The organism is Bifidobacterium sp. (assembly GCF_022647885.1).
Lineage (GTDB): Bacteria > Actinomycetota > Actinomycetes > Actinomycetales > Bifidobacteriaceae > Bombiscardovia.
The window spans coordinates 807,401-922,743 of record NZ_JALCLM010000001.1 but is presented as its reverse complement, the minus strand read 5'-3'; the positions used below and the strand labels follow the sequence as shown (position 1 = coordinate 922,743).

Below are 115,343 nucleotides of genomic sequence, written 5' to 3'. Positions count from 1 at the left end.
TGGTCAATACAACTTCCCTCGTATGATTTCCAGAGGTGACAGCTCCGCAGCATGGTTATGCATTAACGAATTCGTAACGGCCGTTTCATCTCTCGTATTTCTTATCAACACACCCATCACTTCAGGGTATTTGCCGTACTACAAATGGTCCTTCGCAGCGCTGCGGCGATTAAGTAAAAGAATGGCATCAAGACTCCCCCAGATTGTAGCTGAACTCGAATCAATACTTCGCATTGCCTCAGCTGCCTGCTTTGGCGGTCGCGGCACCGCTGAGGGTGATCAGGGCGCCCGCCCTGCTGTAACTAGAGTGAATGCTTCGATTGAAGACATTTGTATGGCAATTGTTGCTGAGCTCCATGAGCAAGGCCTGATCAACAATGCCGAAAGCTTTCTTGAATGGCAAAGACCCTATGTTGAAGCACATATCAGTAGCGACGACCCCTGTCTTCATAGTGTCTAAGGTCGCATTCGAAGCATCAACAAGGCAACAATCCAAACCAAGCAGGAGCACCTCAAAGCACTCCAAGCACAGCAATAGTCAAATAGCAGAAAATAGCAGAAATATTATCTCACGCGGTTCACAGCAAGTGAAGGATGTATGAATGATGATACCTACCAGCGCATCTCCTGAGTCAACAACAAGCGACAGCCTGCAACAGCTCGCTGAACGTGTAGTTGTGAGCGAGTGGTCACAATTCCAACGTGTCAACAACGAGGGTGGGCCTGCCAGTTGTCAAAGCAATTGGAAAGTATTTCATCAAATGAGATACAGCCAGTTCCTCGCATGGCCAATGGATCTACTTTCGAGCTACGCTCACGATCTCGCCATTGCCGAGCAAAATGGGCGCAACCTACTGACCGAAAAATATGGGCGCATGATGCAGTCCACTGCGCCCGAAGAATTTCACCGTTCAATCGAAGCGTACATTCCGAAACTGTCAGCTGAGCGCATCACACGCGAGGAACGAATCATCGTCATACAACTCGGTTGGGCGCAAGATTTTATGCAGAGGTATCGTGCACTTGGATCATCTATGCGTACACTGCGAACCAAGGACGATACCCCTGAGCAAACATCTTTCGAAACTTACCTTCGTGGCGAGCTTGGTACATACAGTGATGCCACACTGAGTCTCTATGAGAATATGATGCACGGATTATTGGAGAGAGGCTGCAATCTCACAGAAAGCATCGTGTGTAACACCATGCGTATCGCCGGTTATGCTTCACTTCAAGAGGCGGAGCGAGCCCTAGAGCAAAAGGCACGAAACTAGCATTTATCTATCATGTGCTAATTCACCTCCCACACTAGAAGACTTCAAGGGTGGGAGTAGAGTGAACGGGTGTTTGCTATGAAACGACTAATTCCCGCTGCATGTTCTTCACTCGTCATGTTCATTATTCTGGTGTTGCTGGGCTCGTTAATGACACCTCCTTCTAGTGTGACAGCAAACACACAGCACATCAGTGTGCAAACCCGCGATACATCCATCGCAGCGGAGGGATTTACCGTCCCGCATGAAGGCACATATAAGACCAAAGAGAGTCGAATCACTATTGCACTCACAGACAGCGTGAGCATCCATGCCATTGTGAGAGAGCCAATTGGCGCGACAGGAAAGCGGCCAGCATGTCTGTTTCTACACGGCGCTGGAACCGGCGATTCGTCGGAAGTATATGGTGATGTAGCATCAGCGTTAGCATCCGCTGGGATTGTAACCTTGGTGCCTGATAAGCGTCTCGACAACTATTCTGCACTCCACCGTGATTACCCTCAAATGGCTCAGGATTACGGTAAATCCTTTGATGTACTCAAACAGTGGCCTGGGGTTGATCCGCATAAAACCGGTCTGTATGCAGAATCGGAAGGAACGTGGATATCAAGTATTATCACCGCTCAACGTCACGATATTGCCTTCAGTATTCTCACATCTGCCCCAGTTGTGTCTGGTCGGCAACAAATGTCAATGGCAGCAAGCACATATTTTGCAGATAGTGGCGCTCCCCAAGAACTCATTAACGATGTGCCGAAATTGACCTCTATGGATTTCTCAGCCATTGGTTTGAACTACGCAAATTTCAATTCCACTCCATATCTCAACAAGCTCACTCAACCTGTGCTGGTGAATTATGGAACGGACGACCTCTCCATGCCAATAGAGCAAGGCGCACAAACCATTCTCAAACATACCGCTGATGCGGGCAATACCAATGTCACAGTGCGATACTATCCAGCAAACCATCAAATGAGAACAGGAAGTCATCTGTCTGAACCTGGGCTTCCGCTTGAATCCTCATACACCAGAAATCTCGAAGACTGGATAAATGCCGTTACCATGGGTGCCACGAGCAAGGACTGGGCAACACCTATGATTGCCGGAGATCAACCATCACAGCGATATGCCGCTCCGACATCACTATCATCTGGCTTAATATCATCACTCGGAACGCTATTGGTGTTACTCGTCGCTGCCTTGGGACTATGCGTGCTCTGTGGGATCAATGGCCTTGCAATAGCAATCAGAGCCATGTTGAGACCAGCATCACAAACCAACAACAGCAGCGTTTCTGGGCATATACACCAAGGTTTTGCCAGAGGAATCGCTGCCCCTTTGAGCATCTTGATCGTGCTGTCTGCTACCAGTTTGCTGGCAACTCTCTGGTACGTGGCTTCTAGCGCCGTTCAGGCTTTGAGCCTGCACCGTGCAAGTGCTCTGTTCGTCGATGTATGGGTGTTGCTCCGTGTTGCTGCTGTTGTTCTGGTGCTCGTATTTGGATGGATGAGTTCAACTCTTATAGTTCATGCACATGATGCGCGCATTGCACACGGTCAAAGCGCTCAGGGGAATCATCAACAAGACAGTATCAGCATTGCTCGTGGCTTCGGGCATATCAGTGTGGTAGTTCTTGGCCTTCTCGCATCAGTATTAGTAATGGTTTCTTTGGCTTTTTGGGGATTGTATTCCTTCTAAACCAACGACATACTCCATAGATAACTGCGATAATTGTGGAGATAATTGATACAATTTCTCGAAATTATCTCCACTATTATCGCAGTTATCACTGTTGCATCTGCAGCACAGACATTATCACCGCTGAGATTGGGCACGGTTAATGACAGCGCTCACTGCCCAAAACAGAGAAGATATGAGAAGCACTGCACCAATCGCGCCAAACACCAAGGCAAGCGCTGCTCTCCAATCTAGTTGGAAGGCATCGGCATCGAATACTGTATAAGGGCTATACCACGCAATGACGAAGCCGATAATGCCGCAAACCAATAAGAACGAACCAAACACTACTGTTGCCGTACTTGGACCTTGTTTGCGAATAATCAGATTGCCGTGTGCGTCAACTTCGCCATTCGTATTCCCCGTGGCCTTGGTATAGGTATATAGGGGCACATCAGAACCTTTACTGCTTGCAGACGATGTGGACTGTTTGAATGTGGACTGCTCAGAAGTGGACTGTTCAGAAGTGGACTGTGCAGTAGCTGACTGTGCAGTAGCCGCTTGCTCAGAAGCCGCGGACTTGTTATGAGCATTGTGCGGAAACTCACCCGATTGAGCAAGCCCGGGGAGCTCCGTGGTATCTTCCTGATCCTCATCCGCTACGGTGCTGAGCCTTATAGTGTCTTCATCGTGTTGATTGTCAAACATGAGTCATTCCTAAGTGTGAAAGTTCTATTGTTGATTATCGTTCTGAATCACTGCTTCACGTACTGAGCAGGCAAACTACTGCGCATAAACTACGGAAAGCTCGCCGTTCACCATCGCTGAAACATCAATATTGATCTCAGGATTGTCGAGGTCATTGGCAGCTGATGTTGATTCGCCATCATCCTCCGCATGAAACCACTGCTCTAGCGACAACGATCCAGAACCACCCACTCGAGCGAAGGTTCCACCTATACTGCTGGGCGAATTCATGACTCCACCGTTATTGCTGATGCTATATGTACAATCTTTAGGCATCACCACCTTTGCAACAGTTTCTATTACCACAAGGCGGACGGCCCCTGTGGGGCAACCTGACTTTACTGTTGTACCGTCAACCTTGGTGAGTGTATGTGTTCCGTTATTCCGTTGGTATGCAGACAGATCAATAGTTGCCACGGAGCTGCTAACGTTGCGGCGGTTTTCGGTGCGATCATTGCGCTTGTTATCACTGCCATCAAGGATGAGACCCTTCGTATATCGCTGCACGTCCGAAGGAGTGGATCCCATGGTGACATCGTATGTGACTGATACATGTTCAAAGCCACGAGTGTTGTAGTCGGAAGAAGACATTGCATACCCATAAGCACCTGAAATACTTGCTAATACTGCAGTTAGAATCAGCGAGATTAGGGCAAAAGGAATCAAACCGCCGGAACGCCGTCCCATGCAACCTAGCAGCACTATTACCAGTCCTAAAAGCACAGTGCTAGCGCAGGACCATATTGCAGCAATTTTTAACGCTTGAGCAATGTTGTAATCCCCTCGTACCGTTGATATCAGCATAGCTGCGGCAGATAGCAGCAGCACTCCGACTATCGCGCTAACCACGATAGGACCTGCGGATTGTCGTCGAGCAAAAATTGTACGGGGATGGTACTGCTTTCCCATACCGGTGTATGGCTGAGCGTAAGGCTGAGCATACGGCTGAGCATACGCAGTTTGTTGAGGCCCTGAAGTCGAATAGGCCGGAGAGTTCCACATAGGTGGTGTTGCTGAGGCCGGTTTGGGAGTATATGGAGTCGAAGCCGGCGGCGTTTGAGTAGTTTGCGAGGACTGAGAAGCTTGCGGTGACGCTGGCGCCGGTGATGCTGGCGGAGTCGATGACATCGGTGAAGAATCATATGATCCAGCGTTATTTCTGCTCCACTGCATCAGCACAAACAATGCAAGACATGCAACGGCAACCACAACGAATCCAGCACCAGGGAGCATCAGCGTCACTCCGATGCACAGAAATACGCCTACGCAACTCCAATCCCACCGTCCAGCAATCAACTCTTCTAAGAGAATGGTGTTATTTCGACGGTCCGGAATCACGAACCACATAATGCCATATAACGCGAGGCCGAATCCGAAACACAGCACAGAAGCGACCATCAGGACTCGGATTAACACCACATCCCATCCAAGCCTTGTTGCGATACCGCTACTGACTCCAGCTATCCAACGCTGATCTGGACGTTCAACACCGCTATTGCGCACCCATGCGAAAAACCGCGATTCTGCACTAGGTGGTGTCGGTGCGTTCTTCTGTGAATTATTCATAGCTCTATTACACCAAGCAAGGTGACTCTGAAAGCTCAGGGAACACCCTGATTCTTCCCTGATTCTTGCCCTCCAAGCACCTGAATGTCAGCAGACAAGGCGTTATCGGGCAATAATGGCGGTATGCCAATTGCATCTACACCGGAACCCTCATCGTGGCAAACGAAGCCCCACTTCAGTAACGCTTCTGGTCATCAGCCAGCACTGTTACCTGCACAGGCAGTATTACTCAGGCCAAAACAAGGAAGAATTATTGCTGGTGTGTGCCAAGGCATCAGTGTGCACCTCGGAATTCGACCATGGATTGTCCGTCTCGTAGCTCTGGCCCTAGTTCCATTCTTTGGTGCTGGCATTGTTGCATACATTCTTCTCGTAATTTGCGTACCTGCAGGCGATCCAACGCAACAGAACGCTCAAACACATCCACAGCAAGAATTACCGCTGGCCAAAAGTAATGTTTCGCATTTGCATGACAATGCAGAACCTGAAAGTCCGATGGATATTCTGCACCGCACGCCTCAATTGTTGATAGGCCTCGCAGTCGGAGTACTGCTCTTAGCATTCGCTCTGTTATTTGCGTCACGAGGTCTACCGATTAATATCATCGTTCCCTTGTTATTAGCGGCATGCGGCATCGGTTTATCGTGGATGCGCATTGATAGCGAAGGCAATAATCTCAACGTCTTAATTATCAGCATCATATTAATGATGGCTTCACTGGTGATCTATGCATTCAGTACATATACCTTCAATCAAGCTTCGCAAATGCTCATGATTTCAGCGCTGATGCTGGCAGGAGTTACTGTTGCGCTAATTCCTTGGGCGAATTCGCTACTTCGCAAGCTCAGCACTGAAAGTGCTCTGAAGGAACGTGAAGAGGAACGCGCTGATATGACCGCGCATTTGCATGACGGAGTATTGCAAACGCTAGCGCTTATACAACTCCACGCCACCGAACCGTCAACTGTCTCCACCCTCGCCCGTTCTCAAGAACGCTCCCTGAGAGATTGGTTATATCAAGACAGAACACCAGCAGACCGCTCAGTGAGTTCAGGCATACGTGATATCGCAGCCAGCATTGAAGTTGATCAAGGCAAAGCTATTGAAGTGGTTACCGTCTCTGACGCTCAGCCTTGCGAACAGACTGAAGCCTTACTCGATGCCACTCGACAAGCACTGCTCAATGCTGCCACACACGGAGGCGAGCCAATTTCAGTGTATGCCGAAACGCACGATGGAGTCATTGAAGTGTTTGTGCGAGATCATGGCGAGGGTTTTGATATAGACAAGATCCCAGAAGACCGACTCGGCATACGCGAATCAATCATTGGCAGATTACAACGCAGGGGCGGTACTGTGGATATCGTGTCAAGACCTCAATGGGGCACAGAAGTACGTATGCGAATGCCGCTCACTGACAAACAGGAGCAGGCTGCAACGGATCGAAAATCCAGCATCCATGAGACCACTAACGTTGACAGTCAGGAGAAGAGCAATTGAGCGATCACACACCTAGCTCAGTGACAGCAGCTGATTCAACTATTCGTGTGGCAGTCATTGACGACCATGAGATGTTTCGTACTGGCGTAATTTCAACCCTGAAACCGTATTTTCATATTGTTGCTCAAGCTGCAGATGTTGAAGGTGCTGAAGCAATGATTGCTGAAAGTACACCCGATGTGGTGCTGTTAGACGTTCATGTGCCAGGAGGTGCAGGAGGCGGGGGCACCGAAATTCTTCTGAATGCTCAAGCACTCTCACCACATTCCGTATTTTTAGCATTATCAGTTTCGGATTCTCCTCAAGACGTGGGCTCAGTTATTCGAGCGGGCGCGAGAGGCTACGTGACCAAAACGATATCGGGAGATGACCTCGTGTCTGCTATCCGGCAAGTGCACGAGGGTTATGCAGTATTCTCACCTAAACTAGCTGGCTTCGTTCTCTCAGCGTTCCAAGGCACGGTGTTGAACTCTGGAGTGGACAGCGAAGATGAGGAGCTCAACAGTCTTTCTGCACGCGAGCAAGAGGTTATGCGTTTAATCGCGCGTGGCTATACCTACAAAGAAACCGCTGCTGAACTCTTCATATCCATCAAAACTGTGGAGACTCACGTTTCTAAGGTTTTGCGCAAGCTGCAACTGTCGAATCGCAATGAACTCACTCGTTGGGCCGCTGATCGACGCCTAGTGTGACCGCAAATAGCTGTAATCACCGATAACTGCGATAAAAGTGGAGATAATTGGCACAATTTCTCGATATTATCTCCACTTTTATCGCAGTTATCGTAGTTAGATCTGCAGTGCGGATAGTAAATGTGCGCGAAGAGACGCAGCATCGGTGAAATGGATGGCTTGCATACCGATTGTTTGCGCAGCGTCAACATTTTCCTGGGTATCATCCACGAATATGCATGAATGTATGTCTACCCCAAAGCGTTGTGCTGCAAGTTTGTAGATACGTGGATCAGGTTTGGCAAGTGACACTTCAGAGGAAATAACAATATCTCTAAGAAGCGCAAATTCCGGAAAATGCTCACGAACTGCATCGACATATTCAGTGGTGAAATTTGTCAGACCCCACATATGTATTCCCATGGCATCAAGTTCTTTCAGCAGCGTACTCATACCAGGCATCATGCCATGTAGGGACTGTTGAAAATGCTCAAAATAGGTGCGAAACACCCAAGCTACTGCTGGGCCATGCGACTCTTCATACTCCTTGAGTATGCGTTCCTGGCTCCACCCTTCATCGGATTTTCGATCATAGTAATCAAATCCTCGGGGGTCGGCGGGATCGAAAAACATATCGATTACACCTTGAGGGTATTGTCCCTCGAGTGTGAGCTGCGGCCGCCAGTCAAGCAGCACGCCGCAGAAGTCGAAAATCACATTGCTCATGCGATTATCATATCGAGACCCCTCGCGAGAGACTCATCGGAGTGTGCATTCTCCATCATCTGCAGCTCGCTTTTCGGTGTGTCGTGCAAGGGAATGCGGACTCTCACTCCTCCGCATGAAGTAATGCACACTCTCAGCCCTTGGATGCTTGTTGTGGAGCAGTGGCGGAAAGCCGGACATACCCTGAGTGATGCATAGTAAATCGCATACGCGAGGCGATATATACATCGGTTGCCCGCTCGAATGGTCTACCCGACTCAGTACGTGCTACTCTGCGAATCCTCATTAAAGGAGTTCCCTCTTGCACGCGAAGCAAGTCTGCCTGTTGAGCTGTTGCCTCGATAGACTCCAAAGTCTCATCAACTACAGAAGGGTGGATTCCATAGTCCTCAGAGAATCGCGCATAAAACGAAGTGGTGAGATCTTTCGTAAGAAAGGCTGGAAACAAATCACAGGGCAGATGGCTGATTTCCAAAGACAGCGGCGAACCATCTACATGACGCAATCGTGTGACATCATAAATATTCTTTACATCACCTGATACATATTCGTTTAGCTCCAGCAGTCGAATATCTGAGGGCGAAGCGGGTGCAATCACCGCTGAAACCACGTCCGACTTCAAAATGAGCCCTTGCCGTCGGGCAATAATGGGTAAAGATTCAACTGTATTAATATTTCGTTCAAGGCGGCTGTCGGCAATAATAATGCCCCCACCCCTGCCAATCCGGCGAAGTACCTCATGTGAGGATTCCAGAGCTGCGAGCGCAAGTCGCAAATCAGCACGCGTCACGCCTAACTGTGAGGCAATTTCTCGTTCTGAGCCCAAACGTTCGCCTGGCAACAATTCACGCTCTTGTATGAGTGTCCTCAACAGACGAATATTGTCTGAGCGCATGGCTCGTCTTGGCAGACGGCTCTCCCCTGATTGTGCTGAACTATATGAGTATTCTGATGACGATCCCATCGTTTCGATCATCTCCTCCTCTCAGTTCACCCAGCACAGTTGCCGAACAACTCTTAGCCATATCAAGCAGCGTCAACGGCAACTTGTGACAGTCTGTGTGCTGACACATTAGCCCTCGGACATTTCATGCAAGATGCATAGTGTTCCAAATCTGGCGGTGGCCGACATAATCAATATTGATGGCATAGATACCAATCCCATCAACATATCTGCGATAAGCACGGCTGGGGAAACGCTATCTTAAGCGTTTCCCCAGCCGTGACATCGATGGTGACGCTGCCGCTTCTATCACAGTTGCATAGGCCACATATGATACCGAACTTAGCGTGTAGTTACTTCTCGTATCAGTCTGTTTGCAGAGTTTCGATAGTCCAAGCGGCTCTAGTTTTACAAGCCTAATTGTTGCAAGGTCTTAGCAAATGCATCAGAGAACCAATCCACGTCGTCTTCGCTAAATACCAGCGGGGGGCGCAGTTTGAGAATGTTGCCATAACGACCGCACACTGAGGTTAGTACGTGATTATCTCTGAGCGTTTCGAGAATATCGAGCGCAGTGCGCTGATCAGCTTCTTTAGTTCCAGGTTTAACGATTTCGCAAGCAATATATAGGCCAGTTCCTCGCAAATCACCAATGCAGGGATGTTCCGCTTGGAATCCACGTAATGCTTGCATGAAGATTCCACCAACCTTCTTGGCGTTGCCCATGGTGTCTTCATCACGCATCACATCAAGTGTTGCTTGTGAAGCAGCCATACACACAGGATTGCCGCCGAAAGTGTTGAAGTATGGGATTGATCCAGCAAAGGGCTCAAGTACTTCGGATCGTGCCGCCATCAGTGAAGTTGGCAATCCATTGGCCATAGGCTTACCTGAAGTTACCAAATCAGGAACAACACCGTGACGCTGGAATCCCCAGAAGGCGTCACCAGTGCGCGTGAAACCAGGCTGGACTTCGTCAGCAATAAATACACCACCCAGCTTGTGCACCATATCAATCACAGGCTTGAGGTAACCAACTGGACCAGGGTAGACACCATCTGATGAGAAAATGGAGTCTGCCAAAAAAGCGGCGAAAGGAATCCCATGACGCTGCATATCTTCGACTTGCTTCTGTAATTCCTTAGCCATCCAAGCGCCAAATACCTCTGCAGAGCACTCCCCTGCGACTGTGCCATCAATATCGACTCGATAAGTGTCAGGCGTGGGAATCATGCGCATCTTCAACCCGAGTGTCTGAGCCGTGCCTAATGCAGGAGACAGTTTCGAAGTCAGCGCCGAGTTACCGTGATATGCCTCGTGCGTGACGATAACACCTTCGCCACCGGTATATGTTTGAGCAACTCGTATGGCTAAATCATTAGCCTCGGAACCAGTGCACTGGAACATAATACGGTTGACTTCATCTGGCATCGTCGAGAGAATATCCTCAGCATATCCGAGCACATTCTCGTGCAGATACCGTGTGTGAGTATTCAACATTGACGCTTGGCGAGTGATAGCTTCAACTACTCGCGGATGGCAATGCCCCACGGATGCAACATTATTGTATACATCCAGGTATTCGACACCGTCAGCATCCCAAAGGTGGCTGCCCTTCCCCTTCACCAGATGAACAGGCTTACGGTAAAACAAGCGGTATGCAGGTCCAAGAACCTCCCGCTCATGCGCCATTTTTCGCGTCTCGGGATCAAGTCCTTCTTCCATGCCAGGACGGAAGCTATTCGTATCCATAATCGTCGAGCGAACTGCCATAATTCCTTCTTTGTTGTTGATGTGTGGTGACATATGTGGTGACATACGTGGTGACATACGTGGTGACATACGTTGATGTTGCGTGATGAGTGTGTTGTATATGACCTGTTGCCTGTCTGTACTTGCAGAGCTGCCACTGTGCTCTGCAAGTACAGAACTATCTGACTTATTCCTCAGTTTTATAAATTGCTGTGCCTCCTGAGGCGGCAAATTCTTCTTCCGGAGACAACACCAAATGCTTTCGTCCGTATGCTGCAAAGAATATCAGTGCAATTACGTAGATAACGACCATTACATACACTGCGAGACGATAATCAGGATTCAGCAGCACAGCAATGAAAATCACTAAGGACACTAAACCTGCAATCACAGCCCCAGGGACACCAAACTTACTCACAAATGGGCGCTTAATATCAGGCATCCGCTTACGCAATATGACAAAAGAAATCATCTGAAGCAGGTAAGCCAGCACAGCACCCCATACCGCGATATTCAACACCACTGAACCTGCACCTTTACCACCGTAAGCAACGATGAAAAGTGCTGCAAAGCCAAAGACTGCTCCGACAATGAGTCCCCAATACGGTGTCTTCTTCTTGCCGGTCAGTGATAGGAATGCTGGGTAGTAGCCTGCGCGCGAGAGCGAATACAGGTTGCGACCATATGCAAACATGATGCCCTGCACCGATGCCAGAAGACCAATAAGTGCAAAGGCTGACAGCACTGCGGCAATATTGCCAGGTAGGATTGCACGATATCCGTCAAGCAACGGTTCATCAGATGCAGCGAGCGCTTTCGAACCTACTACGGCAGGGTTGAGGAATACGATGATTAATGCTGATAGTCCGAGTGTAAAGATGCATAAGCGCGATGATTTGGGGATATTGCGCTCGGGTTCACGCACTTCTTCGGCTGCTAAGGGGAGCTGTTCGATACCTAGGAAGAGCCACATCGCAAAGGGCATTGCATAGAATACTGCGCCGATGCCGAAGGGTAGGAATGACGTGCCACCTGCTTCAGGTGTGATGTTCAACAAACTACTGAAGTCAACCTTGCCAGCGATAAAAGCACCAATACCGAAAATGGCCACGATAGCGAGAGCGGCGATGGAGACAATCTGGGCAAATTTGAACGAGGTTTCAGCGCCTGCCCAATTAATAGCGACAAAAATGACATATAAGGCGAGCCACCAAACCCACATCAATCCGTGAGCGTCCAACGAATAACCAGTGAGATCAGCAACAATCGCATCAGCATATGCTGACGAGAAGTACACCACCACTGCTGCGGTCATCACGTACTCGATAGTTTCAGCTAGACCAGTGAAGAAACCACCCCAAGGTCCCATTGCAGCACGTGCGAAAGAATACGCACCACCTGTATGAGGCATCGCAGAGGCCATCTCGCTAATCGCGTTGAGCATCAGCACATACATGGTGTATACCACGAGCGCTGCTATGAGCATGCCGCCCCAACCTGCCTGCGCGATACCTCCGTTCCAGCCAGAAAAATCTCCTGAAATAACTGCTGAAATACCAATTGCCCACAGGCCGAATGCACCTGTGGTGCGTTTCAACTGCCTTTTGTTGAAATATTCTTCGTCTGTGGCCACATATGTGACACCACCCAGACCTTTTCTAGTGTCTTGAGTCACTGTTGTTGACATGTCCGGAACCTTCTCTCATTATCCGTATTCACCGCTGACTGTTCTTGCTGACTTTCGCAGCTGGTTCACGTTCCCGTGGAGTGTGCAGTTTTCGTAGATCAATGTGGTATCGCATATAGCGCTAAGGAAATACCTTGTTATTCCTCAGATCACCGGGTGTTGTTATTTGAGCAGCCATCGTGAATCCTGCAAATATCGCTGAGCACAAATCACGGAACCGCTGGCCTGAGTACTCGCGAGTTCAGCAGGTAATGCGTCTTCGCGATGGTTAGTAGTCCAACCAAGCATTTGCAGTCGGCGAATCATCGAGAGCGCCGACATGACATCGAGTTGGTTATCGCTAAATGTTCCAGCAATCTGCTCATAGCCTTTAACCCAAGCTTTGGCGAGCTCAGGCGCATATGGCATATGTTCGATAAAACTGAGAGATGAAGCGTAATCGTAGAGATACCAGCTATACCCCGCATCATCGAAGTCAATGATGGTTAGCGTGCCATCATCATCTCGGATGATGTTTGAGGGGCGTAAGTCAGCATGGATAAGGCCCCACGTCTGCTGTGTACGTGGCGTTTTCATCACCACATCCATGGCTTTCCACAAGGCCTGCTCACACACAGCGCGCTCTTCATTGTTAAGTTTGGCGTTTTCCCACCGGCCCCATCGCGGCGAGGGACCTACCATATCGGAAATATCCCAGTTGAAGCGTTTGAACCCCATCGGCTTATTCCATGAGCGCGAATGCTGATGGAATTTCGCCGCCCACGCACCAATTGTGGTGTAGTACGGTGCAGGATTCTCCATATCTTCCAGCACAGTACCGGTGACGAATTTGGTGGAGATGACTGTCCAACCCACGCCGTTGCCGTCGCGAACTGTACCCACAAAAGTGCCGCGTATGGTTGGAACTGGATTGATAAGGTTCACACCATCAACATCATGCAACGCGTTAAGCCAAAGAATTTCTGAAGCGACAGCTTCTGGACCGCCAACATATCCTGGCTGGGAAACTCTCACCACACCCTCATCATTTCCATCTATGCGCAACACAAAAGTCGCATTTTCTGAAACGGTAATCAAATCAAGACTTGTTCTGGCACCATCAAGCCCCCAGCAAGCACAAATACCGCGAAACAACCAATACGGCGCAGGATCACCTTTTTTCAGATTGTTGAATGCATTGAGACTGACGGATTGCGCCGGTTCATCAATTACACGCAAAACTTCTGACATCGCGAACCCCGATTCTGTCTGGAAAAAATCAACATGGCGGCAATATCACGAGTATGCGATTCAACGCATAAGCACTCGCGTATGTTGCTTCGCCGTCCTTGATGTGAATTCTTGCAGAGCATTACACATGAATCACGGTTGCACTGTTACGGAGTAGTAACGAAGATAGGGCGCTATATTAATGGTTTATTTCAGCACCACAGATCGAAGTATTAAGGATATTCGAAAGCGCATTGCTGTACCTTGCAGGTTATGACTTATAGCTAGTCCGATGCGGCAAGCGTTTATGACTCCATGCTCTGCACCACACCTTGAGCGCTGACATCGCAACAACTAATACTCCAACAGCTATTTTCGGATTACGTAACATATCTCTGAGGCTGGGCATACCTGAAACCATGTACTCACCAACCAGCACTCTGAGAGGATGTCGTGGGCGGCGCGCCACTAAATTACCGTAGGTTAACAGTCTGCTGTCATACCCAGCAGGGTCATCTTCACTGAATACAAGCAACCGCAAGGCTCTATCAGAGGCTTTGGGACCATAAGAACAGAATCCGCAAGTCGGAGCGTATCCTAAATCGATACCATCAATGTTGCCAATAAATGCATTTTTATGATCATGCCCAGAGAACATCGCAAAGTATCCAGATGTGTCTTGCAACTGTTGGAACTCCCCCACATTCTCTTCGGAACAGCATGGACCTTCACCCAGAATTCCGCCTGGCCTACAAACTTCTTGATTTAGCGTGTAACAAGCATCAGAAAATGCCCTGTAGCCTTCGACAGCATGCCACGTAAAGGGCGAAACTTTGTTGAGGCAGCGATAATATTCCGGTACAGGAATGTGTTGAAATACTAGCGATGGGACTGAGTCTGTGTCGCTCTGTGCACTGATCGCCTCTTCAACGTTGCTCAACCATTCAATCGCTTGTGCACTTGGAGATCCGTATCCTCCTTGAGGCGCAAAGTCACCCGAATTGACCATCATTAATCCCATGGCGATTTGGGAACCTGTGCTAGAAGAAATCGGTAGGCAGAACGTACCTGTTTCGCACACCAAAGGATCTTCATTGTTGTGGTGACCATCGCCAGATTGAGACACAGGATTCAAGCAGCCTGTGAAAGATCGATACATGTCATCTTGCTCATCAATACTGACACCGCATTGAAAATCATGATTCCCATAGGTCGCAGCAAATGGGATTCCACGCGAAACTATCGGCGCTAAAAACTGCTGAAATGTGGAGAGCACCTTACGACGAGAATCTTCTAGTGCGCGTTCGGGATCTGGGACAGACTTAGAACCGTCACACCCACCATTGATTACACTTTCTAAACGAATACCAAGCGGAATATCCTCACCAGATACACTGTCATGTCGTGAACGAAAGGTTGCCAGATATGCAGGGTCGTACCCACGTATCTGGTCTCCGGTTAACACCACCAAATCAGGATCAGATTCTTCTATCGCCGCTTCGATGAGGTCTATAGCATCCTGGCTGACTTCCGGGCCGTCCTGAACATCAGCCAATTGCAGCACACGAAATGTACCATCCTTGCGGAAACGAAGCTGGCTATTCATGCTCACTGTTCATCACCCTTCTCAGCTTGTTGCTCTGTTGCCGTTGCAAGGATATCCGCAACAGTATTCTCGACCCAAGGAATCTTGATTTCTTCAGCAACCATCGGGTCTGGGCGAATATCAACAGCGACACGATCACCAATGCGGTACTGTGTGCTTGGATTATGCTGAGCAACCATCTCAATGCCGTGGCCTGTCACACCGGTACGCTCAATGGACCCAAGGAAACTGGTGTTTACGACTGAAAAGTCACCGTTCTCATCTGCTCTTAACATCACATTCTCAGGGCGAAGGTACACCCGCACCAGTGTATGGGGTGCATAATGCCCTATAACTGGAATTCGTATTCCACACAGTTCCACAGACTGCCCATCCGCTAGTATCGTGCTCTCCAATCCATTGGATTGTCCGACAAAATCAGCTACAAATGCGGTTGTTGGTGAACTGTACAACTCTTTTGGAGTGCCTATTTGCTCAATGTTACCGTTATGCATGACTGCTATTCGATCAGAGACAGCAAGAGCTTCTTCCTGATCATGAGTAACAAAAATTGCGGTAATTCCTAAACGCTGTTGCAAAGCACGGATCTCATCGCGCAGTTGGACTCGAATCTTGGCATCCAATGCGCTCAAAGGCTCATCAAGTAACAACACTTGTGGATCCATCACTATGGCGCGCGCGAGCGCCACACGTTGTTGCTGACCTCCCGAGAGCTTCGTCGAATACGCTGCCTCGTAATCTTCCAGGCCAACCAACTTCAACATATCTCTGGCTTTGCTATACCGGTCCTCACGATTCAGACCTTTGATTTTAAGGCCGAAGGCGACATTTTGTAACACATTGAGATTCGGAAATAGAGAATACTGCTGAAAAACCATACCTATTCCACGACGTTGCGGGGGGACGGCAATTACGTCTTGTCCACCAATGCGAATGCTACCGGTCGTAATACTTTCGAACCCAGACAGGCAACGCAGCGCTGTCGACTTGCCACAGCCAGAAGGTCCTAGCAAGCTGATCATCTCTCCCGCTGCGATATCAAGGTTGAAAGAGTGAAGCACCTCCTTGTCTCCATAAGACTTGGTAACGTCTGCAAACTCTACGGTGTCTCCGCCTGAGGTATTTGTAGAGGTGGTATGTGCTGTTGGAATCATTACTCCACTCTTCCCATCATGACTGTTGTATTCGCATACACCAAAGCTGTGCATACGAGATTGTTCCTCAAGTTATGCCTCCATAACTTGCTTCCCGTGATTACTGCCATATGTACCAAACTGTGAGCATCATGAATCATCATGATGGTGGCGGCATGATCGCCTTTCATTACTGATGGTCTTTCTTACGCCCAAACCCACTCACTAGGAACAATGCAATAAAAGTCAGCACCAGCACGATGAGTGTAATGATGACCGATAAATACACATCGCTTTGAGAGATGGTGATGAGCTCAGTTTGCAGAGTGTCTCGATTCAACAATGACGCTATGGTGAACTCACCAAGCACTATTGCTGTGGTTATTAGTGTCGCGGATATGATGCTTTTTCTTAGACACGGCACGATAAGCCCTGTAAGTATCGTCCACCAATTTGCACCAAGAGATTGAGCGGCTTCAGTGATAGTTGAAGCATTCAAACCATTAAGATCTGCATCAATCGTGGTATACACAAAAGGCAGTGCAATCACTCCATAAGCCAGTGCTAACGTCCATGAATCCGAACTGACGTAGTCTGCCACCACAGCGAAGATGGGTGCAAAACCAACAACAAGAATGATAGCCGGAATGGCAATCGGCAACAGCATCAGTACACGCATAGCGCGATGAATTCTTGGCAGTTTGACGTGTATAACGATCAGCGCTGGTATCACAATCACATATTCAATAGCGATTGTGACGATGACCAGAATCACAGAGTTAATAACACCGGTGGCGAGTAAGTCCCATGAGGATGATTCCCCCGCCGAAAACAACTCAGCCCAATGGTCGAAAGTAAAGCCTCCAGTAGCTGATCTGAAAGTGAAATACACCATACCGGTCAGAGGCAACGCTAAAAATATCAGGAAGATAATCAGTATCATCCTGCGCGCAGTCGTGCTCGGTCGATCGTAAGGTTTCCATATCTGCGAGTGCTTTGGAGCTACGCGAGCCATGATGAAGCCTTCCTTTCCACCAGTGCATACACCAGTACTACGAGGACCATGATCCCGAGCATGCCTAGGGCCAGCGCTCCTGCTGCGCCTTGACTCCCAAGACCAGTCTCACTGACCAACGCTGCTCTAACCTGTAGTGGCGCTATTTGGGAACCTTGGCTGATAAGGGCTGCCGCTGTTGCGTACGCTGAAAAAGCATTGGCAAATAACAACAGAAAACCGCCCATAAAGGATGGAAACATTACTGGCATTCCCACCCTTCTCCAGTAAGTCCAACTGTTTCCTCCCAACATCGCAACCGCTTCTGCAAGATTTCTCGGTAGCCTCGAGATTGCAGGATAAAAGGTGATAATCATCAGCGGAATTTGGAAAAACAAATACGGGAGAATCAGCCCCATCGTGGTATACAACCACATTTGACGACTATAGATATCTATGTGCAACAAAGCCTTAATTAACAGAGTCAGCAAGCCTTGGTTCCCAAGAGTAGCTATGAAGGCGAAAGCAAGCATTACCCCTCCGAATTGCGAGAGAGTACTAGATGCTGCGTCTACCAGGCGATGAATAATGCCCGAATCTTTGCACCCAAGCAAAGCGAAACACACTACTGCGCCGAATAGTGCCCCTAGTACGGCTGTTAGCGCTGAAAGCCACACCGAATTCCAAAAGGCATCCGTCACGCCAGGCTGTGAAAATATCGAGAAGTTCTCTAAGGTGAAACCTCCTGAATCCGCCTGAAATGCACTACTCACTACCAAAGCTGCTGGCAGCACAAACAGTAGAACAACGTAAACCACAAAGGGTAACAATTTCAGTGTGGTATTGCCTTTGTCAGTCATTGAATCCTCCTAATTTGAGCCATAAGTTGAATCCTTGACTGAGATCAAGAGGTAATCTTCGACCATTCCTTTGCCAACAAGGCATTGGCGGCATCGGTCTGCGCGTTCGTAGCCAAATTGATATCTTCTGGCAATCCACCTGCCTTCTTCAATGCAGCTGAGTCAATAGTTTTCTCCTCAGTCATACTTTTTGCCATGACGGGTAATGCGCCTGATTTGAGGAACTGATTCTGTACTTCAGCAGAATATACATATTCTTCCCATAGTCTTGCTGCTGCAGGATGAGGAGCATCCTTGTTGATCGCTTGGTTGTAGTACGAGCCATACGCTTTGTTTGGAAGCACAATGGTTTTGAAATTCGCGTTTTGCTGTGCTGCCGCAACATTGAGATAGTTCCAGTCAATAACTACAGGAGTCTCACCCGATGCGATAGTTGCGGAAGTTGCATCGACCGCTAGAAAGTTTCCGGCCTTGTTTAGCTGTTGAAAGAAGTCAATACCTTTTGAATAGTCGTCCATAGTGCCACCCTGTTGCAGATTCGCCCATCCAACAGCAGCGAATGCTGCACCGGCCTGAGTTGGATTACCATTGATGGCTACTTTTCCCTTGTAAGCGGAGCCTAACAAATCATCAAGTGAACTGGGCTTAGGAACTTTGCTTGAGTCATATCCAATGGAAATGACTCCCGTATAGTCATTGACGTACAAGCCGGTTTTCTCTTTATTTGTATCTGGAATCTTCTCCCAAGATGATACTTTGTATGGCGCATAGTATGACGTACTCGTGGTGGCGACTGTTGCACCCAAATCGAAAACATCAGGAGCATTCTTCTGACCCTTAAGATTCTTAGCAGCTTTGATCTCTTCAGCACTTGAAGCATTGGGATTTGTTGAATTAACTTTGATGCCATATTTGGTTGTGAAACCTTTGATAATACTTCCCCAGTTTGCCCAGTCATCAGGGCAAGCAATCAGAGTCAACTGTCCCTCAGACTTCGCAGCTTTGACCAAACTTTCCATCCCGCCGAAATCCTTTGCGCTGGTGGCTGCCGCTGACTTGCTGTCGACTTGTGACGATGAGGAACCGCACGCAGCCATTGATCCCAGTAATGCCACAGCGCTCAGCACCGTCATTGTTTTCATCACCATTGGATTGTTATGTATGTTCATGAATGATCTCTCATTTCCCTTGTGGCAAGTCTGTTCCCAACTAGACATCTCACCATCACTTGAGCCCCGCATGGGCAATGTGAGCAAGATTGTTTGAATGCTAAAGCCGCAGTATTAACGAACAAACAGCTTTAGAAATCAGCGGTTGGTGAACCATTTACATGCCCACTAAAGATCGCCTTGGAAAAACGACTATCCGAAATCGAGCGGTAACATTCGCGCTCGCCTCAGTGGTATGCAGATTTTCTTGAGATAGAGATGTATTCGAGGGTATCTCTGTGTTTCAGCTACATGTGGCAATTGCCACAATTACCTCAACAGCAGCCACAACATCCCTAGGCTCTCAACTTCGCTTACTAGGCAAAGCACGGGCTGATAGCTCCTTGTGCTGCACGATTTGCTATATATTTTCAACAATGCTAATAATGAGTGAGTTGTCACTCATTTATTGATTGTAGGCGCCATGCTCTTTGTCAGTTCATATCAGTGAAATGCACTGACGACAACTCACACACCATGACAGATACAAACGAGCATCAATTGATAGAGGTCGGTTGCTACGCATCAACCAGCATCGCGAAAAGCAAGAAGTGGGAGGTAGAGATGGAACATACCAACAATAACGACAGCCCTGAGTCTGTTGCTATTGAAGTGTCTCACTTAACACAGGGATATGGGAAAACCATAGTTCTGCAAGATATCGATTTCAAGGTTCATAAAGGTGAAATACTGGCCCTCATAGGCCCGAGTGGATCAGGTAAGACAACCTTAATCAGCACCATTATGGGCATGATGCCTGCAAAAACTGGGTCAGTACGCGTGCTTGGCGTATCCATGCCAAATCGAACAGAGCTTGGCAACATAGGCTTTATGGCGCAAAATGATGCCTTGTACACCAATCTCAGTGGACTCGAAAATCTCAAATTCTTTGCTTCTTTACAGCAAGTGAACAAACATCAATTTGCCGACTACGCAATGCAAGCAGCACGAATAGTACATCTAGAAAACTCTTTGAAGCGTCGGGTCGCAAATTACTCGGGAGGTATGAAAAGACGATTGTCAATGGCGATCGCCCTTATCAGCAATCCCCCCGTGCTTATCCTCGACGAGCCCACAGTCGGCATCGATCCCGAGTTACGAAGAGAAGTGTGGAGTGAACTTCACCGAATCGCCGAACAAGGCAGAACTATCATTCTGACCACACACGTGATGGCTGATGCTGCAGAGGCTGACACTCTGCTGATGATTCGCCAAGGCGAGGTAATTGCCAAGGGTTCTCCCGACACAGTCAAACAACACTACCAAGTGACGAGCATCGAAGATGCCTTCGTTCGTGCAGGGAAGGAACAGGATGCGCACCTTAGCAATGATTAGAAGAGTACTGACGGAGCTTCTGCGAGACAGACGGACATTGGCGTTGATGTTCGCCGCTCCCCTGCTGATTCTGACGCTGATGTATTTCCTGTTCCAAGGAGCCACCAACATCAACGCCGATATCGCCGTGCAATCGGTCGATGCCGAACTCGTGTCCGCCATGAAGATTGATGGTCTGCATATCCACGAGGTCAGCGGTACCGCAGCGGACGACAACACCGAGGCACACGCCCGAAATATCATACGCGACAACGACTATGCCGGTTTCCTCAGCCAGAGTGACGATTCCCTGACACTGACGCTAGCCGGAGCCGACCAATCGCAAAGCGGCTTGATTCTGCAAAGCCTCAAAACCGCACAGACCGAGCTCTCCGCCAAGGCCGCCTCGGCCACCATCGCCTCGCAAGCAGCAGCGCTCAAACAGCTTCAAAGCACCGTCGCGGAGCTGAGCGCGCAACTGCAAGCCATCCGAGCGGCAAGTTCAGGCACCTCGGCAGGTCAAGCGCAGTCCTCGGCAGGCACGGATGCCCAAGCACCTTCAAGCCAGCAGAGTGCAGGGGCTGCACCATCATCGGTCACCGTGAAGTACCTGTACGGCAGCGAGGATTCCACATTCTTCGACACTCTGGTGCCAATCATGATGGGATTCGTCATCTTCTTCTTCGTGTTCCTTATCTCAGGCATAGGCTTGCTGCACGAACGCACAACCGGCACACTGAATCGACTGCTCGCCACACCGATTCGCAAGCGCGAGATCATCTTCGGCTACCTTGTGGGCTACGGCATCGTGGCCATCGTGCAGACAGCCGTTGTGATCGGCTACACCCTCGTGGTGTTCAAGACGCAGATACTCGGGAGTCTGTGGAATGTGGTGCTGCTGAACCTCATGATTGCGGGTGCAGCACTCACCCTCGGCCTACTGGTATCCTCCTTTGCGGCAACGGAATTCCAGATGATGCAGTTCATCCCCATCATCGTCATCCCGCAGATATTCTTCTCCGGAATTATCCCGGTGGATTCGATGCCAGAATGGCTGCAAGTGGTCGCCCACGCGATGCCCTTGTACTGGGGCTCACGCGGCATGAGCGACGTCGTGGTGAAAGGTGCCAGTCTGACGCAGATTGCACCAAATCTTGGTGTGCTCCTAGCATTTATTCTAGTGTTCCTGGGATTGAACCTTGTGGTCATGCGCAAATACCGTCGGGTCTGAACGTCTGCGGCTACAACGCTGCGACAACAGGCACCGCGGAGCATCTATCAGGAACGTGGCGTCAACGGGAGAACATATGGGCAAGAGCAATACGGTGGAGGATCTGTTCGCGCAGGCACTGGATTCCTCTGACCTCTCAACGAAGCAGAAGGCCGTGTTGCAGGCCAGCCTGACACTGTTCTCCCGGCAAGGTTTTGACCGGACCACCACGCAGGAAATCGCGGAATTGGCGCAGGTTTCCCAAGGCACCGTATACAAGCGATTCGCCACCAAGCACGATATCCTCGAAGCGCTCATCGAACCCTTCATCGATGAAATCATCCCGCGACTGGCAATGGACTTTTCCGAAACGGTAAGCGCCCAGCATCTTCCCGATTTCGGCGATTATCTGAGCTTCGTGGTGCGCGACCGTCTCGAGCTGGTCGTCACGAACAGGAAGCTCGTCCGCATCCTGTTCGCTGGGATATTCAACAATCAGCATGAAGCCACGGCTTTGCTCGACAAGGTTTCCCAAGCCGTCGAAGGAGTCGAGGCACGGTTTACCGTAATCTTCTCCCACTATCAACGTGAGGGTCAACTGGTGAAGTGGCCGGTGCGCCAAATCGTCAGATACACGGCCGCCGCCATCATCAGTCACGCCCTGCCAGTGGTGCTGCTGGGCGACGACGACGAAGCTGCCGCCCAGCCCCTGAATCTGGACCTCGCCACCGAACAAATCGTGGACTTCCTGCGGCACGGCCTCTCCCCGGCGACCGCACAGGGAAGACCCGACCATCGGCATCATTGACCGTCGCATCAGAGGCGTCGACACTCTATGGCGTGTTGCAGCAGAACAGGCCCGGGCACAATGCGTTGAACGTCGAATACCGTCCGCCGCATTCAGCCGGGCCTGTTGGGTCACGCCCTCACATACAGGTCGTGGTTGTGGATTCAGTCTTGCTCCTGCTCCAGCCAATAGTCAAGAGCCTTCAGAGGCTGCGCTTCATAATGCTCTTTGAACTCGCGAACTGCTTCTGGATCGTCATGCTCCGACAGATGCATATACATCGTAGTGAAGGGCATCTCACCGGTGAGCTTCACATCGATAACAGAAGGCCTGTCAGCAGCTTTAGCCGCGGCGAACGCGGCCTTAGCCTCTTCTCTGGTACGTACTGTGAAGCCAAGTGCTCCATAACCTTCTGCAACCTTGGCCCAATCAGTGTCGATGAGGTCAACACCTGATAGTGGCTGATGCGAGTCGTCACGCTGCTCTGCTTCGATGAAGCCTAATGTCTGATTAGAAAATACGACGTTAATCACCGGAGTGCTGTATTTCACCTGCGCGAGTATCTCTTCGGAAAGCATGGCAAAGCCGCCGTCTCCGCTCAGGCTGTAAACCGTCGAATCAGGATATTCGAGTTTAGCAGCGAGCGCCGCAGGGACAGCAAACCCCATTGTTGCGTGCTTACCGGATGTTGCCCATTTATTGCTCGGCACTAAGTGCGAAAGTCGAGCGAAATTGATGTTCACATTGCCAACATCAATCATGAAAATGTCATCTGGATCGCTCTGCTTATTAATGATGTCGAAAATCGGTTCAGGGCGAAGTGGCACACGGTCATCATTATTGAAGGACGCAATCCAATCTTCCCAATTGCGCTTGTTGGCCAGGCATGCGCGGTAGAAGGCCGTTCCGGGCAGTTCCTCACCTGCATCAATCATTTCACGCAAAGTCAGTTTGGCATCAGCCAGAATCGCCACGGCCATGCGGTCTTGCAAACGCTTGCCGAGCTTCTCAGAATCATTGTCAATCTGAATAATTCGCGCCTGCGGACCAACGAGTTTAGAAGCAAAGGGATTGTCATTACCAACCCAGACAATCACATCTGCGTTGTAGCTGGCTTCACTGGCTGGTTTGGTTGCAACTCTGCCTGAAGAACCAAGGAATGCAGGGTGTGTATCTTCCACAACACCTTTGCTTGGATGTGTGGAAATCATCGGCATCTTGAATTTCTCGGACATCTCGACAAGCTCGTCGTGAGCTGTGCTAGCTCCCTTGCCGAAATACAGCAACGGCGCTTTTGCAGTAGCAATCAACTCCACAGCCTGTTCGATAAGGTCATGATGAGGTTGCAGTGGAAGCGGCTTGCGGAAATTCTTCGCAGATGCAACTGGCTGCCAGTCAATCGGAGTCCAGGCCAAATCCTTTGGGATAGTAATGACTGATACCCCGTTATGTTTATAGGCTTGTCGTATAGCCTCGTCGATAAGCGCAGGAAGACCTTCGGCATTAGTTGCAGTGCGGTTAAACACAGCGACATCTTCAAAGATTGGCTCTTCGTCCATAGCTTGGAAGAAGTCCATATTCATGAATGCCTGGGGCACCTGACCAACAAGAGCGAGCACTGGGACGCGGTCTTCACGAGCATCGTACAGACCATTGAGCAGATGCACAGCTCCTGGGCCTGATGAGCCGAAGCAGACACCAATACGGCCAGTGAGCTTTGCTTCAGCTGCGGCAGCAATTGCGCCCGCTTCCTCATGACGAACCTGAATGAAATCGATGTTCTTTTGCTCGTTGTACAGAGCATTCATCATTGAGTCAAAAGAACCACCAGGCAATCCGTAAATTCGCGGAACTCCCCATTCTTCAATGACCTTAAGTACCGCATCGCCAGCATTAATTGTTGCAGACATTGTCAGCTACCTCCATGTAGGACTCCGATGTGATCGATTTGTCGTGCGCCCCATGCGTATCAACGTTTTCGACCGTTGAGGGCATCGTATTACGCCAGGATTGGAAATAACAGAATGTTAGCTGTGAGCTATGCAAGACGTGCTGTGTTCTATATCACAGTCCTAGATGTGGCGGAATCGTACCGTTTGGCAAAGCGCGCACGGCCCCCATGGAACCATCCACACAGCTACCAGTAGAAGAGCAGCATTGGAAGGATTCCAGGCCACGCAGAAGAGCTGCAGCGGTGAAAGGCACTACCCACATGCTTCTATAGAATGACCACAAGTACCACAAGCAGAACGTGTGGTCACGGAAAAAGGGTTTTGAACCGAAGTTCAAAACCCTTAGATGCGGACGGGGCGAGATTCGAACTCGCGGAGCTTTCGCTCAACGGTTTTCAAGACCGTCTCTTTAGACCGCTCAGACACCCGTCCATTGCGCCCGAATAGCACAACTGCTCTCGGGCACGAGTTTCATCATAAACCCGTTTGCCGAATTTTGGCAAACACCGCACGTCGCGAGCCATCTGCCATGGGTCAGCTAGTACGGATCATGCAGCGCAAATCAAGTCATGTGACCGATCCGCTAATCGACCTTGATTACAATTATGCTTCCCAAGCAGTGGGCTCAATAACCTCGCGTCCGCCCATATATGGTCGCATGGCCTCAGGAATCACAATTGAGCCGTCTTGCTGCTGATGATTTTCTAGAATCGATACCAGCCAGCGAGTGGTTGCCAAAGTACCGTTGAGAGTTGCCACCGGACGTGTGCCGCCTTCTTCAAGTCGTTCACGAATGTTAAGCCTCCTGGCCTGATACTCTGTGCAGTTCGAAGTGGACGTAAGCTCACGATAACGCTCCTGGGTTGGCACCCACGCTTCGCAATCGAATTTGCGCGCTGCTGACGATCCTAAATCACCTGCTGCAGTATCGATGATGCGGTAAGGAACCTCAACCTTAGCCAACATTTCTTGCTCCATAGCGAGCAATTGTTGATGCTGATCAAGCGAATCTTCCTGGCGGCAATACACAAACATCTCAACCTTGTTGAACTGATGCACACGAATAATGCCCACGGTATCTTTACCAGCAGCACCGGCTTCGCGTCGATAGCAGCTCGACCATCCGCAGTACCGTAAAGGACCTTTGCCTAAGTCAAGAATTTCATTCTCATGCATACCTGCGAGTGCAACTTCAGAAGTACCCACTAGATATTGTTCATCAGGTTCGCGCAAACGGTAGATTTCGTCGGCGTGCGAGTTCAGGAAACCTGTTCCTGCCATAACCTCGGGGCGCACGAGTGTCGGTGTGATGGTGGTAATGAATCCCTTGGTCTCTGCCTGATCAATGGCCATGGTAAGCATGGCTATTTCCATGCGAGCGATTGCTCCACGAAGGAAGTAGAAACGTGATCCAGATACCTTCACGCCACGTCGCATATCGATTCCTGCGACTCCGACGCCTAAGTCAAGATGGTTCTTCGGCTCAAAACCTTCGCTAGCGAAGTCACGAGGCGTGCCAACCTTCTTCACCACCACATAATCGTCTTCGCCACCTTCGGGGGCAACATCCTCGACGATATTACTGAGTTTCCACATTGCAGTAGTGAAAGTCTGAGAAGCTGAGTCAGCTGCAGATTTGTATTCGCCAACTTTTTGGGCAAGTTCCTTTGTTTCCGCTATTAAGGCGGCTTTCTCATCAGCTGGAGCAGCTGCGACCTTCTTGCCAATGGCCTTCTGCTGCGCGCGTGTGGTTTCGTAGTCTTTTAGTGCGTCACGGCGTGCTGAGTCAGAATTGAGCACCTCATCAACCAGCTCAACGGACTCGCCGCGTTTGCGCTGCGATTCCTTAACAACGTCAGTATGATCACGAATGAATTGGATATCAAGCATGCCCCCAGCCTAATGCTCTTAGGAGACAGTAAGCACTGTGTGCTTACTGTCGCTGTGCGCGATACTCGAACGCACTCGCTAAGCAACGGAAGCTAATAGCTTCTCCACAACCCAAGCACAGTGTGCTTACTGTCGCTGAACCGTAAATCTACAGTCCAGTGGACTGTAGATAGGTGAAGTAAGCAACCACAAAGGTTGCGAAGGCAATCGCACCAGCGATTGCGCGATACTCGAACGCACTCGCTCAACGCGTCGCGTTCAACAAAGCCCAGAGAGCGCCCACCATGAAATTGAGCACTCATCCCCCCGCCAGCGATTCCCTAATGTGTAATCACGTTGACATAGGCAACTTGTCAACGACTTCTGCGAAGAATATGCCAGAAGATCCCACCCAAAGCAGCACATAACGTAGCAATTCACGAAATGTAGCCTTAAATTTGACCTCCCTCAACCCGTATATCAGGTTGAGTGTCGTTTGTGTAGGGATTTATCAGAAGAGTCCTAAATCAAGTAACAAGAAATGGCGGTATTTCAGTCTTTGCCATAATTGGATACTTGCCCTTAGCCATAAAATCCCTACACAACTGGAATCTGCACATCGACACCGCCAAAATTGCTTCAATACAGGGCCTGTTCCTTCAAAAATATCCCGTAAATGGGTGCACAGAATATCAATATCACCATTCTTCTCAACACATTCGATGAATTCCGAACATAACTCGGAATCTTTTCGGCAAATCGTGCAGGATTGGTTCAAATTTACTGTGTTACTGACTGCACAGTGAGATGCGATATCACAATAGTTATTATGCCAACTTCAGCGATAGTAGCCCTCAGTGTGAGTCTTATGGTGATTATTGTGTTGGCTGGGATTGTGCTATTGCTGCGCTACCAAAGGCGAAAGGAACGTACTTTGCACGTTTTAAGTAGAAACAAGGATCAGGTGAAGTACGCCTTTATTATTAATCCCTCGAAGCCACGCGCTCAAGAACTCCGCAATCACATTAGCGAGTTTTGCACTCACAAAGGCATTAATGACATCCAATTCATCGAAACCACGATAGAAAAAGATGGTACTGCCTGCGCTAAAGAGGCGCTTGAGCAACATGCTGAAGTTATTGTTGCTGTGGGCGGCGACGGCACAGTACGCACTGTCGCTAGTGCCCTTGCTGGGACTGATCATGCTCTAGGAATTATTCCAATTGGAACGGGTAATCTTTTCGCTCGCAATGTCGGCATCCCTGTTGATGATGTCGATGCTGCACTTGGTGTCGCCACATCCCACGGCTCGCGCCAGGTTGATATGGGCAGAGTTGCGTTGCTGGATTCGGATGAGCCAGAGCATAAGCACGGTTTCCTCATTATTGCAGGCATCGGTTTCGATGCGTTGATGATTGACGACACCGATCCCACGCTAAAGAAAAATATCAGCTGGCTCGCTTATTTTGTGAGCGGTGTTAAGCATCTATTTGCTCCAAAATTCAAAGGATCTTTAAGCCTCACCGACAGTCAAGGCAAAACTCACGAAGTATCTGAGCTGGCATTTAGGACCTTTATGGCGGGCAATTGTGGCGAAATACCAGGTTTCTCGCTCATGCCTGAAGCTTCTTTTGATGACGGCATGCTCGATTTTGAAATCATTGATACTTCTGGTGGCCTTATTGGTTGGGCGAATTTATTTGGCGATGTAGTCCATCAGACCATTACAGGTAAAGCTAAGCAAAGTCCACTATCTACCAATTCGACCATCGAGCAGATGCAAGGACCAAAGGCACACTTACGCCTCGAAAAACCTTGTTTAGCTCAAGTTGATGGAGACATCATCGGCGAAACTAGAGATATAGCTATCAGCATCGAGCCGCGCGCGCTTTGTGTGCGTGTGCCAGAGAAAAGCTCGCAGTGAGATTTCTAGCACTTAACTGGCCCGTAAGCCAGTAGGCCGCAGATTTCCCATCCACCTCCACCAAGCCACCAAGCCACCAAGCCACCAAGCCACCAAGCCACCAAGCCACCAAGCCATAGAACTGTGTATCGAGCACGCTCAAACAGAAGTTTTCAGCGTGTCGCACACCGCAGTATTGGGTTTCATTTCTTTGTAGTCGCAATACAGTGAGAGCAGAACGGCTAAAGACGGAGATGTGTCAATTTGTGAAGTTTCGTGCACTTGCGTGTTTTTTTGTTGTCTTTTAACTGTGGCATTATATGTGTCATGGTTGCTAATAACGCGGGAATGCCCGCCACCCCGGAAGATCTGATTAACGTCGATGACGTCATCGGTAAATATTACGATGTCGCCCCCGACTCCGCGGTTGCCGCCCAACGTGTGATTTTCGGCACGTCCGGTCACCGAGGTTCCAGCCTCAAGACTTCGTTCAACGAGGCTCACATCGTAGCCATCTCACAAGCGATTGCCGAGCACCGTAAGGCCGCAGGCATCACTGGTCCTCTATATATCGGCCGCGATACCCATGCTCTCAGCTTGCCCGCCTGGAAGACTGCAGTTGAGGTGCTGGTAGCTAACGGCGTGCGCGTGCGCATCGACGCGAATGACGATTTCACACCTACCCCAACGATTTCGCAAGCAATTCTGACACACAACCGAGCAGCCGACGGCACCCAGCGGTTCTCAGGTGCTGATCTCGCCGACGGCATCGTGGTTACCCCTTCACACAATCCTCCAACCGATGGTGGCTTCAAGTACGATCCGCCAACAGGAGGACCAGCCCCTGAAGAGACTACGAATGCCATAGCAACTCGCGCCAACGAATTGCTCGACAACTACAAGTCTGTGAAGAGAATTCCTTTTGAGCAGGCCGTAACAACAGACCTTGTGGAGCGTTTTGACTACCGCGAGCACTATGTGTCTGATCTAGCCAACGTCATTGACTTCGACCTCATCCGTTCTTCTGGCGTGCGTCTGGGAATTGATCCTCTTGGCGGTGCCAGCGTTCACTATTGGTCATTAATGAATGAGAAGTATGGCCTGAATATTGGTGTGATTAACCCCGACACCGATCCAACATGGCGCTTCATGACTATTGACCACGATGGCAAGATTCGTATTGATCCAAGCTCTCCATATGCTATGAAGGGCCTAGTTGATCGCCTGAATGCTGGCGCGTGGGATAAATATGATCTGGTGGGTGGCACTGATCCTGATGCTGACCGCCACGGCATTGTTTGCCCTGGAACAGGCGTGATGAATCCAAACCATTACATCGCTGTCTGCGTTGAGTATCTCTTCTCAGGTAATCGTCCTGGGTGGCCGGAAGGTGCTGGCATCGGTAAGACCCTTGTTTCCAGCTCTTTGATCGATCGTGTTGCCGCTTCAATTGGTGCAAAGCTTGTAGAAGTACCAGTTGGTTTTAAGTGGTTTGTTGATCCACTCTTCAGCGGAGAAGTCGCCTTTGGTGGAGAAGAAAGCTCTGGTATGAGCTTCCTTCGTAGGGACGGTCATGTGTGGACCACTGATAAGGACGGTCTGATTCCCGACCTTCTCGCAGCAGAAATAACTGCAAAGACTGGTAAGAATCCTGCTCAGCTCCATCAGGATCAGGTAGACCGTTTTGGTGAGAGCTGGTATAAGCGCGTCGATACACCTACCACACTCGAGCAGAAGCAAAAGTTCTCGAAACTATCTGGCGATGATGTCGAAGCATCTACACTCGCTGGCGAGGAAATCACTGCAAAGCTCACTGAGGCACCAGGAAATCATGCCAAAATTGGCGGATTGAAGGTCACTACTAAAGATAACTGGTTCGCAGCGCGTCCTTCCGGTACTGAAAACATCTACAAGGTATATGCCGAGTCATTCACCTCCCCAGAGGCACTTGACACCGTGCTAGAAGAGGCGACACAGGTTGTAGATAAAGCGCTCGAAGACTGATTTCGCTGCGGCGTAAATCTCAAAGGGCTTGTCTTGTGCATGCTCGAAGCTAGTAATACTGGCTTCGAAAAGTTTGGAAATGCTCAAGGCGAGCCCTTTCGCATACCCAAGGAGACTCAGCAGCAGCGCTCGTTCGGTGAGGGTTCATGCCCTTATATGTACAGTTTTTTGTGCGTACACTTGCTGAGGATATATTTTTTGAAGACGCGATTTTTGAGAACACGGCTTGAGAACACTGTTCGAGGACACTGTTTTTGAGAAACTTTTTTAAGAAACGTAGCGTGACGACATCGATGAGGAGTTTGAAGAATGGGAGCACCCGTTGTGCGCACTAATACGGACGCAGTAGAAAACGTCAACGGGTCAGGACCGGTCCGTTTGGATTCCCCCTTAGTGGTCTCCACAGACGGAAGCGCACTAGGGAATCCAAATGCCGAACCGTCAAAGGGGAAGACCACCAGTCTTTCCCTAGGAGAGGTGAGCGACCCCAACGGGTCGCGGCAGGTCCGTTTGGATTCCCCCTTAGTGGTCTCCACAGACGGAAGCGCACTAGGGAATCCAAACGGACCAATGGGTTGGGGCTGGGTCGATCACCAAGGTGGTCGTCATGACGCTGGTGGCGCTAGTAACGGCACCAATCAGATTGGTGAACTTTGCGCCGTGTTACAGGCCCTTCGTGCACACCGTGGCTCTCAGGATCTCATTATCGAGAGCGATTCACAATATGCTATTAATTGCTCTACTAAATGGGTGCATGGATGGAAAAAGAACGGCTGGAAAAACGCCAAGAAGCAGAGTGTGAAGAATGCGCCACTGATTAAAGCTATTGACGCTGAACTTTCTGCCCGTCCTGCTTCGGTGAAATTCAAGTGGGTTAAAGGCCATGCTGGCAATGAGTTCAACGAGAAGGTTGATGATCTGGCGCATGGTTATGCCACTCATATCGGCGAGGGGCGTAAAGAAGGCTATCTGCCTCTTGAAGGTTGGCAGTCTTTGTTGGAATCCCCTTACGCCGAGGGCACTGATATCCCTGAAGATGTGAAGCTTGCTCTTGCAGGCAAGAAGACACTTCCCTCATATGAATTGGATGAGCAATATTCAGATTCGAGCTCAAGCTCAGCTTCAGACTCAGCTTCAGACTCAGACTCCGACTCTTCGTTGAGTGATTCATCGAGTACTCAGACCAGCTCAGCACCAGCACTCCAAGAGTCATCGTCATCGCATGAAACACTTGATTCGCAGACGCCCGAAGTATCACAAGGTAAGCAGCAAACGACACCAACGCCTCATGCGGAAACCTCGTTAAAAGATCCATCCGAGCCATCGAGCACTCGCCGTAAACCTCAGTTACAGGCATCGGGAACAATTCGTCTTTCTCCTCCCCCGTCCTCCAGCAAACGTTATAGCGGCGTGCCACTACGCGTGTGTGGAACTTTACACATTGATGCTGCCATAGATGCTGAGGGATACGTCGATGTGAACGGCTCTATTTTTACGATGGACTGGTTCAGCGCTGGCGAACAGCAAAACGCCTGAATACCACTCGGTATGAGTTTAAGTGGAAGAATGTCAGTGTGCAAGGGACGAGAACGAGAATCATGTTCGTGTTGTTGGACAGTGCACAGAATAGCGATGGTGACTATTGTTATGTCTATCAGTCAGTGCAAGGCAGCTGACAATAGCAATCATCACGGCCAAGGAGAATGATTATGGACAAAGCACAACAAGACGCTTTGAAAAAGGCAGCAGGCATTGAAGCCGCGAAGCTGATTGAGCCTGGAATGATTGCCGGTCTAGGCACAGGATCAACTGTGCGCTTTTTCGTTGATGAACTAGGCCGCAGAGTCAAAGAAGAGGGCTTGGAATTCACTGGTGTGACCACTTCGGTGCGAACCAAAGAACAAGCCGAAAGCTACGGTATCAAGATTGTTGATATTGATGAAGTCGACCATATTGATGTCACCGTAGATGGTGCAGACGAAGTCGATAAAGACTTTAACGGCATCAAAGGTGGCGGCGCAGCGCTGTTGTGGGAGAAAATCGTTGCCACTAATTCATCCAAAATCGTATGGATTGTTGATGAGTCCAAAGTTGTAGATACCATCGGTGCATTCCCTCTACCAGTAGAGGTTATCCCCTTCGGAGCAGGGCATGTAGTTAATCTCTTCGAATCGAAGGGATATAAACCAGTCCTACGCCTTGATGCTGAAGGTCAGCCAGTGCGTACTGATGAGAAGAATTTCGTGGTTGATCTACATTTGGAGCGAATCGATCATCCCGAAGAACTTGCTCAGGATCTCATCACCACTGTAGGTGTGGTTGAGCATGGACTCTTCTTGAATATGGTAAATACCGTCATCGTCGGTGACCCCAATGGCCCTCGCGTGCTGACTAACTCTAATAAGTGAAGAATTGTCTGTCTGAATTCGTCAAGAAGTGTATTAGCTGCTAGGTACGAGTCTTATATTCCAGACGAATTGATATAAGTGTGCAATAAGGCATGCGTGAGACGATTCAATTTCGCCTCACACATGCCTTTTGTGTAGTTTCACCAGCAAATTACGCATACCTCTACGTTTGTGTAGGGATTTTTGGGAAGACCGGATGTATCAGACTCAGAGCGAGACATAAGAAGCGCGGAATTCTGCCATTTTCGCATCCGACAAAAGCTCGTTATACTTTCGGATCCCTACACAAACGGATTTATGGTCTCAGATTTGCCAATTTGAGCCCATAAACGCGTGAATCCCGACTGCAATGAGATATAGCAGTCGGGATTCATGTGTATAAGAGCAATAACTCTACTTGCGCTGGTGACGAGTCTTACGCAGCATTTTACGATGCTTCTTCTTACTCATACGCTTGCGGCGCTTCTTGATGACCGAACCCATCCGAGCCTCCGTTCCTTACTTGAAAGATTGCAACTTGCCCAATAGTACACTGCTGAGGCGACGATTACAGAGGGAACTGCTTATAGAACTGCTGGACGGCGCTCTTCTCGCCAGATGCCTGCAATACAACAGTGCTGTTCTGCCAGAGTGCCGTGGCCTTTTTGGCATCAGCAGTATCTGTTTTCACAACATATGTCCCTGTGGTGCTTCCTGAGACCTTAACATTTCCAGAGCCGAGTTCTTCACCAGTAAGAGTTGCTGCGAGCGCATCATACTGCTTCTTTGCATCATCTGCAGTTGACCACTGAGCCACTTTAAGGGTGACATCTTTAGCACTATCCCCTGTGGAATACACGACGGTATATTCTTCAATCGGGTTAGCTGAGCTCCAATCAGTCGCCGCATCTGCTTTGGTGCGTGCGAACGTTGAGACAGAGTCCGGCATGGTTTTCAGAAGATTAGAGGCATCTGTAGGCAGAGCAGCTGCTGAAACAGTTGGAGTCGCTGCCTTTGAAGTTTGGCTCTGAGAAGGTGTTGAATTGGCCTCGACAGAGGATTTAACCGCCCAACGCGGCCATACAAATGCACTGAGTAATACCAAAATAATCACCACAGCCATTGCTGAGACAACTGCAACAAGTCTGCGGTGGGAGCTTGTGGATTGAGTTTGCGCCATGCTGTGATTGTCTCACAGCCAGCAGACGCTCTGCATAACAACAGGCGTTACTACACACCTTCAACCACAATCACGTACCTGAAATGACCTACCGATATGCACCAACAGTAATCGTCACCAATGGCCTTTGTCCCTTAACAGCTATAGCGTGCTGGTATGGCAAAAAGCAGCACACAATATGTTTGCACCGAATGTGGTTGGAACGGTGCCAAATGGTTCGGACGCTGCCCTCAATGTGGAGAATGGGGCACCATTGAGGAATTCCATGAGGCTCGTCCCAATGCGTATAACTCAGCATCGGGAAGCGGTCGCACCAAGACTCAAGCAGCTGTAGGAAATGTGAGCGCAGCGACACCAATTACTCAGGTCGACTCCGAACATATCACTCGTATTCGCACGGGATTCGAAGAGTTCGATCGCGTGCTTGGCGGAGGTATTATTCCAGGCTCCGTGGTGCTGGTCGCGGGTGAACCTGGTATTGGCAAATCAACGTTACTATTGGAAAGCGCTGGGTCCATATCTAAAGAGCACCAGGGCAATGTGCTCTACATCTCAGGCGAAGAATCACAGTCACAAATACGTATGCGTGCATCGCGAGTGAATGCCGTTAGCGATGAGTTACTTCTGGCTTCGACGACTGATCTGGCAACGGTTCTTGCTTTGATTGAGCAGGAACATCCGCGCCTAGTCATTGTGGATTCTGCGCAAACCATATCATCGCAAGATATTGATGGCATACCTGGCGGATCCACGCAAGTTCGTGAAGTTGCTTCTGCTCTTATTGATATGGCTAAAACGCATGATATTCCTATCCTCCTCGTCGGCCACGTCACAAAGGACGGTTCCATTGCCGGTCCGCGCACACTAGAACATCTCGTTGATGTGGTGTGCCAATTCGAAGGAGACCCCCAAACCGCGTTGAGGATGCTCAGAGCAGTTAAGAACCGATTCGGGCCAACTGATGAGGTTGGATGTTTCGACATGAGCGGCGAAGGTATCGAAGAAGTCACCGATCCTGCAGGCTTGTTCCTCTCTTCTGATGACCTGCCTGTGGAAGGCACATGCGTAACCTTCACGCTTGACGGGCATCGCAGTCTACCCATTGAAATCCAAGCATTAGTGACCAATTCCGTGTTACCAACACCTCGTCGTGCAGTTAACGGTATTGATTCCAACCGACTGGCAATGTTGGTTGCGGTGTTATACCGACACGGTCACATTCCTGTACTCGCTAATGACCTCTATGTTTCTACCATTGCGGGCGGGGTTGCCAAGGAACCCGCATGCGATCTTGCTATTGCAGCTGCCCTCGCTAGCGCAGCGGTAAACACTACGATTCCTCGCGACACCTGTGCTATTGGAGAAATTTCGCTAACCGGTCAGGTACGACCTGCGCCACGACTCGAACATCGTCTGCGGGAAGCTGCACGACTGGGATTCACCAAAGCTGTGATTCCAAAACCGAGACGAACTGCGTCACAGCATGGGAACGCTGCTATTCATATACCTCACATGGAACTCATCGAGGTTGATTCACTTCGCCAAGCTTTGCAAGCACTCGACATTCGACAATAGCCTTGTCTGTGGCTAGCCTGTGCCGCGGGGTATGGGGCACTGAGCACGGGGCACTGTGGGCACGGAGCGCTGTGGGCACGGAGCACCGGGTACTGGTGTGACATAGGCGCAGCTCGCAACAACTAATCGCCGCACTCTGCTCAGGCAGCAGCGCGGAATCAATACACTTGCGCTACTGAAAGCACCATGGCGAGCCTAGAATGCTCTGAGACACAGGCAAAAGCACCATAGCCCCCTCAGTCCACTTAGTCAGGGAAATAGGCCAACTTCGCAGAGGATTATCTAGTGCTGAGTGAGCGCAGTAGTTCGCTCCACGTCACGGTGCAATTGCGCAGTTAATTCTTCTGAAGAATTGAATTTTTCTTGAGGACGCAAAAAGGCCGTGAATTCAACGCGCACCCGATGCCCATATAAATCCAACCAATCGTCGTTGAGCGCGTATGACTCAACCACACGTTGATTCAATCCTGTTTGCTCGATGTACGTTTCTTTAGTACCGATCGAAATAGCTGCCGGCCAACGCCAAGGTGATCCTTGCGCAACTCGTGCATCTAAACTCGGAGATGCCGAAACAGTTGTCTGATCTGTTCCTGCGTCATCCGATGTATATTCACCAAGATCAACTAACCATCCGGCGTATACCCCATCAGCTGGAACGTAACCCTCTATTGCGACATCCATATTTGCCGTCGGGAAGCCTAGTGTTCTGCCGCGTTGCTCACCATGAACAACTAATCCATCTATGCTGTGTGCGTGTCCAAGAACTGCATTCGCATCGGCTATCCGCGCTCGTGATAATAGGTATCGCACATTAGTTGAGCTCCACACTCTCACTTTTCGAGCATTATGAGCTTTGCTCCAAGCCCGCAACTCTGCCTTAGTCATGGTCTCAGTCGGGTCTGTAGGCTCACCCTCGTGTTCTGGTGATTGCGGAACAATATGCTCTGGAACTCTGGTATATCCCGGGCCTAGATCATCCATCATGTCAAGTTCAAAAACACCCGTAGCCTGTGCGAGCAGATTGATAGCTTTAACATCACCAGCGCGCCCTGCTCCCATGGCGGCATCTGCGCCAAGCACTAAGGTGCGCATGCCAAGTTTTCCGACCAATTGACCGAGGAAGAATCGGTACGATTTAGCAGAAAAGGCCATGCTGTAGTTAATGATGAAAACTTGATCAATGCCAATCTGGCGCATGTATCTCACACGCTCGTCGACTCCCATCAGCTCGAGAGGATCCTCAAGCTTTTCTCCCCTACTTGGCTCGACTCCATGGTTCGCAGCAGCATATTGGTGAATAACACCAGGACGAGGATCAAACATAATCACTACTGAGAAGGCATCATGTTGCGTCGCCAATGACTTGACCCTTTGCAGCAAGGCCTGATGCCCTAAATGAATACCATCAAAAACGCCTACTGTAACAACCGATTTCTTGGAGACACTAAGCGTAGGCCATGCAACTATGCCGCTTTCATCAGGAACGAGTCTGCTGATTTTCATCCAATACCATCCGTTATCATATATTCACTGTCCAGGCATTCCAGACAGAGCGGGTATCCGCTATTGTGTAAACACCTCGGACTACTGTAATCGCATTCTATGCGGAGAGGCAACGAGAAGCGAGTAGCGAAAGCAACTAGTCTGCAAGAGGAAACACAGCTATCGGATGAGATTCTTTAATTGAAACTGGTTCAAGAATTGCGCACAGCCGTTGCTGACCATCTTGGAGTGTCTCGATTGCTGCCGTTGTAGCGTGTATCGCAATCCCGATGACTCTGCCAAAACGGCAATCTTGTGCTTGCTCTGCCGTGATTTCCACACATGGCATTGCTAACTGAGCAGCAGACACCTCGTCGAAAGCTCCATCCCAAAGATGTTGAGGATCTTGGAGCACTGCGCGATTTTTGGTAATGCTTTCACCACTTCGATTGGTGAATGTGCGCTCAACGCTGGTTAATTGCTTCATACGTCCTGCAATTTGTGGATCCGCAGTGTCAAAAGCGCCAATTCTGTTGCGTCGGAGTCTGGTCAGGTGGCCTCCAATGCCGAGTAGAGTACCCAGATCTCTAGCCAAAGCACGTATATATGTTCCACTTGAGCAACTCACTTCAGCGTCAACATCAATAACTTGCCGCATGCTGCCGTCTTGAAGCGTTATTTCTGCTGTTCTCAGATTGCTCAACATGTATGAGCTGATAGTAACTTCCCGCGCCTTCAACTCAACATCTTTGCCTGCTCGTGCAAGATCATAAGCTTTTACACCATGAACTTTTACCGCTGAAAAAGAACTCGGCACTTGAAGGATGTCTCCCACAAAATGCTGCTGCACGAGTCCGTTAAGATATTCAAGCGACAAATCTGGGCTTACTGTGCCTGTATAGAGCTCGTCACTTTCAATATACTCACCTTCAGCATCGTCGGTTTGGGTCGCAATTCCCAAACGAATCGTTGCACAGTAACTTTTATCATGACCACTGATGTAGTTCAATAACCGTGTCGCGTGGCCGAAGCCTATAATCAACACTCCGGTAGCCATTGGGTCCAACGTACCGGCATGACCGACACGTTTCATATGCAGCGCACCACGGAATGCTGCAACCACATCGTGACTGGTTACACCTTGTGGTTTGTCTGCTATAAATATGCCGGACTTCAGGGATTGCTCTTTCTGAAATCCGACCGGCTCTCCGCTACTCTCCATCGTGATTAATATCTGGAGTCGTTTCTGCCTCTTCAACCTCAGACGCAGTTTGTGCTGCTGATGGAGTAGGTTCTGCCACTGTTGTAGTGTCATCGTCAACGACGGCTGTTGTATCGGCTTCGACTGCATCGGCTTCTGCTGTGTCGGCTTCGTCATCGTCGTGCTTATACGGGTCTGCTTCACCAGCAAATGTCGCGTTCTCTCGCAGCTGTGCCAATTCAGCGTCTCTACGACGGGTAACAGTGAGGATATCTTCGATTTCAGTTGCTTCACCAGGCACCTCGTCATAGATGAAGCGCAGCTGTGGGGTCAGCCTCAGTCCAGCTTTCGATCCGACAAGGGTGCGTAACCGCCCTTTCGCCTGATGTAACGCCTGTTGAGCGCGTTTACGCTCACCTTCCTGATGACCTTCGTGACCAAGTATCGTCCAATACACATTGGCGATTTGCAAGTCGTTGGTTACACGCACTTCGGTTATGGTGATGCCATTCAACCGCGAATCATGTAAATGACTTTCCACGGATGATGCGATTACACGTTGTATCAGCGCAGCAATGCGCACTGCGCGGGGGTTTGTTCCTGCCATAAGTTCCATCCTTCATTAGCTGACCGCCATTGTATCCATATTCAGACGTCGTCAGCGCGTTCAGCTCCGTTTGTGTAGGGATTTTCATTGAGACTCATACGAGTGTCATAATAAATCCCCGAAATTTCAACGTTTTTCATTTCATCATCGCGGTGTCTACTCACCAATCCCTACACAAGCGTGTAGCAACCGCAATTATGGGCATATCAGGCGTGAAAATGCCCTCCGGTAAGTGTTCACGGAGGGCATTTGCGGGCAGTTTACCGTTTCCGGTTACTGTTTGCGCTCAACTTCCTGCATTTCGAAGGTCTCGATGACATCGCCAATCTGAATGTCATTGAAGGAGCCAAGGTTGATACCTGCCTCGTATCCTTCCTTGATTTCATTGACATCATCTTTGAATCTACGCAGTGAGGAAATCTCAAGATCATTGACCGTGACCACACCCTCGCGCATGATGCGTGCCTTGGTACCGCGCTTAACCGTACCGTCCTCGACCTTGACACCAGCGATATTGCCAAACTTGGAAGAGCGGAAGATTTCGCGAATCTCTGAATGAGAAGTCGTGACCTCTTCATACTCCGGCTTGAGCATACCCTTGAGTGATGCTTCGACATCTTCGATGGCGTTGTAAATAACCGAGTAGTACTTGATCTCCACGCCTTCGCGATCTGCAAGCTCTTGGACCTGACGGTTCGGGCGCACGTTGAAACCGATGATAACGGCCTTGTCGACCGTGGCCAGATTGACATCGTTCTGGGTAATTGCACCAACACCGCGATGGATGACCTGAATACCGACCTCGTCGGCTACCTCGATCTTCATCAAGGAATCTTCCAGAGCTTCGACAGAACCAGAAGACTCGCCCTTGATAACAATGTTGAGCATATCGATTTCGGACTTGGCGAATTGTTCCTTGAGGCTCTCCAACGAAACAACCTTGCGACGCTTTGCCAACATTGCTGCACGCTCTGTTGCTTGACGCTTCTCAGCTATCTGACGAGCCGTGCGGTCATCAGGTGCGACCAAGAACAAATCTCCTGCGGTGGGCACCGAAGTCAGACCGAGCACTGCCACAGGTGTCGAAGGCGTAGCTTCGGCCATCGGCTTGCTGTTCTCGTCGAGCATTGCGCGAACACGACCGTAAGACGACCCTGCCACAATGGCATCGCCAACGTGCAAAGTTCCCTGCTGCACGAGCACGGTTGCCACTGCACCGCGACCCTTATCGAGTCGAGCTTCAACAGTTGCACCGCGAGCATCCATGTCTGGGTTTGCGCGCAAATCAAGGGCTGCATCTGCAGTAAGCAAGACCGCTTCAAGCAGCTTGTCAACATTAGTACCCAGTTTCGCAGAAATATCTACGAACATGGTGTCGCCACCATATTCCTCAGGCACAAGACCGAATTCTGTTAACTGTCCGCGAACCTTCTCAGGGTTAGCTCCTGGTACATCAATCTTGTTGACAGCAACAACAATCGGCACCTGAGCAGCTTGTGAGTGGTTAATGGCCTCAACGGTCTGAGGCATCACACCATCATCAGCAGCAACCACCAAAATGGCAATATCGGTGAGTTCAGCACCACGGGCACGCATTGCAGTGAAGGCTTCGTGTCCAGGTGTATCGAGGAAGGTGAGCTTACGCTCGGCACCTTCGTGTTCGACTCTAACCTGATACGCACCAATACGCTGTGTAATGCCACCAGCCTCATGTGCGGAAGTGTTCGTTTTGCGGATGGTGTCGAGGAGTCTGGTCTTACCATGATCGACGTGTCCCATAACAGTGACCACTGGTGGGCGAGCCTTGAGGTTTTCGTCCTCTTGCCCATCCTCTTCCTCTTGAAGATTGATATCGAATTCTTGTAGGAGTTCTTTATCTTCTTCTTCCGCTGAAACAATCTTGATGTTCCAACCGATTTCCTCACCGAGGATTTGGAATGTGGCCTCATCCAAAGACTGTGTGGCTGTTGCCATCTCTCCCAAGTGGAAGAGAACCGTAACTAAAGCAGCTGGGTTGACGTTAATCTTTTCAGCTAGATCAGAGAGTGTAGCTCCTTGACGAAGCTTAACGGTCTGGCCGTTTCCGGCTGGAATGCGTACGCCACCGATAACTGGTGCTTTAATCTCTTCGAAATCATGACGCTTAGCCAGACGGTTCTTACGAGCCTTCGATGATTTACCGCCCTGACGTCCGAATGCACCTGCTGCGCCGCCACGACCGCGACCTGGACGACCTCCTGTTGGACCATTACTTGCTGGTGCACCTGGTGCTCCAGCACCTGCTCCTGCGCCAGCGCCGAAGCGGTTACCTGAGTGCCCGCCTTGGTTACCGCCGCCCTGACCTGGACGTGAGTGTCCCCACTGCCCTGGTTTTGAGCCGCCGCCCTGACCTGGACGACCGCCACGCTGACCTGAACCTGGACGACCGTTACCGCCTGGCCTTCCACCTCGGCCGCCACGACCGTCATTCACGGTTGGGCGTGCCATTGGATGTGGTCTTGGAATATCACCTGGTGTTGGTGTGCTCATTCCCTGACGTCGGCTGAATGGATTATTGCCTGGACGTGGTGATCCGGTCGAATGAGAACGTGGCGATGGATTTGCACCGTTGCCACCCTGCTGCCGTGGATTGCGCGGAGCTGGCTTGGAAGATCCACCAGGACGAGGTCCTCTGGACTGTTGGCCATGAGCATTTCTGTGTTGGCCGTCTTGATTACCTTGATCGTTGCGCTGCGGCCTTGGTGCATGTGGTGCAGGAGTCGCTGATCGAGATGATGAACCCGTTGATGCGCTGGACGATGCAGTTGAGGAAGCATCGTGCTGGGCTGGCTTCGGGGTATGAGCTGTCTGTCCTGCCGCGGTATGACCCTGAGGTTTTGCAGTCGGACGAGCTGCGCTCTTTGCAGCAGGTGCCATTGGTCGCGCATCGCTTGGTGAACGACGTGCTGATGGACGTGGGCTTTGTGGGGCGCTGTGTGAACCATCACGCTGAGATGATTCTTCTCCAGCTGGCTTCGACTGTGGGAAAGCATTCTTTAGCTTACGAACCACAGGAGCTTCTACTGTTGATGAGGCCGACTTAACGAACTCACCCATGTCCTTGAGCTTTTCAAGGACTGTTTTACTATCTACGCCAAGTTCTTTGGCTAACTCGTATACGCGTGCTTTGGGCACCAATTTCTCCTATCCAGACCACGCGCATTGTAGGCGTAGTCATTCTTCGGTGACGGCGAACATATCCTGTCTCATCGTGCGACCATGGTCGTGTTACCTCGTCTCTTTGCCTTGCTTCGGCTCTTATGCTGGTTGGTATTCCAGGCATAGTTAATCGAAGCTTGGATTCCGAGTCTCAAGCATACTCGTGTCTATGGATGTGCGTTACTGTTGTGCTTCGTTCTCAGAGGAAGTCGCTTCGCTCTGAGGTGCTTTAGCTTCTGAAAGCGCTTTGGCATGTGCCTCAGAAGACTCAATCCCAATCTTCCAACCTGTCAATTTTGCTGACAAACGTGCATTTTGCCCCTCTTTGCCGATAGCCAGTGACAACTGGTCATCATGAATGAAGGCAATAGCTGTTTGGTTTTTCTCACTGACAATGTTTACACCGGTTGCCACCGCTGGTGAGAGAGCAGCCGCAACAAATTTCGCTGGATCTGCTGACCAATCAACAATGTCGATTTTCTCAGGTCCAAGATTCTCCATTACCGCGCGAACTCTTGCACCTCCAGGCCCGATTAACGCGCCTTTAGGATTTACACCGTCAGCATTAGCGCGCACAGCAATCTTGCTTCTCGCACCGGCCTCACGAGCTATCGCCATAATTGATACAGCACCTGAAACTAGTTCAGGAACCTCTCGCTCAAAGAGTCTGCGAACCAGCTCTGGATGAGAGCGGGACACAATGATTTCTGGTCCCTTGAGACCGCGGGCAACGTTAACAACGTATACGCGGAGGCGTTCTCCATGCTTGTAACGCTCGCCAGGAACCTGCTCTCGTCGAGGAAGCAAGGCCTCTACATCCCCAACAGCGATATGCACATTGTTGGCGTCATTAACATCCTGCTGGACAACACCTGTTATCAGACGACCTTTTTGGCCAGAGAATGCGCCGAAAATCTTCTCGTCCTCAGCACTGCGGAACAATTGCCCGATAACCTGTCGTGCTGTCGCTGCTGCCAAACGGCCAAAATCTTTTGGAGTATCGTCGTATTCTTCGCCAAGTTCTGGGTATGGATGAGGATTTTCTTCTGTAGGCTCCTGTTTGATTTCGTCGCGTGCCCAAACAGTGAAGCTTCCTGCCCTGTTGTCAATTACCACTCTGGCATGTTTAGCAGCATGAGGTGTTTTAAGATATGCCAGACGCAACGCTTCTGCGAGTGCGCCATCTAAGGTCTCTGCGTCAATTCCCTGCTCTGCAACCAGCTGGTGCATGCCCGCTAGGTCTAGTTCCATTTCAAGACCTCCTATGAAGTTATTAAGTGCCGAATTCCCTACCGGCATGGTCTGCGTCGGATACTACTCTAACGATTCATGCAGACAGTACCAGACCCCATTCAGCTCGCAGCAGCCACCCCTAATTATAATCGGGTTACTCGCGGCTTGGTTGCTGGGATTGTGGGACTTGTGGTATTGCTCGCCTCGTCATGCAGCCCTGCAGGAATTAGTTCTCCGCGTCTCGAAGGACGCGCCGAACAGGAAACTGAGCTCAGTCCATGCGAAGCAGCCTATCAGGGTGCTCAGCAGGACCAAAAGAACTTTGACTCGGCTATCAGCACAGTTCAGCGTGCACAGGCGAGTCGTTCAGCACAGCAGCATTGGATTGATGTGGCTGCTAATTGCACTGGTCGCTTTGCGCAAGGCTCTCTCAATAGTGCACTCGCTACATATCAACTCAGTCAAATCGAGGGAAGCACGGCCTTGTCTGATGCTCTCGCTGTGCTTCCTTCTTCAGAAATCGCTACGAGTAAACTCTCCACCACTGAAGCATCCGCTATTGCTCTTGCCGAGGATCGCGCAGGATTTGGTATAGAGGTGTTAGCTGCGCGTAGTGGTGCTTCTGCAGATTTGCTCGCATTAAGCGATAATCACAAAAGCCTTGCCCAGTCACTCGTATCACTACATCCAGAAGCCAATGATCCGCGTGAAAAAATCTATTCTGTGCAGCAACTGCTTGCTCATCCAGACACCGTCACTGACTCCGCAACCGGCCTAAACACCACCACTACCGGACAGATTGAGATGGATACTGCTAGAGCCGTTATTGAGGCAATGAGTTCGAGTGAAGACGTGACTAGCTCAGCAAACACTGAGGACAAGAATGCTGACAGCAGCGCCAGCTCTTCCAGTAGCACGGATTCCGACTCGAGTGACACTCAAACTAATAATCGCAGCACGGCTGAGAACATCCAAGCTCTTACTGTTGCCGCAAGAATTGTAGCTTCGCGAGCCAGCACCGCATTTGCCCTCGGATTTCCGGCCTTCGACGCTGCAGTTCTCACCGAAACTACCAAATAGTCGGGTTATTTTGAGATAACTGCAATAAAAGTGGAGCAAATTGCAGAAAAATACGTGGGTTTGCTCCACTTTTATTGCAGTTATCTCTTTATAGCCATTGTTGGACTATCGGAGAAGCCTGTCTGCTCCGGTGTTGGGGATACCGAGTAAGTCGTGACGCACAATTTGCGGATCATATCGTCCGAGCAGCTCCCAAAAATCCAGCGCAAATTGTTTGCGTTGATGCAGCGTCGGCTGATGACAGCACAACATCATCAGATATGCGAAAACAGATTGTGCATCTACCTTGCGCTTAGCCTCAGTACGCACCAGCCTGGCTTTTCTAAGATTTACCGTGTTATAAATTCGATTGCCGTGTGCGCTTTTATTACGGAGTCGCACAATGCACAAGAGCGCATTCTGCAAGTTATCAGCAGTACTGTTGAATTGTTTCGCTACAGCTTGCCTGTCCTGACGCTTCAAACATTGGTAGTATCGCACCAGCCTAGAAAACGGCATCGTTTCAACCATCACCCACAGAGGGGCCGTCTGCCTATAGCTACTGTGTTTATGTGACCAAGGAGTGCTCTGATCTTGCTCACCCTCGAACGAATACGCTTCAATTATGGAAAGCGCATCCCGTTTTCGATAATAATATTCAGCTTTGGTGTGCTGATTGTGAGGGCTCTGCATACAGTGCGCTGCAGTAAATACATGAGATATCACTGCTCGAAGCTTTACCTCAACTGCTTCCGAATACCGCAGCAATAAGAATCGCAGTTCCTCATCAAAGTGGTAGATCGTCATAATGTCGCAGAACTGTGTGCCGTCTGCACACCATGCAGTATCGTGCTGAGCTCTGTATTGCAAGCTGTAACCGGTTATCCGGTAATAGTTGATACGTGAGAGAATCTGCTCAACATCATGCGATGAATAACCATCAAAACCGATGTTATGAGCAGCTAACTGCTCACGTTGCATCGAAAGAGAAAATGGCGGCTTCAACGCATGGTGCTGACCGTGAGTTTGAGAGGAATTCGCAGCAGGGTTGGTATCAGGGTTGGTATCACTAGCCTGCGCGGGTGCATCAGTTACGCCGTTGTCCATCATGACATCCCATTCGTTATAGAAAAGGCTACCGTGCATGCAGCCGGTAGCCTTGGCATCCAACGGTTGTTGATTACTCAACTTGTTCCAGGGTGTGGAACACCTTTGGGAAGCTCTCAATACACACCTTATCACAGCGTTTTAGCCAAAAATCGTGCCCCTGTAACCGTGCGCTGCAAGTGTGCGCTGGGCACGTGATTAGTTGAAACTGTGCGAAAGAGCACGGTAAGCTGCCAATCGATACGTCGTCGCGTGCTCATATGCACAGTTCCAGAGATAGTCGTTGCGCAAGATGAGACGTGTTGTTTGTAGCGAGGTGCGAGAAGGGGAAATGAGAAAGGCTCCGAGCGTGAGCTCGAAGCCTTATATGCGGTTGAGGAGAGATTCGAACTCTCGGAGGGTGTTACCCTCACACGCTTTCGAGGCGTGCTCCTTAGACCGCTCGGACACTCAACCATTATCGCCTGCTGCAGCAGTTCACTTAGGCTGAGATTAATGGGTAATCTCTGCTAGGTAATACAGCATCTGCATCAAAGCAACTTGTCTATTATGCCACAGAACTTAGACACCATTGAACTGTTGAGATCACTGTGTAGCTCAAGTACGTAAATCAACCGTATAGATCAACTGTATAAATCAACCCTGCAAATCAATAGATGAAACTGTGCAATATCGCACGCAACACTCGGGATGCCAAGATTACTGAATCAGCGTGCACGCTTTCGCACTTCAAGTTCAAGCACGCTGTTCGTGTACCGAAGCATTAACCCACTGCTCTTGAGTCACATTAGCTCCAGAAAAAATACCAATATCGAGCATGCAATCACGGTAATCACGTCCATGCGCGATAGTGATGTATTCATCGTTGACCAAACGATTATGAGTAGGATCAAGACCAACCCAACGATCTTGGTCATACACTTCTACCCACGCATGGGTCGCGCCCTCTCCCCCGAGCAAACCAGCGATATATCTCGACGGTAGTCCAAGATGTCGGCACACCGACAACATAGTGTGCGCGTAATCCTGACATACACCTTTTCCTAAAGTCAATGCTTCTTCGGCAGTTGTGCGAATGGTAGTTATTCCAGGAGTATACGTAAATGCTTCAAATACGTGCTGCATCACCAAACTTGCTTGATCTATCACTGATAGTTCACCCTGTGACTCAGCGATTTCTGTCTTACAATGGGCAATTAGTGATTTGAGTGACGCACCAGGGATAGTGAGCGCGGAATCAAAACGGTACAGAGGCTTGAAGTCCTCGGGTTTCGTATGGTCATTGTCAACGAAGGCAATGCCTTTTACTGAATACTCAAATGAATCGTGCGGCTCAGGAATTAAACCTGTCATCACCACAGAATCAAAAGCATCATTCTGAGTTTCTAATGCTGTTTCGGGTGCAACACTGACTTTAATATCCACAACCTGCTGACGCGGCCCAGATGCTGGTACGCAGCGCAACTGAAAACGATGATCCGTTACTGGTGCACTGAAACTCAGCTTCATCGCGTAGTCAAAAACCAGTTTCTTCACAGTCCCTCTGTTTCCCAATTACCGGCTGTTTGCAACTAACACCAATTGTGGTGAAAATTCCTTTGCAGCACCGCCCGCTTGTGACTTACCCAACTCTAGCCGACAAATGATAGCTCTTTTATCGGATAACTTACCCCTCTGGTATGCCATCAGCCGTAAGCCTCACGTTTGTGTAGGGATTTTGAATCAGATGCCAAGTATAAGGTAAACGAGAAGACTGCAATTCTGCCATTCTCAGAACACCCTACTGCTAGACTCCGTACAAATCCCTACACAAACGTAAAACTCAACGCGCAAACACCCATTTATGGGCGTCGAGCATCCATATTCATGGCATTCAGGACACTATTTCTGCCAGAATCAAGGTCGAGCACACGCCCTTGGAACTCATTCAGGAATTCCTGAATTCGAACAGCCAAACTCTCATAACCTCTTGCTGGCAGCTGTTGCAACAACAGCTTTGCCCCTGATGCCAAGCACTGTGGCAAAGGCATAGCGTCCAACGTGGCGGCATATACCGAAAGCTTTTTTAACGCTGGGTTCAATTGTTCCGCTGGCAGTCCAAAACGTGTAAATAAATCGATGCGTTCTAGGTACTTACCAATAAACAAAAATCCTTTGAGCACAGGGTCTAAAGCAGAATCCTCAATGCCGCCCCACAAGCAGAGCATGTTGTCAGTGATATCGCGCTGACGATAAATGTTCTCTGATTTAAGATCCCCCTCTGCAGCATCAGTTATAGATTTGACTGCCAATTCAATGTATTGCACCAGATTGGAACCTAATTCTGGCCGCAACACCACAACGTTATTAAACGCACTTTGTACTGAGCTACGTACCGAGTCAGGGTTGCTATCGTCATAGAGGAATGAATGTATGAAAGCATCAAAATCAGTGAAATCATCAGGCAAATCAAGTGCATGAGCAAATGGTCGGAAAGCCTCAACTTGCGTGTCCATTACTAAATCGTAGAAAGGAAAGAACTGCCTGATAGTGGTATACACACGTTCGGAGTATCTTCCCAACCAATACAAGTTATCTGCTTTCGCGGCGGTCACTAAGGCCGGAGTTCGTCTGAACGAATCTCCCAATAATTTCACTGCATCACGTTCAACTTGTTCAGCGTGCTCTGAAGATTCTTTAGGAGAAAGCACCCAAGTGTCTTTGAATCCGCCGCCTTGCGAGGAATTAACAATCATTTCTCCTGGTGTTGACGAGTATCTGGTCAAACCGGAATACCAAACATGCGTCTTTTGACCAGTCAACACAAACGCGCGTAAGTCAGCTTTACGAGGGGTCAGTAACCCGTTTTTCGGGTCAACGATGTCGATGTCTTTGAATTGAATAACCTCCTGCGCTATGAACCTGCGAGGTTCGCGCTGTATACGGTCAGCCAATTCACTTCGCTCTTTCGAACCAAGGCTCGAGCCAAAGACCACACCATATCCTCCGGCCTCCGCCACATCTTTGATCACCAGTTCTCCCAAACGATCGAGCACGGTATGCAAATCCTGCTCAAACATCGGCATATAGGTGGGTGCATTCTGCAAGATAGGCTTTTCGTGAAGATAGTATTCAATCATCTTCGGTACAAAGTAGTACATCGCTTTATCATCAACCGCACCATTTCCAGGGGCGTTCATGATTGCTACATTCCCCGAGCGATATGCCGCCAGCAGACCTGGGATACCAATAACTGAATCAGGGTTGAAGCTGAATGGATCCAAGTATTCATCGGCTAGTCTGCGATAAATCACACCAACACGATGTCTGTTTCCGGCGTAATCGACGAAATATACGCGATTATCAACGACTTCAAGGTCCTCTGGAAATGCGAGCGCTGCACCGGTTTTTTCTGCCAAATATGAGTGCTCAAAAAATGCTGAGTTTTGACGACCTGGTGTCAGTATTACCGCGATACCTTCGGTCGATACGAAATCCATTGATTTCCGCAGTAAACGTGGATAGGCCCGATTATCCCTGATGCGGACATCGCGGAATAAGGTCGGATAAATTCGTCGCTCAATGTCTCTCACGAAGAGTGGATAGCTGGCCCCTGATGGGATGCGTAAATTATCTTCAAGCACCCACCACTGTCCGTCCTCTCCTTGCACTAAATCCTCACCGGCAATATGGGCGAACACTCCACCAGGAGGAGTCACACCATTTACTTGTGGGAAGTAGCCTACCGAGGTGTACACGTATTCTTCCGGAATTACGCCATCTTTGATGATGTTTTTATCTGAGTAGATATCCCTTAAGCATGCATTCAATGCGTCAACGCGCTGTTTGAGCCCTGCTTCTAACTGTGTAAATTCCGAGGATTCGATGATGCGAGGAATCGGATCATAAGGAAAGAGTCGATCTTCGTATTGACCATTGTCGTAGATGCCGAATCGCACCCCGTTTCTACCCAGTTCACGATTAATGGACTCCCGCCGTCCAACCAATTCTCTAGCGAGATTTTGCGCAATGGACTCAAGCATGATCTGCTCCATTTCTTCGCCGATTAGCGAGTATCGAAGCAGCTGTGCATTGCTATCGTTTGTACACCAATAGCAACAACACAAGGGATACGATACTTTCTTGCACCGAATCGGGTGAATTGATTAAGCCTAAGAGTATGCGCTTTTCGTTACCGATGCTATCTGGCGGTGTTACGAATGAGCTTCGCCGTAGTTATCTGGTAACGCTCGTTTAGCACGAATATGTTCTGCTCGTGCTGCTAGTAATTCATCCGCTGGGTAAGCAATGTGTTCCAAGGTCAGACCGGAAGCATCTGCTGGTCCCGTAGAACCTTCTCGCAAAGGGTGATGCAATTTGTTGATAAACCATGCCTCGTCACGCTTGCCAAGCCCGATCTGTATAGAAGCATTTACTAGGGAGCGCACCATACTCCGTGCGAAGGCGTCTGCAACGATGCGCATAATAATTAGTCGACCACTTTCAAGCGAGAAAGATTCATCAGTGGGCTGAGTGTTGATGCTCTGGTCGGTGCCAGTAACTGCGCCAGACATTTCACTCGCGCCGTCTATGGAGGCATGATGGTGAACTCCAACGGAGTTTTCGCCTGGATGAGTATTTGATAATCTGCTCCAACGGACCGATTTGACTTCACGTATTGTGGTGCCACCCTCATTTGGTGTAGCAAAAGAACCAAAGTCATGTAAGCCGATGCAATTGGACATCGCAGCGTTCATCGCTTCTATATTGAGATGCCCTTCCACTCGAGTTACACAGTTGCGAATTCGTGGATCATAAATCGTGGAAGAATCACTGACACGATATACGTACACTCGCTCAAGAGCGGAAAAGCGGGCGTCGAAACCTGAAGGGGCCACTGATATGCGGTGAATGGCGATATCTGGGGGAAGAATGTGTCGGAGTCTATGTTCAAGTGCGGCTACTGGGGAAAGCGACATATGACCGACCGCTCGTTCCAGCAATTCCTCTTGTACGTCCAGGTGACAGCTTTGATGACTGGCGTGAACTCCTGTATCAGTTCGACCAGCGACAACGAGACGAATCGGCGGATGCTCTGTGTCTAGATGCAATATGCGGCACAAACAGTTCTCCATCACACCCTGGACTGTGCGCAAATGCGGTTGACAGGCCCATCCGTGGAATTCCGAGCCATCATATGCGCAATCTATTCGTAATCGAAGCACATCAACCATTCTTTCATACCCCGTATTCGATTGTGTAGGGATTTTCGATAAGACGGCAATCACGATTGTTGCAATTCCGCCATTTTTGGCATGGTAAACGGTCTATATCGAAAGAAATCCCTACAGAAACGGCAGCTCAGCACGATTGGCCTCAAAAATGCACTTGAGGTCGGACAATCCAGTGATTGTCCGACCTCAAGTATGCTCAAAATGCTCAGCTAGCAAATCAAACGCTCTCGTAAGAACGTACATTGCTTGTCGAGTGAAGCTTACTCAGCCTTCTCGGCATCCTCAGCGACGTCAGCATCTTCCTCAGCGGCAGCTTCGGAAGCATCTGCAGCAGCCGCATCTTTTTCGAGATCAATTGCGGTCTCGTTTGCGGTTTCCACGTCAGTACCCTTGTCATTCGCTTCGACAGCCTGCTCGACTGCATCCGCGCCAGCACCTTCAACGATTGCTGCATCAACTGCGGCGTTCACTTCTGCTGCTTCGTCCTTAGCTGCAACCTTAGTAGCGGCTTCGGCTTCTTTAACAGTCGACTGTTTTGCTGACAATGGCTCAGTTACGAGCTCAATAACAGCCTGAGGTGCATTGTCACCATGACGTGCAGCAATACGAGTGATACGTGTGTATCCACCCTCGCGCTGTTCCATCTGCTCAGCAATCTGAGTGAAGAGGATATGCACTACAGTCTTGTTGCGAATGACGCGCATTACGCGACGACGGGAATGCAGATCTCCGCGCTTGGCGAAGGTAATCAGGCGTTCGGCCACAGGGCGCAGACGCTTTGCCTTAGGCAGCGTGGTCGTAATCTGACCATGCGTAAACAGGCTCGTTGCCATGTTGGCGAGCATCAGCCGCTCATGGGCTGGGCTTGAGGCCAGACGTGGGCCCTTCTTTGGTCTTGGCATTATTTCTCCTTATAGGTTCCGCACTCCCCAGGTGGGCATATGCCCGATCATCCAGAGGACGGAATAGTAAACGATGGTGAATTCCTCCACCTAAAAGACGACAACCATAACGGTGCGGATGTTTCAATCACACCCGCACCACAAGGCTTACTCGTCTTCAGGTGAGAAGAAGGTTCCACCTTCGAGATTGGTGGTATCGAATCCCAGCGGTGAAGCCTTGAGAGACATGCCCATAGTTTGGAGCTTCTCTTTAACTTCGTCGATAGACTTCATACCGAAATTGCGAATATCGAGCAAATCCTGCTCAGTATGCGCGACAAGCTCACCAATGGTGTGGATGCCTTCACGCTTGAGGCAGTTATATGAACGCTGCGTAAGGTTCAGATCCTCAATCGGAACGGCCAACTCTGGATTCGTCTCTTCGACGACTGGAGCTGGTCCTACTTCCACGCCTTCAGCCTGCGTGTTAAGTTCGCGGCACAATCCGAAGAGCTCAACAAGTGTTGAACCTGCGGATGCGACTGCATCACGAGGTGAAATAGCTGGCTTAGTTTCTACGTCAAGGACTAGCTTGTCAAAATCGGTACGCTGCTCGACACGAGTAGCTTCGACCTTGTAGCTGACCTTAAGCACTGGGGAATAAATTGAATCCACAGGAATACGGCCGATTTCGTCGCCATCCTGCTTGTTCAGCTGAGCAGACACGTAGCCGCGTCCGCGCTCAACGGTGAACTCAATTTCCAGTTCCCCATCCTCCGCGAGATTTGCGATATGCAAATCAGGGTTGGCGATAACTACACCGGCGGGAGGAGTGATATCTCCTGCAGTTGCCTCGCCATTCCCGCTTTTACGCAGATACATGACGACCGGCTCGTCATACTCGCTGGTCAGCACGATGCCCTTGATGTTGAGCAGGATCTCAGTGACATCCTCCTCGACGCCTGGCAGCGTGGTGAACTCATGCAATGCGCCGGAGATGCGAACCGAAGTCACAGCAGCCCCCGGAATGGAGCTCAGGAGCGTGCGACGCAGCGAATTACCGAGCGTATAGCCGAAACCGGGCTCAAGTGGCTCGATGGTGAAACGAGAACGTTGAGAATTGACGACTTCCTCAGTAAGTGTTGGACGCTGTGCGATAAGCACTGTTGTTATCCTTTCAGCTCTGGTCGGTGGTGCACTCACCGACGTCAAGCGGGTGGATGGATGGGTTTCTTAAGTGCTCAGACGCGACGGCGCTTGGGTGGACGGACGCCGTTATGCGCTTGTGGTGTGACATCGGAAATTGAACCGACCTCTAGTCCTGCGGACTGCAGGGAACGGATCGCGGTTTCACGACCTGAACCTGGGCCCTTCACAAAGACGTCAACCTTCTTGACGCCGTGCTCCATAGCCTTGCGAGCGGCTGACTCAGCAGCCATACCTGCGGCGTAAGGAGTGGACTTCCTTGAACCCTTGAAACCAACATCGCCACCTGATGCCCATGCGACGACAGCGCCGGATGGATCGGTGATCGATATGATCGTGTTGTTGAATGTTGACTTGATGTGCGCCTGCCCTACCGGTACCGACTTGCGATCCCGACGACGGGGCTTGCGCGCGGCTTGCTTCGCAGCTGCCATTGACCCTCGTTTCCTAATACCGAATTATTACTTGTTGCTCAGACGATGGAAAGTGATCTCTGGAAATTCCATTGATTCTACTCCGTGGACTGAGGCAAGGCCTACTACTTAGTAGCCTTCTTCTTACCTGCGACTGTACGCTTCGGTCCCTTGCGAGTACGTGCGTTAGTCTTCGTGCGCTGTCCACGCACTGGGAGACCTCTACGATGACGCTGACCTTGGTATGAGTTGATCTGGATCTTACGGCGAATATCTGCATCGATTTCACGACGCAAATCACCCTCGATCTTGTAGTTGCCTTCGAGGTAATCTCGCAGCGTGATTAGCTGCTCATCCGTGAGATCCTTGACGCGGGTATCTGGATTGATTCCAGTCTCGGCAAGAGTTTTCTCGGCGCGAGTACGGCCTACACCAAATATATAGGTGAGGGCTATTTCAATACGCTTCTCATTGGGGATGTCGACTCCGGCAAGACGTGCCATTGCGATTCCTTAGTGTTCCTACGCAGGTTATGCACCGAGTCGTCCGGTTTCCCGGCCCAGGCCTGCGTGCCCGGGGTTCAGCATTGCTGTGACTCAGCGCCTTATGCTATTGCCGCTGGTTGGTCTGCTCAGCCTTGACGCTGTTTATGGCGTGGGTTGGTGCAGATCACCATGACGCGGCCGTGACGACGGATCACGCGGCAGTTCTCGCAGATCCTCTTCACACTTGGGCTGACCTTCATGGTTTTCCTTTACTTGTACCTTTTACTTGTAACGGTACGTAATACGTCCACGGTTCAAATCATATGGACTCATTTCGAGCACGACACGATCTTGTGGAAGAATGCGGATATAGTTCTTACGCATCTTTCCTGAAATCGTAGCGAGCACAATGTGTTTGTTTTCCAGTTCGACGCGAAACATTGCATTAGGCAACGCTTCCGCAACTCGACCTTCAACTTCAATCACACCGTCTTTTGCCATGAGCCTCATTCCGTTCTTTGGACGTATTACACTGTTATGTCCGAAGACACACCAAATTGCAAATATAGCAGTCATGTCGGATATGTGCTATAAGGGCTTTATTGGCGTGTCGCGAAAGTTACCCCCAGCTCTAGCGCGGGGAAATGGGATAACTGCATCAAAAGGGCAGCTTTTGGTGGGATTTCCATGCCAAAAGCTGCCCTTTTGATGCAGTTATTGTTAATTGAAGTGAATTGCTCAGCTTTCGATAGCTATTGTGTGGGACTGCTCAACCTGTGGAGTAACGTTCTTAGGAACTTGCAGGCATAGTGTGCCATTTTGATACTTGGCGTGAATGTCCGACTCTTTTACATCTGAGCCGACATAGAAGCTGCGAGAGCATGAACCGACATAACGTTCACGACGCAACCACTTGCCACCTTTTGTAGAATCTTGCGTGCCACTCTTCTCGGAGTCATCTGCCTTTGCGCCGTCCGCGGCGCCCTCGTTGCCTGCGCTATGGTTTTCCTCGCGACGGGCAGATACTGTCAGATAGCCATTGTCGAATTGAACCTTAATATTGTCCTTGTCAAAACCTGGCATATCAATGTCAACATCGTATGAGTCTCCGTTATCCTTCACGTCCGTGCTCATAAGTTCAGCACTAAGCATTGGTGCAAGCGCAGAGTTGTCAGGGCTTACATTCGCCGTGGTATTGCCACGAGAACCACGCCATCCCGCGAAGAACGGATCATCAAAGAGATCACTAAAAATTGAATCATTCATCAAAGCTGGAAACATTGCCATAATCAATACTCCTTCATCGTGCATTAAGGAGGAGAAGCAGTTTGGCGACAGGTCGCGTCGGCATCCGGTATCGCTCTGGAATACCCAACCTGCTTGGTGGCTGCTTCCGGAACCCTTTGTTCAGGTTCCTTCGTTACCTTTCACTTCACACAATAGGCAAGCGGGGCAGAGACTTCCTGTCTTTTACCGACAGTGAAAACTTGAGCATACATAGCTCAAGTTTTGAATTTTTATGCACGAAATTGATGTCGAATTTTCCTGGTCATTATCGCAAAATATCCATGTGCCAGTGCATCCTGAAAGCCCACTCCTCAGCTTTGACGCCTGCAAATCAAAGGCACCAGTCCAAAGACAGCTGCTGAAGACGTCTGTTAGAAGGAATTACACGCGCAAAATCACACAGTTCCAGAAGATGTCACATCAGCTGACTCGTTTGCGATTACGTAAAAGCATGAAGACAGTCACCGCGACGACTATAAACAGCAGCGCAGCGACACCTAAAATCACCATACGAACAAGATGATCCCCGGGTGCATCATCGGGATCTGGGATCGGCACAGGTATACCCTTTTGTGTCGCCGACACCGGCAGACGCTGCGTATTGATGCCAATCGCTCAGCAAGTCATCAGGGTTATGCGATCCACTTTGTATCCCAATGTTTCCTTCATGGTTTGCACATAGAAGAAGTCGCCTTCTTGCATCTCCCCCAAACGAGAGAAAACACGGAATAATATCTCAATAGGTGAAAGCCCGATTCCCGAGCGAACTCATTCGTGACCGCATTCGAAGACTTATATTATTGACCTCCACGCTTCGAGTCTAGGCTCACACAAGTCGTCCCAGAGCTCCGACTTCGACGAGGTCAGCACTGGGTGGCGGATCATCGCAGCTCCCCTAGCTACTCTTCCTGCTTTGGTTGCCGATGCTGCACGGCATGGCGCTTTCGTTGTACCTTCAGTGCCTTACGCGACACCCGTTGCCGGTGCGCAGGCATGTCTTCGCGCAAGCGCAGCAGTTCGATGGGAGTGGAGCCGGTTCCGATAGGATCTAGGCCATCGAACCATTCAAGGCGATTCAATACACGGAGTACGGCTGCGAGAGTGATCAACGACACATCATGACCATTTTTCCAAGCGACGAAGCGTGGCGATACCGAGATCCGCGCGCTCGGTGAGATCAATCTGTGACATCCCTGCGGTTATACGCAACTGTCTGACTTGGTTCCCTACTGATTCGGTCGCCCCGCTGATTCGTGCCATGGTACCTACATATCAAATATGATTGTTTATTGCGGTCTGTGACATTATCTACTCAGATACGATATGTTAATTCATGACGTTACAGGAGAGGAACAAGATAACTGCAATAAAAGTGCAGATATTCGACGACAATTCGTCTGAATATCTGCACTTTTATTGCAGTTATCTGCTACTAGCCCGGAGGTTCAGAGTTTGCTGATGATTGTCGCGGATATTTCAGCGATTTCACCAACACCGTCAACCTCAACAAGTTTTCCGCGGTTACGGTAGATATCGAGGATAGGCGCAGTCTCGTGTTCATACACATCAAGACGCTTAGCAATGGCTTCTGGGGTGTCATCTGCACGAGCTTCAATTTCAGCGCGCTTGGTCATACGCTCCATCAGTACTGGACGGTCTGCTGTCAGTGCGACCGCAGCGTCTAGAGGTGTGCCGAGCTCTTCAAGTATGGCATCGAGCGCTTCAACCTGCTCGGCATTTCGTGGGTACCCGTCAAGAATCCAACCCTTGGCTACATCTTCTTGAGCCAGACGATCTTTCACGATGTTATTCGTCAGTTCATCAGGGACAAGCAGGCCCTTATTCATGAACTTCTTTGCTTCTAGTCCGAGTGGGGTGCTGTTCTTCAAGTTGTAACGGAAGATATCACCGGTAGAAATGGCTGGGATGTCAAAATGCTTGGCTAACAACTCAGCCTGAGTGCCCTTGCCGACTCCCTGCGGTCCCATAATCAATAATCTCATTGCGTGATCCTTTGCTGTCAATATATACCGTGAAGTATTACTCCTCCACCTCGAAATTGTGCAAGTAAGCACGTTCGCGTGCGTAAATCTCGCTCTTCGCGTGTTTACTTTCACAGTTTCCGGGTGAATACAGAGAAACTGTGCAAGGAGACACGTTAAGCCCCGCCATACGCAGAGTGTTGCGTGTTGTATTGCACAGTTTCCGAAAACTGAACAGTGAGTGAGTGCTCAGTCCTTGTGCTCTTTGCCTTCGAAAAGGAAGCCAGCGTACTGGAACTGCTCGGTCTGTGCACGAGCCTGACGCAGAGTATCCAAACCAACACCTGCAATAATCAGAATCGTAGTACCGCCGAATGGCAGCTTGCTACTGATGCTGAGTACCATAATCAATACCGTAGGAATGAGTGCAACGAACAGCAAGTACACAGCACCAACGGTGTTTAAGCGATTCATCACATAGGTGAGGTATTGACTGGTAGCGCGACCTGCTCGAATCCCCGGAATGAAACCGCCATACTGTTTCATGTTGTCTGCAGTCTCGTCAGGGTTAAACGTGATTGAGGTGTAGAAGAAGCAGAAGAACACAATCATCAGCGAATACAGACCTATGTACCACACTGAAGTGGTGCTCGCCAAGTTCTTATTAATCCAAGTCACCCAGCTTTGATCTGTCTTACCGAACTGAGCAAGAAGTGTTGGGATTGCCAGAATTGATGAGGCAAAGATTGGTGGGATAACACCTGACATATTGATCTTCAGTGGCAGGTAGGTGGAAGAACCACCATACATTTTGCGTCCAATCATGCGACGAGTGTATTGCACTGGGATGCGGCGCTGGGAAAGCTCAACGAACACCACGAAGATAAGAATGACAAGTAGCACAGCGGTAACAATACCGAACTTCTTCCAGTCACCATCAGTTCCGTTGGTGCCCCAACCAATTTCCCAAAGCTGTGGCAGGAAGCCCGAGCAGATGGACATGAAAATCAACACGGACATACCGTTGCCGATGCCCTTATCGGTGACCAGCTCGGCCATCCACATAATCAGGCCGGTTCCGCCTGTCATGATCAATACCATAACCAACAGGTTCCATGGAGAGCTATCTGGAATGACCTGACCACTGCATGCATAGTTGAATAGCGCGCCCGAGCGAGCTGTAACCAAAATCGTGGTTGACTGCAACACTGCAAGCCCAATAGTCAGATAACGAGTGTACTGAGTGAGCTTTGCCTCACCTGACTGCCCTTCCTTGTGGAGAGCCTCAAAACGTGGAATCACCACACGCAGCAACTGAACAACAATCGATGCGGTGATGTAAGGCATAATACCCAGTGCAAAGATTGAAAGTTGCAGCAAAGCGCCACCCGAGAAGAGGTTCACCAGTCCGATGAAGTCCTCGCTACTCGCTGAGGTGATGCACTGCTGCACGACCTTATAGTCCACTCCTGGGGTAGGAATAAACGAGCCTATGCGATAGATGATAATGATGCCAAAGGCAAACAGAATCTTGTTTCTGAGCTCTTTGGTCTTGAAGGCCTGGATTAAGGTCCGCACCTGGGTTTCCTCCCTGTAAACATCCAAAGCATGGCATTGAAACGGTCTGCTGCAGCCGTGGCAGCCCAAACTGCTCAACGGCAGCAATCACCGAATCAATACATATGCCGACACACTAGTATCTGAGTCTAGCCCAATCGACACGGAATGACACACACATATGACAATGACCTCCCCCAAAACGGGGAAGGTCATTGATACATTGTGGTGCTCATCCCCTTGGGACTAATAAATCAGTCCTCGGAGATTGAGCCTCCAGCGGCCTCAATCTTAGCCTTGGCGGAAGCCGAAGACTTCACACCTTTAAGTGTAAATGGTGCGGAAACTTCACCCTCACCAAGCACCTTGACAGCAAATCCGCTGCGGACCGCGCCCTTGGCTACTAATGCCTCAACATCGACATCTCCACCCTTGGGGAACAGCTCAGAAAGAGCTGAAAGGTTCACTACCTGGAATTGCTTCTTGAATGGGTTTTTGAAGCCACGAAGCTTCGGCAGACGCATATATAGCGGCATCTGTCCACCTTCGAAACCAGGACGAACCTGATAACGAGCCTTCGTACCCTTGGTTCCACGACCTGAAGTCTTACCCTTCGAGCCTTCACCACGACCAACGCGGGTGCGATCCTTCTTTGCACCTGGAGCTGGACGCAGATCATGCATCTGCAGGATATCTACCTGCTGTTCTTCAGTGTTAGCCATGGTCAGTCAACCTCCTCGACGGTGACCAGATGACGAACCTTGTTTACCATACCGCGGTAAACAGGAGTGTCTTCACGAGTCACGCTCTGGCCAATCTTGCGCAGTCCGAGAGAATGAACATTCTCTTGCTGCTTGATGTTGGAATTCACCAATCCCTTGGTCAGTGTGATCTTGATCTGCTTCGCCATCACTCACCTTCCTTCTGGTCGGTGGCTGCCTTGGCCTTAGCTTCTTCACGAGCCTTGCGAGCCTCAGCAATGCCTTCTGCACGAGCGCGAAGCATGGCGTCAGGAGCAACCTCTTCTAGAGTCAGACCACGGCGAGCCGCGATCTCTTCTGGCTCTTCGAGCTGCTTAAGCGCTGCAACGGTCGCACGCACCATGTTGATAGCAGTTGCTGATCCCATGGACTTGCTCAGGATGTCGCTGATACCGGCGCACTCGAGTACTGCACGCACAGGACCACCGGCAATAACACCAGTTCCTGGAGCGGCAGGACGCAACAGCACGGTTCCAGCTGCTTCGTGGCCAATTACCGGATGGGTAACAGTGCCGCGAACGCGTGGGACAGTGAACATGTGCTTCTTGGCATCCAGCTGACCCTTAGCAATAGCTGCAGGGACCTCGCGAGACTTGCCATAGCCAACGCCGACGGTGCCGTTACCGTCGCCCACAACAACGAGTGCTGCGAAGCTGAAGGTACGACCACCCTTGTGAACCTTGGCTACACGGTTGATGGTTACCACGCGGTCGAGAAGCTCATCACGATTGTCATCGCGATCATGACGACCACGGCGACCTTCACCACGACGGCCACCTTCGCCGCGACCACCGCGACGACCACCCTTGCGGTCATCGTTGCGATTGTCATTACGGTTGTCAGTTGTGCCCTGGGTGCTCTGTGATTTTTCAGCCACCTGAGTTTCCTTATTGTTCTGGTTCTCGCTCACAGTGCCAAACCTCCCTCACGTGCGCCCTCAGCAACAGCTGCAACGCGGCCGTGATACTTGTTGCCACCGCGATCAAACACGACGGCTGAGATGCCTGCATCTTGAGCCTTCTTGGCTACCAGCTCGCCAACCTTCTTGGCTGCCTCTGCCTTAGTTCCCTTGAAATCTGAGAACGATGCAGTCAATGTTGATTCGCTTACCAGAGTGACACCCTTGCTGTCATCAACAATCTGAGCGATGACATTGCGGTTCGTACGGGTGACGACCAAACGTGGACGCTCGGCAGTGCCGATAACGTGCTTGCGCAGACGGGCGTGACGACGCAGACGAGCTACGTTCTTTCCTCTGCCCATAATTCGGACTGTCATGCTTACTTACCAGCCTTTCCGGCCTTGCGCACAATGTGCTCGTCCGCATACTTAATACCCTTGCCCTTATAAGGTTCGGGAGCGCGAAGCTTGCGGATGTTCGCGGCCACCTGGCCAACAACCTGCTTATCCGTTCCGCGGACGATTACTTCGTTCGCGTTAGGAAGCTCAAAGCTGATGCCCTCAGGAGGGTTCACAGTGATGGTGTGGGAGTAACCGAGGAAGAACTCGAGGCCCTGTCCCTTAGCTACCACACGGTAACCGGTTCCTACAATCATCAGATGCTTTGAGAAGCCCTCGTGCACACCCTGAACCATCGATGCAATAATCGAGCGGCTCAGACCGTGACGTGCACGGGTTGGCCTGAGATCATCAACAGGAGTAATGAGGATGTGTCCATCCTCGATCTTTCCGGAAATGCCCTCAGGGAGAACGTATGAATCTGTACCCTTTGGTCCCTTGGCCGAGAAGGTGCCGTTGTCAATTGCAACGTCAACACCCGCTGGAATGGCGACAGGGAGCTTACCAATATGCGATGCCATGTGTCAGCTCTCCTTTCTCACCACACGTAGGCGACAATTTCGCCGCCAATGCCTCGGTCGAGGCACTCTTTTTGGGTTAATAATCCCGAGCTAGTCGAGATAATAGCGATACCAAGACCTCCAAGAGGCATTGGTAGCGAATCAGACTTCGTGTAGCGACGCAGACCAGGCTTCGAGACACGCTTGATGCCCTGAATGCTCTGCTCTCCGTGTGCTCCATACTTGAGGTTCAGCTCAAGAGTCTGACCGACCTTCGCCTCTTTGGAGGAGAAGTCAGCGATGAAGCCTTCACGCTTAAGAATCTGTGCGATATTCGCTTTAAATTTTGAATACGGCATATCCACGGTTTCGTGTTTTGCCGCACTCGCATTACGCAGACGCGTCAGCATGTCTGCGATAGGATCTGTCATTGTCATGTGGGCTTGTGCCCTTCCTCGCGGTGGTTTCCGCCGCTCTCACACTGAAATCAGTGCTCGAACCGCGGACCTTCAGCGTCGATCTTTACCAACTGGACTTCGTAACTCCGGGCAGTTCGCCACGGTGGGCCTTCTCGCGAAGGCAAACGCGGCACAAGCCGAACTTGCGGTATACGGAATGAGGACGACCGCAGACCTCGCAGCGCGTGTAGCCACGTACCTTGAACTTCGGCTTTGCGGCCGCTTTGTTCTTCAGAGCGGTTTTCGCCATATCAGTTCTCCTTGAAAGGGAAGCCGAGGTGCTTCAACAGCACGCGAGCTTCCTGGTCATCCTTGGTGCTGGTCACCACGGTGATATCCATACCGCGCTGGTGATCAATCTCATCAGGGTCGATCTCGTGGAACATCGACTGCTCCGTAAGACCGAAGTTGTAGTTGCCGTTGCCATCGAACTGCTTGCCATCGATGCCGCGGAAATCGCGGATACGAGGAAGAGCCAAGGACAGCAGACGATCCAGGAACTCCCACATACGATCACCACGAAGGGTAACGTATGCGCCAATAGCCTGACCTTCACGCAAATGGAACTGTGCTACAGACTTCTTAGCCTTAGTAACCTTTGGCTTCTGGCCAGTGATATTGGTGAGATCCTTGATTGCACCCTCAATAAGTTTGGAGTCGCGAGCCGCGGCACCAACACCCATGGAAACCACAACCTTTTCAACTCGAGCAACCTGCATTGGGTTGGAGTATGAGAATTCCTTCTCAAGCTCGGCCACAATCTGCTCGTTGTATTGCTGCTTCAAACGTGGGAGAGCAGGTGCTTCAACTGTTGTGTCACTCATGCCAGCTCCTTGCCTGATTTCTTGGCAACGCGGACGCGCACGGTTTTAACCTTGCCATCGCGAGCCTCTTCCTTCACGGTCACGCCAACACGAGTAGGCGCTTTCGTTTCAGGATCTACAAGCATTACGTTTGAACGGTGAATCGGAGCCTCAACTGAGACGATTCCCGACTGCTGACCCTGCTGGGTAGCACGCACATGCTTCTTAACGATCTGTACACCTTCAACAATGAGGCGATCATTGGCGAGCACGTTTGAAACTGTGCCCTCCTTGCCGCGATCTTTGCCACGGATGACCTTGACTTGATCGCCTTTTCTAATCTTGGCTACCATCTCAGATCACCTCCGGTGCGAGAGACACGATCTTCATGAAGCGCTTGTCGCGCAGTTCACGACCGACCGGCCCGAAAATACGAGTACCCTTCGGCTCACGACCGGAGCCGAGAATAACAGCTGCATTCTCGTCGAACTTGATGTAGGAACCGTCAGTGCGACGGTGTTCCTTAACTGTACGGACGACGACGGCCTTAACCACTTCGCCCTTCTTGACCGACCCGCCGGGGATTGCATCCTTGACGGAGGCGACAATCACATCGCCGATGCCGGCATAGCGTCGCTTCGATCCACCGAGCACTCGGATGGCCAAGATCTCCTTGGCACCCGTGTTGTCGGCGACATGAAGCCGCGATTCCTGCTGAATCATTGATTCTCCTTAGCCGAGCTGGTTCTCCCCACACACTCGCATGGTGCGGTGCGAACCCTTGAGGATTCGAACGCGCACCATACGTGTGTGTGCGGAGCCTTGCCGAACTTGTTTACTTAGCGCGCTCCACAATGGATTCGAGGCGCCAACGCTTGGTCTTGCTCAGGGGCCGAGTTTCCATGATACTCACGAGGTCGCCAACATGCGCCGCGTTCTGCTCGTCATGAACCTTGACCGTGCGATTTGAACGAACGACCTTGCCATACAGTGGGTGGGTCGAACGCTGCTCGAGTTCTACCGTGACCGTCTTGTCCGCTTTTTCGGACACTACGTATCCACGACGAACCTTGCGGAAGTTGCGCTCTTGCTTCTCAGCCATGCTTACTTCTCCTCAGCTTCGCTGGTTTTGGACTCTGCAGCTTCAGGCTCTGGGCTGATGCCCAGTTCACGCTCACGCAGAATGGTATACATTCTGGCGATATCGCGCTTCACGGCCTTCAAACGTGCGGAGTTGTCGAGCTGACTGGTGGCCGACTGGAAACGGAGGTTAAAAAGCTCCTCCTTGGACTTCTTCAGGAAGTCCTCAATCTCCACGTTGGTCTTCTCGCCAAGATTCTTGATTGTGTATTCTGCTGTTCCGACTGACATCAGATGTCACCGCCTTCACGAGCGATAATTCTGCACTTCATGGGCATCTTGTCGATTGCACGACGCAGCGCCTCACGAGCGACATCATCGGTGACACCACCGATTTCGAACATTACGCGACCTGGATGAATGTTGGCCACCCAGAATTCTGGAGCACCCTTACCGGAACCCATTCGGGCGCCGAGAGCGTGCTTGGTCAACGGACGATCTGGGAAGATCGTAATCCACACACGACCGCCACGCTTAATGTAACGGGTCATGGCGATACGAGCTGCCTCAATCTGACGGTTAGTCACATACGCTGGGGCTAGAGCCTGGATGCCGTAATCGCCGAAAGCGATTTCGGTTCCACCCTTTGACATGCCTCTACGCGTAGGACGATGCTGCTTGCGGTATTTAGTCCTCTTTGGGATAAGCATCCGCTCACTCCTTTGCTTCCGTTGCGGCAGGAGCCGACTCGGTAGCAGTTGCTGCACCCTTAGTAGGTGCGCTCTGCTGAGACTGAGCTTCTGCTGGGCGTGAGCCTCTGCGCGGCCTGCGATCTGAACCACGGCGGCCTTGACGTCCACCCTGTTGCGCTTGCTGCTCTTCAAACTCGCGCTCGGTCATGTCACCCTTGTAAATCCATACCTTGACGCCGATGCGGCCGTACGTGGTACGAGCTTCAAAGAAACCGTAATCAATGAGTGCACGGAGAGTCTGCAGAGGAACGCGTCCCTCGCGGTAGAACTCCGAACGGCTCATTTCAGCTCCGCCGAGACGACCAGCGAGCTTGATACGGATACCCTTGGCGCCTGCACGCATGGCATCCTGCTGAGCCTTGCGCATTGCGCGGCGGAAAGTCACTCGGTTGGTCAACTGCTCGGCAATGCCCTGAGCAACCAACTGAGCGTCAATCGTGGCGTTCTTCACTTCGAAGATGTTGAGCTGAACCTGCTTGCCCGTCATCTTCTCGAGCTTTGCGCGAACGCGCTCCGCTTCTGCACCACGGCGACCAATGACGATACCCGGACGTGCGGTGTGGATATCCACGCGCACACGATCCCTTGTGCGCTCGATGATGATGCGGGACACGCCTGCACGCTCAAGATCCTTGTTCATAGCCTTGCGGATCTTGTCATCCTCCAGCACGAAGTCACGGTAACGCTCACCGGACTTGTTGGAATCGGAGAACCACTTGCTGCGGTGATCCTCGGTGATGCCGAGGCGGTACCCGAAGGGGTTAATCTTCTGTCCCATTATCGGGCTCCTTCCTTATCGGCGACAATGACTGTGATGTGGCTGGTGCGCTTGTTGATACGCGCCGCACGTCCCTGGGCACGAGCCCTGAAACGCTTGAGGGTTACTCCCTCGTCCACGAATGTCTCCCTGACCACAAGGTCATTCTCGCGGAAAGGCTCATTGGCTTTGTCCGCCTTCACGCGGGCATTGGCAATGGCGCTTTCGAGAACCTTGCGAACGGGAACAGCCGCATCCTGAGGAGCGAACTTGAGAACGGTAACCGCCTCGGTCGCCTGCTTGCCTCGGATGAGGTTGACGACGCGGCGAGCCTTGCGCGGCGTCACGCGTACGTGACGAGCGATAGCTTTAGCTTCCATGTGTCTCTACTCTTCCTCGCCTCAGCGGCGTGCTTTCTTGTCATCCTTCACGTGACCCTTGAAGGTACGTGTAGGGGCGAACTCCCCGAGCTTGTGGCCAACCATGGACTCGGTGACGAACACCGGCACATGCTTGCGACCATCATGGACAGCGAAGGTGTGCCCAATGAAGTCAGGTGTGATCATCGAACGACGCGACCATGTCTTGATGACATTCTTCGTGCCCTTCTCGTTCTGATCGTCGACTTTCTTCTGCAAGTGGGCGTCAACGAATGGGCCCTTCTTGATGCTACGAGTCATCTTTCCGAAACTCCCTTACTTGCGGTTCTTGCCATTGGGACGACGACGAACAATCATCTTGTTCGAAGCCTTCTTTGGATGACGAGTACGAACCTCACCCTTACCCCAAGGAGACACTGGTGGCTTACCACCGCGTGTACGACCACCATGTGGATGGTCAACAGGGTTCATGGACTCACCACGGGTAATTGGGCGCTTGCCAACCCAGCGGGCACGTCCTGCTTTACCAAGCTGCAAGTTAGCGTGATCGGAGTTGCCGACCTCACCAACAGTTGCACGGCAGCGAGCATCAACGTTCCTGATTTCGCCCGATGGCATACGCAGCTGAGCGTAAGCGCCATCCTTGGCGACTAGCTGAACGGCTGCACCGGCGGAACGTGCAATCTTTGCGCCACCCAAAGGACGGAGCTCGATAGCATGAACGACGGTACCAGTCGGGATGTTGCGCAGAGGAAGGTTGTTGCCTGGCTTGATATCAGCCTCAGCACCCGTCTCAATGCGATCACCCTGATGAATGCCTTCAGGAGCGACGATGTAACGCTTCTCACCATCTGCAAAGTGCAGCAGTGCGATGCGAGCAGAACGGTTTGGATCATATTCAATATGAGCAACCGTTGCTGGCACGCCGTCCTTGTCCCAACGCTTGAAATCAATCAAACGGTACTGACGCTTGTGACCGCCACCGCGATGGCGGCTGGTGATACGTCCATATGAATTACGCCCACCAGTCTTGCTGAGCTTCCTCAGCAGTGACTTCTCAGGCGTTGAACGCGTGATCTCGCCGAAATCGGAGACCGACGCGTTGCGACGACCAGCGGTCGTCGGCTTGTATGTGCGGATAGCCATAATCTAGTTCTTCCTAACTTTCTCGGCTAGCCTTCAGTTGCCGAAGATGTCGATGGTCTGACCCTCGGCAACGGTGATGATGGCGCGCTTCTGTGAAACACGCTGACCAAAGCCGGTACGGGTGCGCTGACGCTTGCCTGCGCGATTAAGGGTGTTGACGTTCGTCACCTTGACATTGAAGATCTGCTCAATCGCCTGCTTGATCTGAACCTTGTTAGCGGTCGGGGCCACCACGAAGGTGTACTGGCCGCGGTCAGAACCCGCGTAGCTCTTCTCAGAAACAACTGGCTTGATGATGACATCGTGCAATGGCTTGTGGATAGCTGACATTGAAATCAGGCCTCCTTAGCGGATTCGGTCTTGGAACCGGTCTTCGCCTCGAGGAAAGCAGCAAGGCCATCCTTGGAGAAAACGAGATCCTCGGCTGTCACCACGTCATACGTGTTGAGCTGATCGGCGAAAATAACATGCACGGTGGGAATGTTCCTTACGGAAAGCCACTCGTTCACGTTTTCGCGTGAAAGGACAACGGTTGCGAAACGGTTCTCAGCAACAGGCAGCAACACGGCGTTGGCCGTCTTGGTTGAAGGCTTGTCGGTGATACCGAAGTCGACGACATGCACACGACCTGCATTGGCGCGATCAGAAATCACGTAACGCAGAGCAGCTGCCTTCATCTTCTTCGGGGTGCGCTGGCTGTAATCACGAGGCTGAGGTCCGTGAACCACAGCGCCGCCTGCCCACTGAGGAGAGCGAATGGAGCCTTGACGAGCACGACCAGTGCCCTTCTGCTTCCATGGCTTCCTGCCGCCACCGGAGATGGTGGAGCGGGTGCGTACTGCGTGAGTGCCCTGACGAGCTGCAGCGAGTTGGGCTACAACTACCTGATGCACCAGCGGAATGTGAGCTTTGATAGCGTCGGACGTGATGCCGAAGATATCTTCAGGAACCTCCACCGAACCGGCGGATACGCCCTTTGCATCGGTGACGTTCAGAACTGTAACGTTCTCAGTTTTGCTTGCCATAATAATCAGGCTCCCTTCACTGCTGAACGGACAACTACGATGCTACCTGCTGGCCCTGGTACAGCGCCCTTGATAGCGAGTACACCGCTCTCGGCATCAGCCGAAACAATGACGAGGTTCTGCACAGTGGCGGTATCGTTACCCATACGACCTGCCATACGCTTTCCCTTAAGAATGCGACCTGGCGTTGCGCATGCCCCGACTGAACCGGGACGACGTTCGTTTTTGTGCGAACCGTGTGTACGGCGGTAGGACTTAAAGCCCCAACGCTTAATAGTTCCTGCGAAACCCTTGCCCTTGGTGGTACCGGTCACGTCGACTTCTGTTCCCTCAGGGAGCAGTTCGACGGTCAGTTCCTGGCCAAGCTCGAAAGAACCGGTGGTGTCGGTGCGAACCTCGACAAGATGACGACGAGGAGTGACACCGGCTTTAGCGAAATGACCTGCGAGCGGCTTAGTCACCTTGGTGGGATCAATCTGGCCGTAGCCAATTTGTACCGCCTGATAACCGTCCGTCTCCTCAGTCTTCACTGCGGTGACAACGTTGGTGGACACATCCACCAGCGTCACAGGGACGAAGAAACCATTCTCATCCCAGACCTGCGACATGCCCAGCTTTTTGCCAAGCAGCGCGGTTCGTTCTGTCTTCTGTGAAGTCATGATGGTTCCCTCCCCTCTAGAGCTTGATTTCGATGTTGACATCCGCAGGCAAGTCGATATGCATCAAAGAGTCCACAGCCTTAGGTGTGGGATCGACGATATCAATGAGACGCTTATGTGTGCGCATCTCAAAATGCTCGCGGGAATCCTTGTATTTGTGGGGAGAACGGATTACACAAAACACGTTCTTCTCCGTCGGCAGAGGAACCGGGCCAACAACAGTTGCTCCCGCGTTCGTCACCGTCTCGACGATTTTCTTCGCCGACTGGTCGATGACCTCATGGTCATAGGACTTAAGCCTGATGCGGATTTTCTGTCCCGCCATTGCCGTCCGCCCTTTCCTAGCGATTTAGATACTGTTTACCAGCCTGTTCCTAGAGGGCACTAACGCAAGGCGGTTATCTAGCAACACGCCCTATTACAGGCGATAAGCCGTCTAACCGACCACATCAATGCGCGACCATACAAGAAAAGCTGTTATGCGCTCCTTGTGCCGCGCTCGCTTTTTTTAATTACAAAGTGCGAGCCCAAAACAGGCAACTTCTCTATTAAAGCACACGAGGGCCCTGGAGGAATCCGCGCGTGTCGCACGGATGCCGTTCCAATAGTCGAGCTGAAACTGTGCGTATCAGCACGCTAAAGAGGTGAAATTTGCTCCTCAGCGTGCGTATTCACACAGTTCGCCATCATGAATGCTGAAACTGTGCACGAAGGCACGTTAGGAGAGTCAAATCCGATACATAGCATGCTTGTTTGCACAGTTTCACAACTCACCAGGCTGCGCATGAGTGGAAGCAGCTCGGGGAACACCAAATTGAGTCAGTAGTTTGGCAAAACGGATCGGATCACACACCTCGCTGTAGTCAAAACGCATAATCGCTACATTCTTGATAGATAATCGCGATTCTCGCCTTCTCTCATCACGAAGCACTTGCTCAACGGATCGCCCTCCCCTCAACTCTGGATCCGTGTACTTCTGCATACCATCGAATTCGCCGATAATCTGATGCCCATCTGCGCACGTCCAGAGGAAGTCAACCCGGTATTCACGATGATTGACAGGATCTTCAAAGGGTACCTGCAAATCGGGGATTGCAAAGCCAAGTTCAATTATTCTCGCTCGTGCCATTGATTCTCCGCCATTCTCGGCACGACCATCTGCATGCAGCCACACCCTCAACGCTCGCTTCCAGCGGCGGTGACGAGCCATGCCACGCAAATACTCCGCCATCTCATCCACTTCGCACAGCTGATTTCGCAACGCGGCGTCACAAATAGCCAGAGAATCATGGAAAGGTAAGAATCTTGCGCAATCGAAGATTGTCCTCTCGGGCAAAGTCACCTGGATTCCGGAACGCAATGTGTAACGTTCATCTAAACCTTTACGTATGAGTACTCTTTGAACACGTCCCTTAGCACACACATGAGATTCGCACATCGTGGTCACAAAAATCCGATCCAACAATGCATAGGATTCCGTGATGCCCCACACCCAAGCCGCTGTAGCTGCACAGAAAGTCCAATTTGGATGCAGCAGCACCAAAGAGCGAAGGATATGCCAGCCTTTTTCGCTATAGCTCAAACGAGACCAATAGCATGTTCGCACAAACATTCGAGGAAAAGGAGTAAGTACATCCCCCGTTTCGAGTCTACGGTGCAGTGATACCTGTGAATTGCGATCAGTCGCAACCAAGCAATGGCCTGCTTCCTCTGAACGTAGAAATGCTTGTGTCAACTGGGATTTTTCTCTCATACTGCAATCATGAAGCAGCGGGCTCCCGGCACAAATCCAGGGAAGACCATGTGCATGAATGTGAGATTGGTGCTGGAACTGTGCATGAAGGCACGTGAGGCGACGCCGGTGTCGCGCTTCGCGTGGATTCATGCACAGTTACTGGATGGGGCAAGTGCTGCGGGATATGAAACTGTGCAGATAAGCACGGGTGAGAGGCCGTTTTGCCTGCTGCCCGTGCTTATCTGCACAGTTGGTGTTTACTGTTTGCTACTTTAGGCGCGCTCGGAGGCTTCTTCGGTGGCGTTGGCGCCTTCGCGTTCCACACGTTTAGCGTGTGCTGCTTCTTGGCTGATGCCGTAGTAAGCAGCGATAGCGATGTCTTTCATGTCCTCGATTTGTGGGATGCGTGGATTAGCAGGCGCGCATTGGTCTTCGTAGGCGCGCATACCGATCTGGTCGAGCACACTCCAGAAGTAGTCTTCGTCCACGCCAGCGGCCTGGAACGTGGGGTCCATACCGAGCCTGTTATCACGATAGTCTTCAACTGCGGTGGCTAACGCTTCAACCGCGATCTGGGGGGTATCACACTTGAGTCCGAGGTTGTGGGCAAGGTCTTGGTAGCGTTCAGCAGCGATGTATTCACTGTACTTAGGCCAGCTCGTGGGCTCTTCAGGGATCTCAGCGTTGTAGCGAATCACGTAGGGTAGCAGGATCGAGTTGGTACGCCCGTGAGCGATATGACATAGAGCACCGATGGTGTGGGCCATCGCGTGACACATACCCAAGAACGCGGAGCCGAAGGCCATACCAGCCATAGTGGCAGCGTTATGCATTTTCTCTTGTGCAGCTTTCCTGGTTTCAGGGTCTTGCGCGTTGACCGCGTTATCAAGGTTATCCCACACGAGCTTGGCTCCATGCAGGGCCATCGCGTCAGTGAAATCGTTCGCGTACACCGACGCGTAGGCCTCAAACGTGTGGGTGAGTGCGTCAAAACCTGCATCCGACGCGAGTCGACGAGGCTGGGTACGAGCCAACACCGGATCCACAATCGCTACCGATGGGGTAAGCGCGTAATCAGTAATCGGATACTTGTATCCGGTCTTATGATCAGTAATCACCGCGAAAGGCGTGACCTCGGAGCCCGTACCCGAGGAGGTAGGGATACACACCAGCTTGGCCTTGGTACCCAGTGGAGGAATCTTGAACGCACGCTTACGAATATCGAAGAACTTCTCACGCACATCAGCAAACGAAATTTCGGGGTGCTCGTAGAGCAGCCACATAATCTTCGCGGCGTCCATCGGGCTACCACCACCAACCGCGATAATCGTGTCGGGTTCGAACTCTTCACGCATCATTTTCGCGCCACGCTCTACCGTTTCCACGCTAGGCTCGGGCTCAACATAATCAATAATACGGAAGGTCACGAGTTCAGGACGAGCACGTAACTGGTCAATAACCTTATCCACGATACCGAGCTGTTCCATGACTTTGTCACACACAATCACGGCCTTACGAATACCATACATATCACGCAGGTAGCGCACAGCATTCGCTTCGAAATAGGTTTTCGAGGGAATCTTAAACCACTGCATATTATTATTCCTCCGAGCGATACGCTTCACGTTAATCAGGTTCACCGCCTGCACGTTACCCGACACTGAATTACCACCATACGAACCACAACCCAAGGTCAGGGACGGAGCAATAGCATTGTAAATATCACCAATACCACCCAGCGAGCTCGGCTGATTCCAGATAATACGACACGCATGCATCCGCAACCCATACTCACGTACCAGTTCCTCATCATCCGTATGAATCGCAGCAGTATGCCCGGCACCATGCACCAACATCTGCTCACACATCACGAAAGCGTGATCCTTGTCCTTAGCCTTCAACAACGCCTGCACAGGCGCGAGCTTCTCCATCGTCAACGGCTCCATCTCGCCAACTTCTTTACACTCAGCAGCAAGAATCGTGGCATCAGAGGGAATCGAGAACCCAGCATGCTGGGCAATATACTGCGGAGACTTACCAGGAACCACCGAATTCAACTTCGGCTTCTCCCCGGAATACGACGTACATCCGAACATATACTGTTCGAGCTTCGCCTTCTCCTCACCAGACACGAAATACGCCTTGCGGTGCTTCATCTCGGCAAGAAGACGATCATAAATATCAGTATGAGCAATAATGGCCTGCTCCGTGGCACAAATCATCCCGTAATCAAAATGCTTCGAGAGAATCAAATCATTCACCGCACGCTTCACATTCACATGCCGATCCACATACGCTGGAGCATTACCTGCACCCACACCCAACGCTGGCTTACCTGAAGAATACGCAGCCTTCACCATGCCAGGACCACCAGTCGCTAAAATCGTCGCGATCCCTGGATGCTTCATCAACGCACCAGTCGCTTCAATCGAGGGATGCTCAACCCACTGAATACAATCCTCAGGAGCACCAGCAGCAATAGCCGCATCACGAACCACACGAGCAGCCGCCACCGAACACTTCTGCGCAAAAGGATGAAAACCAAACACAATAGGACAACGCGTCTTCAACGCAATCAACGACTTAAAAATAGCCGTCGACGTGGGATTCGTTACCGGAGTCACACCAGCAACCACACCAACCGGCTCAGCAACCTCGACAATACCGTTAATATCATCCTCACTAATCACACCCACCGTGCGCTGCTTGACCAAGTGATTCGTCACATGCTCACACGCAAAAATATTCTTCGTGGCCTTATCCTCAACCAAACCACGACCAGTCTCCTCAACAGCCAACTTCGCCAGCACTAAATGCTGATTCAACGCCGCAATCGAAGCCTTCGCCACAATACGATCAACCTGCTCCTGATTCAAACCCTCAAACTTCTTTAAAGCCACCAAACCACGAGAAACCAGCGTATCAACCTCACGCTCAGCATCAGACGATTCAGAAGCAACAGCAGACACTTTATTCGTCGCTGCTGTATTTACTGTTGTGCTCTTCTTGGCTGTAACCACGGGTCCTCCTTGGACGTGCAGAAAGCAAAGGCGTCGAATCCTGCTAAGGCATGCTTTCACAGCATGTGTTCATTTAGGATTGCGTATCATCAGTTCTCAAACTGTGACTTGCATCACAATTTAGCGTAGAGGGCGTACTAGAACAATTTATGTTCGCGACTTGTGGAATCTGAGCGTGTCATGTCATTTTGATTGCTGTTTTGTAGCTTTGTTGTTTATCTGTTGGACTGTTGTGCGCGTTTGTGAACATCGTATTTAGCGCATTCTGGAGGAGTTTCTATTGTGTAGGGATTATTGTGCGTTCAGCAAGTACAATGACTGAAAAATGGCGAAATCTGGCTATGGATAGTTAGGGAATAGATAAAAATCCCTACACAAACGTAAACAGCTCGCTCAGGGGAATGAAAGAGGGCGCATTGACCTACGCAATATGCCACAAAACTGAAGTCAAAGCAGCGTAGCGCACACTCTTAGAAAAATCGTTGTGCTTCAGACCCCATCTACTCACGTTTGCGGAGAATGTACGTCGATAATGCACAGAAAGGCCCACTACACACAGGAGAATAACAAAAGAGGCCCGAAACCGAAGTTTCGGACCTCTTGATGACACCAACACATAGCTGCCAGAACAGCTTTAGCGCTTTGAGAACTGAGGTGCGCGGCGTGCCTTATGTAGACCGGCCTTCTTGCGCTCGACTGCACGAGCATCACGAGTCAGGAATCCTGACTTCTTGAGTGCTGCACGGTTTGCGTCACGATCAATGGCGTTCAGTGCACGAGCTACACCAAGACGGATTGCTCCGGCCTGACCAGTGGTGCCACCGCCATCGACGAGTACCTGCACGTCGAATTTATCTTCGAGCTTGAGCAGAACGATTGGGGAATTCACCTCACGCTGCTGCAAACGGCTTGGGAAATACTCCTCAAGGGTGCGGCCATTAACGGTCCACTTACCCTCACCAGGAGTGAGGCGAACGCGTGCGATAGCTTCCTTACGGCGGCCTGTGCCATAGCCAGGAGCTATAGCAGAAGTGCCGGTACCTGCACCTGCGTTGGTCTCTGAAGTGTACGAAGTCAGTTCCTCTTCGCCCTCGAGGACTGCGGAGTCATTGCTTTGATCTGCCATGTCAGTATTCTCCTTCGGTCCTACTTGGCCTGCTGTGAGATCTGAGTGATCTCAAATTGGACTGGCTTCTGTGGCGTATGCGGATGATCTTCGCCTGCAAAAATACGCAGACGATCCATCTGCACCTTAGCAAGACGATTCTTTGGCAGCATACCCTTGATTGCTTCGCGAACGATGCGCTCTGGGTTCTTCTGCATCAAATCACCGTAGCTATCTGCACGCAGACCACCAGGACGACCAGAATGTGTGTACAGCTCTTTGCCGAGCTTGTCACCGGTCAGCGCAACCTTAGAAGCGTTAACGATGATCACATGGTTACCCGAATCGGCGTGAGGCGCGAAAGTCGGTTTGTTCTTGCCACGCAGCAGGATTGCAACCTGGGTGGCCAGACGGCCAAGCACCACATCTGTGGCGTCAACGATGTACCAGTCATGGGTTAAATCGGCTGGTTTAGGCGTGAAAGTCTTCACAGTTCAACCTTTTCTTTGCATTGTGTTTCGGGCTTCACATCAACGGTAACTAAACTCCGCGATGAAAAACCTCATTATCCGTGGGCTCCCTGAAAGTCCTATGGGCGAGTGGGAAACGCTTCGAGGACCCCTGAGGGAAACACAACAATCCTCTACTATAACGCTTACTCGCTGACTGTCAAAGCCCACCGTGTCACAGCACTGCAATGTGGACAAATTCTGCCCACCTTGACGACAATCTGCTCGTGGCAATCTATGCAGCTGCACTGTCCGCAACTGTGCATACGTGACAGTGCATACGTGACTGCAGTGAGAGGTACCTACGCAGCCCGCTATTAGGCGGTGCGCATGATGGCTGCGAGCGATTGCAAGCGTTTATTAGTGAACAATTCTTCGAGGTACACGTTATGCCCCTCAGAGTCTCCTAATGGAATTCTCCAGTTTGGATATTCATTATTCGTTCCAGGCTGATTCTGCGCTCGTCTTTCACCAACTCCATCGGTAAGCGCAGCAGCCAAGAGTTTACAAGGAGAAGCAGCCAATGCGTGATACTGCGCTTCTACCACTTCTTGTTCAGTAACAGTGTTGTTTTCCACCGCCGAGCGGTCCAAGAATCCACCCTCAACAAGCATAGATAACATAGCCTTTTGCTCAGCAACAGCAGAAGCCATGAAGTCCTCAACTGAACCTGTGAGTAGGCCAAGACGCTTGTGCAGCTCAACGTGTTCATACTTCAAGTAGCCAGCAGCAGGTGGCATATCATGAGTATTCACTGATGCCAGAGCACACTCGCGCCATTGCTCAGGAGGACGGAAGAGACCATTGCGTTGTTCAAACCACTCCACAACACAGCCAAGTACTTCATGCTGAATCAAAGAATCGGCAACATACTGTGGCACCACACCCAAATCTTCGCCCACGACAATGCCATCGACTCGACTTGCTTCAATAGCAAGAATACCTAGTAGCGCATTGGCGTTGACATTGACATATACCCCCTGCACAGCACTCATACCCGCGGGAATCCACCATAATCTGAACAGACCAAGTATGTGGTCAATACGTAGAGCCCCTGCGTGCGCAAACATTCCGTGAACCATATTGCGATAGCTCAAATAGCCAGTTCGTTCTAGCTCGAGTGGATTCAGCGGTGGCTGACTCCAATTTTGGCCTTGCTGATTGAAATAATCGGGCGGAGCGCCAACAGTGACGCCTTTGACATACCTGCTCGGATTCCACCAAACTTCGGCGCCCTGCGGATGCACCCCCACTGCCATGTCCGACATCACGCCGATACGCATTCCTGCTTCTTGTGCTTGGTGTTGTGCTGCATCCAACTGTTGTGTTGCTATCCACTCAAGCCAACGATAGAAATCCAAAGTATCGGGATACCGTTCGCGCAGTGCCGTAATCTCGCCACTATTTTTGTCACAACGATTCACCCAAGAATCGGCTTTCTCGCTGGGGGCTCCCCATTTGTCGTAGGCAAGACACCACGTCGCATATGCTTCCAGATCCTCGCCGCACTGGGCAACATACTCTTCAAACTCATGCTGCCGTTCAACGGAACGACCAAGCTTATAAATAATCCATAACGCACGCATCTTGTGCTTCCACATGGTGTCACGGTCGATATGATTTGGATCATCATTGAGTGGCAGACAAGATTGATATGCAGACTCAACCTCCGCTAAGGATTCCTTACCAAGAAGAGCATATTCCTCGATATTTTGCGGACGTATATACGTGAAATTCACCAAACGCCTCGACACAGGCAGGTATGGGGAAGGCGTTAATGGCGAGACTGGTTCTGCGGCATGCATGGGGTTAACCAACACAAAATCAGCTCCGGTCTGATCCTTCGCCTGGTTCAGTAGCTGTGCAAGATCCGCAAAATCTCCCATTCCCCACGAAGAGTGAGACCTCACGGAATAGAGTTGAGCCATCCACCCCCAAGGACGAATTTCTGGCTCACGTACAGACCATGGCACCGAGCTAGGAGCACAAATCAACGTAGAAGTTTGAGTCCTTTTACCAACGCTCACCGTAAGTTGATGATATCCGACGGGTATATCGTCAGGGAGTACCAGTGCTGCATTCACGACGAGTGTATTGTGCAATGGATATGCTGCTGCACCGTTACCAGCCGTTGGCATGAGAGGGTGAGGGTAACGTTCACCATTTTCAAGTGTTATGTAGCCTTCAGGTATATCCAGTGCATTAGCGTGTACCAACACTGTGGCAGTCTGCCCAGCTGTCTGAAACACCGTTGCTTCTATGAGCTCCTCATGACGCTGGTCAGACAAGCTTTTCAACGTTGCTGCAGCCTGAGTTGAATCAGTCGCATCGAAACCTAGAGCTTTCAACACTGCTATCAGTACATCATCATCGGTTTCGTGATAGTCATCATGTTGACCTACATAACTTGTTGACAATCCCACAGATTTCGCCAATTGAATCAGCGGGCGATGCAGCCGCTGACTACTCTCTACGTGCTCCATAGTCCAAGTGTAAGCCAAGCATTCCCAGCGGCACACATCAGCATAGTGAACTTATGACTGACAAGACCTGCTATGGCGGTGAACTTAGCGCTCAGATAGGGCCTGCTGTGCGGCTTTAGCCACATCGCTTAGTGCATCTTGTGACAGGGTTTGCAACATTGCTGTACTGGTATTCGGATTTAATGCCACTGCTCTGCGAACCATCGAAGACAGCACCTGTGGAGCATCGGTCTCACTGTCAACTCCTAATGTTCCTAACACATCTAAGGTTGCGGTATCTGTCTGATCACTTTGAGCGCCCTCAAGACGCATCTTCCATGAAGTCTGAGGATTTACTAGAGCAGCAGCGCGCACTTGTTCATCCTCATCCTTCGTTAAATTCCCAACGAGCCAGTTCTTATCCGACACGTTAGCCGCTACTGCTCGTCTGACCTCGGCATCTGGGTCTTCAGATAATTTCACCAACACATTTGGAAAGGGCATATTCTCAGCCAGATATATACGATCTTCTAGGGGCGTATGAGGGTTGCCTGCAACGGCCTCAAGCAATGCCGTAGCTCTTGAAAAGGCTGATTGATTCGTACTATCAGGTAAATCTTTACGTGCAACTTCGCTGAGTTCTTGACTATTAATAGAGTGACGCAGACGTTCGTACGACACACTCAGTGTCTCTTGTACCACGCTGGTAACTGTTTCCTGAGGAGCAGGTGTGGCCTTATCATCAAGCTCCTGCGCTTTAGCTTCAACCCTATCTTCGGCGAGATTACCTTCTTCGAGATTCTTATCTTCAAGACTTGCCGACAAATTCTTATCCTCATCGTTATGTGCTGCCATATTCTCAGTATCACTCATACTCAACAGCATAATTGGGGTAGGGGAAGTCACCGTCTCAGTGAGACATATTCGCTATCTATTCGTGCCGCCACACAGCGCCATAGCGTTGAGCACCAGCCCAACAATTCAACAGTCCGCCAGCAGAACAGCAGAACATTAGACCGGCAGAACGACAGAACGGCAGTCTTAAATGCTTGCAACAGGTACTGCAGCATTCATAGACCCCACTCGTTGAGGTACCACCGTAGCGTTAAATGTCTGTCTGATACGCAATGCACAAGCTTGTTCCTGTGATACTGGAATCGTCGCCTTTGCCTCAACATGATCAGAGTAGTCCAAAACCTCAAATGTTCCATGAAAATCTGCCACTATACGTTTGCACATTTCGAGCTGTGCATAGCTGAGAGCACAGCGATACAGCGTACACGGTACCAACTGAGCTAGCTGCGCGACTTGGATTGACTTCGAAGCAGCCGTCGAATATGCGCGGATTAGTCCACCCGATCCGAGCAAGACCCCACCAAAATATCTGGTTACCGTAACCAGAGTGTCAATGAGATTTTGCTGCTGCAAACAGTCGAGAATCGGCTTTCCTGCAGTACCGGATGGCTCACCATCATCGCTCATTCGCTCGGACTGATTCGCTATCGAATCGCCCCAAATTGCCGCATACGCGATATGACGAGCCTTCGGATGCTGTTCGTGCATCCGACTGAGTATGTCAGCAACCTCGCCACTCGCCGTAATATGCCAGCAATTGCCAATAAACCGCGAGCGCTTTTCCTCGAACTCTGCTTGCGCAGGCGATTGCCCTGCGTTGAGCACCGTATACATCTGAGAGTTACTCATCGAGAGTAATCACACCACCACGTTGTACTGCTCACCACGGTAGAAGGCGCTAATTCCCTCGAAACACTGGTCAATCACATTAACCACGGCTTCCTTGGTAAACCAAGCTACGTGGGGTGTGAGTACCACATTAGGCATGCTTAGCAGCGGGTCTTCCATATTCATAGGCTCTTCGTCAAATACATCAAGCCCTGCCAGCACATCACCTTCATTGAGTCGCTGTGCAAGTGCGCCCTGTTCTATGAGCTCGGCACGTGCAGTGTTTATGAGCATGGCTCCCGAGTGGATTTTCGCGAGCTGTTCGCTAGTAATCATTCCCTTGGTTTGCTCATTAAGTGCCAGATGCAAACTAATAACATCACTGCTTTCCATGACTTCGTCGATGGATGAAGTCCAGGAAGCTCCAAGCTCATCGAGTGTTGCTCTATCTTCATGCCTAGAGCAAACAGTGATACGCATACCTAATCCTCGGGCAATCCGTGCCACAGCTTTGCCAATACCACCAAAACCTATAAGCCCTAAGGCCTTGCCGTTTAACTCAATTCCTTCCATCTCGACCCACTTGCCTTCATGTAACTGTTGGTCAAGATATCCAGCACGTCTCGCAAGCTCAAACATCAGAGCCACAGTATGCTCTGCTACAGCACTGTCACCATAATGCTCGATATTGCATACTCTGATACCGCGTTCCTTGGCCTCGGCGAGATTGATGTAATTTGCTACTCCGGTGCCACCAAACACCATGCAGCGCACATGTGGAGCTAATCGTTCAAGGAGTGCGTCACTGACACGAAATCCGATTACCACCACCGAATCTGCGTCCTTGCAACGGGAAGCAATGGTCTCTTCATCAAGCACTGAATCGGTATATAAACGAACGCGACAGATATTATCAAGCTTGCGGAATGCACTGCGGAATGGTTCGACCATCGAAGACATGCATGAAGGAATTACCAGCAGTGGCAGGTCTTTGCGGGTTGATGCTGTTTCGATAACGCTCATGGGCAACAGGGTAATACGAGATTGCAACAAGACGATGAACCGATACCGTTTTGCCAGCGTTCACAGGCATTCTGCTGCCCCATTCTTAGAACATTTCAGGACCCTTTTCGCGCACAGCTTCATCCTCGACCGACATTCAATGGCATTTCAGATGCTCCGAAGCATATGGGGGGGTCGGCTGTCGTTTGTGTAGGGATTTTCTGGAAGAAAGCATCTATCGGCACGCGAAATCGTTGAATTTCCAAGGGCGCATACTCGTCGATACTTTCAAATCCCTACACAAACGGCATTTGAGCTAGATCAGCAGCGAAAAACTCTCAGTCCTCTTGCTCAAGTTGTGCTAGTTGAGTACGTGCCTTATGCAGTTTGGCATAGACTTCATTGCGCTGTGTGGGAGTCTTGGCGCGAGCATGGTCTTTGGTAAGTTTGGCGTCGAGTGCCTTCAACTCTGCGATTTGTACACGCTTCGCTATGCGCAAATCAAGGTCCTCAGAGTTGGGCGAGTTAAGGATTGCTTGGGCGTTCAAACTTTCCCAAATCTGTTCGATGCTATTCCCGTTAAGCTCCACGGTCGTGTTCTTCGCTTCCTGCCACTCCCCCACGAACACTGTGTTTTGTTGTATGTGGCCCGCTCTTCCTGGAATTGCTCGACGCACTGCAAACGCACATTCGTCAGTACCTTCCCTGTTCCTTACACATACAAACAGGATTCCCGAAGGACGCAGTTTGGCTATATGTTCCAAAGCATCGATAGGTACGGTCTGCCCGCTCAGTAAAACTCCGATGACCAACACTTCTTTAAGCTTTCCCTCTGAGATAGTTTTAGTGTTGGCAGCGTTGAGAACACTGAGTACGGTTATTTCTGTAATGTCATTGACGAAACGCTGTTTAAGTCCAGCTGACACTGGAGTTTTCACATAAAACATTTGTTTAGGAAGGGTTCCCTTGCCCTCTGGCATTGCGGATTGAAGAGGAAGTCCTAAACTCAACGCGGATACTGAAGCGCACGCTGAAACTGTCATAGTCTACCTGCCTTGTTCGAGGATTGCGAAGGATCTGCAAGAGGTGACTCCATCCTATCCTTTATGGCTGGGTGGTATCTGATTCGCAATCACATCGCGCTGGGCAGACTCTCATAGATAACTGGATCAGTAGTGCAACTATTCAAAGCACTGTCGGAAAATAGCTGCATTGTTGATCAAGTTATCTATGTTGTAAGGATGTCAACGGAATCTCATACAAAAAATCCCAACGAGTGCACAAAGCACTGTCGGGATTCTTGTAATTACCGCGGAGACGAGGAGATTCGAACTCCTGGACCACTTGCGTGATCAACACCTTAGCAGGGTGCCCCTTTCGGCCACTCAGGCACGTCTCCATTGCGCAAACCATTTCGATGAGCGCAACAGCATATTACACTACCAGCAAATGTGGATGGAATCACCCATCAAGGCGAAACTGTGCATTGTGACACGGTAAACACGATTTTTTCAGCGTGTCGCGCGCCGTTATGCACAGTTTCGACTTTGCTGGTGCTGTAGGCAATCGAGCCATGAGACTGACGCCCCTTTACCATCCTTGCAACATTTCTCTACGCTGCAGCTGTGCCGCATTGGCGCATAGGATAGAGCTATGAGCAACACACCAAGACTAGAAGCTGCAAAACGCGACTGGGGACACGATGAAACAGGCTGCCATGTGTTGCACATTGATATGGACGCCTTCTACGCCTCATGCGAAGTAGCAAGACATCCTGAACTTCGCGGCAAACCCGTAATCATTGGGACTGGCACACGCTCGGTAGTAAGCGCGGCGAGTTATGAAGCACGTCCATATGGGATTAATTCAGCGATGCCTGTTTCGCGAGCGCGTCGTTTATGTCCGCAAGGCATCTTTTTACCTGTTGACATGCATTATTATCGATCCACATCGAGAAAGATATTTAGCGAAGTCTTCTCTCTTATCACCGACCAGATTGAACAAGTTTCAGTGGACGAAGGCTATATGGATGTATCTTCAGCCATGCAGCAATGGTCCAGCCCAAGCCAAATAGGCGCATGGATACGTCAACAAGTTTGGGAACACTTTCATGTGACCTGCTCTGTAGGTATCGCAGCCAATAAACTGGTAGCAAAGATGGCTTCCACAAACGCCAAACCAGACGGCATGTTGCTGATACCAAAATCTCAACATGCAGCGTTTGTGCAAATCATGCCTTTACGAGGCATACCAGGTATTGGTCCCTCATTGGAAAAAAGGCTGTCGCAATGGGGAATCAGTAGCGTTGCTGAGCTCTCCAAACTCGCTGAATCGGAAGTCAATCGTGTGGTTGGTTCAAGCACTCTCGGCCATACGCTATTCCTGGCAGCTCAAGGTCAGGATGAGCGCAAATTAAGCACGCACACTCAGGAAAAATCAATTGGTGCAGAACGCACCTTTGCTAAGGACACCACTAATCAGGCTACGGTGAATGCTCTGCTGAGACAGTGCAGTGATGAAGTTGCATCATCACTTCGCAAACACACACTGCTCGCACGAACAATCACTGTAAAACTGCGCTTTGCTGATCTTAGCTACGTTACCAAGGCTCACACGCTTGAACGACCAGTTGATACAGTCAGTCTTATCTACCCACAAGCCGTGTCACTGTGTAAGCAGATATTCTCTTCACTTGGCAATAGCAATTCCACTGCTCCTAGCCGCACGGACACTGACGGTGCTGCCACCAGCACACTCGCACGAGCAGTACGACTCGCTGGTGTCAGCGCATCAGGACTCAGTCGCTCTCAAGAAACACCAATCCAACTGACTATTGATGATCTCATATCTGAAGACGCCACCAATGGCAATCGGCCCGAACGCTTATCTGATGCAGAACGCACCCTCGACACTATTCGACATCGCTACGGTAAAAATTCGGTACATCTAGGTTGGTAAGCAGCGATGTCATAGGTGTAATCCGATAACAGCGACTGGCAGCCTAGATTCGTGCAGCCTTCGCCAACCGAGCGGCCGCCTGTGAAATGGCTTCATCACTAGCAGTGGTTGAGAAACGAAGATATCGAGAATCTCCGTAGAATTCGCCAGGACTCGGCACAATACCTATATTTGCCAAATGCTGCATATCTTTCCAACAGTCATCAGACAAAGCTCTAACCCAGATGTATAGCCCTCCTTGTGGCATATGGGCGTCATATCCGTAGACAGTCAGTGCTTGAGTCAACTCATGCAGGCGTTTCTTATACCGTTGGGCTTGTATGCTCACACCTTCACCATCCCTCAATCCAGCAACCATGGCTGCTTGGACAGGACCTGGGATGATCAGGCCAATCTGCTTGCGATACTGTGTCATCTCAGCAATCAAGTGCTCGTCACCAGCAATCAATGCTGTGCGATATCCAGCCATATTGGACTGTTTACTCAGTGAGTACAAGCACAGCAGGCCTTCAGCGCTACCCTCACAGACGTCATCATCAAGTATGCAAGGCGTGGCACCTAATTCGAAGGTTGCAGAGCTGCTACGCCAATCCATACGTGCATAACACTCATCGGAGAGTACCTTTGCCCCGATCGAACGTGCAGCACGTACTATCGTGCGTAACTGCACAGTGTCTAAGACAGCCCCCGTAGGGTTACTCGGGGAATTAATCCATAATGCTTTGACCCCAGAGTGATGAACCCAACTGTCTACATCGGCAATATCGTCAATCTTGCAGACAGTAGCACCAGCGATTTGCGTGCCAATCTCATACGTTGGATACGAAATACGTGGCTGTATCACCACATCGCCGTCGCCACAACGCAGCAGGCTAGCCATCAACGCAACAGCTTCTTTTGAGCCAACTGTTGGTACAGCATCGGCATGAATATTCGAAAAATCAACCCCACGCTGGGTGTAGAACCATTCACGTATCGATTCGCGCAGCAGGGCGGTCCCAATAGTGGCGGGATAACCATGCGCATTTACATCGTTAACCGCCCCAGATATCGCTTCACGTACCAACTGTGGTACTGGATCTACTGGAGACCCGACGGAAAAGTCCAACACCTCGCCATGTTGTGAAGCGATATCGCGGTACTTCTGCACACGTGACCAGTCATAGGGGGTACTAAACGTCTTAAATCCCAAAGCTCAGCCTTACTTGTTTCACAGTGCGATAACCCTGAAATCAGTGCACTTGTTAAGCCTTACAGCGCTCACCCATCACCACTCAGGAAGTAGCGTTTTGAGGAGCAAGAGCCGCTACTTGAGCAGGATCATGGTCAATTGGTCCAGCTGCAGCCGCACCACCTAAATCTCCGACTTCTTTGAAGTAATCCACAGCGGCATCTGTATACCAAGTCCACTCCTGTGGCACATCATCTTCATAGAAAATCGCCTCAGTAGGGCACACAGGTTCGCAAGCTCCACAGTCAACACATTCATTGGGGTTGATGTAGAGAGAACGTGGGCCTTCATAAATGCAATCCACTGGGCACTCATCCACGCAAGCTTTATCTTTGACGTCCACGCATGGCTGTGCAATAACATATGGCATAGCAGCCTCCCTCTCAACTATTTCCGTTGATGACATACCCAATCATCACGTACTTGTCGTTTCAGCGTACCGCTTCCTTGAGACGCAGTTTAGCTATTTAGTCGGTGTTTTCGCCAACTCCGGCACCTCCCCGGCTAACTCATTTCGACCTAAACGGGAGTGTTTGTATGAGTACCCGAAGTAGATTGCAAAACCGATGGCAAGCCACACCACGAAACGGACCCAAGTCAGCACTGTCAGATTGAGCATCAACCACAAGCAAGCAAGCGCAACCAGTATCGGGATCCAAGGGTTGCCTGGCATTTTGAATGAGCGATGCAAGTCAGGACGTTTACGACGCATAATTGGAACGGAGATAGCCACCAAGGTAAATGCTGACAAGGTACCGATATTTACCATGTCCGAGAGCACATCAACATTGAAACAGGCGGCAACTATCGCCACCACGATGCCTCCCACAATTTGAATCTTGGCAGGCGTGCCATGTGAGCCGGTAGTTGAGAAGCTGCGAGGCAATAGTCCATCACGACTCATAGCAAAGACAATTCTGGTTAAACCAAGGAGCAGCACCATCACCACTGTGGTCAGGCCCACAACGATACCGAAGGAGATAATCTTGGCAGCCCAGGTTGCACCTACCAATTCAAATCCAGTTGCTAGAGATGGGCTGTCCGCCTTGGCTAGTTGTTTATACGACACCATACCGGTTGTGACCACGGCCACGAGAATGTACATCAGGGTTACCAAGCACATGCCAATAAAAATACCTTTAGGAACCGTACGATGCGGATCCTTTGCCTCTTCGGAGGCAGTCGCAACTACGTCGAATCCGATAAACGCAAAAAAGACCAGAGCTGCACCCGAGAGGATTCCAGGGATACCATACATACTCGGTGCCATACCCGTAAACCACTGCCATAGTGGCTCTCCGAAAGTACCAGAAACACTGCCTGTTGTCGTGACAACAGCCTGAGTCGGGGGAACAAAAGGCTGATAATTTGAAGCCTTCACATAGAAGAAACCAACAATAATGACAAAAAATACGATACCAATTTTGAGAATAGTTAAAGCACCATCCACACGTGCTGAAAGCTTGGTACCTAAGACCAATAGCACGGTAAAGAAGGTAACAATAATAATTGGGGCAATATCTATATGAAATGATCCCAGACTGAGATTCGTATTGAAGTTAATCCCCACAAGATGCAACAAATCATTGAGATATACACCCCAATACTTTGAGATGACCGAACTGGCCATCAACATCTCCAAAATCAAATCCCAACCAATAATCCACGCAATAATTTCTCCGACTGTGGTGTAGGTAAAGGTATAGGCAGATCCTGCTACTGGCAACATTGAAGCAAATTCTGCATAACACATTACGGCTGCTCCACATACCACGCCTGCAATGATGAAGCTCAGAATGACCGCTGGTCCTGCATGAAATGCAGCAGCCTGCGCGCCTACTGAGAAGATTCCAGCACCAACAGCGACAGCAACACCCATAACCGCCATATCCCAAGCGTTGAGTGTACGTTTAAGCGTCCGTCCAGACTCGCTTGTTTCGGCCAAAGTCTGCTCAACGGATTTGGTTCTAAAAATACTCACATTCCCCCCTGCGATGAGTTCAAACACAGTGCGCTGGGGGTGTGGCATAGAGTCTCAACTGGTGATGCCCTCGGCAGCAGCATACAAGGAGGTCGGCAGTCCCAACCGGATTGGTGCTGCCGCGCTAATCCTCACACATCTGTTAACAGCACTACAGTCTAGTACCGAGTTTGTCATCAACACAGATCACATAGCAATAAACCGTCTTGTCTCGCGATAAATTTTCTGCGACAAGACGGTTTATGGTAACGACAGACGAGAAAATTGATAGAAAGTGGGAGAAGCGTCACATTGCACAGGGCAGTAATTGACCAAATTGACAGGATGATTGACTGACACAGAGATAATCGAGCTGTCTTATTGGTATCACACTGTGCCGCTGAGATCTGACTGTGTTGAACTCGAAGAGTCACTGCCGGAGGTGCCACTACCATTGTTACTACTTGATGAGCCACTATCAGAATTTCCGCTGCCGCTTTGACCCTGCATCTGGCTGTAACCACTCCCACCCATTTGAGGCATGCCACCTTGGTTAGAAACCTGCGAGCTGCCGCCAGAAACCGCTCCGGCAATCAAACCGCCCGCTAGACCTCCGACCAGACCGCATAACAGAGCCAAGGCGCCGATAGCGGCAATCACGCTGACCTTGATGCCTTGCCAAGTACGCGCAACTTTAGCCTTTGAATTCTGCAGACTAGGATTCTGTCCCTGTCCGTTCCAGTTCCTCTGTTGGTTCCACGCACCCTGAACAGGTGTTTGTTGCCGCGGATCGAAGTTGTGTTGCGCTTGCTGAGTGTAAGGCGCATTGGGTGTTTGTTGGGCATTAAAGCCAGCTTCAGAAAAATCTCCCTGTGGCTGGGCGAGGGTAACCCTCGGAGGTGTGGATTGAGCAGGAGTAGCTTGATTCTGGTTGTATGCGACCCGAGCAGCCTCGTTGGCTTGCTGTGGTCTTTCAGGCCTCTGCGCTGGCTGCTGAGGATTTGCTGGCTGAGCAGGCCGCTGCGTTGCCGCGGCTCGTTGTGCTGAAGTCTGCTCGGATGCGTTGCCGGCTGCATTAGAGACTGCCGTTGAACTAGTTTTGTTGTTGGTGGTTGGGTCGCTCATTCTGGGTCCTTTCATCGGAATACCCACTATTGAAACGCCCATACCATGCAATAGGCTGTGATGAATCTGCGCAGCCACATGTATCTTGCATGAGGTATCTGGAATATACGCTGAATGCCAGCTGAAGACTGTGAGTTTCAGTTACCGTTCAGGGTCAAATTACCAATGAATACAGGTTCCGGCACTAAACAGATACCAAATTGTTGCTGCACACCCTCGCGCACAGCTGCAGCCAGTGCAACAATCTCATCCGATGATGCTTTACCCCTATTAGTCATAGCCAGAGTATGCACCGTAGACAGGGATGCTTGGGCACTCCCTTTCAATGAAAAGCCCTTCTGGAAGCCGGCATGATCAATCAGCCAAGCGGCAGATGTTTTGATTCCAGAAGACCCATCCGGCATATGCGAGGGGAAGCGAGGGGCCTCTTTCGGTAATGTGTCAGCCTGCTCAACAGTCAGCACAGGATTCATAAAGAAACTGCCGCAGCTACAACGATTTCTGTCCCACGAGTCACTTTCAATCAAGGTGTGCAAAGCCTGTAATGCTGCGTCAACATGCTGTTTGCGACGAGTACCTTGCATCCATACAACAGCATAACGATGAGGATCTTCAAGCATTCCTTTGGCAGCTCTGACCTCAAGCACCTTCTGGCGAATACTTGCTGTCGCTACTCGCTGCCCTATCTCAACCTGCAGTGCTCTGGCGAGTTGTTCAAAAGCGACCACACCAGAGTCACTATGCCGCAGTGCAAAGCTGACCGACAACACCACATATCGTGGTGTCGGGAAAAAAGGATTATCTTTAGAGGTCTCAGGCGAAGAGACCGCATACATGCTGCGTTTCAACGAAGAGGTGCGGTATCCAAAACCCATCTCCTGACTAGAAAGAGTGCGAACTACCTTGTCCTGACGATCCCAGACTTCAACACTTGAAACACTAGTAGCCACTTCTTGACCGTAAGCTCCAATATTTTGTACCACCGAAGCACCTACTGTGCCAGGAATGCCTGAAAGCCCCTCGATACCCTCGAGCCCAATCTGGATGCTAAAAGCAACCAAATCATCCCAATTTGTTCCAGCATCAGCTGCAACATGGACTGTGGTGTCACGCCCTTCAACCGGAGCAGCCTCATCTAAAACGAGAATTTCGTGCCTAGCATCGCGGACAACCACACCATCAAAATCATCGTCAGAAACCAACATGTTGGAGCCGCCTCCAATCACACACAATGGCAGTTTCTTGCTATCTGCGTCCTCAACCGCTTCAATCATGCCTACTCGACTGGTCGGTTGCTCAAAACGTGCGATGCGACCTCCCACACCAATGGTGGTCAACTCTGCAAATGTAGGTGAGGTAGTAGTCATGGGCTACAGCATAACTCGAAGCTGGTGCTGGCATGTGCTGTTTCAAAAATGTATGCACTGATTGTGCGCACCGAAATTGTGTAAGGATTTTCGAGACGGAGATTTTCTCGAATGCTGTTGCCTGAATATCAGAATTTCTCAACGAACACTCATACGCTCGCTAGACGATAGCAACACACTCTTTCTTGTATGCTGTTTTGACTGAAACTGACCGAAGAGAATACGAAAAAACCCGACCTAAGTCGGGTTTAATGTACGTTTCGCTCCGCGAAGTTCAGCGGGTTTCGCGATGAACCGTCTGCTTGCCACAACGTGGGCAGAACTTGTTGAGCTCTAGACGATCCGGAGTGTTACGACGATTCTTCGTCGTGATGTAGTTACGTTCTTTGCACTCGGTGCACGCCAGCGTTACGCCTGGACGAATATCTGCGGCCTTTGCCATGGTTCACCTCTGTAGTCATTACTCATCGACTCTTTGCCGATGATTGTAGCGAGGGAGAGACTCGAACTCTCGACCTTACGATTATGAGTCGTACGCTCTAGCCAGCTGAGCTACCCCGCCATAGAGCCTCGAGTGAGAATCGGACTCACGACCTCTTCCTTACCAAGGAAGTGCTCTACCACTGAGCTATCGAGGCGTGGCGGATAGTGGATTCGAACCACTGAAGCATTACGCGGCTGATTTACAGTCAGCTCCCTTTGACCGCTTGGGAAATCCGCCATGCCGCATCCGACCTAAGCCAAAAACGGCAACTTCGTTATATTGCCACGGTTTCACTGAATACGCAAGTCGTGTGTTCCCCGTGTCGCGACAATGTGCGTGGGACGTCTACTCGCCTCGATCCAAAGATTCAATCGCGCAGAGCCGTGATTGGAACGACGCGCACTCCATCGGGACGTGTGTATGCATACGCGGTCATACCGCATACCGCATACTGCACAGAGCACCGACGGTGGGGAGCTCGCGGATAGTCCTGCATGTCACGCTGCAAGGCCAAGAGCTTCGATGCCACTTCATTGATTTAATGGGCACCCAGCTTGATTTCGATGGCTGCCCATCTCCCGTCAGACACCGCGACGACGGCGCCGATTTTGGTATCGACAAGCCGGATCCGATATCTTTCGCGCCTCATGCCGATTGCAAAACTCTCCTTATTCCGTCATTTTCCGTCACTCTGATTTGGATTGGCCGCTGTCTGCCAAATCCAGGAAGCTGCCGGCATACCACGGCGCATGGTTTCCCCGTGCATCACACCAGCCACCGCTCTTCCTACGAATCTCAACCGGTCAAAGCACTTAAAACATGACACACTCAGCGGCACGCCAGTACCGTTTTCCGATCTGCGAACCACCATGTCTGGACCAGACATGTGCGCTCATGCCACCTAGCCCGTTCTCGTAGGAGCTCTTTCACATTGTTGTTCCCTCTACCAATTCGTAGAGGATATACAAAAGGTCTGAAACCGAGCACATTCGGTTTCAGACCTTCCAACAACTTCTGTGGTCAAGCATGACCTCAGAGCAGTCAGGACTTCCTAGAAGTCCCAATCATCGTCGTCGGTTTCGACGGCTTTGCCCATCACATAGCTTGAACCAGAACCAGAGAAGAAATCGTGGTTCTCATCGGCATTCGGACTGAGTGAGGCGATAATGGCGGGATTCACATCCGTGGTGTCGGAGGGGAACAGCGCCGGATACCCGAGATTCATCAGAGCCTTGTTGCCGTTATAGCGCAGGAACTTCTCAACATCCTCAACCAGACCAACACCCTCATACAGACTACGAGTGTATTCAACCTCGTTATCATAGAGATCGTTGAGCAACTCATAGGTGTAGTCACTCATCACCTGACGCTCAGAATCCGAAACTTTTTCTAGACCCTTTTGATACTTGTAACCAATGTAATAGCCGTGAACAGCCTCATCTCTAATAATCAAACGAATCACATCCGCGGTGTTCGTCAGCTTCGCATGACTAGAGAAATACATCGGCAGGTAGAAGCCTGAATAGAACAGGAATGATTCCAGAAGCGTAGAAGCAACCTTACGCTTTAAGGGATTGTCACCCTCATAATAGTCGAGCACAATCTGTGCTTTCTTCTGCAGGAACTCGTTCTCCTCACTCCAAGCAAAAGCACCATCAATCTCTTTTGTAGAGGCAAGAGTGGAGAAAATCGAAGAATATGACTTCGCATGCACAGACTCCATAAAGGAGATATTCGTGTACACAGCTTCCTCATGAGGAGTTAAAGCGTCAGGTATCAACGAGACAGCACCGACAGTACCCTGAATGGTGTCAAGCAACGTCAAACCCGTAAATACACGCATCGTCAATGTGTGCTCTTCATCGGTCATTTTCTGCCAGCTAGGAATATCGTTGCTCACCGGAACCTTTTCAGGAAGCCAGAAATTACCTGTCAGACGATCCCACACCTCAAGATCTTTTTCATCCTCTAGACGGTTCCAATTGATGGCCGAAACACGATCAATAAGCTTCAGCGGCTGTCTTGGCACAGAAACAGGTACCATGATATTCCTTTCACAACTCATGTTGACCGGCGCAGCACCCAACTATGCGCACGGATTATGTCTTAAAACCTCAATACGAGATAACTGCTTCAAAAGTACAGCTTTTTGGAGTATTTTTCACGATTTTGCTGTCCTTTTGATGCAGTTATCTCGGTTTGCTGTAAATCTTCGAAACCTTCGGTCTAAGCAACCGAACACTTCGCCCGAATTTTGGGAAGGTTGCGTTACGTAGGGACCTCGTGTGGCGATCGCTTCGCGATCCTTCGCAGCCTTTGCGACTGCTCACTGAGCCTATGCGAAGCGCACAGCGCTTCGCACTTAACGGCTCAGCCCACTGGGCTGTGCGCTTTACGCGCGATCACAAACACGATCGCCTTCGCGCCCTTGGCGAGCGCTCACTGTAGCTACGCACAGCCCACTGGGCTGTGCGCTTTACGCTACAGCATGCAGCTTACGCAGCCTTCTACTTCAGTACCTTCTAGAGCTTGTTGACGAATACGGATGTAGTAGAGGGTTTTGATACCCTTGCGCCATGCGTATATCTGGGCTTTGTTGAGATCTCGGGTCGTCGCAGTGGACGGGAAGAACAGCGTCAGCGACAATCCTTGATCCACATGTTGAGTCGCCTCGGCGTAAGTGTCAACAATCTTTTGCCAGCCAATTTCATACGCATCTTCGAAGTATTCCAGATTCTCATTAGTCATATAAGGCGCTGGATAATATACACGTCCCAACTTGCCTTCTTTACGAATCTCAATCTTCGAAGCAATCGGGTGAATCGAGCTGGTGGAGTGGTTGATATAGCTAATTGAACCGGTTGGCGGTACAGCCTGAAGATTCTGGTTGTAAATGCCATCCTTAAGAATCTGGTCTCGTAACTCTTCCCAATCCGCAACCGTGGGAATCTCAATACCCTTCTCAGCAAAGAGTGCGCGTACTCGTTCAGTCTTCGGTTCAAGTGAACGACGTCCGTCAGTATATTTATCGAAGTAATTACCCTGCCCAGCTGGCTTCGCATAATCAGATGTGGGGAAGCTTGCAAAAGCCTTGCCTCGCTCAACAGCAATGCTATGGGAGGCCTTGTAAGCATGGAAAGCAACCGTCATGAAATACATATCGGTGAAATCAAGGCCTTCTGGTGAACCATAATGGATGCGTTCACGAGCAAGGAAACCGTGCAGATTCATCTGTCCTAGACCAATTGCATGTCCCTCTTCATTGCCACGGCGGATAGAAGGTACCGCATTAATGCTGGTGTGCTCAGCAACAGAAGTCAAAGCGCGGATAGCTGTCTCGACGGTGTCACCGAGGCCATTATCAACAGCCTTAGCAATATTGAGTGACCCAAGGTTGCATGAGATATCACGACCGACGTGTGAATACGTCAAATCCTCGTTATAAGTGCTGGGCTCCTGAACTTGCAAAATCTCGGAGCACAGATTGCTCATTGTAATACGACCATCAATAGGATTGGCCTTGTTAACTGTGTCCTCAAAGAGGATGTACGGGTAACCTGACTCAAACTGAATCTCAGCGATGGTCATGAAGAATTCACGAGCATCGATGTAGCTTTTACGAATGCGATCATCAGCAACCATTTTTTCGTAATTCTCTGAAATCGGAATATCTGAGAACGGTTTGCCATAGACGCGTTCTACGTCATACGGGCTAAACAGCGCCATCGGCTTACGCTGCTTAGCAAGCTCAAAGGTGATGTCAGGGATAACTACGCCCAGGGACAGTGACTTGATACGAATCTTCTCATCAGCATTCTCGCGCTTAGTATCAAGGAAACGCATTACATCCGGATGGTGAGCGGAAATATAGACGGCACCAGCTCCCTGCCTAGCTCCAAGCTGATTCGCGTAAGAGAAGGAATCCTCAAGCAACTTCATTACAGGAATCACGCCCGAAGACTGATTCTCAATGTGCTTAATCGGAGCACCCAATTCACGCAGATTGCTCAACAACAGCGCCACGCCGCCACCACGTTTGGACAGCTGCAATGCTGCATTGATGCTTCTAGAGATGGACTCCATATTGTCTTCAAGTCTGACCAAGAAACAGCTGACAGGCTCTCCACGTTGTGCTTTGCCGAGATTCAGGAAGGTCGGAGTTGCAGGTTGGAAGCTGCCAGAAATGATTTCGTCTGCGTATTTAAGTGCCATTTCCTCATCACCGGCAGCAAGTTCCAGTGCCACGGCGACGCTGCGCTGGGGGAAATCTTCCAGATATTGCTTGCCGTCGAAAGTCTTCAAAGCATACGAGGAATAGAATTTGAAAGCACCAAGAAAAGTGTCAAATTCGAAGTTGAGCGATTCAGAGTGAGCATAAATTTTCTCAAGGAATTCGCTTGAATACTGACCAAAAACTTGTGGATTGTAATACTGATTGTCTACCAGGTAAGCGATGCGCTCAGCAGTGGATGCGAAAGACTTCGTATGCTGGTGGACGTGGCCATGAACATACTCACGCTCAGCATCCTGATCCTTATCAAATTGAATACGACCATTGTCGTCATACAAGTTGAGCATGGCATTCAAGGAATGATAATCATGGGCAGAATCGTAAGTCTCCTCCCCTGTATTATCGAGGCTCAGCGCCGTGTTATCGATTGCAGTCATCTGCATTCCCTTCCATTAAAACTAAACATTATGACGATTCAACAGTGATGATGCTTTACTCATCAGCGATACTCATCAGTAACGCTGATGTATTCAATTCACTAAGAATTTTGATGCTATCGGCCGCTGCCAGTTAGACCATTCAGTCCATGCTGCATAAGCCATATTCATTGCTTACTAGAGTTGATTGTTTGATTACCTACTGGTCATTCTTATTCGTGATGGTTATGGAAGAAGTCTCGTATACCGTTTCTCACCTTCGTTTCGTCTTCCTTGGTCCCCATCAATTCAAAGTAGTAGAGAAAAGGTACCTTGCATTTGCGAGCTATGATGTCGCCTGCCATGCAGAAGGCATCTCCAAAATTCGTGTTACCTGAGGCAATCACCCCACGAATTCCAGCTCGATTATCTGGATTATTCAGGAAGGTTCGAACCTGCACAGGTACTGCTTTCTTGGCGTTACCCCCACCGTACGTTGGCACCATAAGCACATAAGGCTCATTCACATGGAGCTCTCCTTGCGAACGCCTAAGGGGGATGCGATATACATCGATGCCTTCGTTCTGCAAGCCGCAGTTGGCAACAAACCTTGCGGTATTCTCCGATGCTGATGAAAAGTAGACGATTGCGCCAATCTTTTCGCCCTGTGCCGCATGCTCAGGCACACTAGCCTGCAACTGCGCGGTGGCGACCTCACTCATATTGTTCCTCCTCAGCACTCTTCAAACGAATGCAGAAACCACTATATCTAGTTTCTGATTCTATACCGCAAACTATATATAGTGTTTTATGTGGTCTATATCACACTATTGTCATTTGATTGAGAATATGCATTGAGTATTGTGCGCGCGTGATGCGAAGTACCCCAACGATGAGTGCACATTAAGAGAAGATTCATACTGAGCTCGAAATTTCACGGTGCACCGAGGGCGAAACACTGCGGATAGGGGGTAGGGAAGGACACTATGTAAAGGACACTATGTAAAGAAGTTCATGCAAAGAAGACCGTGTATCGCAACAACAGACCACAGAGTTCAGTTCTCAGGAACTTCTAGCACAGGAAAAGAGTGCATCGCTTGCGAGAGACTCAAGAGCCTTCTGGCTACTTGAGCATTGATTCAACGCTCAAGTAGCCAGATAACGCTCAAATACTGAGCACAGTACAAATGCACAACACAGTCCAACAGACATCACATGCATAGCACTTTCACACACTGAGATTCCGCGCTGGTACACGTCCTGCTACACATATAGCTTTCTGCTGAGAAATCGGGGATTAGACGACTCAGTGGTTCAGACGGTGACTGCCTGTGGGTGTGCAATCTCGAAAGTGCGTGCACAGACGTCAATCACTAGGTCGTTCGCTTCTCGTTCTGCGATGGTGATACGAATGCCTTCACCGGAGAACACTCGTACTGATAAACCTGACAGCTCAAAATAATGAGCTATCTCGTCGGAACGTTCTCCCAGCTGCAGCCAGAAAAAGTTTGCATATGGTTCTGGAATTTGCCAACCCTGCTCGCGAAGCTTGCTGACAACTCGTTCTCTCTCCATAATCAGTGCATCAACACGCTCAGAAAGTTCAGCATAAGCATCGAGACTTGCTACCGCGGCTACTTGCGCCACATCAGAAACGCCAAAAGGCAGTGCGACCTTACGCATACCGTCGATGACATCTTGCGGGCCGACCGCATAGCCAATTCGCAATCCAGCCAAACCATATGCTTTCGAGAAAGTCTGTGCCACGATTACATTCGAATATTCATGAAACAGATCAAGACCTATGCAAGTTTCTGCATCAGTATTGAACTGCACATAAGCTTCGTCAATGAGCACTAGTACATCATCAGGAACTGCCTCTAGGAGTCGACGAACGTCCACGTCAGACACCGATGTGGATGTTGGATTGTTGGGGTTATTAACAATCACTAGACGTGTACGGTCGTTAATCGCTGCAATCATCGCATCGATATCGTGTTTACCCTCGGCAGTGAGAGGAACTTGGACACTCGTGGCACCTGCTGTGGTGACAATGATTGGATAAGCTTCGAAACTGCGCCAAGGATAAATCACCTCGTCGCCCTTCCCCGCCACCAGATTAACCAGCTGTGTGATGACCTCTGTGGAGCCGCATCCCAGTTGAATATTCTCCGAGCTCACGCCTAGCTGCTGTGCAAGCTTCTCAACTACAGCCCAGCCTCGCATGTCTGGATACCGATTAATGTGTCCAAGCGCCTGATCAGCGATAGCTTTCTGCACACTGGGCAGTGGGTTATGCGGATTCTCATTGCTAGATATCTTAAAACTTCGTTGCCCTTCGACTTGTGGGGCAGGTTTGCCCTGCTTATATGAAGGGAGCGTATCGATTACCTGACGATGTCTGAATACCATGTACCTATCCTAAGCCGAAACACTGGCATGGTGTCATTCTAGAGTGGCGCAATTATCTACGCGATAGCTGGGCAGGTATACGTTTGTGTAGGGATTAGGAAATACATCATCCTTGGCAGAGAGCAGAAATGGCGGAATGACGGTATTTGTAACGAAGGCATACTGCTGATTACTCCAATAATCCCTACACAAACGAAACATGACCAATACAGGTCACCAATATAGGCAATTTGGGCATGCCTGGCACGTATTTCAGTGCCAGAATGTCTCCTTGTTGCATACTTTCCGCTAAGCAAGGCCTGTCGGTGAATCACATGCAGCGATATTGAGTCAGGATCAGGGTCAGAGCTGGATAATCGCAGACAGGTATTCGCTTTTTTCTATGACGCACTCAAGATGATTGGTAAATCAGGGAAACCCAAACAATAGCTGTGGTGCGAGGAGTAGCGCAGTGTGATAAGTATGGTTTATGGCTTCATCTTTCACCCATCAGGGCTTCACCAGCGATCACCAACAACTCGGTTTTTCTACGCGTTCCATCCATTTAGGCAATGGCACCGATGCTGAAACGGGTGCGATTCGTAGACCAATAACCTTAGCCAACGCTTACGCATTACCCGAGGATCCATCAGACATCAACTGGTCAAGCTCCGACACCAATCTGTACACGCGCAATGGTCATCCGAATCAACGCTATCTTGAGGCAAAAATCGCCAACCTGGAAGGTGCTGAAGATGCTGTGGTATTGGCATCAGGAGTAGCTGCACTCTCGGCCACGTTCACAACGCTGCTGAATCGCGGTGACCACGCTATTTTTTCGGATACGACCTATATCGCCGCATACCGCTTATTACACGAGATTCTTCCAAAGAAGTATGGCATTGAAACTACTATCGTTGATAGCTCCAATCCTGACAATGTTGCACAAGCAATCCGTCCGAATACTCGTCTAATTCATATAGAAACCCCTGCGAATCCAACACTAAAAGTTTCTGACATTGCCGCAATTGCCAGTTTGGCGCACCATGCCGATCATCAGATTCTGCTCAGTGTAGACAATACGTTCAACTCACCGTTCAACGTTCGTCCTCTCGATCTGGGAGCGGATATTGTGATTGAAAGTCTGACCAAATATATTAACGGCCACGGAGATGCACTCGGCGGTGCGATAGCAACTACAAAAGATATCACCGATGAAATTCGCTTCACAGCACAGGTGAATTATGGTGGGATCATCAGCCCATTTAATGCATGGCTTATTAATCGAGGATCAGTCACCCTTCCTCTTCGTATGAAGCAACACAATGCTTCAGCACTGGCGATAGCCAAGCATCTCGAAACTCACCAAGCCGTTCGATTTGTGGCATATCCAGGTTTACCCTCGCATCCTCATCACGATGTAGCAGTTTCTCAACTCGCTAACAAGCACTCTGGTTTCTCAGGAGTATTGAGTTTTGGCCTGCACACAGACCATGCTGGCCACAACCGTTTCGTTAACAATCTGAATATCATAACTTCCGCAGTGTCGTTGGGTCATGACGAAAGTTTAATAGTGTTTCTGGGAGAGGATGATGAGCGGCAATACCTATATTCTGAAGAGTTCCATCAGGGATTCCTAAGATTTGCAGTTGGGCTTGAAGATACCGAAGACCTGATTAATGATATTGACCAAGCAATCCTCGCTGCCGGTATATAGATTCCACTTTCTCAATATCTATGTATCTATACGTCTATTAACGTCATCAACACTGCGGACCTTATGCCATGAGACTACTGAAACACGGACTTTGGCAACATCGTAAAGCGCAAACGATATATCCACAGCATTGATTGGCGTTGAGATTCGAATATTCGCGATACCAGCAGTCTGCGCAAACCTTCGACCTCATCACGCGTAGGTAGCTGAGATACGGGTGTATCTGATGACAGGAAGTCAGCTTCCTTGTCGGGACTGTGTTCCGTGGACGATGACGGCATAAACACACCACGATGAGCGCTGAACATTCCCCACACCGCCCCTTGGGCTATACGATTCAACAGTTCCAGACTTCGCTCACTGGGTATATCTTTCAGCGCTTGCTTGGCTTCATCATTGTTCTGTGTTTTTTCGCCGCTAGGGTTCTCCATTATTATTTCAGTCAATCGTTGAGCAAGCTCGGCATCACTAAGTTTGTCAGAAACAACCATGCCTGCATCTAGTGCAGTATCAACAATCTCATGCCATAATGCAATCCATACAGCACCTTGATCAGTAGTACGCGCTTCTGATGCTGATTGCTGTTGAGGCGCGGTCGAGTCTTGAACTGCGGTTGTATCGTTAGGAATTATTCCGTCAGGAGTCCCTGATTTGTTATCAACAGCGGAATTGCTGCTTTCGGCGAGGTAGTGGGACAACAACTGATATCTGTGATCTCTGCGTCTGGTCCTCACTATCAGAGGCAAGGTAATGCATAAGAGCAGCACAGCAATAAGAAGCACAATGCCTAGTGCTGCGAGAATACGCAAGGAATTGGCATCGTTTGCAGTAGCAGAGGTGCCAGATTCCGCATTGCGCTGCGCATCGGCGCTTTCAGTCTCGCTCTGATTACTACTCGAATTCGAAGGTGTTGGAGTTGTCGTTGAGGTGGTTGGACTTTGTGTTGGCGTATTTTGTGTAGGAATCGACGTGTCAGCAGATGTGGCATCAGATGCAGTGTCTGCATTAGTCGTTGAGGGGGTTACATCAAAAGGAACCCAGCCAATACCGTCAATATATACTTCCACCCAGGCGTGCAATTGCTTCGCCGCAACCGTATAATTTCCCGTTCCAGTACTTTCACCTGGCGTATAGCCCAGCACCATCCTGGTCGACAAACCCATGCCACGACCAAGCACAGCCAATGCGGAAGCGTAGTGAACACAATAACCAGATTTGCTGCGCAGAAAGCCTCCGACCATCGTCATATTGTCACGACCATTACCATCTGGTTCATCCAGGGAATAGACAAAATCGCTCTGATTGAAGTAGTTCACCAGATACCGCATAGCATCTAACTGGCTGCTTGCACTATCGCCGTCAGTGGATACTCCTTGACGTTTAGCTTGATTAATCACCCCTCTCACACTCGCAGGAAGCACTGAGGGCAGAGTCCCGTATTGCTGTCTCAAACGCTTACCGGTGCCTGTATCGTCAACCGTTCTGTCATCAAAAGTACTGGACCACGAACTGCTATCAGCAGAAGTGCCCGTAGAATCAGCATTGTCAGCCAACCGCTGTTTTCGTTCAGTAAGCTCAGCACGTACTTCACTCAGTCTGCGGAAGTCACTCACTTGGGTAAGCGGTTGAAGATACACACTTTGTATCCGATATTGCATACCTGAGGACGTACTCTCAAGATTATTACGGAAAACACCGTCGGCATCGCGGCGCCAATTGCCGTCATTCGCTGCACCGGAAGCTCGAATTGCTTCGCCTGGCAAGGGTAAAAATCTGGTTTGCAGGGATTCGATGGTGATTGAAGAGTCCAGAATGTAATGGTTGTCATCATTTGGTGAGGTGATATATCGTCCTGAGTTGGAGTCATCAACATCCGCAACCATGTACTTCATCAGCGGCGATACCCAGATAATATCGCCGCTGTCATTATTGCGTAAGAGATATCCGTCACCGACCTGTGTGTACATGCTCCCCGTCGAAGACGTAAATTCGTCGCTTGTTGTTGACGTTGACGATGAGAAAGACCATGTATCACCATTGAAGTTATCCAATGTTGAGAGTCGCAAATACACCCCTTGTGAGGCTCGATACGTCAACACTGTGGAATTAGAACCTTCTTGTAAACCGCGTTTGAGATCTACCATCGGGTTGATAGTCCCACTAGAAAACAGTCCAGCATTGGACGCTATAGGAATCGTTACGGCACGCGCCACTACCATCATCGGGGTTAATAAGGCCATACTCACTGTGACTACAAACACCGACATTGTCAATGGTGTAATCGGATGAATCTCACTAGTTGCAGTGGTCCATATCAGCAGAGCCCCGGCAGCCAACACTAGGATTATTACCCAGGTATATGGCGCTTGACCCGTCACTTGATAGGTCATTGACATCACTGCAACAGGCAACAATGCAACTACTGGAGCTAAGCGAATCTGCACCAACATGATACGAAACAACACCAATATGGAAGCCACAGCAACTATCAGGAGCGCATCTGAATCAGCATTAATCTGAACTGGCGGATACTGAGCATACACGTGAGCAAATCCACGAACTAGCACATCCCACAGGGTGGTTGTCACTGATTCCCAATCCTCCCCCACGCTGCCAGCAGGCACTGCAATTTGCTCAGTATGGGGTATAAATAGCCAGTATCCACTGCTCGCATGTATGCGGAATACGACGGCAAGAAATGCTGCAATAACGATACTTATAGAGGACAAGAGAGCTTTCACTAAGGAATGAGCACTATGCTGTGCGGCCAAAATTGAGTCGAGGGCGACGAGGGCAAAACTCACGCCAGCGAAGTACGTCCACCACACGCCTTGTGTTGAAAACAGCTGGCTCAAGGTAATGATGGTTGTTGCCGCGAGCGCCCATAAGCTCGCCGTACCCGTCACCATCCGCAACATACCTTGCGTTGGTCTTGTCGATTTACTCATCGCCGTACTTTGAGCATCCACATGCTGCACAGTGTTGGAATCTCGTCTAGGAAACTCATGAACACTGTGAAGATCGGAGCTAGAACCCTCTTGCCGCTCTGCGCCAGCCTGCAGTATCTCATCGTCACTGACTTGCGGGCGCACTAATCGGTATGCTTCACCCTGACGCGAAGAGGCCATCATCGACGTAATATCCTCTGACGCTCGAGTGCTCACTATAAGTATTAGCGGATGAGGCTTGCTGCCATGAGTGAAATTCTCAATGACCTCCGGCAATGTTGACCACGCTTGTTCACCAGCTCCATCGCCACTCGCTGATTCCAGAGTTGAGCCATCCGCAGCTATTGTTTGTACAGCAGCCAATTGACGCATGATTGACTTCGTATCTAGATATATGCCTGTGCCGTCAGAGTAGAAATTCCCACCGTGTCTCGACGTGGTTGAATCCAAGTGGCGTAGTACTTCCCGCACACAGGACTCCACATCCGCATCTGCAGGATCTACAACCCACAGCGTATCGCTAACTGTTTCTTGGTTAGTCTCTCTGGTCATTAACGAACCGAAATGTGCGGTGTATTTCCAGGCAATCATGCGTGGCGAGTCGCCAAATTCATATTGACGTACCCCGTTCATACCCTGATGCTGCCCGGAAGCAAGTGTATGAGCAACTTTGCTGGATGGAGTTCTGTCATATTCAATATCAGGCAACAACATCACTTCATCAATGTGATGCTTTACACGCTTGCGTGCTTTGTATAGCCCAAAGGGATCTGTCCAACAGACCATCAACGATTCAAGATGGAACAAGCCTCGCTGGCGTGGCAATACACCACGAAATCGCTGTACAAGCAATCCTCGATGATTGATTTGTATCCACTGTTCAACAGGCTTGGCGTTACGCGGCAGCATGAGGCGCTGTCTACGATTGCCCGTGTGAACAAGGTCAACATATCGAGGGTTAGCGCTGGACGTTGTATTAAATAGTGAGGAAGACCATAAGGTCCATTGAACGATGGTCATGATGCACGAGAGCACTATAAGCGATATCAACGCCACAGACACAGCCAATAACACGCGATCATCGAAGGATAATCCCAAAACCATACAGATAGCTGCGACTAACAGCAACATCACCGCAGCTACTGTTGGGCGAAACATCTGATGCTGACGCCCTAGTTGGTGCGCCCGTCGATGGCTCCTCAAAGGATTCACCAGACGACCTTTGAGGCGGTCCACTGGTTTACGCACCACAGAGTGTCGCCCTGTCATCGTTATCGCCGTCGCATTAGGCTGAACGGAGCGCTATGAACGCGACGATCCTCGGCAGCACTCGGCACAGGAAGCTCTCGGAGTATACGATTAATCGTCTCATGCCGCTTCCCCACCGATGAATTGATTCGCGAATCGTTGAACACCAAACGATGAGCCAGCACCGGCTCGGCGAGAATCATCACATCATCAGCAATCACATAATCTCGACCTTGCAACAGCGCCCAAGCCTTGGCCATACCAGCTAGAGCAAAACCAGCTCTCGGCGAGGCACCAAGTATGATCTCTGCGTCATTCCTTGTCTGGTTCAAAATCGCAACAATATAATCGGCCATCATAGGGCTAATAAACACCTCGTCAGCTCGCCCTCTCAGATCGAGAAGATCATGTAGCGAGCACACAACTTCAAGTCCAGCAAGGGGGTCAGCACCAGAAGCCCTAGCTATTGCAGCACTCTCCTCGCGTTGAGGAGGATAGCCCATACTGGTACAAGCAGTAAAACGATCAAGTTGAGCCTCCGGTAAAGGGTAGGTTCCTTCTAACTCAATCGGGTTCTGGGTCGCAACAACGATAAAGGGATCCGGCAGCGCATAAGTATTGCCGTCAACGCTGACATTTCCTTCTCCCATTGCCTCAAGCATCGCGGATTGCGTTTTGGGATTAGCGCGATTTACCTCGTCAGCGATGACGACATTCGCAAACAACGGCCCTGGCTTGAACACAAACTCTTGCGAGCGCTGATCAAAAATACTCACACCCGTCAAATCACTAGGCAGCATATCGGGTGTGAACTGGATTCTGTTAGCTTCACCTGAAATTACTCTGGCCAGACCCTTAGCCATGGTGGTCTTACCCACGCCAGGGACGTCTTCAAGCAGCAGATGACCGCCTGCACAAATCGTCGTAACAGCCAGTTGAATAACAAAACGCGGACATGACAACACAGCATCAAGAGCCTCAACAAGACGATTCGCCAGATGGTTCGTTCCCATTTCTATCCCCCGCCATACACGTCACCAGCCCCGACATATGTTCATCATTCTACGCAATAGCCCCGCTGAACACCTTGTGGCGATCAGCGGGGCTATTGCAATAAATATGTGCTAGGGATGCTCTTAGTTCAGCACAGCTAGTACATCGCGAGCGGAAACAATAAGATAGTCCTCGCCCTGGTAACGGACTTCGGTGCCACCGTACTTGGAGTACAGCACCTTATCCCCTACCTTGACATCGACGGGAACGCGCTCGCCGTTATCATCGCGACGTCCTGGACCTACAGCAAGCACTTCGCCTTGCTGAGGCTTTTCCTTGGCCGTGTCGGGAATAACCAGACCTGAAGCGGTCGTGGTCTCTGCAGCTGCCTGCTTGATGACAATCTTGTCTTCCAACGGTGTGAGTGAGATCGACACTGTGGACCTCCTCTTTCTTATAAGAGAATCGATTATTTTCGCGCCAGAGCTAGGTCGAGAGGCTGACGGGACACTCCACGTTGTTCTGTTGCGCTACAGGTTATGGTAGCGCGTAATTAGCACTCTGCCAACTTGACTGCTAATGCTGTGTACACGCAGAAGCCCAATAACTGTGCTTGTTATTGCGATTTTTCGCCAAAAAGCGGTTTAACATCTGGATGCTAAGTACGGTTATCAAGAATTTCTCTATTTGAGGAATTCTGCGAGACATAAGGTTAATGAGGCCTTCGCCCAATTCAACGGGGCTATAGGACTTGGAACAGACCACATTGTCGTGCTGCCGTCACGCTGCTTGGACACAATATGGTTGTAGCTTTCAGGCAGTAAGTTTGGCGCTACAACTTTGCCATCAGCCGAAATCATGCCTTCGCCGGTGACTTGCCCCAAGGCTCTATTGAGATGGCGCACAGCTGTTGCACGCAATGCCACTACTAGTGACTGAGGATTTTGCAGATATCTTGACTCAGCTGCAGAGTCTGCTGCTGAAAGCTCTTGACCGGATTCAATCTGCTGCGCCACGAGTAAACAGCATTTCGCATACCACGAGTCAAAAAACCACTCAGCTTCAGTGCCTTCAATGAAGCCTGCTTCACGCTTGAGATGACTTTCAGGATCAGCATCAGGTTTGATGTCATGCCACCAAAAGTTCGCAGACTGATAGGTGTCATGGTCGTAACGCTTGATGCCGTAGTCCCCGATAAGCGATCCAACAATTGTTAATATGTGCAGTTGCTCATCAACGCCAAGGCCATGAGGACTGGCCGGATATATTAGCGACAGTAGAGCTGCATCGGCCTCGCGTCTGCGCGAATCACCGAGATCGTAGTCGGGCGATTCCCCTCCCAGTGATATTTGCCGATGCATCACAGCAGTTCCGCTGGCGATAAGCTTCGCTATCGCCTGTTCATTAGCAAGAGGTATTACCCGCAACGACTTCATCGTCCGATGATAAGCCTGTACAAACGCTTCTCGTTGATCGCCAGTAATTTGCCAGTGCTCAGTGTGCTGCTCTGTGAGCATACTTTCTAAACGTTCAAGTGCAGATACGACTATGCCAATTGAAGAAGTGTTGCGACGCGCTTGTTCCTCCCAAGCGCCAGAATCCTCCATCTCATAAAAATGCACAGCATTGAGATACGCTACGAGTCGAATTAATGCAGCTAAGCGGGAATCAGCTAGAGCAGAATCTGCTTGTGTTGCATTTATCTTGGCTGAATCTGCCATGGCTGAATCTGCCATGGCTGAATCTACTACGAATGTCGCCGTATCATTCGCAGCGGTTGTGTGAAGAGGCTCAGTAAGCTCATCAAGACTCAACAAGCCTTCAGCAAAGGCCGATATTGCTGCTTCGAGCGCCAGGCCTAAAGCATCATTTTGTTTATGAGTCCACGACTGAGGTAGACCGTTCTCAATTACATCGTCGTAAGTGGATGAAGCTCCATTAAAGCGAATATGAATCGCATTCATCGATCCCAAAGGATCTGGTAAATCAAGAAGTTCTGGTTGAGCAATCGCTGCGTTGATGCGGTTAACTTGAGATGCCAAATAATCCAGTTGGGTTAGTAGAACTGCCTTAGCATCTCCATGTCTGCTGGTATCGGACAGTAAAGCGTAATAGCCCCAGATTGAGTCACGAACCCATATGGCATCGTAATTCGTTGCCGAAGCCTCTTCTTGAGATTCAAAAGAGGCTGCATTGATGTATGTACCCCACGGTTGTTTCACCACGTTGATACGGCGTAAATCCTCAGTAGCAGCCGCCAAGTGCTTCAGCTCAGACGGAGAATACTCAGCGCGCAGTAACTTAGCAATGTTGCCGTTATGCACACTAGCCCTGTAGGTATGGCTGGCAAGACCGTCAACGTATTCTACATTCAGCGGGGAGTCAAACATCACATCAGTTCCCAAAGGGATTGTGCCGTTGGCTAGGTTTTTCGCATATGCTTCGAAGTCGGTATACATGTCTTCTCCTATCGCCGTACTGAGTTCAGTGAAAGCTCATTTGCCGGCACTAGGACAATCAGGATTGACTTCTGCGGGCAAGAATCGATTCGATATTTACACCTAGTGAGTCAGAAGTCTGCTCCGGTGCATCAACTTCTGCTTGAGTTTCACTATCGTGGAAGTGTTTAACGTCCGTTGTTGACTTATCAGCCGAATCCTGGGATGAGTCTTCATGCGAATCATGCGTTAGTGAAGTTGATGCTGGGGCCTGCACCGTTTTGGGCGCAGCTTTAGGCACAGCTTTGGAAACCTGGCGTACAGACTTGATTTCGAGGCTTTCTGCCTCTGCAGGTGTTGCAGCAACACTGCTTCTTGCTTCTCCTAGTGAGAAGGAAATCAAATCCTGCGATGCGGCCATCTCAAAAGCATCTAACACAGGAGAAGGTGATATTCGTTTGAGTTCATTGGTGGCATCTGGGAGCTCTTGAGCTTGAGGCATCAGCGGGGTCTGTCGTTGAGCAACACCAGCCTCATTGGAAGACGTTGAACCAGTTGACGGACGAGTATCACTCTTCTGGCTGGGTTTGCTGTGTTGTTTGCCTTGCTGAGACGAAGCTGTCTGATGTGATTCGCTAGCCTTGACATCAGCAGGTCGACTATTCTCTGCTTGATGCTCACGCTTCGCTAAAGCACGCTGCTTGTCTTGCTGCGCTTGACGCAGTACCTCGTGCACCTCACTAGCTGCAAGCACATTAGTTGCACTCTCATCTTCATCAGCAGCGCTGCGAGAAGCCAAATCATCAAGTTCATCAACAGTCATATACACAGCTTGAGGACGTTCCTCTTCCTTGGACTGTCTCTGGTACCCCAATCCTTCACCCTCGGCATGCTGATTAAGCTGATTATTACGATTATCTGCGCGGGTACCTTGCACGGCTTTCACCACATGCTTAGTGGTGGCTGCAGAAAGTTCCTGCTCCCAACGCCGTGCATCACGCGATGCCTTGGCACCTAGCACAAGCGCGAGAACAGCAAGAGCCGCAGGAATACAGGCGAACAGTGGACTGAACTGCATCGACACAGCCAACAAAACGACCACAGCAGTAATCACCAGCAGCGAGGCAACAAGAATCTGTCGCCTACGAACCGCTTGCCGCCTCATCATTCTGATGTGGGCAACTCGCTTCTGCGAGAACGCGGAATCGTGTCGTTGCTGCTGTGACTCCATGGACAAACCTTTCGTTTGTTGCACGCCCTCATCGCTGAACAGGGTCGCATTGTTCGCATCAACTATATGCAGCGAAGGTGAGAACCGGTCTTCACGGTGCTCTGATGCTCGCTTCATGCCTCTTTTGGTGCGTCTTGGCAACCACCCCAGAACAAGGACCGCGGCCATCACTGCCAGCACAACGCTGCTCAGTGAATCGTAATCCATACGCCCCACGATAGTTGAGAGAAGTGCGGAATGAAAAGATTTACATGGTGTGTCGGCAATTATCTTAGCTTTGTAGTCGTTGTATTAAGGGTTCTTGTATGTCTTCTGGCATCAGTACATACACCTCATGGTCTCTCCAAACACCATTGATGAACATATATTTCGTGCGTAAACCTTCGTAGCGAAGCTGCAGTTTTTCTACAACCCTCTTTGAACGCTGATTTTCGGGCAGGATGGCAATCTCAATGCGATGCAGTTGAGGACCTTGCGGATCGAGTATTGCCCAATCACTAGCCATTGCCACGGCTAAAGGAGTAAATCCATGACCTGCCCATCGTTCATCTATCCAGTACCCTAAAGTCGCTGTGCGCATAGAACCATAGGTAATTGCCCCAATTGAGAGTTGTCCAACAATCTGTCCGCGATACTTCATCAGGAATACCACGCCATTGCCGGCTTCTTCACTCTGCTTCTCCTTGTGCACCCACTGAGCAAAGCTCATACTCGGCCCCTGCATTGGGTCACCAGATTCCCAAGGTTTTAGCCATTCGCTGTTACGCCAACGGACATCATTCCACTCCACCTGATCCTCAAGGGTTAGGCGTTGCAAACTCAAGGGCTCAACCCCTGCAGGAGCATTAATCTCGTCAGGAATGCGCAGAGCCACATCACTGGGGTGGAGCTGCAACACCGACTTCAACGATTGAAACACGGACATACCTTTATTGTCGCATCATTTGCATTAGCGCGAGGCTCAAGGATATTAGAGCACGGACCAAGTGCTGCTGCTCTATCTTCTGGTAGAACGAAGGTATGAGATCTCAACTCAGTGCATCAGATGACCACATAGGAAAAGACCACGTGCAGAAGAAGCAAGTACAAGCGGACAAACAGCGAGCACGAATTGCAGCTCTGGCAATTCGGTCCAAACTCAGCGCCGAACAGTGTCTCGAGGCAGGCACGAGCTTGGCCAATCGCGTGATGCACTCCTCATTAATCACCACTGCCAACACTGTCGCCGCCTATGTCTCTATGGGTACAGAAATATCTACATTTCCTCTGCTCGCCACTCTGCTCAGCCAACAGAAGCGTGTCTTAGTGCCACGTCTCGGTGCGGGTCGTGACGTGTTGTGGGGAGTTCTGGACGACGTTGCCACCATGCACAATATGGGCTCTCACAGACCTCAAGAACCAGAAACAGACTTACTACCTCCTGAGTCTGTGCAGGGCGCTGAAGTCATCTTTGTCCCAGCTCTAGCTGTTGATTCCAGCGGCAATCGCTTGGGACGTGGTGCTGCTTGGTACGACGAAGCATTAACACATCGTCGCAAAACTGCACTAACTGTTGCGGTATGTTGGCCTTGGGAGTTTCGATCAGACGTAGTACCTTCACAAGATCATGATGTCCGAATGGATGCTGTATTAACACCCGAATCTTTCACGCTGCTAGCCTCTAACAAGTCATACGACAAGAAGTAGTGCAATAATACGGTGTTGGGGACAACACTTACCATGAGCGCAACCCCTAACGATTGTTGAACTTGAACGAAGGACAGAAGCGGTGCCTACCTACCATTACCGTTGCAAAAGCTGCCAGTATGACTTCACGCAATATCAGTCATTCGACGACCAGCCCATCACTGTATGCCCTCGTTGTGGCGAGGAGCAAGTGCGTAAGGTGTTTTCTGCAGTACCCATCGAGTTCAAAGGTCACGGTTTTTATCGAACTGATGGTGGTTCAAGCAGTTCAAAGAAGTAAGTTGCCTACATTCCTCCTCACCTCATCAACTGCTAGAGACTGTTCGCTTGTGCACTAGCATGCGGTTTCGAGAACACTGTGCATAGAACATCGTGTAACGGGGCATTTCACGTGTGGCGTGGTTTAACTCTGAACACCTTATTGTGCGCCCTTTCTCATTACTGCTGTTGGTGCTTGGTTTGCCTGTGTATAAGTAGTCATTCGACCACAACTAGTTCAACTGGCCATTGGCGAGTATGGAATACGGCAATCTGTGTCCATGATGAACTTTCAACTACGCCATAATGATTTGCCACTGACAGACAGTTTGAAACACCGTCGCATTCGTTACCAAGCCAGAAGATTGGCTTGCGCTATGCTGGCATCCCTCAGCCTCTTCACGTTAATGCAGTACCTTTCCTCAATCGCCTCTGACACTAGTCCACTGGTTGTTGCGAGCAGTGATATTCAGCAGGGCGATGCCCTGAAACAGTCATCTCTCCAACTCATCCAAGCACCACAAAGCGATGTGTTTCGTCAGGCCTTCACCACAGTTGGCGAGGTGGAGAATCTGATTGCTCGCACTGAAATTTCTCGAGGGCAGGCGATATATCGTAATGCAGTCACCACGAGTGTTGAAACCCCCAATGGGCTCACAAAACTCAGAGTCAATCTGGCAAGTATCCCCAGTGATTTACATCCTGGCGACCACGTTACATTGGTCACTTCTGGGAGTTGTACCGAATCAGATCATGGCGAAGAAGCAAGCTTATGCACTCTCAGTGAAGATGCCCAAGTGCTGAACATCAGCAAAGACGAGGAGGATTCTGGCTTATTCTCATCGGTTTCCACAGATAATCCGAGCTATAACGCTGTCGAGTTTGTGTTGTCACCTCAAGAAGCGTTGGCCATCATTGCCCGACAACAAGAAGGGCCTATCCTAGCCGTAGATATCCAGTAACGTGAGTTTCATCATGTTTGAGCGATTCAACACACAAAATTTGCACAGTCGGCCATAATAAGAAAGTGGGATTCATTTTTTAACACGGCGATCTCGTCGTAGAAGGAGCAATAATGGCTTCATCGAGCAATTCAGCACATCGTATGACTGATAGAGCGCTCAACGCCTCTCATCAGCTTTCAGCTCTGACAGACAAGGGACCTTTGGGAGGGTTCAAGAAATTCATTTCCCGCGGGTCGATGGTTGATATGGCTGTCGGCGTGGTTATGGGCTCAGCGGTAACTGCAGTAGTCACATCCATTGTGAAATCATTCATCAGCCCATTAATCGCCATGATTTTTGGAAAAGCCGATATGTCAAAGCTTCTGACGATTTCCTATAACAACGCCACCATCTCATTTGGCGCGATTATCGGAGAACTCATTAACTTCTTGATTATCGCCGCTGCAGTGTACTTCTGCATTATTCTGCCAATCAATAAGTTGCGTGACATGACCCGCGCTGCCTCTGGCGTCGAAGAAGAAGATTCCGCAGCCGAACCAAGCCCTGAAGAGCAGACAGTTATCCTGCTTCAGGAGATTCGCGACCAACTAAACAATGGTGCTTCAGGCAACTCAGTGCCTGGTAATTCGGCGCCATTTACTCCTTCTCAGCACTAAAAACACCCCAATGTGGGGGCAGCTCGCCCAAGATGCGTTGATCGTCATCCGCATCTTGGGCGCTTTTTGTTGTCATATCGGCAGCTTCTTCCTTTACGCCATCGGCATCGAAACGCTCAGTCCCTTTACGAACAACACGATGATGTATACGACGTTTAGGCGCTGGTTCGGATTCGTAATCTTTGCTCATTGCGAGTCCCCATACATCTGAGCCAATTGAGCAACGATACGATCGACTTCTTTTTCGGGGTTTACGAATGCAGCAACACTCCACACCGTGATAACCGACCAACCAAGCATCTGCAAATCTTCTGTCAAGAAACGATGTCGTGCTCGTGTTGACTGCACGCTCATGAAGTCAGCGTTATCCGTAAGCACTGCCAAGCCGAAAGCCTTGCCTTTGATACCGACAACGAGCGGAATTCTCGGTCCCTGCTCTCTGCCAAAGTCAACTGCAACCTCTAATCCGCGTGCCTTAATACGTTCTGCGAGGTCACTGAGCAAAATATCTGACCCTGAATCGTGCCCTGCAGGAAGTACATCATCGGCGCTCTTATCGAGCTGCTCTGCCCATGCCAGCAGGATCTTTAAGAGCTGTGGGCCTGACTGATGAATGCGGTCATCCTCAAGATCCTGCGAGGAGAAAGCGCTGACGATATCAAGGTTTCTGTTTGCCAGAGCCAAAGCATCCAGCAACATTCCCTGACCCCCTTGACCTTCCAACTCACCGAACTGTTGCAATAAGCGGCCATGTAGCGTCTTGGCGAAACCTAGCGACAGAATGACATCGCTTGCTTGAGCACCAGCAACTTCATCGATACCGATGATTCGCACATGTCTGAGAAACGCGCCAAATGCTTTGTCTCTTGCTGCGTTTGATTTGAGCTCAGCACCCAATCTGGTGCGATGCGCCGGAGACAAGGTAACTACACACAACACGTACGATGCCGGAACAATGGTGAAACTGTTGGCCCGATGCCTGAGCATCTCCACAACCTTGTCGATTTCTTGTTGACTGGATTCAACAAGACCGGATGACATGACCGGCACACCACTCCCCTTGACCAGCGTGTAGCTTACGGTACCTCGTACATTCTCACAGGCGGGATCAGAGTCAATCTCACCATAACCATGCTGTTGCAGGAATTGGCTCAGTTGCGGAGCACGTCGATCTGGTCGCGTCTTCACTGGAACGCGTACCAACATATTCATCAAGGCGCGCAATCCTTCGGAGGTCACCGTCGGACCGTGTGCAATAATCACCACTTGCCTTACACGGCTCAGGATACTCAGCAGCTCTATGGATGGCACATGTGCCGCTGCATCGATAATCGCCACATCGGTCAGCATCTCAGGCTCAGTCAGAGCTGCAAGCGTTGCCGGAGTGGCAATCATAATCGGTTTTGCTGCCGCAAAAAGCGTGGGATGGGATTGACGGAGCTTGCTCAAAGAGAGCTTATGCTTGCCGGCTAGCAGTGTGTGAAGCTGATTGGCTTCCTGAGTTCTTGCAAAGAGCTGCTCGGATAGTCTGCGCGTGGATTCCTGCGCTACCATCGCACCAATGCTACGCACATGTTCAGTATCAACCTGGTTAAAACGTTCTGCCGCATTGGAAAGGGCTGAACCATCCTGATTAGAAATAATTGCCGAGGAACGCACAATATCTTCAAAGACTGTAGTCCACCATGCTAACTGCAATTCGGCTGCTACACCCTCACGTTGAACCTTCCTAGCGTGCAAGTCTTCAACGAGTTCGCTCAAACCCATCGTTTGGAAATCACGTTCTAGAGCGCTGCGTTCTGGAAGCGACTCTAGAGCCAGATGATCCTCGAATAAACTTCTGAGTCGATTTTCAACATCGTTAAGACCGATAGATTCTAAGTCGCCACCTTCGGGAGTTGAAGACAGCACCACATTCAAGGCTGTCATATCCCTCGAAACAGCTTCTTCTGTCTCAATAATGTCATCGAGCCGATTGGGAAGCACCGGCCAACCACCGTGTGGAACCAAGGTTCGCCACTGAGCTGACTGCTTGGCAACAACTACCAGAGCATCGTGCAAGTTCTCAACCTGTGCACCTGCTCGGAGTAAACTCTTTGCTTCTTTAACGTGACGGCGACGCTCCCAGAATCCCATGGAAGTACCCTCAGTCTTGCGCTTAGCTTTCGACTTCGAAGCTTCAATCATTGCAGCCACATCACGTTCAAAAATCTCAGGCTGGAAAACGTCAAGGACGCGCCGAAGATTCTTCAGCACCACAACCTGACGGCTCCAATCTTGTGCCGTGGCAGGAACAGGGAAACCACAAGTATTGACTGTTGCAGCGACCTGATCACGGGTTGCTGGTAACAGATTTTCGAGCATCCTCACCACACGTTCATAGGCGCTTACCGCCTCATCTTCGGTGAAGAGTGATGCATGATACCAAGCTGTATCATCCGGGCCAATAGTAAATTCTCCAAGTTCAGCAGCACGCTCGAGTTTTGTGCACCATTGCTTCATGGTAGAGACCAGTGAACGCGTTGTCTGGGGGCTCAACCGCACGTGTGTAGCTGGATGTGTGGGCAGCGCAGCGATATTCGCTAGGTTCTGTATTGTCTGATATGCGCTGACGCCCCACTGCTCACTAATGCCATGTAAATCACCTAAATATCTAGTGAGCCTAGAACGCACGCCAACAAGCTCATCCGCAAGCTGATCAAAATGTGCTGATGCGCTCCCTGCTTGGAAACCGACAGCATTAATCAGTTGACGATCAATTTCCTTATTGGTGTTGCCCTCAGTGATATCCAACATCAGGTTGTTCATTTCACTGCTTCGCAACTCTTGAGCGAATCGTTTTTTCTGATCAGCGACGCATGGAACATACAGCACGCTTCTGCCATTCATTACGCAACGAGAAGCTATTGCTGCCGCATGCTGTGCACTAGATTTGCCGGTCGGCTCGTCTACAAAGACTGATTTTCCGGCTGCCGCAAGCTGTGCAGCATACCTCACAGAATTATCTACATCACCAATATCAAATTCAGCATGAGGATCTGCATCGAATGGGCTAAAATCTGGTACCTCCTGATGTTTAAGCTCCTCAACAGCTGAGCTCTCACCTGTTAAAGCATCCAACACCGGATTGCCGAGCGGGCCCTCCTCAAGATCGTCAATGATTTGCAAACTCTCACCCATCAACAGTGCTGAGGGCTCCACAAAACAACCGAGAATAACCTTACGGTCAATCGTAAAATCGCTAATGACACGCTCAGCCTGTGAGGTAATAACGCTAAACAACGCCGAAGTCTCGGGGGTGCCACCCTCGTAATGGGAGGTATCGAAGAGTGCTTTAGCGTCAATATCAACCCCACGCTCCCGTAGAGCAGATACTAAGGCACTGTTGATATTGACCTTGCCTGTGAAGCGAATCAACGATTTCGAGAAGGACGAGGCATTTCTCTCGATGGTGACGGGGTATAGCAATACCGGCATCGAGTTGCCATGCCATGCAGCTACGCCAATGATGAGCGAAAGTTCAGCACAGCCACTAATTCTTTCCTTTGTAGCTCTGTCATCAAGTACTCGTTCCAGACGACGGTTCGCCGCTCTCAGCATGCCGTTGTCACGGAACAGCCCATCAAGATGGACCTGTCCGCTAGCGAAAAGCTGAGCGATACCAGAGGGATGCGCATGCGTTAAATCCAGGTTGGCTGAAAGCTGCGCAATATCTTCTAATGGTGTTGGGCCCACTCCGGACTGGTATGTGCGGCGCCATTTGCGGATGCGATCGAGAGATAGTTGCTCTTGTTCTGGCATGCTTGTTGTTTCTGTGTCTGAGGTACTTGGTGATTCACTCATTCATTTCTCACTTCCGTGTCGCCGCCAGATACTCCTGATATCCCTTGTTCTTGGACAGAGCGGTATCCACATCTTGATTGCCTTGTGCTGCAAGCCAGGCATACAAATCGTCATATAACGCCACATTCATGGCAAGGAACGGGAGCAGTTCAGGATGCTTCGCCATTTCAAACTGTTCAGCAAAGTCCCTGCTGTTTCGCGCATCATCAGAAGTCATTCCCTCAACCTCAACCAGAGGCTGGGGTGGCTCGAATCCACCTTGAGAGACGCGCTCAAAAACTGATCCTGGCTCAAAAATAGCTGGAGATTGTGCAGCACCGTTATCGTACTGACTTGCATCGGAGTGTTCGTATGCCTCCTGCTGTCGAAGCTGCTCTTGCGACGATAGCTGAGCTGCTGCCAATGGTTGAAAGTGCACTGTATTAGCAGGAGTACCGGCTACTTGTGCAGCGTCATCCGGTGTTGTTTCACTCTCTCCACTAGTGGCACCTTCACCTGCGAACACATCATCAAGTGCATCCGCAAAGAGATCACGCTGCTGAGTCGGCTCAGCAGTCTGTTCTTCAGCTGCAGAAGGTTCTTGGCTAGCAGTGGTGTTGGCATCGTCCGAAGGAATCGCGTGCTGTGCTTCCACTGCATTGTCGCGATTGTTGGCATCATCAACATGTCCGTCAGCTTCGACATCTTCAGCCGGATGCTCGGTATCTTCAGATTTCTGAGCTTCCGATGAGTGATCCGTTGTTTCAACCTGACTGCTTTTGTCAGATTCATCTTCCGTTTGCTGCTCTTGTTCTGCCTGTGGAGTTTCTACTGCTGTGGAGAGAGCACGTTGAGCATCTTTGGGAGAAAGACTAATAACTCTGGTGCTCTCACCTTCGTCACCAGTGCCTGACGTCTGGGTATTACTTGCCTCGCTACTCGGGAATTGAATGGCTCCCTCTTGTGGCGTGTTGAGGCCGGTTTGAATGCTGTTATCGGGAAGAGAAGCATCACTATCGCTATTGCCATAGTCTCGCTGGTCCCGAAGTGCCTGATCATGCAGTGCATGAATTCTGCTACGCACACTACTAGCGTCAAAAGCACTTGTCGGTTCACCAGCACGCAGATCGAGAATGTCATCAACAGACATATCAGCTGCGTCCGGTTCTTGGACCACGTCAGATGTGGCATAGGTAAAGAGATCAGAAACGTCTACAGGTGGGCGTTGCTCAACCGTCACATCGACTTTGACAAAATCGACCGGGACATCACCAAATTGGAATCGCATAGGTGAGCGCGGCAGCAAAAAGTCTGTGTCTACTGGAACACGAATGAGTCCACCGTCGTTACGAATGATATAGGAACCATTCGTGGATCCTAAGTCACGAAGTGTTGCCGAGCCTGAAACCGTCACCTGAAACAGGGCATGACGTTTTG

Annotated in this window: 105 protein-coding genes, 6 tRNA genes and 1 pseudogene (2 of these 112 running past the window's edge); 20 read left to right on the top strand and 92 right to left on the bottom strand. The window is 50.2% G+C overall.

Annotation, left to right across the window (positions count from 1 at the left end; all coding sequences use genetic code 11):
- The 3 genes from LKI20_RS04000 to LKI20_RS03990 form a co-directional block, all read left to right on the top strand.
- Window positions 1-460, top strand: the 3' portion of a protein-coding gene (locus tag LKI20_RS04000) for a DUF4037 domain-containing protein (RefSeq protein ID WP_291770204.1). The gene continues 1,559 nt to the left of window position 1, outside the view; 460 of the gene's 2,019 nt are visible here — the last part of the coding sequence; its start codon lies off the left edge, out of view; its stop codon occupies window positions 458-460.
- A gap of 142 nt (window positions 461-602) precedes the next feature.
- On the top strand, window positions 603-1,274 hold the full coding sequence (locus tag LKI20_RS03995; RefSeq protein WP_291770201.1) for a DUF4125 family protein: 672 nt from the start codon (window positions 603-605) through the stop codon (window positions 1,272-1,274).
- 78 nt (window positions 1,275-1,352) lie between these two features.
- Window positions 1,353-2,972, top strand: a complete 1,620-nt coding sequence (locus tag LKI20_RS03990; protein ID WP_291770197.1) for an alpha/beta hydrolase family protein — start codon at window positions 1,353-1,355, stop codon at window positions 2,970-2,972.
- A gap of 117 nt (window positions 2,973-3,089) precedes the next feature.
- Here LKI20_RS03990 and LKI20_RS03985 read toward each other — a convergent pair whose 3' ends face one another.
- Both LKI20_RS03985 and LKI20_RS03980 read right to left on the bottom strand, forming a co-directional pair.
- Entirely contained in the window at window positions 3,090-3,659 is a 570-nt protein-coding gene (locus LKI20_RS03985) for a hypothetical protein (protein WP_291770193.1), read from the bottom strand.
- Window positions 3,660-3,734: 75 nt separating this feature from the next.
- The gene (locus tag LKI20_RS03980) at window positions 3,735-5,264 is read right to left on the bottom strand and encodes a PspC domain-containing protein (RefSeq protein ID WP_291770190.1); all 1,530 of its coding nucleotides are present in this window, start codon (window positions 5,262-5,264) and stop codon (window positions 3,735-3,737) included.
- Between the two features lie 84 nt (window positions 5,265-5,348).
- Here LKI20_RS03980 and LKI20_RS03975 point away from each other — a divergent pair, with 84 nt between their 5' ends.
- Both LKI20_RS03975 and LKI20_RS03970 read left to right on the top strand, forming a co-directional pair.
- On the top strand, window positions 5,349-6,764 hold the full coding sequence (locus LKI20_RS03975; RefSeq protein WP_291770186.1) for an ATP-binding protein: 1,416 nt from the start codon (window positions 5,349-5,351) through the stop codon (window positions 6,762-6,764).
- Window positions 6,761-7,456 carry a LuxR C-terminal-related transcriptional regulator gene (locus LKI20_RS03970; protein WP_291770183.1) on the top strand — a complete coding sequence of 232 codons (696 nt, stop codon included), beginning with the start codon at window positions 6,761-6,763 and terminating at the stop codon, window positions 7,454-7,456. The genes LKI20_RS03975 and LKI20_RS03970 overlap by 4 nt, the downstream gene beginning before the upstream one ends.
- Window positions 7,457-7,552: 96 nt before the next feature.
- Here the strand turns inward: LKI20_RS03970 and LKI20_RS03965 are convergent, their stop codons facing one another.
- From LKI20_RS03965 to LKI20_RS03915, 11 genes are all read right to left on the bottom strand, one after another.
- The gene (locus tag LKI20_RS03965; protein ID WP_291770179.1) at window positions 7,553-8,161 is read right to left on the bottom strand and encodes an HAD family hydrolase; all 609 of its coding nucleotides are present in this window, start codon (window positions 8,159-8,161) and stop codon (window positions 7,553-7,555) included.
- A 133-nt stretch (window positions 8,162-8,294) separates the two neighbouring features.
- Window positions 8,295-9,125 (bottom strand): GntR family transcriptional regulator, encoded by an 831-nt coding sequence (locus tag LKI20_RS03960; RefSeq protein WP_291770176.1) that lies wholly within the window; start codon window positions 9,123-9,125, stop codon window positions 8,295-8,297.
- A 387-nt stretch (window positions 9,126-9,512) separates the two neighbouring features.
- On the bottom strand, window positions 9,513-10,877 hold the full coding sequence (locus LKI20_RS03955; protein ID WP_291770173.1) for an aspartate aminotransferase family protein: 1,365 nt from the start codon (window positions 10,875-10,877) through the stop codon (window positions 9,513-9,515).
- Between the two features lie 166 nt (window positions 10,878-11,043).
- Complete coding sequence (locus LKI20_RS03950; RefSeq protein ID WP_291770171.1) at window positions 11,044-12,543, bottom strand: amino acid permease; 1,500 nt, start codon at window positions 12,541-12,543, stop codon at window positions 11,044-11,046.
- Window positions 12,544-12,705: 162 nt separating this feature from the next.
- Complete coding sequence (locus tag LKI20_RS03945; protein ID WP_291770168.1) at window positions 12,706-13,773, bottom strand: phosphotransferase enzyme family protein; 1,068 nt, start codon at window positions 13,771-13,773, stop codon at window positions 12,706-12,708.
- A gap of 250 nt (window positions 13,774-14,023) precedes the next feature.
- Window positions 14,024-15,358 (bottom strand): metallophosphoesterase family protein, encoded by a 1,335-nt coding sequence (locus LKI20_RS03940; RefSeq protein ID WP_291773342.1) that lies wholly within the window; start codon window positions 15,356-15,358, stop codon window positions 14,024-14,026.
- A gap of 2 nt (window positions 15,359-15,360) precedes the next feature.
- Window positions 15,361-16,512 (bottom strand): ABC transporter ATP-binding protein, encoded by a 1,152-nt coding sequence (locus LKI20_RS03935; protein ID WP_291770165.1) that lies wholly within the window; start codon window positions 16,510-16,512, stop codon window positions 15,361-15,363.
- Entirely contained in the window at window positions 16,512-16,682 is a 171-nt protein-coding gene (locus tag LKI20_RS03930) for a hypothetical protein (protein WP_291770162.1), read from the bottom strand. Before LKI20_RS03930 ends, LKI20_RS03935 begins: the two co-directional genes overlap by 1 nt.
- Window positions 16,682-17,506 (bottom strand): ABC transporter permease, encoded by an 825-nt coding sequence (locus LKI20_RS03925; protein WP_291770160.1) that lies wholly within the window; start codon window positions 17,504-17,506, stop codon window positions 16,682-16,684. Before LKI20_RS03925 ends, LKI20_RS03930 begins: the two co-directional genes overlap by 1 nt.
- On the bottom strand, window positions 17,494-18,345 hold the full coding sequence (locus LKI20_RS03920) for an ABC transporter permease (RefSeq protein WP_291770157.1): 852 nt from the start codon (window positions 18,343-18,345) through the stop codon (window positions 17,494-17,496). The genes LKI20_RS03925 and LKI20_RS03920 overlap by 13 nt, the downstream gene beginning before the upstream one ends.
- A gap of 44 nt (window positions 18,346-18,389) precedes the next feature.
- A complete protein-coding gene (locus LKI20_RS03915) occupies window positions 18,390-19,514 on the bottom strand; it encodes an ABC transporter substrate-binding protein (RefSeq protein WP_291770154.1) in 1,125 nt (374 codons plus the stop codon).
- Between the two features lie 603 nt (window positions 19,515-20,117).
- Here LKI20_RS03915 and LKI20_RS03910 point away from each other — a divergent pair.
- The 3 genes from LKI20_RS03910 to LKI20_RS03900 all read left to right on the top strand — a co-directional run bounded on the left by LKI20_RS03910 (window position 20,118) and on the right by LKI20_RS03900 (window position 22,885).
- Window positions 20,118-20,888 (top strand): ABC transporter ATP-binding protein, encoded by a 771-nt coding sequence (locus tag LKI20_RS03910; RefSeq protein WP_291770152.1) that lies wholly within the window; start codon window positions 20,118-20,120, stop codon window positions 20,886-20,888.
- Entirely contained in the window at window positions 20,866-22,098 is a 1,233-nt protein-coding gene (locus LKI20_RS03905) for an ABC transporter permease (RefSeq protein WP_291770149.1), read from the top strand. The genes LKI20_RS03910 and LKI20_RS03905 overlap by 23 nt, the downstream gene beginning before the upstream one ends.
- Before the next feature lie 76 nt (window positions 22,099-22,174).
- Window positions 22,175-22,885: a TetR/AcrR family transcriptional regulator gene (locus tag LKI20_RS03900; protein WP_291770146.1), complete on the top strand. Its 711-nt coding sequence runs from the start codon at window positions 22,175-22,177 to the stop codon at window positions 22,883-22,885.
- Window positions 22,886-23,028: 143 nt separating this feature from the next.
- On the opposite strand, the gene spxB is transcribed toward LKI20_RS03900, so the two are convergent.
- The 3 genes from spxB to serS all read right to left on the bottom strand — a co-directional run bounded on the left by spxB (window position 23,029) and on the right by serS (window position 26,706).
- On the bottom strand, window positions 23,029-24,774 hold the full coding sequence (spxB, locus tag LKI20_RS03895; protein WP_291770143.1) for a pyruvate oxidase: 1,746 nt from the start codon (window positions 24,772-24,774) through the stop codon (window positions 23,029-23,031).
- A gap of 391 nt (window positions 24,775-25,165) precedes the next feature.
- Window positions 25,166-25,248 (bottom strand) — tRNA-Ser (locus tag LKI20_RS03890).
- Between the two features lie 171 nt (window positions 25,249-25,419).
- Entirely contained in the window at window positions 25,420-26,706 is a 1,287-nt protein-coding gene (gene serS, locus LKI20_RS03885; RefSeq protein WP_291770139.1) for a serine--tRNA ligase, read from the bottom strand.
- Window positions 26,707-27,514: 808 nt separating this feature from the next.
- Here serS and LKI20_RS03880 point away from each other — a divergent pair.
- The 4 genes from LKI20_RS03880 (at window position 27,515) to rpiA (ending at window position 33,000) form a co-directional block, all read left to right on the top strand.
- Window positions 27,515-28,609 carry a diacylglycerol/lipid kinase family protein gene (locus LKI20_RS03880; RefSeq protein WP_291770136.1) on the top strand — a complete coding sequence of 365 codons (1,095 nt, stop codon included), beginning with the start codon at window positions 27,515-27,517 and terminating at the stop codon, window positions 28,607-28,609.
- A gap of 306 nt (window positions 28,610-28,915) precedes the next feature.
- Complete coding sequence (pgm, locus tag LKI20_RS03875) at window positions 28,916-30,592, top strand: phosphoglucomutase (alpha-D-glucose-1,6-bisphosphate-dependent) (RefSeq protein ID WP_291770133.1); 1,677 nt, start codon at window positions 28,916-28,918, stop codon at window positions 30,590-30,592.
- A gap of 570 nt (window positions 30,593-31,162) precedes the next feature.
- Window positions 31,163-32,128, top strand: a complete 966-nt coding sequence (locus tag LKI20_RS03870; RefSeq protein WP_434734933.1) for a ribonuclease H family protein — start codon at window positions 31,163-31,165, stop codon at window positions 32,126-32,128.
- Between the two features lie 173 nt (window positions 32,129-32,301).
- A complete protein-coding gene (gene rpiA / locus LKI20_RS03865) occupies window positions 32,302-33,000 on the top strand; it encodes a ribose-5-phosphate isomerase RpiA (protein ID WP_291770128.1) in 699 nt (232 codons plus the stop codon).
- Window positions 33,001-33,393: 393 nt separating this feature from the next.
- Here the strand turns inward: rpiA and LKI20_RS03860 are convergent, their stop codons facing one another.
- Window positions 33,394-33,483: a 30S ribosomal protein bS22 gene (locus tag LKI20_RS03860; RefSeq protein WP_003817716.1), complete on the bottom strand. Its 90-nt coding sequence runs from the start codon at window positions 33,481-33,483 to the stop codon at window positions 33,394-33,396.
- A gap of 64 nt (window positions 33,484-33,547) precedes the next feature.
- Complete coding sequence (locus LKI20_RS03855; RefSeq protein WP_291770125.1) at window positions 33,548-34,159, bottom strand: hypothetical protein; 612 nt, start codon at window positions 34,157-34,159, stop codon at window positions 33,548-33,550.
- A gap of 156 nt (window positions 34,160-34,315) precedes the next feature.
- Here LKI20_RS03855 and radA point away from each other — a divergent pair, with 156 nt between their 5' ends.
- On the top strand, window positions 34,316-35,734 hold the full coding sequence (radA, locus tag LKI20_RS03850) for a DNA repair protein RadA (RefSeq protein WP_291770122.1): 1,419 nt from the start codon (window positions 34,316-34,318) through the stop codon (window positions 35,732-35,734).
- Between the two features lie 282 nt (window positions 35,735-36,016).
- On the opposite strand, the gene ribF is transcribed toward radA, so the two are convergent.
- The 5 genes from ribF to nusA all read right to left on the bottom strand — a co-directional run bounded on the left by ribF (window position 36,017) and on the right by nusA (window position 43,473).
- Window positions 36,017-37,237, bottom strand: a complete 1,221-nt coding sequence (ribF, locus tag LKI20_RS03845; RefSeq protein WP_291770119.1) for a bifunctional riboflavin kinase/FMN adenylyltransferase — start codon at window positions 37,235-37,237, stop codon at window positions 36,017-36,019.
- A 136-nt stretch (window positions 37,238-37,373) separates the two neighbouring features.
- Window positions 37,374-38,438 carry a tRNA pseudouridine(55) synthase TruB gene (gene truB / locus LKI20_RS03840; RefSeq protein WP_291770116.1) on the bottom strand — a complete coding sequence of 355 codons (1,065 nt, stop codon included), beginning with the start codon at window positions 38,436-38,438 and terminating at the stop codon, window positions 37,374-37,376.
- A complete protein-coding gene (gene rbfA, locus LKI20_RS03835) occupies window positions 38,428-39,024 on the bottom strand; it encodes a 30S ribosome-binding factor RbfA (RefSeq protein ID WP_291770113.1) in 597 nt (198 codons plus the stop codon). Before rbfA ends, truB begins: the two co-directional genes overlap by 11 nt.
- A gap of 273 nt (window positions 39,025-39,297) precedes the next feature.
- Window positions 39,298-42,198: a translation initiation factor IF-2 gene (gene infB, locus LKI20_RS03830; RefSeq protein WP_291770109.1), complete on the bottom strand. Its 2,901-nt coding sequence runs from the start codon at window positions 42,196-42,198 to the stop codon at window positions 39,298-39,300.
- A gap of 204 nt (window positions 42,199-42,402) precedes the next feature.
- Window positions 42,403-43,473, bottom strand: coding sequence for a transcription termination factor NusA (gene nusA / locus LKI20_RS03825; protein WP_291770106.1), 1,071 nt, complete (start codon window positions 43,471-43,473; stop codon window positions 42,403-42,405).
- 78 nt (window positions 43,474-43,551) lie between these two features.
- Here nusA and LKI20_RS03820 point away from each other — a divergent pair, with 78 nt between their 5' ends.
- Window positions 43,552-44,535, top strand: a complete 984-nt coding sequence (locus LKI20_RS03820; RefSeq protein WP_291770103.1) for a hypothetical protein — start codon at window positions 43,552-43,554, stop codon at window positions 44,533-44,535.
- Window positions 44,536-44,640: 105 nt separating this feature from the next.
- On the opposite strand, the gene LKI20_RS03815 is transcribed toward LKI20_RS03820, so the two are convergent.
- From LKI20_RS03815 to LKI20_RS03585, 47 genes and pseudogenes are all read right to left on the bottom strand, one after another.
- Window positions 44,641-45,702 (bottom strand): Abi family protein, encoded by a 1,062-nt coding sequence (locus tag LKI20_RS03815; protein WP_291770101.1) that lies wholly within the window; start codon window positions 45,700-45,702, stop codon window positions 44,641-44,643.
- 289 nt (window positions 45,703-45,991) lie between these two features.
- Window positions 45,992-46,077: transfer RNA gene (locus LKI20_RS03810), tRNA-Ser, on the bottom strand.
- 279 nt (window positions 46,078-46,356) lie between these two features.
- Entirely contained in the window at window positions 46,357-47,157 is an 801-nt protein-coding gene (locus LKI20_RS03805) for a transglutaminase family protein (RefSeq protein WP_291770100.1), read from the bottom strand.
- A 412-nt stretch (window positions 47,158-47,569) separates the two neighbouring features.
- Window positions 47,570-49,643, bottom strand: a pseudogene (locus LKI20_RS03800) (circularly permuted type 2 ATP-grasp protein); the annotation flags it as partial.
- A 171-nt stretch (window positions 49,644-49,814) separates the two neighbouring features.
- Window positions 49,815-50,834, bottom strand: coding sequence for a tRNA pseudouridine synthase A (locus LKI20_RS03795; protein ID WP_291770094.1), 1,020 nt, complete (start codon window positions 50,832-50,834; stop codon window positions 49,815-49,817).
- 260 nt (window positions 50,835-51,094) lie between these two features.
- The gene (gene rplQ, locus LKI20_RS03790; protein WP_291770091.1) at window positions 51,095-51,736 is read right to left on the bottom strand and encodes a 50S ribosomal protein L17; all 642 of its coding nucleotides are present in this window, start codon (window positions 51,734-51,736) and stop codon (window positions 51,095-51,097) included.
- A gap of 147 nt (window positions 51,737-51,883) precedes the next feature.
- The gene (locus tag LKI20_RS03785; RefSeq protein WP_291770088.1) at window positions 51,884-52,879 is read right to left on the bottom strand and encodes a DNA-directed RNA polymerase subunit alpha; all 996 of its coding nucleotides are present in this window, start codon (window positions 52,877-52,879) and stop codon (window positions 51,884-51,886) included.
- A 77-nt stretch (window positions 52,880-52,956) separates the two neighbouring features.
- Entirely contained in the window at window positions 52,957-53,355 is a 399-nt protein-coding gene (gene rpsK, locus LKI20_RS03780; protein ID WP_015022328.1) for a 30S ribosomal protein S11, read from the bottom strand.
- A 104-nt stretch (window positions 53,356-53,459) separates the two neighbouring features.
- Complete coding sequence (rpsM, locus tag LKI20_RS03775) at window positions 53,460-53,837, bottom strand: 30S ribosomal protein S13 (protein ID WP_034251593.1); 378 nt, start codon at window positions 53,835-53,837, stop codon at window positions 53,460-53,462.
- A 128-nt stretch (window positions 53,838-53,965) separates the two neighbouring features.
- Window positions 53,966-54,079 carry a 50S ribosomal protein L36 gene (rpmJ, locus tag LKI20_RS03770; RefSeq protein ID WP_003814578.1) on the bottom strand — a complete coding sequence of 38 codons (114 nt, stop codon included), beginning with the start codon at window positions 54,077-54,079 and terminating at the stop codon, window positions 53,966-53,968.
- Window positions 54,080-54,101: 22 nt separating this feature from the next.
- Window positions 54,102-54,320 (bottom strand): translation initiation factor IF-1, encoded by a 219-nt coding sequence (gene infA / locus LKI20_RS03765; protein ID WP_033494768.1) that lies wholly within the window; start codon window positions 54,318-54,320, stop codon window positions 54,102-54,104.
- A 237-nt stretch (window positions 54,321-54,557) separates the two neighbouring features.
- Window positions 54,558-55,106 (bottom strand): Hsp20/alpha crystallin family protein, encoded by a 549-nt coding sequence (locus LKI20_RS03760; protein WP_291770075.1) that lies wholly within the window; start codon window positions 55,104-55,106, stop codon window positions 54,558-54,560.
- 899 nt (window positions 55,107-56,005) lie between these two features.
- A complete protein-coding gene (locus LKI20_RS03755; RefSeq protein ID WP_291770072.1) occupies window positions 56,006-56,221 on the bottom strand; it encodes a hypothetical protein in 216 nt (71 codons plus the stop codon).
- Between the two features lies 1 nt (window position 56,222).
- Window positions 56,223-56,366, bottom strand: coding sequence for a hypothetical protein (locus tag LKI20_RS03750; RefSeq protein WP_291770069.1), 144 nt, complete (start codon window positions 56,364-56,366; stop codon window positions 56,223-56,225).
- A 185-nt stretch (window positions 56,367-56,551) separates the two neighbouring features.
- Window positions 56,552-57,109 carry an adenylate kinase gene (locus tag LKI20_RS03745; protein WP_291770066.1) on the bottom strand — a complete coding sequence of 186 codons (558 nt, stop codon included), beginning with the start codon at window positions 57,107-57,109 and terminating at the stop codon, window positions 56,552-56,554.
- A 228-nt stretch (window positions 57,110-57,337) separates the two neighbouring features.
- A complete protein-coding gene (secY, locus tag LKI20_RS03740) occupies window positions 57,338-58,666 on the bottom strand; it encodes a preprotein translocase subunit SecY (RefSeq protein WP_291770063.1) in 1,329 nt (442 codons plus the stop codon).
- A gap of 233 nt (window positions 58,667-58,899) precedes the next feature.
- Window positions 58,900-59,367 (bottom strand): 50S ribosomal protein L15, encoded by a 468-nt coding sequence (rplO, locus tag LKI20_RS03735; RefSeq protein ID WP_291770061.1) that lies wholly within the window; start codon window positions 59,365-59,367, stop codon window positions 58,900-58,902.
- A gap of 2 nt (window positions 59,368-59,369) precedes the next feature.
- Entirely contained in the window at window positions 59,370-59,555 is a 186-nt protein-coding gene (gene rpmD, locus LKI20_RS03730; RefSeq protein ID WP_291770059.1) for a 50S ribosomal protein L30, read from the bottom strand.
- A complete protein-coding gene (gene rpsE / locus LKI20_RS03725; protein ID WP_291770058.1) occupies window positions 59,555-60,316 on the bottom strand; it encodes a 30S ribosomal protein S5 in 762 nt (253 codons plus the stop codon). The genes rpmD and rpsE overlap by 1 nt, the downstream gene beginning before the upstream one ends.
- Entirely contained in the window at window positions 60,313-60,684 is a 372-nt protein-coding gene (rplR, locus tag LKI20_RS03720) for a 50S ribosomal protein L18 (RefSeq protein WP_291770056.1), read from the bottom strand. The genes rpsE and rplR overlap by 4 nt, the downstream gene beginning before the upstream one ends.
- 2 nt (window positions 60,685-60,686) lie before the next feature.
- The gene (gene rplF, locus LKI20_RS03715) at window positions 60,687-61,226 is read right to left on the bottom strand and encodes a 50S ribosomal protein L6 (protein WP_291770053.1); all 540 of its coding nucleotides are present in this window, start codon (window positions 61,224-61,226) and stop codon (window positions 60,687-60,689) included.
- Between the two features lie 17 nt (window positions 61,227-61,243).
- Complete coding sequence (gene rpsH, locus LKI20_RS03710) at window positions 61,244-61,642, bottom strand: 30S ribosomal protein S8 (protein WP_291770049.1); 399 nt, start codon at window positions 61,640-61,642, stop codon at window positions 61,244-61,246.
- 85 nt (window positions 61,643-61,727) lie between these two features.
- Entirely contained in the window at window positions 61,728-61,913 is a 186-nt protein-coding gene (locus tag LKI20_RS03705; protein ID WP_033494748.1) for a type Z 30S ribosomal protein S14, read from the bottom strand.
- A gap of 1 nt (window position 61,914) precedes the next feature.
- Window positions 61,915-62,487, bottom strand: coding sequence for a 50S ribosomal protein L5 (gene rplE, locus LKI20_RS03700; protein ID WP_291770044.1), 573 nt, complete (start codon window positions 62,485-62,487; stop codon window positions 61,915-61,917).
- Window positions 62,484-62,819 carry a 50S ribosomal protein L24 gene (gene rplX, locus LKI20_RS03695; RefSeq protein WP_291770042.1) on the bottom strand — a complete coding sequence of 112 codons (336 nt, stop codon included), beginning with the start codon at window positions 62,817-62,819 and terminating at the stop codon, window positions 62,484-62,486. Before rplX ends, rplE begins: the two co-directional genes overlap by 4 nt.
- A gap of 1 nt (window position 62,820) precedes the next feature.
- Window positions 62,821-63,189: a 50S ribosomal protein L14 gene (gene rplN, locus LKI20_RS03690; protein WP_291770039.1), complete on the bottom strand. Its 369-nt coding sequence runs from the start codon at window positions 63,187-63,189 to the stop codon at window positions 62,821-62,823.
- Window positions 63,190-63,301: 112 nt separating this feature from the next.
- A complete protein-coding gene (rpsQ, locus tag LKI20_RS03685) occupies window positions 63,302-63,568 on the bottom strand; it encodes a 30S ribosomal protein S17 (RefSeq protein ID WP_033494742.1) in 267 nt (88 codons plus the stop codon).
- A 2-nt stretch (window positions 63,569-63,570) separates the two neighbouring features.
- On the bottom strand, window positions 63,571-63,837 hold the full coding sequence (gene rpmC, locus LKI20_RS03680) for a 50S ribosomal protein L29 (RefSeq protein WP_034251552.1): 267 nt from the start codon (window positions 63,835-63,837) through the stop codon (window positions 63,571-63,573).
- Window positions 63,837-64,256: a 50S ribosomal protein L16 gene (rplP, locus tag LKI20_RS03675; protein WP_291770033.1), complete on the bottom strand. Its 420-nt coding sequence runs from the start codon at window positions 64,254-64,256 to the stop codon at window positions 63,837-63,839. The genes rpmC and rplP overlap by 1 nt, the downstream gene beginning before the upstream one ends.
- A gap of 4 nt (window positions 64,257-64,260) precedes the next feature.
- Window positions 64,261-65,076, bottom strand: a complete 816-nt coding sequence (gene rpsC, locus LKI20_RS03670; protein WP_291770029.1) for a 30S ribosomal protein S3 — start codon at window positions 65,074-65,076, stop codon at window positions 64,261-64,263.
- Entirely contained in the window at window positions 65,076-65,435 is a 360-nt protein-coding gene (gene rplV / locus LKI20_RS03665) for a 50S ribosomal protein L22 (RefSeq protein WP_034251543.1), read from the bottom strand. Before rplV ends, rpsC begins: the two co-directional genes overlap by 1 nt.
- Before the next feature lie 21 nt (window positions 65,436-65,456).
- Window positions 65,457-65,735, bottom strand: a complete 279-nt coding sequence (gene rpsS / locus LKI20_RS03660; RefSeq protein WP_033494732.1) for a 30S ribosomal protein S19 — start codon at window positions 65,733-65,735, stop codon at window positions 65,457-65,459.
- A gap of 15 nt (window positions 65,736-65,750) precedes the next feature.
- Window positions 65,751-66,581 carry a 50S ribosomal protein L2 gene (gene rplB / locus LKI20_RS03655; RefSeq protein WP_291770024.1) on the bottom strand — a complete coding sequence of 277 codons (831 nt, stop codon included), beginning with the start codon at window positions 66,579-66,581 and terminating at the stop codon, window positions 65,751-65,753.
- Between the two features lie 33 nt (window positions 66,582-66,614).
- Window positions 66,615-66,911: a 50S ribosomal protein L23 gene (gene rplW, locus LKI20_RS03650; RefSeq protein ID WP_291770021.1), complete on the bottom strand. Its 297-nt coding sequence runs from the start codon at window positions 66,909-66,911 to the stop codon at window positions 66,615-66,617.
- 5 nt (window positions 66,912-66,916) lie between these two features.
- Window positions 66,917-67,606 (bottom strand): 50S ribosomal protein L4, encoded by a 690-nt coding sequence (gene rplD / locus LKI20_RS03645; protein WP_291770018.1) that lies wholly within the window; start codon window positions 67,604-67,606, stop codon window positions 66,917-66,919.
- A gap of 5 nt (window positions 67,607-67,611) precedes the next feature.
- Entirely contained in the window at window positions 67,612-68,265 is a 654-nt protein-coding gene (gene rplC, locus LKI20_RS03640; RefSeq protein ID WP_291770015.1) for a 50S ribosomal protein L3, read from the bottom strand.
- A 16-nt stretch (window positions 68,266-68,281) separates the two neighbouring features.
- Window positions 68,282-68,590: a 30S ribosomal protein S10 gene (gene rpsJ, locus LKI20_RS03635; protein ID WP_003827292.1), complete on the bottom strand. Its 309-nt coding sequence runs from the start codon at window positions 68,588-68,590 to the stop codon at window positions 68,282-68,284.
- A gap of 438 nt (window positions 68,591-69,028) precedes the next feature.
- On the bottom strand, window positions 69,029-69,847 hold the full coding sequence (locus LKI20_RS03630) for a hypothetical protein (RefSeq protein WP_291770013.1): 819 nt from the start codon (window positions 69,845-69,847) through the stop codon (window positions 69,029-69,031).
- Between the two features lie 425 nt (window positions 69,848-70,272).
- Window positions 70,273-73,020: a bifunctional acetaldehyde-CoA/alcohol dehydrogenase gene (adhE, locus tag LKI20_RS03625; protein ID WP_291770011.1), complete on the bottom strand. Its 2,748-nt coding sequence runs from the start codon at window positions 73,018-73,020 to the stop codon at window positions 70,273-70,275.
- 634 nt (window positions 73,021-73,654) lie between these two features.
- Entirely contained in the window at window positions 73,655-74,146 is a 492-nt protein-coding gene (gene rpsI / locus LKI20_RS03620; RefSeq protein WP_291770009.1) for a 30S ribosomal protein S9, read from the bottom strand.
- Between the two features lie 20 nt (window positions 74,147-74,166).
- A complete protein-coding gene (rplM, locus tag LKI20_RS03615) occupies window positions 74,167-74,616 on the bottom strand; it encodes a 50S ribosomal protein L13 (protein WP_291770007.1) in 450 nt (149 codons plus the stop codon).
- Between the two features lie 335 nt (window positions 74,617-74,951).
- Window positions 74,952-77,117 (bottom strand): 4-alpha-glucanotransferase, encoded by a 2,166-nt coding sequence (malQ, locus tag LKI20_RS03610; protein WP_291770005.1) that lies wholly within the window; start codon window positions 77,115-77,117, stop codon window positions 74,952-74,954.
- An 84-nt stretch (window positions 77,118-77,201) separates the two neighbouring features.
- Window positions 77,202-77,969: an AbrB family transcriptional regulator gene (locus tag LKI20_RS03605; RefSeq protein ID WP_291770001.1), complete on the bottom strand. Its 768-nt coding sequence runs from the start codon at window positions 77,967-77,969 to the stop codon at window positions 77,202-77,204.
- Between the two features lie 168 nt (window positions 77,970-78,137).
- Complete coding sequence (locus LKI20_RS03600) at window positions 78,138-78,800, bottom strand: IMPACT family protein (RefSeq protein ID WP_291769999.1); 663 nt, start codon at window positions 78,798-78,800, stop codon at window positions 78,138-78,140.
- A 9-nt stretch (window positions 78,801-78,809) separates the two neighbouring features.
- Window positions 78,810-79,802: an NAD(P)-dependent oxidoreductase gene (locus LKI20_RS03595; protein ID WP_291769997.1), complete on the bottom strand. Its 993-nt coding sequence runs from the start codon at window positions 79,800-79,802 to the stop codon at window positions 78,810-78,812.
- 317 nt (window positions 79,803-80,119) lie between these two features.
- On the bottom strand, window positions 80,120-80,824 hold the full coding sequence (locus LKI20_RS03590; RefSeq protein ID WP_291769995.1) for a DUF4391 domain-containing protein: 705 nt from the start codon (window positions 80,822-80,824) through the stop codon (window positions 80,120-80,122).
- Window positions 80,825-81,093: 269 nt separating this feature from the next.
- Window positions 81,094-81,180 (bottom strand) — tRNA-Ser (locus LKI20_RS03585).
- 254 nt (window positions 81,181-81,434) lie between these two features.
- Between LKI20_RS03585 and dinB the strand changes: the two genes are divergently transcribed.
- Window positions 81,435-82,739 (top strand): DNA polymerase IV, encoded by a 1,305-nt coding sequence (gene dinB / locus LKI20_RS03580; protein ID WP_291769993.1) that lies wholly within the window; start codon window positions 81,435-81,437, stop codon window positions 82,737-82,739.
- A 43-nt stretch (window positions 82,740-82,782) separates the two neighbouring features.
- Here dinB and dapC read toward each other — a convergent pair whose 3' ends face one another.
- The 13 genes from dapC to LKI20_RS03515 form a co-directional block, all read right to left on the bottom strand.
- Entirely contained in the window at window positions 82,783-83,931 is a 1,149-nt protein-coding gene (gene dapC / locus LKI20_RS03575; RefSeq protein WP_291769991.1) for a succinyldiaminopimelate transaminase, read from the bottom strand.
- Between the two features lie 82 nt (window positions 83,932-84,013).
- Complete coding sequence (gene fdxA, locus LKI20_RS03570; protein ID WP_291769989.1) at window positions 84,014-84,340, bottom strand: ferredoxin; 327 nt, start codon at window positions 84,338-84,340, stop codon at window positions 84,014-84,016.
- A gap of 93 nt (window positions 84,341-84,433) precedes the next feature.
- Complete coding sequence (locus tag LKI20_RS03565; protein WP_291769987.1) at window positions 84,434-85,951, bottom strand: amino acid permease; 1,518 nt, start codon at window positions 85,949-85,951, stop codon at window positions 84,434-84,436.
- 366 nt (window positions 85,952-86,317) lie between these two features.
- Complete coding sequence (locus tag LKI20_RS03560) at window positions 86,318-87,055, bottom strand: hypothetical protein (RefSeq protein WP_291769985.1); 738 nt, start codon at window positions 87,053-87,055, stop codon at window positions 86,318-86,320.
- A gap of 137 nt (window positions 87,056-87,192) precedes the next feature.
- Complete coding sequence (locus LKI20_RS03555) at window positions 87,193-88,422, bottom strand: FAD-binding protein (RefSeq protein ID WP_291769983.1); 1,230 nt, start codon at window positions 88,420-88,422, stop codon at window positions 87,193-87,195.
- 274 nt (window positions 88,423-88,696) lie between these two features.
- Window positions 88,697-88,864, bottom strand: coding sequence for a 50S ribosomal protein L33 (rpmG, locus tag LKI20_RS03550; protein ID WP_081884259.1), 168 nt, complete (start codon window positions 88,862-88,864; stop codon window positions 88,697-88,699).
- Between the two features lie 46 nt (window positions 88,865-88,910).
- A tRNA-Met gene (locus LKI20_RS03545) sits at window positions 88,911-88,984 on the bottom strand.
- Between the two features lie 4 nt (window positions 88,985-88,988).
- Window positions 88,989-89,060: transfer RNA gene (locus LKI20_RS03540), tRNA-Thr, on the bottom strand.
- 1 nt (window position 89,061) lies between these two features.
- Window positions 89,062-89,143, bottom strand: a tRNA-Tyr gene (locus LKI20_RS03535).
- 814 nt (window positions 89,144-89,957) lie between these two features.
- Window positions 89,958-90,950 carry a class 1b ribonucleoside-diphosphate reductase subunit beta gene (gene nrdF / locus LKI20_RS03530; protein WP_291769977.1) on the bottom strand — a complete coding sequence of 331 codons (993 nt, stop codon included), beginning with the start codon at window positions 90,948-90,950 and terminating at the stop codon, window positions 89,958-89,960.
- 437 nt (window positions 90,951-91,387) lie between these two features.
- Window positions 91,388-93,574: a class 1b ribonucleoside-diphosphate reductase subunit alpha gene (gene nrdE / locus LKI20_RS03525; RefSeq protein WP_291769975.1), complete on the bottom strand. Its 2,187-nt coding sequence runs from the start codon at window positions 93,572-93,574 to the stop codon at window positions 91,388-91,390.
- 212 nt (window positions 93,575-93,786) lie between these two features.
- Window positions 93,787-94,275 (bottom strand): class Ib ribonucleoside-diphosphate reductase assembly flavoprotein NrdI, encoded by a 489-nt coding sequence (gene nrdI, locus LKI20_RS03520; protein ID WP_291769971.1) that lies wholly within the window; start codon window positions 94,273-94,275, stop codon window positions 93,787-93,789.
- 592 nt (window positions 94,276-94,867) lie between these two features.
- Window positions 94,868-95,965 (bottom strand): histidinol-phosphate transaminase, encoded by a 1,098-nt coding sequence (locus LKI20_RS03515; protein ID WP_291769968.1) that lies wholly within the window; start codon window positions 95,963-95,965, stop codon window positions 94,868-94,870.
- A 469-nt stretch (window positions 95,966-96,434) separates the two neighbouring features.
- On the opposite strand from LKI20_RS03515, the gene LKI20_RS03510 reads away from it, so the two are divergent.
- On the top strand, window positions 96,435-97,661 hold the full coding sequence (locus LKI20_RS03510; RefSeq protein WP_291769964.1) for a trans-sulfuration enzyme family protein: 1,227 nt from the start codon (window positions 96,435-96,437) through the stop codon (window positions 97,659-97,661).
- Window positions 97,662-97,735: 74 nt separating this feature from the next.
- On the opposite strand, the gene LKI20_RS03505 is transcribed toward LKI20_RS03510, so the two are convergent.
- The 6 genes from LKI20_RS03505 to LKI20_RS03480 all read right to left on the bottom strand — a co-directional run bounded on the left by LKI20_RS03505 (window position 97,736) and on the right by LKI20_RS03480 (window position 107,444).
- On the bottom strand, window positions 97,736-101,878 hold the full coding sequence (locus tag LKI20_RS03505; protein WP_291769961.1) for a transglutaminaseTgpA domain-containing protein: 4,143 nt from the start codon (window positions 101,876-101,878) through the stop codon (window positions 97,736-97,738).
- Window positions 101,879-101,880: 2 nt separating this feature from the next.
- A complete protein-coding gene (locus LKI20_RS03500; RefSeq protein ID WP_291769957.1) occupies window positions 101,881-102,870 on the bottom strand; it encodes an AAA family ATPase in 990 nt (329 codons plus the stop codon).
- A 123-nt stretch (window positions 102,871-102,993) separates the two neighbouring features.
- A complete protein-coding gene (gene groES / locus LKI20_RS03495) occupies window positions 102,994-103,287 on the bottom strand; it encodes a co-chaperone GroES (protein ID WP_291769955.1) in 294 nt (97 codons plus the stop codon).
- A gap of 246 nt (window positions 103,288-103,533) precedes the next feature.
- Window positions 103,534-105,309, bottom strand: a complete 1,776-nt coding sequence (locus tag LKI20_RS03490) for a hypothetical protein (protein ID WP_291769952.1) — start codon at window positions 105,307-105,309, stop codon at window positions 103,534-103,536.
- A 58-nt stretch (window positions 105,310-105,367) separates the two neighbouring features.
- Window positions 105,368-106,636 (bottom strand): hypothetical protein, encoded by a 1,269-nt coding sequence (locus tag LKI20_RS03485; RefSeq protein WP_291769950.1) that lies wholly within the window; start codon window positions 106,634-106,636, stop codon window positions 105,368-105,370.
- Between the two features lie 154 nt (window positions 106,637-106,790).
- Entirely contained in the window at window positions 106,791-107,444 is a 654-nt protein-coding gene (locus LKI20_RS03480) for a GNAT family N-acetyltransferase (protein WP_291769948.1), read from the bottom strand.
- A gap of 95 nt (window positions 107,445-107,539) precedes the next feature.
- Here LKI20_RS03480 and LKI20_RS03475 point away from each other — a divergent pair, with 95 nt between their 5' ends.
- From LKI20_RS03475 to mscL, 4 genes are all read left to right on the top strand, one after another.
- Window positions 107,540-108,205 (top strand): 5-formyltetrahydrofolate cyclo-ligase, encoded by a 666-nt coding sequence (locus LKI20_RS03475; protein ID WP_291769945.1) that lies wholly within the window; start codon window positions 107,540-107,542, stop codon window positions 108,203-108,205.
- 82 nt (window positions 108,206-108,287) lie between these two features.
- Window positions 108,288-108,485 (top strand): FmdB family zinc ribbon protein, encoded by a 198-nt coding sequence (locus LKI20_RS03470; protein WP_291769941.1) that lies wholly within the window; start codon window positions 108,288-108,290, stop codon window positions 108,483-108,485.
- A 259-nt stretch (window positions 108,486-108,744) separates the two neighbouring features.
- The gene (locus LKI20_RS03465) at window positions 108,745-109,425 is read left to right on the top strand and encodes an SAF domain-containing protein (RefSeq protein ID WP_291769938.1); all 681 of its coding nucleotides are present in this window, start codon (window positions 108,745-108,747) and stop codon (window positions 109,423-109,425) included.
- A 113-nt stretch (window positions 109,426-109,538) separates the two neighbouring features.
- Entirely contained in the window at window positions 109,539-110,084 is a 546-nt protein-coding gene (mscL, locus tag LKI20_RS03460) for a large conductance mechanosensitive channel protein MscL (protein ID WP_291769935.1), read from the top strand.
- Here mscL and LKI20_RS03455 read toward each other — a convergent pair.
- The 3 genes in view from LKI20_RS03455 to LKI20_RS03445 are tightly spaced (at most 7 nt apart) and all read right to left on the bottom strand, a layout consistent with a single transcriptional unit that may run on beyond the window.
- On the bottom strand, window positions 110,065-110,274 hold the full coding sequence (locus tag LKI20_RS03455; protein ID WP_291769932.1) for a hypothetical protein: 210 nt from the start codon (window positions 110,272-110,274) through the stop codon (window positions 110,065-110,067). The two genes, mscL and LKI20_RS03455, sit on opposite strands and share 20 nt — an antisense overlap.
- The gene (locus LKI20_RS03450) at window positions 110,271-113,927 is read right to left on the bottom strand and encodes a helicase (RefSeq protein ID WP_434734903.1); all 3,657 of its coding nucleotides are present in this window, start codon (window positions 113,925-113,927) and stop codon (window positions 110,271-110,273) included. Before LKI20_RS03450 ends, LKI20_RS03455 begins: the two co-directional genes overlap by 4 nt.
- 7 nt (window positions 113,928-113,934) lie before the next feature.
- A protein-coding gene (locus LKI20_RS03445; RefSeq protein WP_291769930.1) for an FHA domain-containing protein crosses the window boundary here: on the bottom strand, window positions 113,935-115,343 show its 3' portion. Its footprint extends 169 nt past the window's final position; only the last 1,409 of its 1,578 coding nucleotides appear in the window; its start codon lies beyond the right edge, outside the window; its stop codon occupies window positions 113,935-113,937.

Excerpts from the sequence above, each read along its gene's own strand:
- rplB (WP_291770024.1), bottom strand. The coding sequence starts at position 66,581 with ATGGCTATCCGCACATACAAGCCGACGACCGCTGGTCGTCGCAACGCG.
- rpsC (WP_291770029.1), bottom strand. The coding sequence starts at position 65,076 with ATGGGACAGAAGATTAACCCCTTCGGGTACCGCCTCGGCATCACCGAG.
- LKI20_RS03745 (WP_291770066.1), bottom strand. The coding sequence starts at position 57,109 with ATGAGATTATTGATTATGGGACCGCAGGGAGTCGGCAAGGGCACTCAG.
- rplF (WP_291770053.1), bottom strand. The coding sequence starts at position 61,226 with ATGGCATCGCATATTGGTAAGCTCCCTGTCGCCATTCCAGCGGGTGTT.
- nusA (WP_291770106.1), bottom strand. The coding sequence starts at position 43,473 with ATGGAACTAGACCTAGCGGGCATGCACCAGCTGGTTGCAGAGCAGGGA.
- rpmG (WP_081884259.1), bottom strand. The coding sequence starts at position 88,864 with ATGGCAAAGGCCGCAGATATTCGTCCAGGCGTAACGCTGGCGTGCACC.
- rpsK (WP_015022328.1), bottom strand. The coding sequence starts at position 53,355 with ATGGCAGCTGCGAAGCAAGCCGCGCGCAAGCCCCGTCGTCGGGATCGC.
- rbfA (WP_291770113.1), bottom strand. The coding sequence starts at position 39,024 with ATGGCAGGAACAAACCCCCGCGCAGTGCGCATTGCTGCGCTGATACAA.
- LKI20_RS03945 (WP_291770168.1), bottom strand. The coding sequence starts at position 13,773 with ATGTCAGAAGTTTTGCGTGTAATTGATGAACCGGCGCAATCCGTCAGT.
- LKI20_RS03450 (WP_434734903.1), bottom strand. The coding sequence starts at position 113,927 with ATGAGTGAATCACCAAGTACCTCAGACACAGAAACAACAAGCATGCCA.
- nrdE (WP_291769975.1), bottom strand. The coding sequence starts at position 93,574 with ATGACTGCAATCGATAACACGGCGCTGAGCCTCGATAATACAGGGGAG.
- dinB (WP_291769993.1), top strand. The coding sequence starts at position 81,435 with ATGAGCAACACACCAAGACTAGAAGCTGCAAAACGCGACTGGGGACAC.
- LKI20_RS03555 (WP_291769983.1), bottom strand. The coding sequence starts at position 88,422 with ATGACTACTACCTCACCTACATTTGCAGAGTTGACCACCATTGGTGTG.
- pgm (WP_291770133.1), top strand. The coding sequence starts at position 28,916 with ATGGTTGCTAATAACGCGGGAATGCCCGCCACCCCGGAAGATCTGATT.
- rplQ (WP_291770091.1), bottom strand. The coding sequence starts at position 51,736 with ATGCCAAGACCAAAGAAGGGCCCACGTCTGGCCTCAAGCCCAGCCCAT.
- rpsI (WP_291770009.1), bottom strand. The coding sequence starts at position 74,146 with ATGGCAGATCAAAGCAATGACTCCGCAGTCCTCGAGGGCGAAGAGGAA.
- rpsJ (WP_003827292.1), bottom strand. The coding sequence starts at position 68,590 with ATGGCGGGACAGAAAATCCGCATCAGGCTTAAGTCCTATGACCATGAG.
- LKI20_RS03560 (WP_291769985.1), bottom strand. The coding sequence starts at position 87,055 with ATGAGCGACCCAACCACCAACAACAAAACTAGTTCAACGGCAGTCTCT.
- LKI20_RS03930 (WP_291770162.1), bottom strand. The coding sequence starts at position 16,682 with ATGAAAGGCGATCATGCCGCCACCATCATGATGATTCATGATGCTCAC.
- rpsH (WP_291770049.1), bottom strand. The coding sequence starts at position 61,642 with ATGACAATGACAGATCCTATCGCAGACATGCTGACGCGTCTGCGTAAT.
- LKI20_RS03955 (WP_291770173.1), bottom strand. The coding sequence starts at position 10,877 with ATGGCAGTTCGCTCGACGATTATGGATACGAATAGCTTCCGTCCTGGC.
- LKI20_RS03515 (WP_291769968.1), bottom strand. The coding sequence starts at position 95,965 with ATGGTATTCAGACATCGTCAGGTAATCGATACGCTCCCTTCATATAAG.
- LKI20_RS03855 (WP_291770125.1), bottom strand. The coding sequence starts at position 34,159 with ATGGCGCAAACTCAATCCACAAGCTCCCACCGCAGACTTGTTGCAGTT.
- LKI20_RS03870 (WP_434734933.1), top strand. The coding sequence starts at position 31,163 with ATGGGTTGGGGCTGGGTCGATCACCAAGGTGGTCGTCATGACGCTGGT.
- LKI20_RS03505 (WP_291769961.1), bottom strand. The coding sequence starts at position 101,878 with ATGACAGGGCGACACTCTGTGGTGCGTAAACCAGTGGACCGCCTCAAA.
- LKI20_RS03860 (WP_003817716.1), bottom strand. The coding sequence starts at position 33,483 with ATGGGTTCGGTCATCAAGAAGCGCCGCAAGCGTATGAGTAAGAAGAAG.
- spxB (WP_291770143.1), bottom strand. The coding sequence starts at position 24,774 with ATGTCTGCAACAATTAATGCTGGCGATGCGGTACTTAAGGTCATTGAA.
- rplV (WP_034251543.1), bottom strand. The coding sequence starts at position 65,435 with ATGGAAGCTAAAGCTATCGCTCGTCACGTACGCGTGACGCCGCGCAAG.
- rplO (WP_291770061.1), bottom strand. The coding sequence starts at position 59,367 with ATGGCTAACACTGAAGAACAGCAGGTAGATATCCTGCAGATGCATGAT.
- rplD (WP_291770018.1), bottom strand. The coding sequence starts at position 67,606 with ATGGCAAGCAAAACTGAGAACGTTACAGTTCTGAACGTCACCGATGCA.
- rplC (WP_291770015.1), bottom strand. The coding sequence starts at position 68,265 with ATGACTTCACAGAAGACAGAACGAACCGCGCTGCTTGGCAAAAAGCTG.
- LKI20_RS03910 (WP_291770152.1), top strand. The coding sequence starts at position 20,118 with ATGGAACATACCAACAATAACGACAGCCCTGAGTCTGTTGCTATTGAA.
- rpsQ (WP_033494742.1), bottom strand. The coding sequence starts at position 63,568 with ATGGCTGAGAAGCAAGAGCGCAACTTCCGCAAGGTTCGTCGTGGATAC.
- truB (WP_291770116.1), bottom strand. The coding sequence starts at position 38,438 with ATGGAGAGTAGCGGAGAGCCGGTCGGATTTCAGAAAGAGCAATCCCTG.
- LKI20_RS03995 (WP_291770201.1), top strand. The coding sequence starts at position 603 with ATGATGATACCTACCAGCGCATCTCCTGAGTCAACAACAAGCGACAGC.
- LKI20_RS03975 (WP_291770186.1), top strand. The coding sequence starts at position 5,349 with ATGTCAGCAGACAAGGCGTTATCGGGCAATAATGGCGGTATGCCAATT.
- rplN (WP_291770039.1), bottom strand. The coding sequence starts at position 63,189 with ATGATTCAGCAGGAATCGCGGCTTCATGTCGCCGACAACACGGGTGCC.
- LKI20_RS03485 (WP_291769950.1), bottom strand. The coding sequence starts at position 106,636 with ATGAAGCGAGCATCAGAGCACCGTGAAGACCGGTTCTCACCTTCGCTG.
- rpiA (WP_291770128.1), top strand. The coding sequence starts at position 32,302 with ATGGACAAAGCACAACAAGACGCTTTGAAAAAGGCAGCAGGCATTGAA.
- LKI20_RS03935 (WP_291770165.1), bottom strand. The coding sequence starts at position 16,512 with ATGATTCCAACAGCACATACCACCTCTACAAATACCTCAGGCGGAGAC.
- fdxA (WP_291769989.1), bottom strand. The coding sequence starts at position 84,340 with ATGCCATATGTTATTGCACAGCCATGCGTGGACGTCAAAGATAAAGCT.
- LKI20_RS03595 (WP_291769997.1), bottom strand. The coding sequence starts at position 79,802 with ATGAGCGTTATCGAAACAGCATCAACCCGCAAAGACCTGCCACTGCTG.
- rpsS (WP_033494732.1), bottom strand. The coding sequence starts at position 65,735 with ATGACTCGTAGCATCAAGAAGGGCCCATTCGTTGACGCCCACTTGCAG.
- rplX (WP_291770042.1), bottom strand. The coding sequence starts at position 62,819 with ATGGTAGCCAAGATTAGAAAAGGCGATCAAGTCAAGGTCATCCGTGGC.
- LKI20_RS03920 (WP_291770157.1), bottom strand. The coding sequence starts at position 18,345 with ATGACTGACAAAGGCAATACCACACTGAAATTGTTACCCTTTGTGGTT.
- LKI20_RS03965 (WP_291770179.1), bottom strand. The coding sequence starts at position 8,161 with ATGAGCAATGTGATTTTCGACTTCTGCGGCGTGCTGCTTGACTGGCGG.
- LKI20_RS03880 (WP_291770136.1), top strand. The coding sequence starts at position 27,515 with ATGCCAACTTCAGCGATAGTAGCCCTCAGTGTGAGTCTTATGGTGATT.
- LKI20_RS03510 (WP_291769964.1), top strand. The coding sequence starts at position 96,435 with ATGGCTTCATCTTTCACCCATCAGGGCTTCACCAGCGATCACCAACAA.
- LKI20_RS03455 (WP_291769932.1), bottom strand. The coding sequence starts at position 110,274 with ATGAGCAAAGATTACGAATCCGAACCAGCGCCTAAACGTCGTATACAT.
- rpmJ (WP_003814578.1), bottom strand. The coding sequence starts at position 54,079 with ATGAAGGTCAGCCCAAGTGTGAAGAGGATCTGCGAGAACTGCCGCGTG.
- LKI20_RS03820 (WP_291770103.1), top strand. The coding sequence starts at position 43,552 with ATGCAGACAGTACCAGACCCCATTCAGCTCGCAGCAGCCACCCCTAAT.
- LKI20_RS03960 (WP_291770176.1), bottom strand. The coding sequence starts at position 9,125 with ATGGGATCGTCATCAGAATACTCATATAGTTCAGCACAATCAGGGGAG.
- LKI20_RS03980 (WP_291770190.1), bottom strand. The coding sequence starts at position 5,264 with ATGAATAATTCACAGAAGAACGCACCGACACCACCTAGTGCAGAATCG.
- rpmC (WP_034251552.1), bottom strand. The coding sequence starts at position 63,837 with ATGTCAGTCGGAACAGCAGAATACACAATCAAGAATCTTGGCGAGAAG.
- rplR (WP_291770056.1), bottom strand. The coding sequence starts at position 60,684 with ATGACAGTCCGAATTATGGGCAGAGGAAAGAACGTAGCTCGTCTGCGT.
- LKI20_RS03760 (WP_291770075.1), bottom strand. The coding sequence starts at position 55,106 with ATGGCAATGTTTCCAGCTTTGATGAATGATTCAATTTTTAGTGATCTC.
- infA (WP_033494768.1), bottom strand. The coding sequence starts at position 54,320 with ATGGCAAAAGACGGTGTGATTGAAGTTGAAGGTCGAGTTGCGGAAGCG.
- LKI20_RS03990 (WP_291770197.1), top strand. The coding sequence starts at position 1,353 with ATGAAACGACTAATTCCCGCTGCATGTTCTTCACTCGTCATGTTCATT.
- rpmD (WP_291770059.1), bottom strand. The coding sequence starts at position 59,555 with ATGGCGAAGCAGATCAAGATCACACTGACCAAGGGATTGGTGAATTCC.
- ribF (WP_291770119.1), bottom strand. The coding sequence starts at position 37,237 with ATGAAAATCAGCAGACTCGTTCCTGATGAAAGCGGCATAGTTGCATGG.
- radA (WP_291770122.1), top strand. The coding sequence starts at position 34,316 with ATGGCAAAAAGCAGCACACAATATGTTTGCACCGAATGTGGTTGGAAC.
- LKI20_RS03750 (WP_291770069.1), bottom strand. The coding sequence starts at position 56,366 with ATGGCACGAATCAGCGGGGCGACCGAATCAGTAGGGAACCAAGTCAGA.
- LKI20_RS03465 (WP_291769938.1), top strand. The coding sequence starts at position 108,745 with ATGATGAACTTTCAACTACGCCATAATGATTTGCCACTGACAGACAGT.
- LKI20_RS03705 (WP_033494748.1), bottom strand. The coding sequence starts at position 61,913 with ATGGCGAAAACCGCTCTGAAGAACAAAGCGGCCGCAAAGCCGAAGTTC.
- mscL (WP_291769935.1), top strand. The coding sequence starts at position 109,539 with ATGGCTTCATCGAGCAATTCAGCACATCGTATGACTGATAGAGCGCTC.
- rpsM (WP_034251593.1), bottom strand. The coding sequence starts at position 53,837 with ATGGCACGTCTTGCCGGAGTCGACATCCCCAATGAGAAGCGTATTGAA.
- malQ (WP_291770005.1), bottom strand. The coding sequence starts at position 77,117 with ATGGAGCACGTAGAGAGTAGTCAGCGGCTGCATCGCCCGCTGATTCAA.
- LKI20_RS03940 (WP_291773342.1), bottom strand. The coding sequence starts at position 15,358 with ATGAATAGCCAGCTTCGTTTCCGCAAGGATGGTACATTTCGTGTGCTG.
- rplP (WP_291770033.1), bottom strand. The coding sequence starts at position 64,256 with ATGCTTATCCCAAAGAGGACTAAATACCGCAAGCAGCATCGTCCTACG.
- rplW (WP_291770021.1), bottom strand. The coding sequence starts at position 66,911 with ATGTCAGCTATCCACAAGCCATTGCACGATGTCATCATCAAGCCAGTT.
- LKI20_RS03915 (WP_291770154.1), bottom strand. The coding sequence starts at position 19,514 with ATGAACATACATAACAATCCAATGGTGATGAAAACAATGACGGTGCTG.
- serS (WP_291770139.1), bottom strand. The coding sequence starts at position 26,706 with ATGCTTGATATCCAATTCATTCGTGATCATACTGACGTTGTTAAGGAA.
- LKI20_RS03925 (WP_291770160.1), bottom strand. The coding sequence starts at position 17,506 with ATGGCTCGCGTAGCTCCAAAGCACTCGCAGATATGGAAACCTTACGAT.
- LKI20_RS03950 (WP_291770171.1), bottom strand. The coding sequence starts at position 12,543 with ATGTCAACAACAGTGACTCAAGACACTAGAAAAGGTCTGGGTGGTGTC.
- LKI20_RS03600 (WP_291769999.1), bottom strand. The coding sequence starts at position 78,800 with ATGAGTAACTCTCAGATGTATACGGTGCTCAACGCAGGGCAATCGCCT.
- nrdF (WP_291769977.1), bottom strand. The coding sequence starts at position 90,950 with ATGGTACCTGTTTCTGTGCCAAGACAGCCGCTGAAGCTTATTGATCGT.
- LKI20_RS03500 (WP_291769957.1), bottom strand. The coding sequence starts at position 102,870 with ATGGGAACGAACCATCTGGCGAATCGTCTTGTTGAGGCTCTTGATGCT.
- LKI20_RS03605 (WP_291770001.1), bottom strand. The coding sequence starts at position 77,969 with ATGAGTGATACTGAGAATATGGCAGCACATAACGATGAGGATAAGAAT.
- rplE (WP_291770044.1), bottom strand. The coding sequence starts at position 62,487 with ATGAGTGACACAACAGTTGAAGCACCTGCTCTCCCACGTTTGAAGCAG.
- nrdI (WP_291769971.1), bottom strand. The coding sequence starts at position 94,275 with ATGAGTGAGGTCGCCACCGCGCAGTTGCAGGCTAGTGTGCCTGAGCAT.
- LKI20_RS03475 (WP_291769945.1), top strand. The coding sequence starts at position 107,540 with ATGAGATCTCAACTCAGTGCATCAGATGACCACATAGGAAAAGACCAC.
- LKI20_RS03490 (WP_291769952.1), bottom strand. The coding sequence starts at position 105,309 with ATGTATACCGACTTCGAAGCATATGCGAAAAACCTAGCCAACGGCACA.
- LKI20_RS03985 (WP_291770193.1), bottom strand. The coding sequence starts at position 3,659 with ATGTTTGACAATCAACACGATGAAGACACTATAAGGCTCAGCACCGTA.
- LKI20_RS03905 (WP_291770149.1), top strand. The coding sequence starts at position 20,866 with ATGCGCACCTTAGCAATGATTAGAAGAGTACTGACGGAGCTTCTGCGA.
- LKI20_RS03795 (WP_291770094.1), bottom strand. The coding sequence starts at position 50,834 with ATGGTTGATGTGCTTCGATTACGAATAGATTGCGCATATGATGGCTCG.
- LKI20_RS03590 (WP_291769995.1), bottom strand. The coding sequence starts at position 80,824 with ATGACAGTTTCAGCGTGCGCTTCAGTATCCGCGTTGAGTTTAGGACTT.
- LKI20_RS03900 (WP_291770146.1), top strand. The coding sequence starts at position 22,175 with ATGGGCAAGAGCAATACGGTGGAGGATCTGTTCGCGCAGGCACTGGAT.
- LKI20_RS03480 (WP_291769948.1), bottom strand. The coding sequence starts at position 107,444 with ATGTCCGTGTTTCAATCGTTGAAGTCGGTGTTGCAGCTCCACCCCAGT.